Source organism: Bacillus sp. SD127 (genome assembly GCF_058566445.1).
Window position 1 is genome coordinate 3,328,155 of the sequence record NZ_CP191226.1, and the last position, 115,343, is coordinate 3,443,497.

At 45.9% G+C, this 115,343-nt stretch carries 105 protein-coding genes, 16 tRNA genes, 3 rRNA genes and 2 pseudogenes (2 of these 126 cut by a window edge); 33 read left to right on the forward strand and 93 right to left on the reverse strand.

Annotation, left to right across the window (positions count from 1 at the left end; all coding sequences use genetic code 11):
- Positions 1-124 carry the start of a Type 1 glutamine amidotransferase-like domain-containing protein gene (locus tag ACQVGS_RS17375; RefSeq protein WP_101863931.1) on the reverse strand. It extends 569 nt beyond the left edge of the window, so 124 of the gene's 693 nt are visible here — the first part of the coding sequence; the start codon lies at positions 122-124; its stop codon lies off the left edge, out of view.
- A gap of 101 nt (positions 125-225) precedes the next feature.
- Between ACQVGS_RS17375 and ACQVGS_RS17380 the strand changes: the two genes are divergently transcribed.
- From ACQVGS_RS17380 to ACQVGS_RS17390, 3 genes are read left to right on the forward strand one after another with little or no spacing between them, the layout of a single operon-like run.
- Positions 226-450, forward strand: coding sequence for a hypothetical protein (locus ACQVGS_RS17380; protein WP_024120670.1), 225 nt, complete (start codon positions 226-228; stop codon positions 448-450).
- Positions 447-806: a spore coat protein gene (locus ACQVGS_RS17385; RefSeq protein WP_010333479.1), complete on the forward strand. Its 360-nt coding sequence runs from the start codon at positions 447-449 to the stop codon at positions 804-806. Before ACQVGS_RS17380 ends, ACQVGS_RS17385 begins: the two co-directional genes overlap by 4 nt.
- Before the next feature lie 20 nt (positions 807-826).
- A complete protein-coding gene (locus ACQVGS_RS17390; RefSeq protein WP_101863728.1) occupies positions 827-1,963 on the forward strand; it encodes a zinc-dependent alcohol dehydrogenase in 1,137 nt (378 codons plus the stop codon).
- Between the two features lie 40 nt (positions 1,964-2,003).
- On the opposite strand, the gene ACQVGS_RS17395 is transcribed toward ACQVGS_RS17390, so the two are convergent.
- Entirely contained in the window at positions 2,004-2,201 is a 198-nt protein-coding gene (locus ACQVGS_RS17395) for a hypothetical protein (RefSeq protein ID WP_010333477.1), read from the reverse strand.
- Between the two features lie 153 nt (positions 2,202-2,354).
- Here ACQVGS_RS17395 and spo0M point away from each other — a divergent pair, with 153 nt between their 5' ends.
- Positions 2,355-3,131 (forward strand): sporulation control protein Spo0M, encoded by a 777-nt coding sequence (gene spo0M / locus ACQVGS_RS17400; RefSeq protein ID WP_101860922.1) that lies wholly within the window; start codon positions 2,355-2,357, stop codon positions 3,129-3,131.
- Between the two features lie 98 nt (positions 3,132-3,229).
- On the opposite strand, the gene ACQVGS_RS17405 is transcribed toward spo0M, so the two are convergent.
- The 20 genes from ACQVGS_RS17405 to ACQVGS_RS17500 form a co-directional block, all read right to left on the reverse strand.
- Positions 3,230-3,311: transfer RNA gene (locus ACQVGS_RS17405), tRNA-Leu, on the reverse strand.
- A 254-nt stretch (positions 3,312-3,565) separates the two neighbouring features.
- Positions 3,566-3,654, reverse strand: a tRNA-Leu gene (locus ACQVGS_RS17410).
- A 7-nt stretch (positions 3,655-3,661) separates the two neighbouring features.
- Positions 3,662-3,732, reverse strand: a tRNA-Cys gene (locus ACQVGS_RS17415).
- A gap of 5 nt (positions 3,733-3,737) precedes the next feature.
- Positions 3,738-3,812: transfer RNA gene (locus ACQVGS_RS17420), tRNA-Gly, on the reverse strand.
- Positions 3,813-3,861: 49 nt separating this feature from the next.
- Positions 3,862-3,933 (reverse strand) — tRNA-Gln (locus tag ACQVGS_RS17425).
- A gap of 9 nt (positions 3,934-3,942) precedes the next feature.
- A tRNA-His gene (locus tag ACQVGS_RS17430) sits at positions 3,943-4,018 on the reverse strand.
- Between the two features lie 24 nt (positions 4,019-4,042).
- Positions 4,043-4,116: transfer RNA gene (locus ACQVGS_RS17435), tRNA-Trp, on the reverse strand.
- Between the two features lie 5 nt (positions 4,117-4,121).
- Positions 4,122-4,206 (reverse strand) — tRNA-Tyr (locus ACQVGS_RS17440).
- Between the two features lie 22 nt (positions 4,207-4,228).
- A tRNA-Thr gene (locus ACQVGS_RS17445) sits at positions 4,229-4,301 on the reverse strand.
- 5 nt (positions 4,302-4,306) lie between these two features.
- Positions 4,307-4,382 (reverse strand) — tRNA-Phe (locus tag ACQVGS_RS17450).
- Positions 4,383-4,394: 12 nt separating this feature from the next.
- A tRNA-Asp gene (locus tag ACQVGS_RS17455) sits at positions 4,395-4,471 on the reverse strand.
- A 13-nt stretch (positions 4,472-4,484) separates the two neighbouring features.
- Positions 4,485-4,561, reverse strand: a tRNA-Met gene (locus ACQVGS_RS17460).
- A gap of 7 nt (positions 4,562-4,568) precedes the next feature.
- Positions 4,569-4,644 (reverse strand) — tRNA-Val (locus tag ACQVGS_RS17465).
- A gap of 9 nt (positions 4,645-4,653) precedes the next feature.
- Positions 4,654-4,725, reverse strand: a tRNA-Glu gene (locus tag ACQVGS_RS17470).
- Positions 4,726-4,759: 34 nt separating this feature from the next.
- A tRNA-Ser gene (locus tag ACQVGS_RS17475) sits at positions 4,760-4,851 on the reverse strand.
- A 5-nt stretch (positions 4,852-4,856) separates the two neighbouring features.
- Positions 4,857-4,931, reverse strand: a tRNA-Asn gene (locus ACQVGS_RS17480).
- Positions 4,932-4,940: 9 nt separating this feature from the next.
- A 5S ribosomal RNA gene (gene rrf, locus ACQVGS_RS17485) occupies positions 4,941-5,056 on the reverse strand.
- Positions 5,057-5,162: 106 nt separating this feature from the next.
- Positions 5,163-8,090, reverse strand: a 23S ribosomal RNA gene (locus tag ACQVGS_RS17490).
- A 169-nt stretch (positions 8,091-8,259) separates the two neighbouring features.
- Positions 8,260-9,809 (reverse strand): 16S ribosomal RNA (locus tag ACQVGS_RS17495).
- The 16S, 23S and 5S rRNA genes sit together here with 16 tRNA genes alongside, the layout of an rRNA operon.
- A gap of 295 nt (positions 9,810-10,104) precedes the next feature.
- Positions 10,105-10,989 (reverse strand): nucleotidyltransferase-like protein, encoded by an 885-nt coding sequence (locus ACQVGS_RS17500; RefSeq protein ID WP_024120667.1) that lies wholly within the window; start codon positions 10,987-10,989, stop codon positions 10,105-10,107.
- Between the two features lie 206 nt (positions 10,990-11,195).
- Here ACQVGS_RS17500 and ACQVGS_RS17505 point away from each other — a divergent pair, with 206 nt between their 5' ends.
- Positions 11,196-11,549 carry a YgzB family protein gene (locus ACQVGS_RS17505; protein ID WP_010333473.1) on the forward strand — a complete coding sequence of 118 codons (354 nt, stop codon included), beginning with the start codon at positions 11,196-11,198 and terminating at the stop codon, positions 11,547-11,549.
- 30 nt (positions 11,550-11,579) lie between these two features.
- Here the strand turns inward: ACQVGS_RS17505 and perR are convergent, their stop codons facing one another.
- The gene (gene perR, locus ACQVGS_RS17510; RefSeq protein WP_010333472.1) at positions 11,580-12,017 is read right to left on the reverse strand and encodes a peroxide-responsive transcriptional repressor PerR; all 438 of its coding nucleotides are present in this window, start codon (positions 12,015-12,017) and stop codon (positions 11,580-11,582) included.
- Between the two features lie 134 nt (positions 12,018-12,151).
- Positions 12,152-12,625 carry a thioredoxin-dependent thiol peroxidase gene (gene bcp, locus ACQVGS_RS17515; RefSeq protein ID WP_024120665.1) on the reverse strand — a complete coding sequence of 158 codons (474 nt, stop codon included), beginning with the start codon at positions 12,623-12,625 and terminating at the stop codon, positions 12,152-12,154.
- A gap of 151 nt (positions 12,626-12,776) precedes the next feature.
- Between bcp and ACQVGS_RS17520 the strand changes: the two genes are divergently transcribed.
- The gene (locus ACQVGS_RS17520) at positions 12,777-14,066 is read left to right on the forward strand and encodes a glutamate-1-semialdehyde 2,1-aminomutase (RefSeq protein WP_106021581.1); all 1,290 of its coding nucleotides are present in this window, start codon (positions 12,777-12,779) and stop codon (positions 14,064-14,066) included.
- Between the two features lie 219 nt (positions 14,067-14,285).
- Entirely contained in the window at positions 14,286-15,347 is a 1,062-nt protein-coding gene (locus ACQVGS_RS17525) for an aromatic acid exporter family protein (protein ID WP_101860259.1), read from the forward strand.
- A gap of 74 nt (positions 15,348-15,421) precedes the next feature.
- Here the strand turns inward: ACQVGS_RS17525 and ACQVGS_RS17530 are convergent, their stop codons facing one another.
- From ACQVGS_RS17530 to fabL, 5 genes are all read right to left on the reverse strand, one after another.
- Positions 15,422-17,164 carry an ABC transporter ATP-binding protein gene (locus ACQVGS_RS17530; RefSeq protein WP_127695642.1) on the reverse strand — a complete coding sequence of 581 codons (1,743 nt, stop codon included), beginning with the start codon at positions 17,162-17,164 and terminating at the stop codon, positions 15,422-15,424.
- Positions 17,165-17,248: 84 nt separating this feature from the next.
- On the reverse strand, positions 17,249-17,779 hold the full coding sequence (ntdP, locus tag ACQVGS_RS17535; protein WP_003239685.1) for a nucleoside tri-diphosphate phosphatase: 531 nt from the start codon (positions 17,777-17,779) through the stop codon (positions 17,249-17,251).
- 143 nt (positions 17,780-17,922) lie between these two features.
- Positions 17,923-18,183 (reverse strand): YgaB family protein, encoded by a 261-nt coding sequence (locus ACQVGS_RS17540; RefSeq protein ID WP_024120661.1) that lies wholly within the window; start codon positions 18,181-18,183, stop codon positions 17,923-17,925.
- Positions 18,184-18,356: 173 nt separating this feature from the next.
- Positions 18,357-18,614: a gamma type acid-soluble spore protein SspE gene (gene sspE / locus ACQVGS_RS17545; protein ID WP_024120660.1), complete on the reverse strand. Its 258-nt coding sequence runs from the start codon at positions 18,612-18,614 to the stop codon at positions 18,357-18,359.
- A 70-nt stretch (positions 18,615-18,684) separates the two neighbouring features.
- On the reverse strand, positions 18,685-19,437 hold the full coding sequence (fabL, locus tag ACQVGS_RS17550) for an enoyl-[acyl-carrier-protein] reductase FabL (RefSeq protein WP_044163745.1): 753 nt from the start codon (positions 19,435-19,437) through the stop codon (positions 18,685-18,687).
- An 82-nt stretch (positions 19,438-19,519) separates the two neighbouring features.
- Here fabL and yfhS point away from each other — a divergent pair, with 82 nt between their 5' ends.
- Positions 19,520-19,744 (forward strand): mother cell protein YfhS, encoded by a 225-nt coding sequence (gene yfhS / locus ACQVGS_RS17555; RefSeq protein WP_024120659.1) that lies wholly within the window; start codon positions 19,520-19,522, stop codon positions 19,742-19,744.
- 22 nt (positions 19,745-19,766) lie between these two features.
- Here the strand turns inward: yfhS and mutY are convergent, their stop codons facing one another.
- Positions 19,767-20,867, reverse strand: coding sequence for an A/G-specific adenine glycosylase (gene mutY / locus ACQVGS_RS17560; RefSeq protein ID WP_101863567.1), 1,101 nt, complete (start codon positions 20,865-20,867; stop codon positions 19,767-19,769).
- 216 nt (positions 20,868-21,083) lie between these two features.
- On the opposite strand from mutY, the gene ACQVGS_RS17565 reads away from it, so the two are divergent.
- A complete protein-coding gene (locus ACQVGS_RS17565) occupies positions 21,084-22,067 on the forward strand; it encodes a metal-dependent hydrolase (RefSeq protein WP_024120657.1) in 984 nt (327 codons plus the stop codon).
- On the opposite strand, the gene ACQVGS_RS17570 is transcribed toward ACQVGS_RS17565, so the two are convergent.
- The 5 genes from ACQVGS_RS17570 to ACQVGS_RS17590 form a co-directional block, all read right to left on the reverse strand.
- Complete coding sequence (locus tag ACQVGS_RS17570; RefSeq protein WP_491830315.1) at positions 22,064-24,649, reverse strand: YfhO family protein; 2,586 nt, start codon at positions 24,647-24,649, stop codon at positions 22,064-22,066. The two genes, ACQVGS_RS17565 and ACQVGS_RS17570, sit on opposite strands and share 4 nt — an antisense overlap.
- Positions 24,650-24,718: 69 nt before the next feature.
- Positions 24,719-25,708, reverse strand: a complete 990-nt coding sequence (locus ACQVGS_RS17575; protein ID WP_188323634.1) for a glycosyltransferase family 2 protein — start codon at positions 25,706-25,708, stop codon at positions 24,719-24,721.
- Positions 25,709-25,939: 231 nt separating this feature from the next.
- A complete protein-coding gene (locus tag ACQVGS_RS17580; protein WP_101860263.1) occupies positions 25,940-26,803 on the reverse strand; it encodes an alpha/beta fold hydrolase in 864 nt (287 codons plus the stop codon).
- The gene (locus ACQVGS_RS17585; RefSeq protein WP_127695650.1) at positions 26,790-27,122 is read right to left on the reverse strand and encodes an SdpI family protein; all 333 of its coding nucleotides are present in this window, start codon (positions 27,120-27,122) and stop codon (positions 26,790-26,792) included. Before ACQVGS_RS17585 ends, ACQVGS_RS17580 begins: the two co-directional genes overlap by 14 nt.
- 85 nt (positions 27,123-27,207) lie before the next feature.
- On the reverse strand, positions 27,208-27,726 hold the full coding sequence (locus ACQVGS_RS17590) for an SH3 domain-containing protein (RefSeq protein ID WP_095714801.1): 519 nt from the start codon (positions 27,724-27,726) through the stop codon (positions 27,208-27,210).
- Positions 27,727-27,918: 192 nt separating this feature from the next.
- Here ACQVGS_RS17590 and ACQVGS_RS17595 point away from each other — a divergent pair, with 192 nt between their 5' ends.
- Positions 27,919-28,131: a helix-turn-helix transcriptional regulator gene (locus ACQVGS_RS17595; RefSeq protein WP_010333455.1), complete on the forward strand. Its 213-nt coding sequence runs from the start codon at positions 27,919-27,921 to the stop codon at positions 28,129-28,131.
- 414 nt (positions 28,132-28,545) lie between these two features.
- Here ACQVGS_RS17595 and ACQVGS_RS17600 read toward each other — a convergent pair whose 3' ends face one another.
- Positions 28,546-28,815 carry a YfhJ family protein gene (locus tag ACQVGS_RS17600; RefSeq protein ID WP_024120650.1) on the reverse strand — a complete coding sequence of 90 codons (270 nt, stop codon included), beginning with the start codon at positions 28,813-28,815 and terminating at the stop codon, positions 28,546-28,548.
- Positions 28,816-28,939: 124 nt separating this feature from the next.
- Here ACQVGS_RS17600 and ACQVGS_RS17605 point away from each other — a divergent pair, with 124 nt between their 5' ends.
- A complete protein-coding gene (locus ACQVGS_RS17605) occupies positions 28,940-29,092 on the forward strand; it encodes a small, acid-soluble spore protein K (protein WP_010333452.1) in 153 nt (50 codons plus the stop codon).
- Positions 29,093-29,124: 32 nt separating this feature from the next.
- Here ACQVGS_RS17605 and ACQVGS_RS17610 read toward each other — a convergent pair whose 3' ends face one another.
- The 3 genes from ACQVGS_RS17610 to recX all read right to left on the reverse strand — a co-directional run bounded on the left by ACQVGS_RS17610 (position 29,125) and on the right by recX (position 31,573).
- A complete protein-coding gene (locus ACQVGS_RS17610) occupies positions 29,125-30,318 on the reverse strand; it encodes an MFS transporter (protein ID WP_487446391.1) in 1,194 nt (397 codons plus the stop codon).
- 136 nt (positions 30,319-30,454) lie between these two features.
- Positions 30,455-30,775 carry a YfhH family protein gene (locus ACQVGS_RS17615; RefSeq protein ID WP_024120648.1) on the reverse strand — a complete coding sequence of 107 codons (321 nt, stop codon included), beginning with the start codon at positions 30,773-30,775 and terminating at the stop codon, positions 30,455-30,457.
- Between the two features lie 6 nt (positions 30,776-30,781).
- The gene (gene recX, locus ACQVGS_RS17620) at positions 30,782-31,573 is read right to left on the reverse strand and encodes a recombination regulator RecX (protein WP_024120647.1); all 792 of its coding nucleotides are present in this window, start codon (positions 31,571-31,573) and stop codon (positions 30,782-30,784) included.
- An 88-nt stretch (positions 31,574-31,661) separates the two neighbouring features.
- On the opposite strand from recX, the gene ACQVGS_RS17625 reads away from it, so the two are divergent.
- The 3 genes from ACQVGS_RS17625 to ACQVGS_RS17635 all read left to right on the forward strand — a co-directional run bounded on the left by ACQVGS_RS17625 (position 31,662) and on the right by ACQVGS_RS17635 (position 32,994).
- Positions 31,662-32,573 (forward strand): TIGR01777 family oxidoreductase, encoded by a 912-nt coding sequence (locus ACQVGS_RS17625; RefSeq protein WP_491830316.1) that lies wholly within the window; start codon positions 31,662-31,664, stop codon positions 32,571-32,573.
- Between the two features lie 53 nt (positions 32,574-32,626).
- Positions 32,627-32,737, forward strand: coding sequence for a YfhE family protein (locus tag ACQVGS_RS17630; RefSeq protein ID WP_010333447.1), 111 nt, complete (start codon positions 32,627-32,629; stop codon positions 32,735-32,737).
- A gap of 65 nt (positions 32,738-32,802) precedes the next feature.
- Positions 32,803-32,994 carry a YfhD family protein gene (locus ACQVGS_RS17635; protein ID WP_106021588.1) on the forward strand — a complete coding sequence of 64 codons (192 nt, stop codon included), beginning with the start codon at positions 32,803-32,805 and terminating at the stop codon, positions 32,992-32,994.
- A gap of 38 nt (positions 32,995-33,032) precedes the next feature.
- Here ACQVGS_RS17635 and ACQVGS_RS17640 read toward each other — a convergent pair whose 3' ends face one another.
- From ACQVGS_RS17640 to ACQVGS_RS17655, 4 genes are all read right to left on the reverse strand, one after another.
- Positions 33,033-33,617 (reverse strand): nitroreductase family protein, encoded by a 585-nt coding sequence (locus ACQVGS_RS17640; RefSeq protein ID WP_106021589.1) that lies wholly within the window; start codon positions 33,615-33,617, stop codon positions 33,033-33,035.
- An 87-nt stretch (positions 33,618-33,704) separates the two neighbouring features.
- Positions 33,705-34,583: a PhzF family phenazine biosynthesis isomerase gene (locus ACQVGS_RS17645; RefSeq protein ID WP_188323632.1), complete on the reverse strand. Its 879-nt coding sequence runs from the start codon at positions 34,581-34,583 to the stop codon at positions 33,705-33,707.
- A 114-nt stretch (positions 34,584-34,697) separates the two neighbouring features.
- Entirely contained in the window at positions 34,698-35,729 is a 1,032-nt protein-coding gene (locus ACQVGS_RS17650; protein ID WP_024120642.1) for a FecCD family ABC transporter permease, read from the reverse strand.
- A complete protein-coding gene (locus ACQVGS_RS17655; protein ID WP_095714809.1) occupies positions 35,726-36,727 on the reverse strand; it encodes a FecCD family ABC transporter permease in 1,002 nt (333 codons plus the stop codon). The genes ACQVGS_RS17650 and ACQVGS_RS17655 overlap by 4 nt, the downstream gene beginning before the upstream one ends.
- A gap of 156 nt (positions 36,728-36,883) precedes the next feature.
- On the opposite strand from ACQVGS_RS17655, the gene ACQVGS_RS17660 reads away from it, so the two are divergent.
- A complete protein-coding gene (locus ACQVGS_RS17660) occupies positions 36,884-37,861 on the forward strand; it encodes an ABC transporter substrate-binding protein (protein ID WP_024120640.1) in 978 nt (325 codons plus the stop codon).
- An 18-nt stretch (positions 37,862-37,879) separates the two neighbouring features.
- On the opposite strand, the gene mprF is transcribed toward ACQVGS_RS17660, so the two are convergent.
- Positions 37,880-40,450: a bifunctional lysylphosphatidylglycerol flippase/synthetase MprF gene (mprF, locus tag ACQVGS_RS17665; RefSeq protein WP_106021592.1), complete on the reverse strand. Its 2,571-nt coding sequence runs from the start codon at positions 40,448-40,450 to the stop codon at positions 37,880-37,882.
- 172 nt (positions 40,451-40,622) lie between these two features.
- Between mprF and ACQVGS_RS17670 the strand changes: the two genes are divergently transcribed.
- Both ACQVGS_RS17670 and ACQVGS_RS17675 read left to right on the forward strand, forming a co-directional pair.
- Complete coding sequence (locus tag ACQVGS_RS17670; protein WP_106021593.1) at positions 40,623-41,105, forward strand: MarR family transcriptional regulator; 483 nt, start codon at positions 40,623-40,625, stop codon at positions 41,103-41,105.
- Between the two features lie 112 nt (positions 41,106-41,217).
- On the forward strand, positions 41,218-42,774 hold the full coding sequence (locus tag ACQVGS_RS17675; RefSeq protein ID WP_106021594.1) for an MFS transporter: 1,557 nt from the start codon (positions 41,218-41,220) through the stop codon (positions 42,772-42,774).
- Here ACQVGS_RS17675 and bstA read toward each other — a convergent pair.
- The 3 genes from bstA to estB form a co-directional block, all read right to left on the reverse strand.
- Positions 42,771-43,301: a bacillithiol transferase BstA gene (bstA, locus tag ACQVGS_RS17680; protein WP_106021595.1), complete on the reverse strand. Its 531-nt coding sequence runs from the start codon at positions 43,299-43,301 to the stop codon at positions 42,771-42,773. The two genes, ACQVGS_RS17675 and bstA, sit on opposite strands and share 4 nt — an antisense overlap.
- A 156-nt stretch (positions 43,302-43,457) precedes the next feature.
- Complete coding sequence (locus tag ACQVGS_RS17685; protein WP_106021596.1) at positions 43,458-44,546, reverse strand: acyltransferase family protein; 1,089 nt, start codon at positions 44,544-44,546, stop codon at positions 43,458-43,460.
- Between the two features lie 530 nt (positions 44,547-45,076).
- Positions 45,077-45,709, reverse strand: coding sequence for an esterase EstB (gene estB / locus ACQVGS_RS17690; RefSeq protein WP_106021597.1), 633 nt, complete (start codon positions 45,707-45,709; stop codon positions 45,077-45,079).
- 389 nt (positions 45,710-46,098) lie between these two features.
- Here estB and ACQVGS_RS17695 point away from each other — a divergent pair, with 389 nt between their 5' ends.
- A complete protein-coding gene (locus ACQVGS_RS17695) occupies positions 46,099-46,662 on the forward strand; it encodes a PadR family transcriptional regulator (protein WP_095714600.1) in 564 nt (187 codons plus the stop codon).
- Positions 46,663-46,764: 102 nt separating this feature from the next.
- Here the strand turns inward: ACQVGS_RS17695 and lnrN are convergent, their stop codons facing one another.
- The 16 genes from lnrN to glvA form a co-directional block, all read right to left on the reverse strand.
- Entirely contained in the window at positions 46,765-47,922 is a 1,158-nt protein-coding gene (gene lnrN / locus ACQVGS_RS17700; protein ID WP_491830317.1) for a linearmycin resistance permease LnrN, read from the reverse strand.
- Between the two features lie 14 nt (positions 47,923-47,936).
- Complete coding sequence (locus ACQVGS_RS17705) at positions 47,937-49,127, reverse strand: ABC transporter permease (RefSeq protein WP_106021599.1); 1,191 nt, start codon at positions 49,125-49,127, stop codon at positions 47,937-47,939.
- An 11-nt stretch (positions 49,128-49,138) separates the two neighbouring features.
- A complete protein-coding gene (locus ACQVGS_RS17710) occupies positions 49,139-50,074 on the reverse strand; it encodes an ABC transporter ATP-binding protein (protein ID WP_106021600.1) in 936 nt (311 codons plus the stop codon).
- Positions 50,075-50,217: 143 nt separating this feature from the next.
- A complete protein-coding gene (gene lnrK, locus ACQVGS_RS17715; RefSeq protein ID WP_106021601.1) occupies positions 50,218-50,880 on the reverse strand; it encodes a two-component system response regulator LnrK in 663 nt (220 codons plus the stop codon).
- Entirely contained in the window at positions 50,877-52,079 is a 1,203-nt protein-coding gene (locus ACQVGS_RS17720; RefSeq protein ID WP_038954171.1) for a sensor histidine kinase, read from the reverse strand. Before ACQVGS_RS17720 ends, lnrK begins: the two co-directional genes overlap by 4 nt.
- A 122-nt stretch (positions 52,080-52,201) precedes the next feature.
- Positions 52,202-53,383 (reverse strand): Gfo/Idh/MocA family protein, encoded by a 1,182-nt coding sequence (locus ACQVGS_RS17725; RefSeq protein WP_101860276.1) that lies wholly within the window; start codon positions 53,381-53,383, stop codon positions 52,202-52,204.
- A gap of 9 nt (positions 53,384-53,392) precedes the next feature.
- Positions 53,393-54,334, reverse strand: a complete 942-nt coding sequence (locus tag ACQVGS_RS17730; RefSeq protein WP_024120624.1) for a sugar phosphate isomerase/epimerase family protein — start codon at positions 54,332-54,334, stop codon at positions 53,393-53,395.
- A gap of 27 nt (positions 54,335-54,361) precedes the next feature.
- The gene (locus ACQVGS_RS17735) at positions 54,362-55,810 is read right to left on the reverse strand and encodes a sugar porter family MFS transporter (RefSeq protein ID WP_024120623.1); all 1,449 of its coding nucleotides are present in this window, start codon (positions 55,808-55,810) and stop codon (positions 54,362-54,364) included.
- Positions 55,811-55,984: 174 nt separating this feature from the next.
- Entirely contained in the window at positions 55,985-56,929 is a 945-nt protein-coding gene (locus ACQVGS_RS17740) for an AraC family transcriptional regulator (protein ID WP_101860277.1), read from the reverse strand.
- Between the two features lie 95 nt (positions 56,930-57,024).
- Positions 57,025-57,882, reverse strand: a complete 858-nt coding sequence (gene catE / locus ACQVGS_RS17745; RefSeq protein ID WP_024120621.1) for a catechol 2,3-dioxygenase — start codon at positions 57,880-57,882, stop codon at positions 57,025-57,027.
- 17 nt (positions 57,883-57,899) lie between these two features.
- Positions 57,900-58,304: a DoxX family oxidoreductase CatD gene (gene catD / locus ACQVGS_RS17750; protein ID WP_024120620.1), complete on the reverse strand. Its 405-nt coding sequence runs from the start codon at positions 58,302-58,304 to the stop codon at positions 57,900-57,902.
- Between the two features lie 162 nt (positions 58,305-58,466).
- Positions 58,467-60,281, reverse strand: coding sequence for an ABC transporter ATP-binding protein (locus tag ACQVGS_RS17755; protein WP_106021607.1), 1,815 nt, complete (start codon positions 60,279-60,281; stop codon positions 58,467-58,469).
- Positions 60,275-61,996: an ABC transporter ATP-binding protein gene (locus tag ACQVGS_RS17760; RefSeq protein WP_106021608.1), complete on the reverse strand. Its 1,722-nt coding sequence runs from the start codon at positions 61,994-61,996 to the stop codon at positions 60,275-60,277. Before ACQVGS_RS17760 ends, ACQVGS_RS17755 begins: the two co-directional genes overlap by 7 nt.
- A 104-nt stretch (positions 61,997-62,100) precedes the next feature.
- On the reverse strand, positions 62,101-63,687 hold the full coding sequence (malP, locus tag ACQVGS_RS17765) for a PTS maltose transporter subunit IIBC (RefSeq protein ID WP_024120617.1): 1,587 nt from the start codon (positions 63,685-63,687) through the stop codon (positions 62,101-62,103).
- A gap of 14 nt (positions 63,688-63,701) precedes the next feature.
- Entirely contained in the window at positions 63,702-64,466 is a 765-nt protein-coding gene (locus ACQVGS_RS17770; RefSeq protein WP_024120616.1) for a MurR/RpiR family transcriptional regulator, read from the reverse strand.
- Positions 64,467-64,531: 65 nt separating this feature from the next.
- Complete coding sequence (gene glvA, locus ACQVGS_RS17775; protein WP_106021609.1) at positions 64,532-65,881, reverse strand: maltose-6'-phosphate glucosidase; 1,350 nt, start codon at positions 65,879-65,881, stop codon at positions 64,532-64,534.
- Between the two features lie 334 nt (positions 65,882-66,215).
- On the opposite strand from glvA, the gene ACQVGS_RS17780 reads away from it, so the two are divergent.
- The 6 genes and pseudogenes from ACQVGS_RS17780 (at position 66,216) to ACQVGS_RS17805 (ending at position 70,049) form a co-directional block, all read left to right on the forward strand.
- Entirely contained in the window at positions 66,216-66,530 is a 315-nt protein-coding gene (locus ACQVGS_RS17780) for a WXG100 family type VII secretion target (protein ID WP_024120614.1), read from the forward strand.
- A 5-nt stretch (positions 66,531-66,535) separates the two neighbouring features.
- Entirely contained in the window at positions 66,536-67,738 is a 1,203-nt protein-coding gene (locus ACQVGS_RS17785; RefSeq protein WP_101863596.1) for a hypothetical protein, read from the forward strand.
- Positions 67,739-67,749: 11 nt separating this feature from the next.
- On the forward strand, positions 67,750-68,535 hold the full coding sequence (locus tag ACQVGS_RS17790; RefSeq protein ID WP_106021610.1) for a YfjC family protein: 786 nt from the start codon (positions 67,750-67,752) through the stop codon (positions 68,533-68,535).
- A gap of 49 nt (positions 68,536-68,584) precedes the next feature.
- On the forward strand, positions 68,585-69,106 hold the full coding sequence (locus ACQVGS_RS17795; protein ID WP_420867033.1) for a YfjD family protein: 522 nt from the start codon (positions 68,585-68,587) through the stop codon (positions 69,104-69,106).
- 43 nt (positions 69,107-69,149) lie between these two features.
- Positions 69,150-69,669 (forward strand): annotated as a pseudogene (locus tag ACQVGS_RS17800) (YfjD family protein).
- Positions 69,670-69,719: 50 nt separating this feature from the next.
- Positions 69,720-70,049, forward strand: coding sequence for a YnfA family protein (locus ACQVGS_RS17805; protein ID WP_081638253.1), 330 nt, complete (start codon positions 69,720-69,722; stop codon positions 70,047-70,049).
- Positions 70,050-70,085: 36 nt separating this feature from the next.
- Here the strand turns inward: ACQVGS_RS17805 and ACQVGS_RS17810 are convergent, their stop codons facing one another.
- From ACQVGS_RS17810 to ACQVGS_RS17880, 15 genes and pseudogenes are all read right to left on the reverse strand, one after another.
- On the reverse strand, positions 70,086-70,265 hold the full coding sequence (locus tag ACQVGS_RS17810) for a small acid-soluble spore protein H (RefSeq protein WP_106021612.1): 180 nt from the start codon (positions 70,263-70,265) through the stop codon (positions 70,086-70,088).
- A 52-nt stretch (positions 70,266-70,317) separates the two neighbouring features.
- Positions 70,318-72,135 (reverse strand): acetoin dehydrogenase operon transcriptional activator AcoR, encoded by a 1,818-nt coding sequence (gene acoR, locus ACQVGS_RS17815; RefSeq protein ID WP_151174850.1) that lies wholly within the window; start codon positions 72,133-72,135, stop codon positions 70,318-70,320.
- Positions 72,136-72,236: 101 nt separating this feature from the next.
- Positions 72,237-73,613, reverse strand: a complete 1,377-nt coding sequence (gene lpdA / locus ACQVGS_RS17820) for a dihydrolipoyl dehydrogenase (protein WP_106021614.1) — start codon at positions 73,611-73,613, stop codon at positions 72,237-72,239.
- Between the two features lie 18 nt (positions 73,614-73,631).
- Complete coding sequence (locus tag ACQVGS_RS17825) at positions 73,632-74,828, reverse strand: dihydrolipoamide acetyltransferase family protein (RefSeq protein ID WP_106021615.1); 1,197 nt, start codon at positions 74,826-74,828, stop codon at positions 73,632-73,634.
- 13 nt (positions 74,829-74,841) lie between these two features.
- Positions 74,842-75,870 (reverse strand): acetoin:2,6-dichlorophenolindophenol oxidoreductase subunit beta, encoded by a 1,029-nt coding sequence (gene acoB, locus ACQVGS_RS17830; protein WP_106021616.1) that lies wholly within the window; start codon positions 75,868-75,870, stop codon positions 74,842-74,844.
- A gap of 1 nt (position 75,871) precedes the next feature.
- Positions 75,872-76,873, reverse strand: coding sequence for an acetoin:2,6-dichlorophenolindophenol oxidoreductase subunit alpha (gene acoA / locus ACQVGS_RS17835; protein WP_106021617.1), 1,002 nt, complete (start codon positions 76,871-76,873; stop codon positions 75,872-75,874).
- Between the two features lie 233 nt (positions 76,874-77,106).
- Positions 77,107-77,779, reverse strand: a pseudogene (locus ACQVGS_RS17840) (YfjL-like protein).
- Positions 77,780-77,808: 29 nt separating this feature from the next.
- Positions 77,809-78,261, reverse strand: a complete 453-nt coding sequence (locus tag ACQVGS_RS17845) for a DUF6884 domain-containing protein (protein WP_106021618.1) — start codon at positions 78,259-78,261, stop codon at positions 77,809-77,811.
- Positions 78,258-79,013, reverse strand: coding sequence for a hypothetical protein (locus tag ACQVGS_RS17850; protein ID WP_127695668.1), 756 nt, complete (start codon positions 79,011-79,013; stop codon positions 78,258-78,260). The genes ACQVGS_RS17845 and ACQVGS_RS17850 overlap by 4 nt, the downstream gene beginning before the upstream one ends.
- Before the next feature lie 108 nt (positions 79,014-79,121).
- Positions 79,122-80,378 carry an amidohydrolase gene (locus ACQVGS_RS17855; protein WP_103672419.1) on the reverse strand — a complete coding sequence of 419 codons (1,257 nt, stop codon included), beginning with the start codon at positions 80,376-80,378 and terminating at the stop codon, positions 79,122-79,124.
- Positions 80,379-80,401: 23 nt separating this feature from the next.
- Complete coding sequence (locus ACQVGS_RS17860; protein ID WP_174754409.1) at positions 80,402-81,937, reverse strand: AbgT family transporter; 1,536 nt, start codon at positions 81,935-81,937, stop codon at positions 80,402-80,404.
- 21 nt (positions 81,938-81,958) lie between these two features.
- Positions 81,959-83,143, reverse strand: a complete 1,185-nt coding sequence (locus tag ACQVGS_RS17865) for a M20 metallopeptidase family protein (protein ID WP_106021620.1) — start codon at positions 83,141-83,143, stop codon at positions 81,959-81,961.
- 236 nt (positions 83,144-83,379) lie between these two features.
- Positions 83,380-84,366 carry a tRNA dihydrouridine synthase gene (locus ACQVGS_RS17870; RefSeq protein ID WP_127695670.1) on the reverse strand — a complete coding sequence of 329 codons (987 nt, stop codon included), beginning with the start codon at positions 84,364-84,366 and terminating at the stop codon, positions 83,380-83,382.
- A 339-nt stretch (positions 84,367-84,705) separates the two neighbouring features.
- A complete protein-coding gene (gene rlmD / locus ACQVGS_RS17875) occupies positions 84,706-86,106 on the reverse strand; it encodes a 23S rRNA (uracil(1939)-C(5))-methyltransferase RlmD (protein ID WP_400152651.1) in 1,401 nt (466 codons plus the stop codon).
- A gap of 113 nt (positions 86,107-86,219) precedes the next feature.
- Positions 86,220-87,083, reverse strand: a complete 864-nt coding sequence (locus ACQVGS_RS17880) for a DNA-3-methyladenine glycosylase family protein (RefSeq protein WP_106021626.1) — start codon at positions 87,081-87,083, stop codon at positions 86,220-86,222.
- A gap of 118 nt (positions 87,084-87,201) precedes the next feature.
- On the opposite strand from ACQVGS_RS17880, the gene corA reads away from it, so the two are divergent.
- Together corA and ACQVGS_RS17890 are read left to right on the forward strand one after the other, a co-directional pair.
- Positions 87,202-88,161 (forward strand): magnesium/cobalt transporter CorA, encoded by a 960-nt coding sequence (corA, locus tag ACQVGS_RS17885; protein ID WP_059291643.1) that lies wholly within the window; start codon positions 87,202-87,204, stop codon positions 88,159-88,161.
- A 99-nt stretch (positions 88,162-88,260) separates the two neighbouring features.
- Positions 88,261-89,124: an NAD(P)-dependent oxidoreductase gene (locus tag ACQVGS_RS17890; protein ID WP_254518114.1), complete on the forward strand. Its 864-nt coding sequence runs from the start codon at positions 88,261-88,263 to the stop codon at positions 89,122-89,124.
- A 34-nt stretch (positions 89,125-89,158) separates the two neighbouring features.
- Here ACQVGS_RS17890 and pdaA read toward each other — a convergent pair whose 3' ends face one another.
- A complete protein-coding gene (gene pdaA, locus ACQVGS_RS17895; protein ID WP_024120592.1) occupies positions 89,159-89,950 on the reverse strand; it encodes a delta-lactam-biosynthetic de-N-acetylase in 792 nt (263 codons plus the stop codon).
- Between the two features lie 99 nt (positions 89,951-90,049).
- Positions 90,050-90,235, reverse strand: coding sequence for an SE1561 family protein (locus ACQVGS_RS17900; RefSeq protein WP_010333401.1), 186 nt, complete (start codon positions 90,233-90,235; stop codon positions 90,050-90,052).
- A 145-nt stretch (positions 90,236-90,380) separates the two neighbouring features.
- Between ACQVGS_RS17900 and yfkAB the strand changes: the two genes are divergently transcribed.
- On the forward strand, positions 90,381-91,502 hold the full coding sequence (gene yfkAB, locus ACQVGS_RS17905) for a radical SAM/CxCxxxxC motif protein YfkAB (protein WP_059291645.1): 1,122 nt from the start codon (positions 90,381-90,383) through the stop codon (positions 91,500-91,502).
- Positions 91,503-92,345, forward strand: coding sequence for a mechanosensitive ion channel protein MscC (gene mscC / locus ACQVGS_RS17910; RefSeq protein ID WP_083504394.1), 843 nt, complete (start codon positions 91,503-91,505; stop codon positions 92,343-92,345).
- A gap of 35 nt (positions 92,346-92,380) precedes the next feature.
- Here mscC and ACQVGS_RS17915 read toward each other — a convergent pair whose 3' ends face one another.
- Positions 92,381-93,175 carry a YfkD famly protein gene (locus ACQVGS_RS17915; protein ID WP_081638251.1) on the reverse strand — a complete coding sequence of 265 codons (795 nt, stop codon included), beginning with the start codon at positions 93,173-93,175 and terminating at the stop codon, positions 92,381-92,383.
- Between the two features lie 70 nt (positions 93,176-93,245).
- Positions 93,246-94,301 (reverse strand): calcium/proton exchanger, encoded by a 1,056-nt coding sequence (cax, locus tag ACQVGS_RS17920; RefSeq protein ID WP_024120588.1) that lies wholly within the window; start codon positions 94,299-94,301, stop codon positions 93,246-93,248.
- A gap of 167 nt (positions 94,302-94,468) precedes the next feature.
- On the opposite strand from cax, the gene ACQVGS_RS17925 reads away from it, so the two are divergent.
- Entirely contained in the window at positions 94,469-95,644 is a 1,176-nt protein-coding gene (locus ACQVGS_RS17925; protein WP_024120587.1) for an MFS transporter, read from the forward strand.
- 198 nt (positions 95,645-95,842) lie between these two features.
- On the opposite strand, the gene ACQVGS_RS17930 is transcribed toward ACQVGS_RS17925, so the two are convergent.
- From ACQVGS_RS17930 to ACQVGS_RS17940, 3 genes are read right to left on the reverse strand one after another with little or no spacing between them, the layout of a single operon-like run.
- Positions 95,843-96,670 carry a YihY family inner membrane protein gene (locus ACQVGS_RS17930; protein WP_024120586.1) on the reverse strand — a complete coding sequence of 276 codons (828 nt, stop codon included), beginning with the start codon at positions 96,668-96,670 and terminating at the stop codon, positions 95,843-95,845.
- Between the two features lie 23 nt (positions 96,671-96,693).
- The gene (locus ACQVGS_RS17935; RefSeq protein WP_095714626.1) at positions 96,694-97,017 is read right to left on the reverse strand and encodes a hypothetical protein; all 324 of its coding nucleotides are present in this window, start codon (positions 97,015-97,017) and stop codon (positions 96,694-96,696) included.
- 18 nt (positions 97,018-97,035) lie between these two features.
- Positions 97,036-97,506: a low molecular weight protein-tyrosine-phosphatase gene (locus ACQVGS_RS17940; RefSeq protein ID WP_106021438.1), complete on the reverse strand. Its 471-nt coding sequence runs from the start codon at positions 97,504-97,506 to the stop codon at positions 97,036-97,038.
- A gap of 201 nt (positions 97,507-97,707) precedes the next feature.
- On the opposite strand from ACQVGS_RS17940, the gene ACQVGS_RS17945 reads away from it, so the two are divergent.
- On the forward strand, positions 97,708-97,923 hold the full coding sequence (locus tag ACQVGS_RS17945) for a DUF1128 domain-containing protein (protein ID WP_010333391.1): 216 nt from the start codon (positions 97,708-97,710) through the stop codon (positions 97,921-97,923).
- 163 nt (positions 97,924-98,086) lie between these two features.
- A complete protein-coding gene (locus ACQVGS_RS17950; protein ID WP_103672414.1) occupies positions 98,087-99,283 on the forward strand; it encodes an MFS transporter in 1,197 nt (398 codons plus the stop codon).
- A 34-nt stretch (positions 99,284-99,317) separates the two neighbouring features.
- On the opposite strand, the gene ACQVGS_RS17955 is transcribed toward ACQVGS_RS17950, so the two are convergent.
- Positions 99,318-99,836 carry a type 1 glutamine amidotransferase domain-containing protein gene (locus tag ACQVGS_RS17955; protein WP_059336024.1) on the reverse strand — a complete coding sequence of 173 codons (519 nt, stop codon included), beginning with the start codon at positions 99,834-99,836 and terminating at the stop codon, positions 99,318-99,320.
- A gap of 242 nt (positions 99,837-100,078) precedes the next feature.
- Here ACQVGS_RS17955 and ACQVGS_RS17960 point away from each other — a divergent pair, with 242 nt between their 5' ends.
- Complete coding sequence (locus ACQVGS_RS17960; RefSeq protein ID WP_151174841.1) at positions 100,079-104,455, forward strand: multifunctional 2',3'-cyclic-nucleotide 2'-phosphodiesterase/3'-nucleotidase/5'-nucleotidase; 4,377 nt, start codon at positions 100,079-100,081, stop codon at positions 104,453-104,455.
- A gap of 58 nt (positions 104,456-104,513) precedes the next feature.
- Here ACQVGS_RS17960 and ACQVGS_RS17965 read toward each other — a convergent pair.
- From ACQVGS_RS17965 to ACQVGS_RS17995, 7 genes are all read right to left on the reverse strand, one after another.
- Positions 104,514-105,664 (reverse strand): IS3 family transposase gene (locus tag ACQVGS_RS17965; protein WP_491830318.1). Its coding sequence is split into 2 segments (ribosomal slippage): positions 104,514-105,391 and positions 105,391-105,664, totalling 1,152 coding nucleotides; the frame shifts between segments, so codons are not numbered across the junction.
- 115 nt (positions 105,665-105,779) lie between these two features.
- The gene (locus ACQVGS_RS17970; protein ID WP_255004979.1) at positions 105,780-106,445 is read right to left on the reverse strand and encodes an NAD(P)H-dependent oxidoreductase; all 666 of its coding nucleotides are present in this window, start codon (positions 106,443-106,445) and stop codon (positions 105,780-105,782) included.
- A gap of 136 nt (positions 106,446-106,581) precedes the next feature.
- Entirely contained in the window at positions 106,582-107,298 is a 717-nt protein-coding gene (gene treR, locus ACQVGS_RS17975; RefSeq protein ID WP_024120578.1) for a trehalose operon repressor, read from the reverse strand.
- 20 nt (positions 107,299-107,318) lie between these two features.
- Positions 107,319-109,004 carry an alpha,alpha-phosphotrehalase gene (treC, locus tag ACQVGS_RS17980; RefSeq protein WP_106021442.1) on the reverse strand — a complete coding sequence of 562 codons (1,686 nt, stop codon included), beginning with the start codon at positions 109,002-109,004 and terminating at the stop codon, positions 107,319-107,321.
- A 72-nt stretch (positions 109,005-109,076) separates the two neighbouring features.
- Entirely contained in the window at positions 109,077-110,489 is a 1,413-nt protein-coding gene (gene treP / locus ACQVGS_RS17985; protein WP_059336022.1) for a PTS system trehalose-specific EIIBC component, read from the reverse strand.
- A gap of 712 nt (positions 110,490-111,201) precedes the next feature.
- Positions 111,202-112,617 carry an alanine/glycine:cation symporter family protein gene (locus ACQVGS_RS17990; protein ID WP_024120576.1) on the reverse strand — a complete coding sequence of 472 codons (1,416 nt, stop codon included), beginning with the start codon at positions 112,615-112,617 and terminating at the stop codon, positions 111,202-111,204.
- A 136-nt stretch (positions 112,618-112,753) separates the two neighbouring features.
- Entirely contained in the window at positions 112,754-113,146 is a 393-nt protein-coding gene (locus ACQVGS_RS17995) for a DnaJ family domain-containing protein (RefSeq protein WP_059291655.1), read from the reverse strand.
- 255 nt (positions 113,147-113,401) lie between these two features.
- On the opposite strand from ACQVGS_RS17995, the gene ltaS reads away from it, so the two are divergent.
- On the forward strand, positions 113,402-115,343 hold the 5' portion of the coding sequence (ltaS, locus tag ACQVGS_RS18000) for a lipoteichoic acid synthase (RefSeq protein ID WP_106021443.1). Its footprint extends 5 nt past the window's final position; 1,942 of the gene's 1,947 nt are visible here — the first part of the coding sequence; the start codon lies at positions 113,402-113,404; its stop codon lies beyond the right edge, outside the window.

The window sequence follows — 115,343 nt, forward strand, 5'->3', positions numbered from 1 at the left end:
CCGTTGGCAAAAAACAAATGCGAGGTGAGGGCTGCTTTGACTGATTAATGATAAATTGATCAAGAACCAGATGATCTGGTTCCATTGAAAAACCTCCGCCGCCCATCGCAATAATCTGTTTCATCATCCGACTCCCCCAAGAAAATATTTTACCCATTATAGCACTTTCGCATAAAAGCATGATACAAGGTAAAAATACCTTTGAATCAGGAGGTGACCGAAAAAATGGAACAAGACCGTTTGGCAAACCACGAAACAGTTGATTTACACGAAATCCTCAACTTCAAAACCGTATGTTTACTTAAATCAAAAATGATGCAGGGACTGGTGTTCGATCAGGAACTGAGAGCCCTTATGGAGAAGGATGTACAGCAGTCTGTACGGGACGTAACTGAGCTTCAGAGCCTCTATCAAAAGGCCCCGACAATAACAGGAGGTGACTATCATTGAACGATTTCTTAGACCCGAAAAACGCAAAAGGCATGCCTGACCTTGCTGATTCAGCACTTGCCCTAGATTTCTTAATTTCCGTAAAAACCGGTATCAAAAATTATGCTGTCGCCATCACGGAAACCGCAAGCCCAGAACTCAGAACAGCATTGCGCAATCAATTAGACGCCGCTATTTACCTGCACGGAGAACTATCACAGCTCATGATGGAAAAAGGCTGGCTTTTCCCTTCTGACTTGGACAAACAATTTCAAATCGATATGAAATCAGCACAAACAGCCGTTGATATCGCCGGACTAAAACTTTTCCCCGATAACACGAACCGTCTCGGAACATTCGCAACGCCCGATCACTAAACAATAAGGAGACATCATGAATGAAAGCTGTTACGTATCAAGGCATTAAAGACGTCCGCGTCAAAGAAGTAAAAGCGCCAGAAATCAAAAAACCTGATGATATCATCGTCAAACTGACAACCACAGCAATCTGCGGATCTGATTTACACCTAATTCACGGCATGGTTCCCAATTTTCCTGAAGATTATATCATCGGCCATGAACCAATGGGCATTGTTGAAGAAACAGGCCCCGACGTTCACAAGGTTAAAAAAGGCGATCGTGTCATCATACCGTTTAACGTCAGCTGCGGCGAATGTTTTTTCTGCAAAAACCAGCTTGAAAGCCAATGTGACAATTCAAATGCAAACGGCGAAGTCGGCGCTTATTTTGGCTATTCAGACTCAGCAGGCGGCTATCCCGGAGGCCAGGCTGAATACATGCGCGTCCCCTATGCTAACTTCACTCCCTTTAAACTGCCTGATGACTGTGAAGTAGAAGATGAGAAATTAGTATTGCTTTCAGACGCTATGTCGACAGCCTATTGGAGCGTAGACAACGCAGGAGTAAAAGAGGGAAATACCGTCATTATTCTCGGCTGCGGTCCTGTCGGGCTGCTCGCGCAAAAATTCGCATGGATGAAAGGCGCCAAAAGAGTCATTGCAGTGGATTATGTAGACTATCGCCTTCAGCACGCAAAAAAAACAAACAATGTAGAAATCGTTAATTTCGAGCATCATGAAAACGCTGGTTCATATTTGAAAGAAATCACACAGGGCGGTGCAGATGTCGTCATCGACTGCGTCGGAATGGACGGCAAAATGTCCCCGCTTGAATTTCTCGCCACCGGTGTTAAAATGCACGGCGGAGCCATGGGTGCGCTGGTAACGGCGGCACAGGCTGTCAGAAAATGCGGCACAATTCAAGTGACAGGTGTGTACGGAATGAGATACAATGCATTTCCATTCGGAGACATCTTCCAAAGGAACGTAAATATTAGAACCGGCCAAGCCCCCGTCATTCATTATATGCCGTACCTGTATGAACTGATTGCTACAGGTAAAGTAGATCCGGGCGACATCATTACCCATGTTCTGCCGTTAGATCAAGCAAAGCACGGTTATGAGGTGTTTGATACGAAAACAGACGGAGCCATTAAAGTTCTTCTTAAACCATAAAAAAAGACGGTCTCTCATTTTGAGAAGCCGTCTCTCTATTTTATTGCTCTACTCTTCTTAACGCTTCGTTTACTGTTTCTTTTATAAACGCATCTTCCCCGGTCAAACTGTCTAATCTGAGTTCACCGCTTCTCAGTCTTTCTGAAAGATTGTTAATGTCCTCCTCGACTGTGATTTGCAGCTCACCAGCTAAAAACATTCTATGTAATTCATCAGCGACCATCGTTTCTTTATTCATTCATATCTCCTCCTATACTTAAGCATCACTTTTAGTCTGTCCCTCAGATAAACGAATATAGGAAAAAAGGTTCATTTATTTCAAAATAAATGAACCTTTTTTCCTTCTTCCCACGTATAACTGTTGAGAAAAAGAAAAAGGGGAAGATCTAATATGTCATTTTTTAAGAAACTTGCCGCAAGTGCCGGCATCGGTGCAGCAAAAGTCGATACCATTTTGGAGAAAGATGCGTATTGTCCAGGAGAAGAAGTCCGCGGAACTGTACATGTAAAAGGCGGGAAAATCGCCCAGGATATCCGTTATATTGATTTACAGCTCAACACAAGATATGTCATTGTAAAAGACGATGAAGAGCACCGGAAACACGCAACAATTCATTCTTTTCGGGTAACTGGTTCATTCACCATTCAGCCTGGAGAAGAACATCAATTTCCGTTCTCCTTCATCCTGCCTCTTGATACACCGATTACTGTAGGGAAGGTAGAAGTCGCAGTAGTGACAGACCTTGACATTCAAGGCGGTATTGATAAATCAGATCACGATCGTATCTTCGTAGAAGCACATCCTTGGGTTGAAAATGTATTAGAAGCAATTGAGAACCTTGGCTTCCGTCTTAACGAAGCAGACTGTGAACAGGCATCTTACTTCCAGCGCCGTCTGCCTTTCGTTCAAGAATTTGAGTTTGTTCCAACATCAGGCTATTACCGTCAGATGCTTGATGAATTAGAGCTTATTTTTCTTTTAGAGGAAGACGGTTTAGAAATTATTTTCGAAGTTGATCGCCGGGCAAGAGGCCTGCGTGGATGGCTGGAAGAGATGTATAATGACGGAGAGCAGCTCGTACGTGTCCGTTTCAGACAATCAGAGCTTGATGATATCGAACAACTTGAAGAGGTCTTAGAAGAGATCATCGACCAATATGCTGAGTAAATAACAAAAAGGAGCCTCTGCTTATTAATATAGGCTCCTTCTTTTAATAAAAACGAAACCCCGTTTCTTACATAAGTAAGAAACGGGGTTCTTTTGTATACCGGTGGTCGGGGTCGAACCGACACTCCAGAAGGAACACGATTTTGAGTCGTGCGCGTCTGCCAATTCCGCCACACCGGCAAGTTTTACGTCGTATCTAACCGACGAATATAAATATATCATGGATATGATAAAGTGTCAATGTATTTCAAAAAAGTTTTTTGGGGAATATAATAATAAAGGGCTAAAGCGACTTTTTATGAAATACAGCCCAATGCTTACATCGACACTTTCATACAATAAAAAAATGATCTACATAAGTAGATCATTAATATGATTAGCTTCATTATATATTCAAGCACAAACACCAATTTAACTTATCAAGTAAGTAAAATTGGTGCCGAGGGCCGGACTTGAACCGGCACGGTAGTCACCTACCGCAGGATTTTAAGTCCTGTGTGTCTGCCAATTCCACCACCCCGGCAAAAGAAAGGCGACACCCGGATTCGAACCGGGGATAAAGGTTTTGCAGACCTCTGCCTTACCACTTGGCTATGCCGCCGTAATTGGAGCGGAAGACGGGATTCGAACCCGCGACCCCCACCTTGGCAAGGTGGTGTTCTACCACTGAACTACTTCCGCATCTTAAGGGACTTAATACATTATATTCAATTGATATAAAAAAGTGAGACTGGGCTAGCTGGATTCGAACCAACGCATGACGGAGTCAAAGTCCGTTGCCTTACCGCTTGGCTATAGCCCAATGATAATATGGGGCGATTGATGGGAATCGAACCCACGAGTGCCAGAGCCACAATCTGGTGCGTTAACCACTTCGCCACAACCGCCATAATCTCAAGATGTCATAAATTTGGCAGGGGCAGTAGGAATCGAACCCACACCGGAGGTTTTGGAGACCTCTGTTCTACCGTTAAACTATGCCCCTATAAATGGTGGAGGGGGGCAGATTCGAACTGCCGAACCCTGAGGGAGCGGATTTACAGTCCGCCGCGTTTAGCCACTTCGCTACCCCTCCACATTAAGTTTTGAAAAAACAGTGCCGGCAAGAGGACTTGAACCCCCAACCTACTGATTACAAGTCAGTTGCTCTACCAATTGAGCTACACCGGCATAGGTGGTGGCTCGGGACGGAATCGAACCGCCGACACACGGATTTTCAGTCCGTTGCTCTACCAACTGAGCTACCGAGCCTTATTATTTAAATGGCGGTCCGGACGGGACTCGAACCCGCGACCTCCTGCGTGACAGGCAGGCATTCTAACCAACTGAACTACCGGACCATTTGATTTTAATTGGTTGCGGGGGCAGGATTTGAACCTGCGACCTTCGGGTTATGAGCCCGACGAGCTACCGAACTGCTCCACCCCGCGATGATAATGGTGGAGGATGACGGGCTCGAACCGCCGACCCTCTGCTTGTAAGGCAGATGCTCTCCCAGCTGAGCTAATCCTCCATCATATAATGACCCGTACGGGATTCGAACCCGTGTTACCGCCGTGAAAGGGCGGTGTCTTAACCGCTTGACCAACGGGCCCAGACTTTCAATTGTGATTATGTATAAATATCAGTGGCGGAGAGCAAGGGATTCGAACCCTTGAGACGGAGTTGACCGCCTACACGATTTCCAATCGTGCTCCTTCGACCACTCGGACAGCTCTCCAATAATGGCTCCGCAGGTAGGATTCGAACCTACGACCGATCGGTTAACAGCCGATAGCTCTACCACTGAGCTACTGCGGAATGAAGTCTGCCTGGCGATGTCCTACTCTCACAGGGGGAAACCCCCGACTACCATCGGCGCTGAAGAGCTTAACTTCCGTGTTCGGCATGGGAACGGGTGTGACCTCTTCGCCATCATCACCAGACAATTTCAGTGACATTTAACATTATACTATGTATATCTTGAAAAGTCAAGAGTTTTTTTGAGATATTCTCTCAAAACTAGATAACAGATGTGACATCATTAGAAATTAGGTTAAGTCCTCGATCGATTAGTATCTGTCAGCTCCATGTGTCGCCACACTTCCACCTCAGACCTATCAACCTGATCATCTTTCAGGGATCTTACTTCCTTGCGGAATGGGAAATCTCATCTTGAGGGGGGCTTCATGCTTAGATGCTTTCAGCACTTATCCCGTCCGCACATAGCTACCCAGCGATGCCCTTGGCAGAACAACTGGTACACCAGCGGTGCGTCCATCCCGGTCCTCTCGTACTAAGGACAGCTCCTCTCAAATTTCCTGCGCCCGCGACGGATAGGGACCGAACTGTCTCACGACGTTCTGAACCCAGCTCGCGTACCGCTTTAATGGGCGAACAGCCCAACCCTTGGGACCGACTACAGCCCCAGGATGCGATGAGCCGACATCGAGGTGCCAAACCTCCCCGTCGATGTGGACTCTTGGGGGAGATAAGCCTGTTATCCCCGGGGTAGCTTTTATCCGTTGAGCGATGGCCCTTCCATGCGGAACCACCGGATCACTAAGCCCGACTTTCGTCCCTGCTCGACTTGTAGGTCTCGCAGTCAAGCTCCCTTGTGCCTTTACACTCTGCGAATGATTTCCAACCATTCTGAGGGAACCTTTGGGCGCCTCCGTTACCTTTTAGGAGGCGACCGCCCCAGTCAAACTGCCCACCTGACACTGTCTCCCCGCCCGATAAGGGCGGCGGGTTAGAAGGTCAATACAGCCAGGGTAGTATCCCACCGATGCCTCCACCGAAGCTGGCGCTCCGGTTTTCAAGGCTCCTACCTATCCTGTACAAGCTGTACCAACATTCAATATCAGGCTGCAGTAAAGCTCCACGGGGTCTTTCCGTCCTGTCGCGGGTAACCTGCATCTTCACAGGTACTATAATTTCACCGAGTCTCTCGTTGAGACAGTGCCCAGATCGTTGCGCCTTTCGTGCGGGTCGGAACTTACCCGACAAGGAATTTCGCTACCTTAGGACCGTTATAGTTACGGCCGCCGTTTACTGGGGCTTCAATTCGCACCTTCGCTTACGCTAAGCGCTCCTCTTAACCTTCCAGCACCGGGCAGGCGTCAGCCCCTATACTTCGCCTTACGGCTTCGCAGAGACCTGTGTTTTTGCTAAACAGTCGCCTGGGCCTATTCACTGCGGCTCTCTCGGGCTTGCACCCTAACAGAGCACCCCTTCTCCCGAAGTTACGGGGTCATTTTGCCGAGTTCCTTAACGAGAGTTCTCTCGATCACCTTAGGATTCTCTCCTCGCCTACCTGTGTCGGTTTGCGGTACGGGCACCTCTCACCTCGCTAGAGGCTTTTCTTGGCAGTGTGGAATCAGGAACTTCGCTACTAAATTTCGCTCGCCATCACAGCTCAGCCTTATGGGAAACGGATTTGCCTATTTCCCAGCCTAACTGCTTGGACGCGGATATCCAATACCGCGCTTACCCTATCCTCCTGCGTCCCCCCATTGCTCAAATGGTGAGGAGGTGGTACAGGAATATCAACCTGTTGTCCATCGCCTACGCCTTTCGGCCTCGGCTTAGGTCCCGACTAACCCTGAGCGGACGAGCCTTCCTCAGGAAACCTTAGGCATTCGGTGGAGGGGATTCTCACCCCTCTTTCGCTACTCATACCGGCATTCTCACTTCTAAGCGCTCCACCAGTCCTTCCGGTCTGGCTTCACAGCCCTTAGAACGCTCTCCTACCACTGTTCGAAGAACAGTCCGCAGCTTCGGTGATACGTTTAGCCCCGGTACATTTTCGGCGCAGAGTCACTCGACCAGTGAGCTATTACGCACTCTTTAAATGGTGGCTGCTTCTAAGCCAACATCCTGGTTGTCTAAGCAACTCCACATCCTTTTCCACTTAACGTATACTTTGGGACCTTAGCTGGCGGTCTGGGCTGTTTCCCTTTCGACTACGGATCTTATCACTCGCAGTCTGACTCCCAAGGATAAGTCATTGGCATTCGGAGTTTGACTGAATTCGGTAACCCGGTAGGGGCCCCTAGTCCAATCAGTGCTCTACCTCCAAGACTCTTACCTTGAGGCTAGCCCTAAAGCTATTTCGGAGAGAACCAGCTATCTCCAGGTTCGATTGGCATTTCACCCCTACCCACACCTCATCCCCGCACTTTTCAACGTGCGTGGGTTCGGGCCTCCATTCAGTGTTACCTGAACTTCACCCTGGACATGGGTAGATCACCTGGTTTCGGGTCTACGACCACGTACTCATGCGCCCTATTCAGACTCGCTTTCGCTGCGGCTCCGCATCTTCTGCTTAACCTTGCACGGGATCGTAACTCGCCGGTTCATTCTACAAAAGGCACGCCATCACCCATTAACGGGCTCTGACTACTTGTAGGCACACGGTTTCAGGATCTCTTTCACTCCCCTTCCGGGGTGCTTTTCACCTTTCCCTCACGGTACTGGTTCACTATCGGTCACTAGGGAGTATTTAGCCTTGGGAGATGGTCCTCCCGGATTCCGACGGAATTTCACGTGTTCCGCCGTACTCAGGATCCACTCTGGAGAGAACGAAGTTTTGACTACAGGGCTGTTACCTTCTATGGCGGGCCTTTCCAGACCTCTTCATCTACCTCGTTCCTTTGTAACTCCGTATAGAGTGTCCTACAACCCCAAGAGGCAAGCCTCTTGGTTTGGGCTAATCCCGTTTCGCTCGCCGCTACTCAGGGAATCGCATTTGCTTTCTCTTCCTCCGGGTACTTAGATGTTTCAGTTCCCCGGGTCTGCCTTCTCATATCCTATGAATTCAGATATGGATACCACTCCATTACGAGTGGTGGGTTTCCCCATTCGGAAATCTCCGGATCAAAGCTTGCTTACAGCTCCCCGAAGCATATCGGTGTTCGTCCCGTCCTTCATCGGCTCCTAGTGCCAAGGCATCCACCGTGCGCCCTTTCTAACTTAACCGTTAAAAAGAATCACTATGTGATATCTTGTGTTACTAATTGAATGTGATGTCTACTGTTATCTAGTTTTCAAAGAACACGTTTCGAAGGAATGATCCTTCAAAACTAAACAAGACAGGGAACGTTCTGTTTATAAGACCCAAGGTCTTATATTCCGTAAATATCCTTAGAAAGGAGGTGATCCAGCCGCACCTTCCGATACGGCTACCTTGTTACGACTTCACCCCAATCATCTGTCCCACCTTCGGCGGCTGGCTCCATAAAGGTTACCTCACCGACTTCGGGTGTTACAAACTCTCGTGGTGTGACGGGCGGTGTGTACAAGGCCCGGGAACGTATTCACCGCGGCATGCTGATCCGCGATTACTAGCGATTCCAGCTTCACGCAGTCGAGTTGCAGACTGCGATCCGAACTGAGAACAGATTTGTGGGATTGGCTTAACCTCGCGGTTTCGCTGCCCTTTGTTCTGTCCATTGTAGCACGTGTGTAGCCCAGGTCATAAGGGGCATGATGATTTGACGTCATCCCCACCTTCCTCCGGTTTGTCACCGGCAGTCACCTTAGAGTGCCCAACTGAATGCTGGCAACTAAGATCAAGGGTTGCGCTCGTTGCGGGACTTAACCCAACATCTCACGACACGAGCTGACGACAACCATGCACCACCTGTCACTCTGCCCCCGAAGGGGACGTCCTATCTCTAGGATTGTCAGAGGATGTCAAGACCTGGTAAGGTTCTTCGCGTTGCTTCGAATTAAACCACATGCTCCACCGCTTGTGCGGGCCCCCGTCAATTCCTTTGAGTTTCAGTCTTGCGACCGTACTCCCCAGGCGGAGTGCTTAATGCGTTAGCTGCAGCACTAAGGGGCGGAAACCCCCTAACACTTAGCACTCATCGTTTACGGCGTGGACTACCAGGGTATCTAATCCTGTTCGCTCCCCACGCTTTCGCTCCTCAGCGTCAGTTACAGACCAGAGAGTCGCCTTCGCCACTGGTGTTCCTCCACATCTCTACGCATTTCACCGCTACACGTGGAATTCCACTCTCCTCTTCTGCACTCAAGTTCCCCAGTTTCCAATGACCCTCCCCGGTTGAGCCGGGGGCTTTCACATCAGACTTAAGGAACCGCCTGCGAGCCCTTTACGCCCAATAATTCCGGACAACGCTTGCCACCTACGTATTACCGCGGCTGCTGGCACGTAGTTAGCCGTGGCTTTCTGGTTAGGTACCGTCAAGGTACCGCCCTATTCGAACGGTACTTGTTCTTCCCTAACAACAGAGCTTTACGATCCGAAAACCTTCATCACTCACGCGGCGTTGCTCCGTCAGACTTTCGTCCATTGCGGAAGATTCCCTACTGCTGCCTCCCGTAGGAGTCTGGGCCGTGTCTCAGTCCCAGTGTGGCCGATCACCCTCTCAGGTCGGCTACGCATCGTTGCCTTGGTGAGCCATTACCTCACCAACTAGCTAATGCGCCGCGGGTCCATCTGTAAGTGGTAGCCGAAGCCACCTTTTATGTTTGAACCATGCGGTTCAAACAAGCATCCGGTATTAGCCCCGGTTTCCCGGAGTTATCCCAGTCTTACAGGCAGGTTACCCACGTGTTACTCACCCGTCCGCCGCTAACATCAGGGAGCAAGCTCCCATCTGTCCGCTCGACTTGCATGTATTAGGCACGCCGCCAGCGTTCGTCCTGAGCCAGGATCAAACTCTCCGATAAATGGATCGCAGATTAAGTTCACCACATCCTGTGGCAACATCTGCGTGATCTGCATCGTGCAGACCTCAGTTTGACTGACTACGCACATCGCTGTGCGATTTATAATAAAACTTGAATTAACAGGTACGTTTTGTCTTGTTTAGTTTTCAAAGATCATCCGCCACTTCTTTAAGAAGCGACTTTTTCAGTATAACATTTCGTCTTTGTTTTGTCAAATGTTTTTTATTTTATTTCTCCGCCGCTGTGAGCTTATTTTTTCAGAAGCGCATCAGCGACGTTTAATAATATACCATGCTCAGGAATCAGAGTCAACATCTTTTTTAAAAGAATATCCTCGATGAAAGACAGCCTGTCCTTTGGTTTCAATTCGGCACACGCTGATAAGACCTTTTTCTGTCAGGTAATCAAGCATGACGCCAAGGTCTTGAGTAAAATGTTTTAAGTCAGGATGCTGAAGAAGCTCGCTAAATTGCCATATGTCCTTTTCTTTCATCACTTCGAAAAGATGTGCTGAACCAATCTCAGCTTTAGAATGAATAAGAAAATCATTTGCTAAGAATAATAATTCAAGTCTTTTTTCCAAGCTTTCGTGACTTTCAATCAGCTCGGAATATAATTTGTACACTTGAGGCTCCATCTGACGCACTTGACTCCACACAGTGGTTTCCGGATGGAATCCTCTGTCGATTACTTCAATACGTGCTAGATGATGCAATGCATGGACTACTGCATTGTAGGCATCTAAAAATTGATTGGCTTCAAAGAAAGCTTTTCCTTCAACGTATCTTCTAATTAACTTGCCGTATTCAAGGCCGATCTTCAGTTTACGTTCTGCAAACGGAAAAGTATTAAGCCTGTCGATAAGCTCAGCAATATACTCATTGCGGTCAAACATGACTCTTCCGTTTACAATCCAATCTATGATTCTCCTATTTGTGCCGAGCAAAATCCATTCTTGAACCTGAGCATCAGTTATCACATGCAAAGAGGCTGTTTTGTGATCAAATTCATAATGCTTTATAAAAACAGGCTTATCAGACTGCTTTACAATGACAAGCAAAGCGGCATCAAAGTTGTCTGTTATGGAAGACGTTTTGTTTCTTCTCTCAATCATAATAACAGCCAATGTATTGGGATGACTTGCTCTTTCTTGGTAAATTGGACGGAGAAGATTTTCCATCACTATTCCTCCAATGCAATTGTTCAATTTTTTTATTCTCTATTTGATTCAATTCTATGGTTAAATCGAAATTCCTTTTTTCTAAACACATTGAACTATTATAAACAATTTCAAAGCAAGTCTCCATATTTAAATTCCATTTCAAACGAAAACATGAAGAAAATACCATCGGGTTTGTGCTATATTTAATTCAGAGGGGGATGGACATGGCGAAATACTCCAGCAAAATTAATAAAATCAGAACGTTTGCGTTAAGTTTGGTTTTCGTTGGGTTTATCATTATGTACATCGGGATCTTTTTTAAGGAATCCGTTTTGCTTTCGAGTTTGTTTATGATACTTGGGCTTTTATCTATCGGGCTCAGCACGGTTGTTTATTTTTGGATCGGCATGCTCTCGACCAAAGCGGTTCGGGTCATTTGTCCGGGCTGTGAAAAAGAGACCAAGGTTTTAGGCAGAGTAGATATGTGTATGCATTGCAGAGAGCCGCTGACTTTAGATCAAAGCTTAGAAGGAAAAGAATTTGATGAGTCTTATAATAAGAAGAAAATGTCGAAATAAATAAGCTGACCGTTTCGCGGTCAGCTTATTTTAATGGTTTTCTTTTTTTGAACACTCTTGGCAGACGCCGTAAATTTCTAAACGGTGGTGGCTTACTTTAAAGCCGGTCACATGTGCAGCAAGCTGCTCTACTTCATCAAGGCCGGGATAGTGGAAGTCCACAATTTTACCGCAGCTTTCACAAATGGCGTGATAGTGATCGGATGTAACAAAATCAAATCTGCTGGAAGCATCACCATATGTGAGCTCTTTTACCAGGCCGGATTCCCGGAACACACGCAAGTTGTTATATACCGTCGCTACGCTCATGTTAGGAAATTTCCCTTCCAGAGCTTTATATATATCGTCCGCTGTTGGATGAGCCATAGAGTTAACGAGATATTCCAGAATCGCATGACGTTGAGGAGTAATGCGAACTCCGGTTTCCTTCAACGTTTCTAAGGCTTCTTTTAGTTCATGTGCAGCCATCCGTCATGCACCTCTCTTCTAAAAAAGATTCTTACATTATAATGTTTATAATTAGTGTAACTCTTTTTACGATAATTTGTCAATTGATATTAGGGTGAAAGTTGCAGCATATGCTATGAGGCTGATTGACGATTTTACTTTCCCGACATATCTTTCAGCGTCTGGAGCGCTTCGGCTACATGGTCTTTCACTTTTACCTTTCTCCATTCTTTAATGAGCCGGCCTTCTTTGTCAATTAAAAAAGTGGAGCGTTCAATCCCCATATATTCTTTTCCGAAGTTTTTCTTTAGTTTCCATACATCAAACGCCTCCGCCAGCTTGTGCTCGTCATCGACAAGCAGCAAAAACGGCAGATTATGCTTCTCTTTAAATTTCCCGTGTTTTTCCTCGCTGTCCGGGCTGACGCCGATAATCACAGCATCCAGCTCAGCGAAGTTTTCGTGGCTGTCACGAAAATCGCACGCTTCAGTTGTGCATCCCGGTGTCATGTCTTTTGGATAAAAGTAAAGGACGATATACTTCCCTTCATAATCCGATAATTTTACTATCTCCCCATGATCGCCTTTCAACTCAATATCAGGCGCTTTTTGTCCGATTTCAATAGTCATTTCTTTACCTCCGGATGTTTTTGTATTAAGCGTATCCAATTCTTGTCCAGATTACAACTATGACCCTGTATCTTGAGCCTGAATCCGTTGTTCTTGTCTGGAAGCATGCTACAATAGAGGGGACGCAAGGAGATATAGGAGGTTATTATTTTTGTATACAAAATCAGTTGAACTTCACCGTGAAGCATTAGAGCATATTGTCGGCGGTGTAAACAGCCCTTCAAGATCATATAAAGCAGTTGGCGGGGGTTCTCCTGTTGCAATGGAGAAAGCAAATGGCGCTTATTTTTGGGACGTCGACGGAAACAAATACATTGATTATTTGGCGGCTTACGGGCCAATCATCACCGGACATGCCCACCCGCATATTACAGAGGCGATTAAAAAAGCCGCGGAAAACGGTGTATTATATGGAACACCGACAAAACATGAGGTTACTTTTGCAAAGATGCTGAAGGAAGCCATCCCTGCTATGGATAAAGTAAGATTCGTCAATTCAGGGACAGAAGCTGTGATGACGACCATCCGTGTGGCTCGTGCTTACACAGGCCGCACCAAAATTATTAAATTTGCAGGCTGTTATCACGGCCATTCAGATCTTGTGCTCGTAGCGGCCGGCTCCGGTCCGTCTACTCTGGGCACACCTGACTCAGCCGGTGTACCGAAAAGCATTGCAAACGAGGTCATTACAGTTCCATTTAATGATATTGACAGCTACAAAGCGGCCTTAGAGAAATGGGGCAGTGAAATCGCAGCGGTTCTCGTTGAACCGATTGTCGGCAACTTCGGTATTGTTGAGCCAAAAGAAGGTTTCTTAGAACAAGTAAACGAACTGACACACAATGCGGGCGCCCTCGTTATTTATGATGAAGTCATTACTGCTTTCCGCTTTATGTATGGCGGTGCACAGGATCTTTTACAGGTGAAACCGGATTTAACTGCACTCGGAAAAATTATTGGCGGCGGACTTCCAATTGGAGCCTATGGCGGCAAACAAGAAATTATGGAGCAAGTCGCACCGCTCGGCCCTGCATATCAGGCAGGAACAATGGCCGGAAACCCCGCTTCTATTTTATCTGGCATTGCTTGCCTGGAAGTGCTGAAAGAGGAAGGCGTGTATGAAAAGCTTGACCATCTTGGCGCTATGCTTGAGGAAGGCATTTTGGCACACGCAGAAACCTACGGCATCACAATAACAGTCAATCGGTTAAAGGGTGCGCTGACGGTATACTTCTCTGATGAGAAAGTAGAAAATTACGATCAGGCAGAACGCAGTGACGGTGAAACATTCGCTACGTTTTTCAAGCTGATGCTGGAGCGCGGCATTAATCTCGCACCTTCTAAATATGAAGCGTGGTTTATTACAACAGCGCATACAGAGCAGGATATTAAAGATACGCTTGCTGCTGTTGAGGATGCTTTTAAACATCTTAAAAAGTAATATTGCACATCCCCGGACAGGAGCTTAAAGCTCCTGTTTTTTTGTACTTTTAAAAAGCGTGTAAGATTTTGGTCATTTTCTTGAAAAATAGCTTGAATAATTGTATTGATCCCTGTATATTACTTAATTGTTTAGCAAATAAACTCACAGGGAATTTTAAGGATTAGCCATTTGCTAGGTCAAACAATTTACTATAGAAAGGAATGCACGCACAAACCAATGAAACTTGGTGCCCGCATTTTCAAAACAGGGATCGCGATTACGCTGGCTCTTTATTTAGCTTCGTGGATCGGACTTCCCGCACCGATTTTTGCTGGGATTGCAGCGATATTTGCGATCCAGCCGTCAATTTACCGCTCTTTTCTTATTATTATTGATCAGGTTCAGGCAAATATTATCGGAGCTGTTATCGCCACAGTGTTCGGTCTTATTTTCGGACCCAGTCCGATTATGATCGGATTGACAGCAGTTATTGTTATTACCATAATGCTGAAGCTTAAAATTGAACATACGATTTCGATTGCTCTTGTTACAGTTATTGCGATTTTAGAATCTGCCGGTGACGACTTCTTAATGTTTGCGCTGATCAGAACAAGCACAGTCATTTTAGGGGTACTTTCTTCCTTTATCGTCAACCTGGTGTTCCTGCCGCCTAAGTACGAAACAAAGCTGATTCATAACACAGTCGAAAACACTGAAGAAATTATGAAATGGATCAGGCTGATTATGCGCCAGTCAACAGAGCATTCGATTTTGAAAGAGGATATTGAAAAACTGAAAGAGAAAATGATCAAGCTTGATCAGACATATCTTCTATATAAAGAAGAAAGAAGCTACTTTAAGAAAACGACTTACGTGAAATCAAGAAAACTTGTCCTGTTCAGACAGGCGATAATAACCGCAAACCGGGCGCTCGACACGCTGAAGAAGCTGCATCGCCTGGAAAACGAGATTTATCATATGCCTGAAGAGTTTCAGGAAACGCTGACTGAAGAACTTGATTACCTGCTTCATTGGCACGAGCGGATTTTGATGAGGTTTGTCGGCAAAATTAAACCGCATGATGATACAGATGAAGAAGGCATCCAATACAAACAGCTGCTGACAAAGTCATTCCTTAGAAACCAGCGCAACTCAGATGATGAGCTTCTTGATTATAATATGCTTAATATTATGGCAAGCGCTGTGGAATACCGCGAGCAGCTTGAACATTTAGAAACACTTATTACAAGCTTTCAAACGTACCATCCGAAAGACTGCGAATTGGAAATAGAAGAGTAACCCGGTTCACATCACCGGGTTTTTTTCATACAAAAAAATCTTATATCCTTAATCAAAGGATATAAGATCGATGTTTAGTTCAAGTTTTGGATTGTGAATAAGTGCTTGTATTGACTGTCATAATCCATCAGTTCATCATGGGTTCCGGTTTCGATGATTGTTCCGTTTTCCATGACGACAATTTTATCCGCATGTGTGATGGTTGATAAGCGGTGGGCCACAACAAAAGTTGTTCTGTCCTTCGCCAGCTTGTCCATCGCTTCTTGAATGTAGTGCTCACTTTCAAGATCCAAAGCTGAAGTAGCTTCATCCAAGATCAGCAGCGGCGGATTTTTCAGAAATACACGCGCTATGGAAATCCGCTGTTTTTGTCCCCCTGAGAGCTTAACGCCTCTTTCTCCCACACGGGTCTCATACCCTTCCGGAAAACTCATAATAAAATCATGTGCATTGGCTGCTTTTGCGGCTTCCATAATGTCTTCAAGCGTGGCATCAGGTTTTCCGATCGCAATATTTTCTCTAATCGTTTCACTGAATAAAAAGGTATCCTGAAGCACCATGCCAACCTGATTGCGCAGGCTTCTTGCTTCATAATCCCGAATATCTGTCCCGTCAATCAATAGTTTGCCGCTTGATACATCATAAAACCTTGGAATCAGGCTGACGAGCGTGGATTTCCCTCCGCCGCTCATTCCAACGAGGGCTACGGTTTCTCCTCTGGTTACTTTTAAAGACACATCGTGAAGGATGTTTTCTTTTCCCTTTTCATATTGAAACGACACATTTCGAAATTCGACTTCTCCGCGGATATGGTCAGCTTTGATGGCATTTGGTTTGTCAGTCAGTTCATACGGCTCGTCAATAAATTCAAATACCCTGTCCATTGAAGCGATTGACTGCGTCAAGGTTGTAGAAGAATTAATCAGCCTTCTGACAGGGTTATACATTCTGTCGATATACCCGACAAATGCAACCATCGTTCCGACTGTCAGCGGTCCGTTGATGACAAAATAGCCGGCAAATGCAATCACGATGAGCGGTGCCAGATCTGTAATAGTGTTGACAACCGCAAAGGTTTTGGCATTCCAATTCGTATGACGGATTGCTTTATCTAAGAAATGGCTGTTTTTTTCATTAAAGTTGGCCTGCTCATGGTCTTCTATCGCAAAGCTTCTGATCACCGGCATGCCTTGAATCCGTTCATGCAAATGCCCCTGTACCTGAGCAAGCGCCTGTGACCGCTCTCTTGTCAGCTTTCTTAAACGGCCGTAAAAATACTTCACTGATATACCGTATAACGGAAACAAAATGATGGAAATAAGCGTTAATTTAACGTCCAGTGTCAGCATGATAGAGATCACGATCAAAATTGTCAGCATATCGAGCCATATATTCATCAGACCTGTGATCACAAAATCCTTTGTTTGTTCCACGTCATTGATGACTCGGGAAATGACTTCCCCTGTTCTAGTATTCGCATAGAAACGAAGGCTCAGCTTCTGTATATGATCAAACAGCTTGGCTCTTATATCATAGAGTACCTTGCTGGCTGTCCACTGGGCAAAATATTGCCGATAATATTCAACAGGCGGGCGCAAAATTAAAAATAAGGCGAACATGATCGCCATAATGGTGAACAATGACGTTGTTTTGTCACTGGCCGTGCCGCCTCCTTGAATAATGTCGTCAACTACGTACTTCAGAAGCAATGGGAGAGCAAGCGGAATGGAGAATTTTACGATCCCGATTAATACTGTAATGAAAATTTGCTTCTTATAAGGTTTGACGAATTGCATATAGCGTTTCATAACCCCCACGTTGATTCCCCCTCTCTTTATCATGATGTGTGTGAGCCCATGTGAAAAACCTGTTGTACCCCGCAACAGGTTTTTACGTAACCATTATTTTGTATAGCGCAAATACCGTTCATACCACATATCGACAAACTCGGGTGCAAACGGGCCCTGCCGCTGATGAATCCAATGGAGCAGTGTGTTTAAGTAGTCTCTTAAAATACTGTCAATTTCTTTTGGATAATTCATGGATTTCCGATGATCATCATATTCGTCTTCATCGAGAATATTGTAAGTCATGTCAGGAAAAACCTTAACATCTAAGTCATAATCAATATATTTAATTGCTTCGCCATCATAGGCAAACGGAGAACTGATGTTGCAATAATAATGAACCCCGTCTTCCCTCAGCATCCCGATGACATTAAACCATTGTCTTGCGTGAAAATAACAGATTGCGGGCTCTCTGGTTATCCATGTCCGGCCGTCTGATTCGGTTACCATCGTCCGGTCATTGGCTCCGATGACACACATTTCTGTACTTTTTAAGATTGTTGTCTCATTCCAAATTCTATGAATCAGCCCATTATGCTTATAGCTGTGAATTTGAATGGTTTCTCCTTCCTTGGGATAACCCATATTTCTCCCCTACTTTCTATAAAGCCCTACAGTTAGTATGTCCAAATTTGCTTACCGACAACGTCTTTTACCTATTATAACGTTACAAATTGAAAAATGAAAATAAAAGAGCCATTCCGGCTTGGGAATGGCACATTCCTGCTCTACACATAGGAAGACGGCTTTTCTGAGCTGCGATATGAACGAATCACCTGCTCTGTCTGTTTCTGAAACGTATCCTGTATATCAGCAAGATGCTTTCGTTTTACCGCAATTTCATCCTGAATACCGCGCAGCCTTGCATCCCTTTCCAAGTGCCGGAGTTCTGCTTCGATTTCTTTGCAGCGGTCGAGCTCTGATTGGAGATCGAGAAGCTTGTCCATCGTTTTCATCTGTTCTATTACCAGCTTTTCAAATTCCGTCATCGGTTCCTCCTTCAGCCTGGTCAAAGTCTAAACGTTTCCACCATTAATCATTTCGATTCTGATCTAAGCAAACCCTTTGACTCATTCTGTTGAGCTTTCACAAGTTTTGTCGTTTTTCAAACAGAAAAAAGCACTTCCACCCGAAGATGAAGTGCTTTTTTCTGTTTCAGTGATTAGCTGTTTTGTTGTTTGTTTTGTTCAGCAGATTGGTTTTGCTGTCTTACCTGCTGTGTGTTAGTTTCGCTTGCGAATTCAGTGCCGAATTGACCTTGTTGGCCAGCAGCTGATTGTTGGTTTTGTTTTCTGACTTGCTGAGCGTTTGTTTCGCTAGCAAATTCAGTGCCGAATTGACCTTGACCAGCAGCTGATTGTTGGTTTTGTTTTCTGACTTGTTGAGCGTTTGTTTTGCTGAAGTTATTTGAGTTAGCCATTGTTATCACCTCCACGGTCATTAGAATGTGCAGGTAATCGAGTGGCTATTCCTTTTTTCAAAAAAATTTTTTAAACGAGCAGTGAGCGCCCGCCGTCAACAATAATGGTCTGCCCTCGGATCATGTCAGCTTTTGATGACACTAAAAATTCAACCGTATCGACCATATCTTTAATCTCTACCATACGTCCCGCCGGGGTATTTTGACGCGCATCCTCCAAAAGGTCTTCTCTGTTCGGGAAGTGTTTGAGCGCATCTGTGTCAATCGCTCCGCCTGATACCGCATTTACGATAATCTGTTTTGGTGAAAGCTCTACTGCGAGATAACGGGTTAAAGCCTCTAACGCAGCTTTTGACACACCAACTGTCGTATAGTTTTCAAGGTAGCGGATTGAACCTAATGAGCTGATGCTGACGATATGACCGCCGCCGTTTTTCTCCATCAGCTTTGCCGCTTCCTGAGCGCAGAAAAGCAAGGCTTTTGCATTGATGTTCATCGTCCAGTCCCAATGTGTCTCCTCTAATTCCATAACCGGTCTCAGTACGCCTGATGCAGCGTTGTTAACAAAAACATCCAGTCTTCCAAAGGTTTCATCAATTTGCTGAAACATTTCTTTAATTTTTGCGGGCTGGCCTACGTTTGCTTTTACGGTAAGCACTTTCACGCCAAGTTTTTCGATTTCTTCCGCTGTTTCCAGAGCGGCTTTTTTGCTGCGTGCATAGTTAATGACAATATTATAGCCGTTTTCCGCAAGTCTGATCGCCGCTGCTTTTCCGACGCCGCGGCTGCTTCCTGTTACGAGTGCGCATTTATTTTGTTCCATTTTTTCCTCAGCTCCTTATAGCGTATAGTTCTCTTCATTCCACAAACAATAATGGCAAGAACTTTAAAGGGGGTCTTCTGTTATGTATGTCGGACGAGATATGAGCGAATTGACCATGATTTCCAAAAAGGACTGGAAAAACAGTGAACTCGCCTTTTTTCATCATGCCTTTCAGCAAATTATGCCTTATTTGAACGAAGAAGGCCAATCAAAATACCGTGAATTAACGCAAGAGATTGAAGCGCGCGGCGGAATGAAGCGCAATGAAGCAGACTACAGCCACGGCACGCGCGTCAGTTATGATTAAGGACTCTTACCGAGCAGCCGAATTAAATGACTCCGGCTGCTTCCACTGCCATCTTCCAAATTTTCTGGTGTGACACTGGAAACGCGAATTCTTCAAGCTCTTCCTTCGTTACTTTTTTTAGGTCTGCAGTATCCGACACTTGTTTTACTTTACCGAAAAACACAGAAATATTCCATACCAGGTGGGTGAAAACATGCTCCACTACACCTTGGAGGTCACTGATTTCAGCTTTTATGCCAAAATCACTTTCTAAAAATGCAGTGAGCTGCTCGCGCTCTGTTTTGATTCCTTTTTGCGTTTCAAGATTCGGGAATTCCCACAGATTGGCAAGCAGTCCCTTAGACGGGCGTTTATGAATATAGACTTGTCCGTCATCATCTGTCAGTACAATTGCAGCCATTGTTTTGATTCCCGGTTTTTTCTTTTTGCTTTTCACCGGGAGTTCTCGTTCAGTGCCTTCTGCAAACGCTGAGCAATGCTGCTGAACAGGACAAAGCAGGCAAGAAGGTGATTTCGGCGTACAGATGATGGCTCCCAGCTCCATTAAACCCTGATTGAATTCAGAGGGTTTTTCTTTTGAAATAAACGCACGGACTGCTTCTTCAAAAATCGTTCTTGTTTTTGGCTTGGCAATATCATCCCAGATGGACAAAATTCTCGACATGACACGCATCACATTTCCGTCAACCGCAGGAATCGGTTTATTGTATGCGATGCTTAGCACCGCTCCTTTTGTGTAAGGGCCTACGCCTTTTAAGCCGCCGAACTCTTTTTCTTCTGACGGAACAACTCCCCCGTATTGCTGCTTCACTTCTTTAACCGCGCTTTGCAGGTTTCTGACCCGCGAATAATAACCGAGGCCTTCCCATGCTTTGAGCACTTTTTCTTCATCGGCATCAGCGAGCGTTTCTACTGTCGGGAATTGCTCCACAAACCGTAAAAAGTAAGGAATGACCGTCTCTACCCTCGTTTGCTGAAGCATCACTTCAGATACCCATACTTTATACGGATCCTGGTCCTCTCTCCACGGCAGAATGCGCTGTTCTCTTTCGAACCAGTTAATTAAATCATTTTGAAATTGCTGTATATCTTTTTGTTTTATCTTATCTTCAAGTACGTTCATATGTGTTTCTCCCCAGTCTCTCGCGCCCCGCTTTTCTTTAGACTGTTTTTTGTTGTACACTAAGGGCACAGTACGATAATATGTTACATTAAATAGAAGTAAAGAAAAAGCGGAAACATATGAGAACGATTAAACAGGTTAAAAGATTGGGTATATAAAAATAGGTAATGTCTTACAAAAGTGAATGTGCAGGATACACCTGCAAGGAGGTCACCTATGGATACGGGCACACATGTTGTCATGGGCATAGCCCTCGGCGGAATCGCGACACTGGATCCGGTTGTCGGAACAGATCCGGCAATGGCTCACGCAGTCATGATCGCTACGCTTGCGGGCTCACAGGCTCCTGATATTGATACTGTGTTAAAACTTAAAAACAATGCTGTTTATATAAGAAATCACAGAGGCTTTACCCATTCTATTCCCGCCGTTTTGTTTTGGTCTGTCATCATTCCGGCGATTTTGTATTTATTTTATCCGCAGGCTGATTTTCTGCATCTGTGGCTGTGGACATTGCTGGCAGTTGTGCTACATGTATTTGTTGACATTTTCAACGCGTACGGAACACAAGCCATCCGGCCGTTTTCGAAAAAATGGGTGGCACTCGGGCTGATTAACACATTTGATCCGTTTATATTTATCAGCCATCTGGCGGCCATCGCGGTTTGGTATGTCGGCGGCAGCCCCGGTATCACATTTCTCACCTTATACGTAATACTGGCAGGCTATTATATTTTGCGCCTGATGATGCAGCTGCGAATCAAACGGCAGCTCCGTGAGATGATTCATGAAGAGATCGAAAGCATTATCATTTCGCCGACAATGAAATTCAGGCAATGGCGGATTGCGGTTACAACTGCGCATGCTTTTTATGTAGGAAGGAGCATGGACGGGCACGTGGTGATACTTGATACGTTTAATCGGGTGCCTGTGCCTGAAACCGACGTTATGCAAGCGGCGAAGCAGGATGATAACATTGCGGCGTTTCTTTCGTTCTCCCCGGTTTACAGGTGGGAAGTGGATACGTATAAGGATCATTACGAGGTACGGTTTATTGACCTGCGTTATCGGAGTAAAGGGCACTATCCGTTTGTCGCAATTGTTCATATCAGTCATGATCTTGAGATACGCTCATCTTATACCGGCTGGATATTCAGCGAAGAAAAGCTTCAGAAAAAATTAAAGCTCGGCTCTATTTAGAGCCGGGCTTTTTTGCGTCTTGTATAAAAAACAGCTAAGAGCAGACTGATGAAAGACATCACTGCGGATATTTTAAAATATGGCGGATAGTAGGTAAGTTCAATTTGATTGTCTCCCTTTTGCGCCTTAAAACCGATAAAAGTGTAATCGGCTTTTTCAATTTTCTGCTGTTTTCCGTTAATTTTCAGCTCCCAGCCTTTCTCATACGGAATCGGGAGCATGATGTACTGGGGTTTGGAATTGTGATATGTGAATGTCAGCTTGTTTTTATTCCATTCCAGGCTGTCTGTTCTCTCTGTTTTGTTTTGCGACACAGCGTTTTTTAATGTTTGATAATTTTCTGCATAAAGCGCTATGTGTGAAAGCTCGTACGTTCCTTTCGGAAGCCTGATCGAGATATGGTCTGATTTAGGCACTCTGATGGTTAAATCATTTACACCCGTTTTATAGATCGATTGATTGGATTTTCTTGTTGTGACATAATCATTTACCTTTAGCGTAAATCCTTTGTCTTTTGCTTTGCTTTTTAAATAAAAACTGACATAGTAATCGCCCGGACCGGCTGACGCCTTTTTCGGAGTGATGATCAATTCTCCGCCGTTTTCTCCAGTTACAGTGAGGAGTCCGTTTTGATATTGAGCTTGTTTTGCAGTGATGTCCGATTTGGAGATCAGATTCGCCAGATCAGGCGGCTGCTCTGTTTTTTCAGTTGGATCTGCTAACACAATTCCTTTCAGCATCGCTTGCTCTTTCGCAAGAGCCGGCAATTTTTCCAAATCCCTTTCTGAGTAAACTTTATCGACTGATTTGACGAAAGGAAGCATGTATTGATTTTCATAAACGGTGTAGTGCTCTGATTCCATATGTTTTGTAAAGCCGTATGGAACATTCGCTTCGTTTACTTTTTCCGTCATATAATATCTGCCGTAAAGCAGGCTGTACAAATTCGCTCTGTCCCCCAATGAAGCGTAGCGGCTGACGCTTTCTCTTCCCATATCGATGCGAAGATCATTCCAATAGAAGGAGAGCAAATGGCTGTTTAAAATGCTCGAGTAGGCGCTGAATCCATTAAACCCGTAAATAATCGGAGTGTTATTGCGGACGCCATTCATCCAGTCGATTCTCACGAGCGGATCATTGTCTTCCTTTTGCACACGTCTGATGAGCTGAGATTGTTCGTCTCCTTTGTATTCCTCGCTTGTAATATAGGATTTTGAGACACTGTCCAGCCCGCCTCCTTCTGAGAGCGCATATTTCTGATAGGTGTTAGCGACAAGCAGCGAAGACAGAATCACCACAACGTATACAGCCAGCTTTGCCCGTTTTTTCACAAAAACTGCGGTAAACAAAGCAGCGATTGTCAGGAACAAAAGCAGTAGGATGCTTTCATTCGCTGGCTTCCATATATCAAGCTCATACCTTTGGACATGATACCAATAAAGAAGCAGAACAATCGCTGCTGCAGGAAGCAGTTCTTTCCGCCTCAGCTCCTGCAGCTGTGATAAACCTGCGGCGGCTGCTCCGGCGATTGTAAAGGCCAAAATATATTCAAACCGGTTTTGCGGTGCGGAAAAGCCGTTAAAGGCGCTTGCAGCGTACGGACTGAAATGAAAGAGGATAAACAGAAGGCTCAATCCGGCAAAAAGGCGAAACACCCGGTGTTTATAAAAAGAAATGACAAACAAAAACAGCAAAAAGATGGCTGGCACCACGATAATCCTGCTTGAAAATAAAATATTATCATCGAAATTCAGCCACTCTATTTTTTCATTATACGGAGGGCGCAGGTTATTTAAATACCCGTAAACCACCGGCACAAATACCGCCGCACTGATACCGAAAGAAATGAGTCCCGAGACTAAAAACATTCTGCATTGAACCCATTTTTTCACTTCATGATCTTCCAGCTTGATCAGCCATCTGAACAAAATATAAATTCCAATGAAAATCAGATTTATGTATGCAAAGTAAAAATTGTTGATTAAGCTCAGTGAGCAAGCAATGATAAACCATGCCGGACGCCGCTCCCTGATGATTTTTTCCGCTCCGAGCACGAGAAGCGGGAGCCAAATCATTGTATCGGTGAAAAATTCCCAATACGCTTCATGGCGAAAGTAAATAATCGATACTCCGTATAGTACAGCACCCGTAAACGCCGCTGCTCTGCGTTTGAGCAAATAGCTGAAAACAGAAGCTGCTGTAAAAATAATCAGACTCAGCTTAAAAATGCTGATAAAAACGGCTGACTGTGCCCAAAAAAGCGTATCCGCCTCACCGATGAGATGAACCGATTGCAGCAGCCAAACTGCGGCGGATGTCACAAGAAAAAGGAAAGAAGCAGAAAAATAATAGCCAAGCTGACTGAATGTGCCGCCGCCGAGTCCGAATGAATAATGATAGAAAAAGTTTCCTTGCGAGTATTGTTCATATAATAATTTCTTAAATACGATCATTTGCGCCAGTCCGTCACCGGGACCGGTCATATATCTGCCTTCCGCCCATTCTTTCACAAAAAAAGCGTGCGCAAGAACGGCTATGAACAGACTGGCCGCATAAATCATGACATGTTTTCTTTTTTTCATAAGGATTCTCCAGTCTTGCCGTTAACTGTAAGCATGCAAAAAAGCACTGCCAATGGCAATTGATTCATTTCAGTGCAGTTTGGTCAGGCGCCGCATGTTTTTCAATTCGTTCGTTTCAGGCAGATCTTTGCTCGGGATATTTGCTTCTTTGATCAAATAATGCGGACGTTTTTTTGTTTCGTAATAGATTCTGCCGATGTATTCTCCTATGATGCCAAGGCTTAACAGCTGAATCCCGCCAAGGAATAAGACCGCAGATATAATTGTGAAATATCCGGGTACAGAAATACCGTTTGTAAGAATTTTGACGAACGTGGCTATGATATAAATAAGAGAGAGCAGCAATACAAAAATGCCGGTGTAAAAGCATATTCTCAGCGGTTTATGGTTAAAGGAGACAACGCCGTCCATTCCGTAATTAAAAAGGCTGCTGAATGACCATTTGGATGTGCCGTTTTTTCTTTCGACATTTTCGTAAAAAACAATTTTCTGTTCGAAGCCGATCCAGCAAAACAGGCCTTTTGAAAAGCGGTTGCCTTCGCTCAATTTCAAAAGTGCATCCACAGCTTGGCGGCTTAACAGACGAAAGTCTCCGACACCGTCACGCAAATCAACTTCCACCGCTTTATTAATGAACTTGTAGTAAAGGGACGAAAGAAGCGAACGCACGGGGTTATCCCCTTTTCTGTTCCTTTGGGCAATGACTTGATCATAGCCTTCCTCGTAGCCTTTGATAAAGTCCTTCAGCAAATAGGTCGGATGCTGCAAATCGGCGTCCATCACGACAACTGCCTCGCCTTGAACATGTTCAAATCCGGCCAAGATCGCGGCTTCTTTTCCAAAGTTTCGCGAAAATGATATGTATTTCACTCGGCTGCATTTGGATGCCAGGTCTTTGATCTGCTGAAGCGTGTCATCAATACTTCCGTCGTTAATGAAGAATATTTCATAATCATAATGAATGTTTTTGAATTCCTTTTTTAAAGATTCATGAATGAGTTTGACATTATAACCTTCATTGTAAGACGGGATAATAATCGAGATTAATCCTTGCTTCATTAAGGCACCTTCTTTTTTTTATTCTTTTTAAGTATTGCCTTAGGGGAATTGTACACAAATCTTCAGTAAGGCTATTCCTTTTTTTAAAGTCGTTTAAACCTGTTTTTTGTTACATTTTTGGTATGACATTTGAGTATATGTAATGTTATTTTGTCAGGTTTAAAATAGAGTATGAAAAAAAAGCATAGAAAAAGTCTGCCATTTCGACAGACGGTGCAAAGAAAATCTGACTTATTGGTTTTCAAGATATTCTAAAATAAGCTGATTCACGATGGCCGGCTTTTCGTGGCTGATCCAATGGGACGCTTCATCCACAAATATTAAATGCCCGTTTGGACAGCGTCTTGCTGTTTCTTTTGCAAGCTTTCTGCTTAAAAAGCGGTCTTCCATTCCCCAGATCATCCGGTAAGGGGCTGTATGGCATTCGCGGGAATTTTCTGCAAGGCTGCCTTTTCTGAGGGCCCTGTACCAGTTCAGCATTGACGTCAGGGCGCCAGGCTGCTTCCACGCTTCTTTGTACTTATTGATATCCTCAGAAGAAAAAAGCTCCGGCCGATCAGATAGCCCGATGGCTTTATCTAATTTCTCATAGTCGTTTTCTGTTAACGCGGCCTCCGGTTTGTCCGGCAGCTGGAAGAAGGCAATGTATGAGCTTTTCAGCCATTGCGGAGGGTAGACTGGCGTTACGGTTTTCATGACGTGCGGATGCGGTATGTTAATGGCGATAAGCTTTTCAAGATATTCCGGACGTGTTGATGCCAAGTGCCAGGCTACTGCTCCTCCCCAGTCATGACCGATCACGATTGCTTTTTGATCAGTGAATTGCGAAATAAGCCCAATGATATCATCTCTTAATGTATCAATCCGATATGCCTCAATTCCTTCCGGTTTGTCACTGAGATTGTAACCTCGCTGATCAGGAGCAATCACCCGGTACCCCGCGTCCGCAAGCGGTTTGATTTGGTTTTTCCAGCCATACCAAAACTCAGGAAATCCATGGAGCAGGACGATAAGCGGGCCGTCCTCCGGTCCTGCAGAAGCAACGTGGAGTGTGATTCCATTTGTTTTGACAAACTGGCTGTTAACTCCTTCCACTTAAATCTCCTCCTTGACTTTGCGTCATATGTTTCAGCCTTTTCTCTGTCAGTATAAAAGTGATGATACAAGCAGCAACAAGCAAGATCAGCTGAAGGATGATAAAGCTTGATCTCAGGAGCACCCCGGCCCCCAAGACAATCAAACCTGACAGGATCATGAGCGCCGCACTGTAACGGTTGGCTTCATTCCATAACTTTTGATCTGACATTGAGCGTCTCGTTCTGAATCCATATATACTGTTAATGGACTTTGGAGGGAACAATTTGATAAAAAGACCTGCAATCATCATGAGCCCTCCGCCGACTAAACATGCCATATGATCATCTCCTCTCTCATTGTTACGTTCAGAAAGAAGAAATGTTTCAATATCCTGACAAAAAGACAAGCATGAGCCTGTCTATTTAGCGTATTTGTAAATCCTTTGTCGGAATATAGCCTTTTATCCCGCCGTGATCAACGAATGCCCAGCTGAAATCAAATCCTCCGTTTTCACTGAATCCCCAGCCGAGCAAAGTGACTTCTGTCCCCGAGGAAAGCTGCTTGGCTTTTCCATTTTCCGGTGTTGGAGAATAGAAGGCAGTCTGTTTTGCTGTTTTTGCTTGACTTGCGGTTTTCATTAAGAAGTGTGTTGAAATATATCCTTTTTTTCCTTTGAATTCGATTTGAGCCCAATCAGCATTAGCAAATCTCTTTACAGTGACTTTCTGTTCAGATGATACTGTGCCGAGAATCGCGCTTTTTTGTTTTGGCTCAGCCCGGACATTCAGTTTTCCTGCTTTAATCATATAAGAATCTGATGATGGCATGGTGACATTTATGGTCTGAAGGGTTGCAGCTTTTGCTGCGGGAGCAGTGCTACATGCTGTGAAACTCAGTCCTGCGGCGGCAGTTAAAGCGAGCAATACTTGTTTCTTTTTCATACATAGCTCCTCCTCGGATTTTGACAAGATATAAGAGGTATTCCCTGATTGCCTGGAGGATGAAACACTTTTTGTTTATTTTTTCTAACAGTTAAGGAAATTTTAAGGTTTGTAAGGTGTACATTACATTCTAATCTTTGTATGATACATTATGTAAGGTATACGTTACATAATGAGAGAGGATCAAATAAGATGAAGCACGGGGTTCGTAATTGTGTAAAAGAATACAGAAAAGCTAAAGGATGGACACAGGATCAGCTGGCAGAAAACATTCAAGTGACAAGACAGACGGTCATTGCAATTGAAAAACAAAGATATGAACCCTCGATAGGCACTGCAATTAAATTATCTTCAGTATTAGAGTGCTCATTAGATCAATTATTCTGGATAGAAGGAGACAAATAATATGAACATGACGTATCGTACTGTTTTTGCAAACTTTGCTTCCCATTTTATTGTGTGTCCTTTATTGGCATTCACCTTCAACTTTAACACTTCTGTTAGCAGTCATCGGAACTGCACGAGTTCTTTATTCTGCCGCACATATTCATAGAAATAAACTCTGGGGAAACGTACACTTTCAGAATGACCAACGCACCCGCTCAAATGCTCATTTCGCAGGCTATATATCACATTGGGTGATGATTGTTATTTTGCTTATAGGTGTTGTTCTTATTCATCAATCCATGCTTCCTCTGTCCTATCTGCAGCTGATTGCATATACTGCTTTTCTTGGTTTTATGCTTAGAATGGTGATGAGTGATGTACTTAATACAAATGTGTAAAAAACAGCCTGCCGTACTTTGCCGGCAGGCTGTGTTAATGTAAAAGCCCTCTGCTTTGGTTTAAGTAATCATTCACGTCTTCACGGCCGCTTTGGAAAAGGTGGAGCTGGCCGCCATAGTTCTCAATCCACTGTGTGACGATTTTTTCGGTCATTTTTTCGCCTTGGTAGGCGTGTCCGGCTTTTGCATAGGTTGCTTCAAAGTCGCTCCATAACAATTCCACCCATGTTTTCGCCTGAATGTAGCTGATCATATCGTTTTTTTCCAGAAGCAGATTTGTCAGTTTCTCAATATAAGTATTCATTTGGTGGTCTCCTTTCCTTCAGGAAAAAAATTACGCTTTAAAACTTCATGTTCTCCATATACTAACCTTACGTCTTCATCTGGCAAGACGCAACTTTTTGATCTCGAACCTAGGGGGATATGAAATGGTCCGCAATAAAGAAAAAGGATTTCCTTACGAAAACGAAAACAAGTTTCAAGGTGAACCGAGAGCAAAGGACGACTATGCTTCAAAGCGTCCTGACGGGTCAATCAACCAGCATCCTCAGGAAAAAATGAGAGCCTCCGGCAAACGATAAAAGAAGAACAGCTGCACATGTGCAGCTGTTTTTTAGCCTTTATTGACTTGATACTCATAGACGCTTTTCTTTTCAGACAGATGCGCAAAAGTTGAGAGCACCAGTCCGCACGCGGTCATCAGCGCTCCTCCCGCAAACAGCCAGGAATAAGAGCCGGTTCCGCTTAAAATGATGCCGCCGATCCAAGCACCGAGCGCATTAGCCAGGTTAAATGCAGACACGCTCACAGCTGCGGCGATCGTTGTGCCGTTCTCAGATGAAGAAAGCACCTTTGTTTGCAAAAGAGGCGGTGTGCCGAATGCGCAAGCTCCAAATAAGAAAGTCGCGACAATGGCTGCGGCCGGATAAACGGCGATGTACGGAAATACCGCAAGTACGCCGATCAAACCGATCATGACGCCAATCATGGTCCGGGTCAGCAGAGGAAGCGGCACTTTTCCCGAAAAGAAATTTCCCGCAACCCCTCCCAAACCATAGGCGAAGAGGGCGCCTGTAATGCCGACTGTGCTGAAACCTGCTGAATTTCTTAAAATCGGTTCGATAAACGTGTAAGCGATAAATACGCCTGAATAGCCTAGAATTGTAATCGCAAAGGAATACAGCACCTGTTTGTGTTTAAATACTCCCCACTCATTCATGAGCATCGGGATGACTTTTGGTTTTCTGTTCGGCACGGTAGCCATCAGGCCTAAAAATCCGATCACTCCAAGCACCGTAATGATGGAAAACACGACTCTCCAGTTTAGGACATCACCCAAGTAGGAACCGAATGGAACACCCAGCATCAAAGCCACTGTTAAACCGCCGTTCATAGACGCAGCGGCTGCGGCGCGTTTTTCCAGCGGCACCATTTCACTAGCGAATACCATCGCAATCGCAAAGAAAGCGCCGTGAATGGAAGCAGATAAAATTCTTGAGACCGCCAATACCGCAAAATTCGGTGCCAGTGCGCTCATCAGGTTGGAAAGGATGAAAATCCCCATCAATCCAAGAAGCACCGGCTTTCTCGGGAGCTTAACAGAAACAATCGTGACGAGCGGGCCTGTCACACAGACGCTTGCCGCATAAGCGGTGACAAGGAGTCCCGCAGAGGAAACATGTATATGAAAGTCATCGGCAATCGACGTCAAAATACCCATCACCGCATATTCTGTGTATCCAATTGAAAACGTGCAGATCATTAGAACAAAAATAATTAATTTTACTGATGGATTTTTCATACTCAACGTCATCGCCTCCTTTAATGTGAAAAAACAACGAGTTCCATCTTAAAAGAAATCCAGGGTGAATTCAATCATTTTTTCTCTAAAAATCGCCTTGAGTGTGCTCAAATAAAAAAGAGGCTGATATTCAGCCTCTCGGTTATCCCTGCTTCTTTTGCTGTAATACTGAGATTGGAAGCGCTTCTTCTTGATCGGGAGCCGATGTTCTGTATCCCCAAGCGAAAACGCCATTTAAATAGTTAATGCGAAACTCGTCCTCAGAGCCGTCCACAACATACGTTTCTCCCGGCGAGAAGTCCTCCGGGTTCAGCAAGTATGCCTTTGCCATGGCAATTTTCCGTTCGAGCACTGCCAGTTCATTTATGATTCCAAGCTGTTCCGCTTTTCTTGCTTTTTCAGAAAGTCCTGCGATTTCTGTATTGAGTTCGTGCGTTGTCATTTGACTGTATCGTTTCTCCATTTTCAGCTACTCCTCTTCCTGCAGAAATTGCTCGATTAAATCGAGTGAGAATCCTTTTCTGAATAAAAATTGTTTGACCTTCATGGCACTTTCATAGGAGCCGTCATAACGGTATTTTCTAAACGCTTTTTCCGCATGAAGACGCAGCGCTTCTTTTTCAGTGTCTTCATCATTTTCGTATTCAATCTGCTCCAGCGCCGCAGAGATGACATCAAATGAGAAGCCTTTGCGCTGCAGCTGCATCTGTGCTCGCTGTTTGATTTCTTTTGAAGAGAGTTTCTTGTCTTTCTTCAGAAGCTTTTCGATATGCTTAACTGCTTTTTCCGTCTGTTCTTCAAAGGAGAAAGAACTCAGTGTATCTTTGATGGTGTCGTCATCAATCCCCTTCGCTTTCAGCTCTCTGAACAAAACGTCAGGCCCTTTTCCGTTTGTTTTTTTGTGAGTGCTCACGTAGGCCGCCGCAAACTCTTGGTCATTTAAATAGTTGTAATCGTTCAGCTTATGAATCACTTCCGCAATGACGGGCGCCGAGGTATCTTTTTTCTTTAAATGGTCTTCTACCTCTTTCGTTGACCGCATTCGATAGGATAAAAAATCAATCGCACGGTTGAAGCCTTTTTTCACTTCATCTCCGTATTGAATCTCAATGATCTCGAGGTCATCAAGCTCTTTTCCCTTTTTAAGCTCAAATTTCACGAGCACATCTGCGTCAACACTGAAAGCATATTTTTCATCCAGAAAAATATTAAAGCGTTCCGTATTCTTTTTTTGCGCTGAAATCTTTGTAATAAATGGCATCTTAATCTCCCTTCTCCGGTCTCAAACGCGTTTTCTATGATCAAAATGAGGTAAAGTATAGTTATCAGAACGATGAGGAGAGATGTTTATGAATATTGCAATGACGGGCGGAACGGGTTTTCTCGGTACGCATCTGACTGGCGTCCTCACCCGCCAGGGACATCATGTTTATATTTTATCAAGAAACCCGCCAAAAACTGAACAAAAAAATATCAGTTATGTCCAATGGCTGACTGAAGAAGCTGCGCCTGAACAAGAACTTCCTCATATTGATGTTTGGGTAAATCTTGCGGGAAAATCAATTTTTGGCCGCTGGAACGAAAAAACGAAGCAGCAAATTCTCTCCAGCCGGATCGATGCAACCCGGGAAGTACGGCGGCTTATTCATAAACAGGCGGAAAAACCGAAGGCGCTTATTCAAGCCAGTGCAGTGGGCATTTACGGCACTAGCCTTGAAAAAACCTTTACAGAAGACTCCCCCACGTCGGACGAGGATTTTCTCAGCCACACTGCACATATGTGGGAACGGGAAGGGCAAAATATAGAAATGATGGGCATTCGAACGGTTTACGCGAGATTTGGCGTGATGCTCGGAGAAAAAGGCGCTCTCCCGCTGATGGTTCTGCCATATAAACTGCTGGCCGGCGGAACGATCGGGACGGGCAATCAGTGGCTGTCCTGGATTCACGTGGATGACGCCGCCCAGCTGATTGTATATGCAATCGAAAACGACAGCATCTCAGGTCCTGTTAATGTGACAGCGCCTAATCCGGTTGAAATGAAGCAGTTCGGAAAAACGATTGCACGGGTGAAACACCGTCCCCACTGGCTCCCCGTTCCAGCATTCTTTTTATCAAAAGCATTGGGGGAAATGAGCCTGCTTATTGTGAAAGGACAGCGCGCTCTGCCTAAAAAAGCAATTACGTCCGGATTCCGTTTTACATATTCAGACCTTGAATTCGCCCTCTCGCAGCTGCTGACGGACCAAAAGGCTGTATAAAAACGGAAGGAAGCGTCAACCTTAAGAATAACATGGTTGAAGGAGGTCCTTTTATGGAAAAGAAGAGGGAGAAGCACCAGCAAGGAGCCAACCTGAAGAAAATGCAGGAAGTTCTTTATTCGAGTGAATTTAAAAAGGCGGAAAAAGCTGCTAAGCGGAAGTAGGGATACATAGCGCCAGAAAGCAGATACTATGTTTGTTTGATATCACTTTTTAGGGGGAATTTGATATGGGCAGAAATCATATCCACAAAAACCGTGATAAAAACAAACAAAAACTTCCTCAGGTTCCCGATGCGTTAAAACGAGAAACTGACGGCGTTTACGAGGAATATTCAAGCGAACTCGCTGATGCGGATGACCGCAAAGCGCAGGAGCGCGCGAAAGCGGCCGACAGCAGAGCGAAAAGCAAAAAACGTTAATGAAAAACCCCTTGTCTCTGCTTGAGACAGGGGGTTTTTTACAGCTCGGTGAACCGTTCCTTTATCGGTGTGCGTTTTTTCACTTCCGGCATTTCATCAGGATAGCCTGTTTGTATGATCGCGGCGAAGCGCTCGTTATCCTGTAAACCGAAGGCTTGATGCACGTCTTTATCATAGAGGATCTTTCCGCTTTTCCAAACCATGCCAATTCCTTTTTCCCAGGCAAGAAGCTGGAGGTTTTGAATCAATGAGCTGGTTGCCGCAAAATCATCATCTCTTGCTCTTTCGTTCTCATCTTCCTTAAATACAACGAGCAGAAATCCCGGCACACGGCTGAGTGTCTTTTTGAAGTTTTGGAGTTTTTCTTCCGTCATGTCCGGCTTTGATTTTTTAGAAAATGAAGCAAAGGTTTTAATCAAGCTTGCTTTTCCTGTTTCACTGGAAACGTAAATAAATCTCCAAGGCTCCGTCACTCTGTGATTTGGCGCATATTTTGCCGTTTCTAGCATGTCAAGGATGACAGCCGGAGGTACGGGATCTTGTTTAAATTTACGGATTGATCTTCTGCTGCGTATGATATCCCGCAGTGCTGAATCTTGATTTATCTGTTCGGCTTGAGGCATACCGCTTCACCCTTTCTATCCAATTGAAAATGATTATCAATCATAATCATAACGGAAAGTGCAGCTTTTTGTAAACCGTCAGCCATATTAGATTTCAAGAATCCGAGTTTCTGAGTAAACGGCAGTCCCTGTCATGTTCACTTTGAGGTGATCGTTATCTCCATTTATTTCAATTTCCACTCTTCCGTCTTTCCCCATCTCCTGTCCTTGTTCAATGATGAATGTACGCTGCCCTGACCGGCCGTATTGCTGCATGTAAGCTCCCATCACACCGGATGCTGTGCCAGTCACGGGATCTTCTATTGTTCCTGAATACGGCGACGAAAAGTGGCGCCCGTGCAGGTCGCTGTCAGAGTGAATCGTTTCAAAGGTAAACGGATGCACTGAGGCTTTTGGCAGATCAACTAGAACATCCGGAAATTGTTTGTTATTCGGCACCATTTTTTTAGAGGCTTCTAATGATTTGAGCGGAACGATTGCAGTCCATATGCCTGTACTGCCAAAAACAATTGGAAGGTCCTCATGAAAGTCCTCCGCCGTAATTCCCAATGCGTCCGCGAGCCTTTCCCGGTCGCCCGTAAATGGTTTGAATTTCGGAGCAGCCTGTTCAAGTGTGATATGGATGCGCCCCTCTTTTTCAGAAATGTTTGCTGGCAAGATACCGGCTTTTGTCTGGATGCTGTACGTTTTACCAATCTCCAGCCTTCCTTTTTCACATAATGCGTATAGGGAAGCGACCGTCGCATGTCCGCATAAATTCATTTCGTGTCCAGGAGTGAAGTAACGGAGTTCAAGATCAGCCGCCTCGCTGTTCCGAATAAAGGAGGTTTCTGAATATCCTGCGATTTCAGCTATTCTCTGCATTTCTTCTTCTGTATAATGGTCCCCGTGCAATACCACTCCCGCGGGGTTTCCTTTGCCGGGATTTTCCGTAAATGCTTCATATTTTAATACCTCTGCTTTCATTCGCCTGCCATCCTTTCTACATCAATGTCTCTGTCAGTATAACAAAATATTAGAGGGAATTTTCTGTCAATACCAAAAACCCATTTTCTTTGCAGAGAAAATGGGTTCTTACAATCAGGAATTTCTTGTTTTATAGAGCAAATAAATAAAATAGGGGGCGCCGATCGCCGCTGTAAAAACGCCTGCCGGAACTTCGACCGGGGCAAATAAGGTTCTGCCGATGATGTCTGCTCCTAATACGAGCAGAGCCCCGATCAGTGCAGATGCCGGGAGCAGCGCACCGTAAGACGAGCCGACGAGACGCCTTGCGATGTGCGGCGCCATCAGACCGACAAAACCAATCGTTCCGGCAACCGAAACCGCACAGCCCGTAAGAGCCGTACTCAGCAGCAGGAGGAAGAACCGGTTTCTTTGCACGGAGCTTCCCGCGCCTGCCGCAATATCTTCACCGAGCATCTGTATATTCATATTTTTAAGACAGATAAAACAAATGAATAAGAGAATGACAGACAGCAACACGGCTATTTTTACATGCTGCCAGTTAGATCCGTAGACTGAACCTGTTATATATACATTGGCTTGGGACGCCCTGTAGATCGGTCCTTTGATCATGAGCAATGTGGTCATCGCTTGTGCAGACATTGAAAATCCGATTCCGATCAGCACCAGCCGAAACGTGGAGGCGCCATTTTTGTATGCGAGTAAATAAACGATAAGTCCAACAACTGATGCCCCGATAAATGCGGCAGCCGGAAGCCATGACAGACTGATCGTCAGTGAATCGCTTCGGTCTGAGAAGAACATCATGACAAGCACCACAGCCACAGCCGCTCCGCCCGTGATTCCGATAATATCCGGGGATGCGAGAGGGTTTCTGACCAGCCCCTGCAAAATTGCGCCTGCCGCAGCCAAGCAAACGCCGGCGCATACAGCTGTCAAAATTCTTGGCATGCGGAACGACATCACCATCATTTCATCGAGCTTTGAACCTGCACCGAAAAATGTTTTGGCCACATCCCAAGGAGGAATGAACCGCTGTCCGAGACCGGCGCTTATGATGAACACAGCCGCTGTTAAACCGAGTAAAACAAAAAAGACAATCCATGCTTTCTTTTCAGCCGCTGTAATGCCAAAACGAAGCTTCATAGATTCGCCCCCCTTCTTGCGATGTAAACAAACACTGGCATGCCGATAATCGCCGTCATAACCCCGACAGGAACTTCCTGAGGCATAATGATATATCGTGCCCCGATGTCCGCGGCAACAAGTAAAATCGCACCCAACACAGCGGAAAACGGCAGAACCCAGCGATAATCATTGCCGATGATAAAGCGGGCAAAGTGCGGGATGATGATGCCGATAAAGGAAATCGGCCCGGCAATGGCGACAGCCGAACCGGCAAGCAGGACAATGCATAGTGCCATAGCGAATTTCAGCAGTCCCGTTTTTTGACCAAGTCCTTTGGCAACATCTTCTCCCATGACAAGAAGATTAATTTTTCGGCCGAGGAAACAGCTGATCAAAAGCGCCGCCGCGGCATATGGAAGCATTGTCATCAGCAAATCGAGACTCCTGCCCTGCACAGAGCCCGTCAGCCAAAATAGCACCTGAGCCAGCTCGAGTTCATTGACGGAAAGCATGCCTTGTGTCAGCGAAGAAAACATTGCCGCCATGGCTGCTCCAGCCAGCGTCAATTTGATCGGCGTGAGCCCTTCCCTTCCAAGCGAACCTGCGGCATAGACAATCGCGGCGGTAAAGGAAGCACCGAGAAACGAGCTCCATACAAGCGCTTGGGGTGATTGAATATGCAGAAAAAATGATCCGGCAACAATAAAAAAGCCGGCCCCTGCGTTGATTCCGAAAATCCCTGGTGATGCTAGCGGGTTTTTTGTCAGCGCCTGCATCAGAGCGCCGGCAGCCGCAAGGGAAGCGCCGACGACCGTGGCAACCAAGGCGCGCGGGAGCCTGACGTCTTTAATGATGACTTGCTCATTTGATCCGTTAAAAGATGTAAACGCTTGATAGACCTGTCCCCATGACGTACCGGTATAGCCGTATATGACACTTGCGCAGACAGCCGCCAGCAAAACGAAAAGCAGACATAATAACAAAATCCATTTCGAATAAGCCTTTTTGAAGATCATCATCCAATTCTCCTAGTGATTTACTATGTAACATTCTTGATCATGACTGCAGTAAATTGATTGTTTTTGAGAATCATCCTCAATTAATGATTGACACTCTCACCACTGCTTATTATGATCTAAATGATAATGAATTTCAATATTGGGAGGAAAAAGATGAAAAAGCATATCAGCATGCTATTTGTATTACTTATGGCCGTTATGGTGCTTTCTGCCTGTAATAGTTCAGAAAGTTCAAGTAACAGCGAGGGGTCAAGCAGCAAAACAAGAACGGTTAAACATGCGATGGGTACATCAGACAACATTCCAGCCCATCCAAAACGGATTGTCGTCTTAACAAATGAAGGAACAGAGGCGCTTTTAGCGCTTGGCATTAAACCTGTCGGGGCCGTGAAGTCATGGAAGGGCGACCCGTGGTATGACTACCTGAAAGACGATATGAAAGGTGTTAAAAACGTCGGGCTAGAAACTGAACCGAATGTGGAAGCCATCGCGGAATTAAAGCCTGATTTGATTATTGGAAATAAAGTGCGCCAAGAAAAGATTTATGATCAGTTAAATGCGATTGCGCCGACGGTTTTTGCTGAATCTTTAGCCGGGAACTGGAAGGATAACCTGACTCTTTATGCCGACGCGGTGAATAAGGCGGACAAAGGCAAAGAAGTCATTGCCGATTTTGATAAGCGCGTTGCCGATATGAAAGATAAGCTTGGCGATCAGACAAACAAAACCGTGTCTGTTGTACGCTTTCTGTCCGGCGAGTCAAGAATCTATTATAAGGATTCATTCTCTGGCATTATTTTAGACCAGCTTGGTTTTAAACGTCCTGAAAAGCAAGTTGAGCTATTCAAGAAACAAAAGGACCAATTCACGTTCTCAACAGACAGCAAAGAATCCATTCCTGATATGGATGGCGATGTGCTTTTTTATTTCACTTATAAAGCCGATAATGCAAAAGATAATGAGAAATGGGCCAATCAGTGGACGAGCAGTTCACTATGGAAAAACCTCAAGGCTGTGAAATCAGGGAACGCCCATGAGGTCGATGATGTCGTGTGGACAACCGCAGGCGGAATAAAAGCCGCAAACTATCTGCTTGACGATATTGAAACGTATTTCTTAAAGTCTAAATAAAAAAAGAACTCCGTCTGTTTAGACGGAGTCTTTTTTGCTTTTGCCGATCAGACGCGTGACGAGGAACATGGTGACAGAAAGAGATCTGTTTTTCCGATACGCCAAGTATTTTCCGCGCCATTCGGGTTTGTATTTTTCTTTAAATGCTCGGAGCCCGCTGAAGCTGTACATGTACCGAACATTATTAAAAATGACAGCCGCGAAGCGCTCTGACCAGAAGGATGTAAAGGCCGTGCCGACATTGGCCAAGGGCGCCATGCCCATGTTAAATGACGTGCACCCCTCCTCCTTCGCCCATAAAAACATGCGGATGAACAAGGCATCCATAATACCGTTCGGGGCGTCGCTGCGATAGCGCATCAGATCGACCGAGATTTCGCCTTCCTGATACATCGGCATGATATTGGCGAAAGCGACAATGTCCCCTTCGGCATTTTTCATATAGGCGATCGGCGCTTTCTGTAAATATGACGGGTCAAAGAACCCGAGCGAAAAGCCCTTCTCCTTTTTCGAGCCGAGCCATTCATCGGAGATTTGTTTAAGCTCTTCTAAAAACGCTTCTGAAAATGGAGGATGATCTACATGGAAAGTATATTCCTCCCGTTCAAACCGGTTATTGATTGCCCGCAGGCCGGCTTTTTTCTTCCCTGATATGGTAAACGTGTTTAAGTCCACATAGGCTTCCTCGCCAAGTTTAAAAAAGTTATACCCAAAATCGTGGTACAGCGCCATGTCCTCTCGTTCAATTTGATAAAACAAAACGCTGAAACCCTTTTGATGCGCTTCGTTCAGAAATTCTTCCAGCACGAGCGGGAACGATTCTCTTTGGCCTGACGGATCGCCGAGCACGACCAGCCGTCTGGCGATTTTTCCAAACAGAAGCAGGGCATTTCCGTCACTTGAAAAATAAAACCGCTTATCTTCGAGAAAGCCGAGATGGCTCAGCGCGTTGCCGCCTTTTTCATTGAGAAACGCAGCAAGACGTTCTGGATCAGCTTTTTCCCCAATTGGTTTGGTTTTCTTATGGTACACCACTGTAAAAATAAAGAAGAACAGCGGAACGGCGATGACTGCCATGATGGTCGCATGTGTAATATGGGAAGTGCTGTGGACGAAATATTCGTGGCGCAGCACCTTTTTCATCCGATCCCAGATGAAGCTTGCGATAAGGTTATAGTTAAACAGCGCCACAGTAAACAGGGCAGCAGCGAAAATCATTTGCCCTAGCGTATAGGAAGCCTGTTCTCTGACAAATTGTTTTTTCAGCAGCACAAGCAAGACGATGATAATCGGCAATATGAATATTGCACTGATATTGAGCCCTTTTAAAAAGCTGAAAACAAATCCGCCGACAAGCGCTGTAATTGCCATTGTATAGGACCGTTTTGTCCGTTTATAAAGCTCGATCGGCAATATCAGCAAAATGAGCGCTGAGCTTAAGGACAGCCCGTTGAACAGCAAAAGGACCGGACGGGGAATGTGCGGAATGACTGTCAGCCTATCAATCGGCAGTGACACCGACGCAAGGACAATGAGACCGGCTACGAACACAATAAGTGAAAGCGATCCCTGCAAAATCCTCACTAACATGGCCCGCTGTACGACAAGCAGCACGTTTGTCGTTTCGATAGCCGGTGCAATTCGCGGGTTCGTTTCGAGCCGTTTCATTGTATTTTCGGTCAGGTCGCCGGCAGCAAAGAACAGCCCCAAAACAAATGGAATAAATGAATAGGCGAGCCTGTACAAAACGATTGACGTAACAATGGCTTCCTGATGATAGCCAAGCTGCTCCATACCGAGCAAAAACAAAAGGTCGAACGAGCCGAAACCGCCCGGCACGAGGCTGATCATCCCGCCGATCGCCGCAATGACGAACACTCCGAACACATACCGGATATCAGCATGAATGCCCATGGCGAACAAAGCAAAATAGATGACGACTCCAGCCATGAGCCATTCGGCAACGGAAGCGCCGATATAAGCGAAAATCGGATTTTTCACTTTATCCTCATTTTCTTCGTCTCCGGCTTTGCGGCCTTTTATTTTGGCCACCGCCAAGGATAACGGCAAAATCAGCGCGAAACCGATAACGACTGCCCACAGCCAAGGCTTTTCATGGATCACTTCATCCACTGGCAGCACCCGCGCTGCGACGAAAATGCTGAAAACAGATAGCCCGAGCAGCATAGATGACGTTAGCCAGGCGATTCCTTTCACGAGCGCCTTATGGTCTTTCGTATGCTCCTTATAGAACATCATTCTTAACCCGACACCGGCTAAACCGCCGAAGCCAAGGACATTATTAAATGAATTGGCAATCCAGGATACTCTGAACACCTTTCCGTTTGTGATCGAAAGGCGCAGCGAATATTTAAGAACGTAATCATATAGTGACATGGCCGCAACAGCAAGCAGGCCGATGAGCACAAGAATGAATAAGTCGGTCCGCTCCAGCCCGTTGATTACCATAAGCGTTCGTTTGAATGACAGGTTTGTCAATTCTTTTTTCGACTGATAAAACACAAATAGTAAAACAGCAACAGGAAAAACGATTTTTAAAATTGATAAAGCATTCTTTTTAATCAGCAATGGTCTCTCCAATCATATACAATTCGATATTTCTTTCCCCAATAATCTCCAACTCATTATACACTACCGCTATTTTTCGGACAAAGTCTCATCTGCGGTTTATGCTGACTTTCTTTCAGCGGTTAAAATCGAGTAATATGGTAAGAGGAGCGAATGACGAGGAAGTGATCAAATGGAATATAACTTACATGATACAACAGTATTAAACGAAAATATTCTTTCATCTGAGGAACGGGAAATCTGGGTGCTTTATATGAAAGTCTTAACATCTGCCGGGCTCGGTGATGTATCTGAGTGGATGAAGCTGGATATGAGCATGCCGCAAATGAAAGTGCTCATGCTTTTAAACAATCACGGAACGCTGAAGGTCAGTGAAATTGCAGAGAAAATGGGGGCTTCCCTGTCAAATACAACCGGGCTGCTTGACCGCCTTGAGAAGTCCGGCTTTGTTAAACGATCACACTCTGAAGAGGACCGCCGTTCAGTGGTTGTTCATTTAACGGAGAATGCGAAAAATATTTTTCGCGGACTTTATCAAAAGGGCCATATGAAATTGAAGCGTTCCTTGGAGATACTGTCTCCTGATGAAAAGCAAGCTGTTTCCAAAGGGCTTTCTATTCTTTCCAGAGCGCTGGAGCAGGCTAAAAAAGAATAATGTCAGCGAAGTCTGTCCTCACGCAAACTGCGGAGGCAGACTTTTTTTATTTGACATTTAGTTCATTTTAAATGAATAATATATTCCAAGTGAAGTAAAGGGAGTGATGAATATGCATAAGGCATTGGCAGATCAAAAAAGCCAAAAGTGGGCGATCAGCCTGTTTACCATCGGTGTGTTTATGGCTGCGCTGGATAACGGGATCATCTCCGCTGCGCTGACCACGATAAACGAATCGTTTGCCGTTTCTCCGTCTTGGGGTTCATGGGGCATTACGCTTTATACGCTCGGTCTCAGCGTCAGTGTGCCGATCGTCGGAAAGCTTTCCGACCGCTACGGCAGAAAAAAGCTGTTTCTTATTGAAGTCGGCCTTTTCGGGCTTGGTTCTTTGCTTGTCGCTTTAAGCCAAAGCTTTCCGCTTTTTCTTATCTCACGGCTGATTCAGGCGCTTGGAGGCGGCGGGATTTTCATCATCGGAAGTTCTCACGTCCTTGCTACACTTCCAAAGGAAAAGCAAGGGAAGGCCCTTGGTTTGCTAGGGGCGATGAACGGGATGGCTGCTGTGCTCGGACCCAATATTGGAAGCTTTCTGCTTGATTGGACCGGGTCATGGCATTGGCTGTTTTTGATTAACCTGCCGATTGCAGTGCTGCTGGTTGTTTTCGGTGCATTTTTTATTGTGGAAACCAAAGCGCCGGAGGCCAAACGTCTCGACACGGCCGGAATTTTTCTTCTGTCCTTGTCAATTTTGGCTGTAATGTACGGCATGACAAACCTTGACGGGGCAAATCTCTTAAAAAGCCTGGGAGACCCTGAGGTTTATGGATGTATTGTTTTCGGTATTTTTTGTTTTGCGGCGCTCGTATGGTTTGAGAAGCGGATGGAAATGCGCGGGGGCGATCCCATTCTGGCGTATTCTTTACTTCGGAATCACATGTTTCAGCGAACGCTTATCATCGGTTTATTATCCGGGGGCCTCTTGGCGGCGGTTATTTTTATTCCATCATATGTTGAGCAATATTTAGGCGTTCCTGCCGCAAAAGCGGGCTATTGGATGACACCTCTTGCCTTAGCTTCCGGAATCGGCGCTTGGCTTGGCGGAGCGCTCACCGACAAAAAAGGACCGGTGAAAACTGTTGTGCTTTCAGGAATTATTTCATGTGCGGGATTTGCTTTATTTCCGCTTTGGGTGACGGAAAAATGGGAGTTTGTCATTGCAAGCGTGGCGGCCGGCATCGGTTTTGGCTTTCTGCTAGGCGCTCCGCTGAATGTTCTTGTATCAGAAGCAGCTAAAGCGAATAAGGGCACGGCGCTCGGCACGCTTTCATTAGTAAGGCAAATCGGACTGACATTGGCGCCTACTCTTTATGCAGGTTTTATCACAGCAGGGTTTGACCAAATCGGCGATGAAATCAGCAGCCGCTTATCGGACAGCGGACAGTCAGGGAAGGCTATGCAGATGATTCCCGAGATCGACAGTTCAGATGTTTCTTCTTTACAAGAACAGATCGAACGCATTCCTGTGCCTGAAGTCAAAACTGCGATAAGCGATGCCATTCATGCCAGTGTTGCCAGCGGCTATGATCATTTATATGCGGCGGCTGCTGTGATTTCTCTGCTGGTGATTGCAGCAATCAGTCTCCCGGCTTTCCGCCGGCAAAAGCGTTAAGACCACCCCATCCGTTTGGAAAGCTCCGTAATATGAGCGATATGGTGATGTGAGTGCCAGACATACAGCGCGTTCTCTAGGGTAATGATCTCTTTTGTATCGGGATGGTAAAATCTGCGCTGAAATTGCTGATCCGTCAGAGTGCGGAGAAGAGCCGTCCATCTTCCGTGAAGCTCCTGCAAAAGCGCGAGTGAACCGCTCGGCTCCGCTGTTTTGGAGTCTTCAAGCTCCGACCATGCTTTTTCATCATACGGACGGATGGCCGGCGTCTCTTCTGTCAAGCTTAATTTAAAACGGATATAGCTGTTCATATGACTGTCAGCCAGATGATGAACAACTTGCCGGACGGTCCATCCGCCGTCTCGGTATGGTGTATCAAGCTGGCTGTCCGTCATTCCCTCAACGGCTTGCTTCAGCTTAACCGGCACTTCCTCCAGCACTTGAATCCATTCTTCTTTCTGCTCGTTTGATATGAATTTCCTAGGTTTGTACTCTCCTATCGGATAGCTTAGATTGGCTGTTGACATGGTTTGCTCTCCTTTCAATAAACAGGCATCTGCTGATCCTGCTTATTGGCATATATGAAAATTCACTTTTATTTTAAAGGAAATGGTGTAATAGTTGTTCTTTCATGTATAAATTTGCGTAAAAAAAGGCAGGAACATTTCTCCTGCCGTGATTTTTCAGCCTGCGTGGTCTCGCACTTCCATTTTTACTTTTCGCCTCTTCGGCTGATAGATTTTCCCTACAAACAAATATCCATATTTAAACTTGTTCAGTGCCCAGGATGTCAGTATCGGGCCCGCTGTGCAGACGGCAAACAGCAAGAGAACGGCCGGCACGGCGGGAATGTCTGGCATATTTAACAGCAAAACATAGCCAATGATCATAAAATAAGCGTGCAGCAGATAAATCGAAAAGGAATAGTTACTGATAAACATAATGATTTTCGGCACCTGCTTTATGTTAGAAAACAGGTGAAAGCACAGGAAAATCATACTTGTTGAATAAAGCATGATGTCAGGCCGCTTTGAGCTGATCATGCCGACCTCTCCGAAATAAGAAACAGCCACAACCAACGCGGCGGACCCGACCGCAGCGCCGTATACCACCCAGCGGTATTGATTCAGCAGCGCTAAAAACCGCTTGTACTCTTTTCCGCAGTAATAAGCGAGACAAAAGTAGAAAAGCCAGCCTGCAAACGGAACCCAGAAGAACGGAAATGAACCGCCTTGTTCAGAAGCGGGTGCCGGACTGACTGCTGAGAAATAGCCCAAATAAGCGGCTGTCACCACAAACGAAACAGACAGCACCCATTTTGGCGATGCTTTTTTCAAATACTCATGAAAGAGCATGTGCAGGATATAAAATTGGAAGATGACAAGAATGAAATAACCGATAAAGTTTCCTAAAAATACGTTTTCCAGATATTTCTGCACAAACGCCAGAAAAGTCAGCTTTCCCCCCATTGCACTGGCCATCAGCAAGGCATCAATGGCTGCGATAAACAAAAAGGGAATAAAAATCACTTTTCCTCTCTTCTTCAAAAACCCCTCCGGCACCCCGTCAGGATAAGAACGCGCCAGCAAAAACTCAGAGATGAAAATGAAAGCAGGCGTGCTGAACATCAGGAGTGTACGCAAAGAATCAACCGTGTGAGAAATATCAGCAAGTGCTTCCGCCTGAAGCATCAGGACCATTGAAATGATATGGAGCAGAACGACACTTAAGCACGAAATGCAGCGGATCACAAAAATTTCTTTGATTTGCATAACAGCGCTCCTTTATTTCAAATTTTTAGAAATCGATGGTTGTACCATAACACACCTGCTTCAATTGAAAAAAGTGCCTGATTTCTTATCTTTCAGTATGCATGAACGACTAAGACCCATAAAGACCCATAACTTTTTGGCATACCGCCCTCAGCCATTTGTCCCGTACAGCCGGTCTGCTATGCTTGACGCACGGGAACAGTGTCCTGTTCACTTTTTTGATTCCGCAAAATTACAAAATGCCTTTTTGATAGTAATCTAATCCGCGATTTGCCTCGGCATCCATGAGTGAAATTACCAAAAAAGCCGGCGTTGCGGAAGTGACCATTTGTTATGAAGGTGGCGGCTCCCGTATTTGCGAAAAGCTTCAGCAATGAAGTGTTCATTCGGGAAGTGCTGAATAACTGTATTAGAACTTACAAAAAGGTCCGTGTTCGTTCTGACTTTCTGCTCTTTTCAACCTGTCAGAAAACAAAAAACCTGCTGTAACCAAACAGCAGGTTTTAACATAGCCGCATATCTTTGAAGCATCAGTTCGTATTTAATCCTCCGCCATTCAATCCTTCTTTGATATAGGCGTTGACTTGGCTATTAGAAAGCAATCCAATATGTCCAATGCCATACAGTTGGATGTTTCTGGCTCCTTGTAATCGAGACAAGCTATTGATGACAATTTCATCATTCAGACTGTAGATCGATGTATAGAGGATCTTTTGATTAGGATCTGTACCCGGCAGCGCAACAGATGACACTAAACCATTAGCCCCTCCGAGCGTGACAACATTTTGAATCTTATTGCCCCCGCCTAAATATTTTATAGCATACAGCGTATTGGCTCCTCCCATACTATGAGCCACAATATCTACTTTTTTAGCTCCTGTTTCTTTTAAAACGCGATCAATATATGCTGCAAGCTGCGGGCCGTTATTTAGGTTATTCCCTGTTTTATCATAAAAATCAATTGCATACAGTTTATTGCTTTGCCAGCCCTGAGAGATTAAGTAATTTTTAATAGCAAAAAAATTGTATGATGCACCGCTAATCCCATGAACAAGAACAACAGGGTTATGTGCTGTTTCCGCCTTTGCACTTGAAGGCGGAGCTGCTAGAATAGACAAAACCATTGATAGACAAATAGTTGATGCAATAAGTAATCTTTTCATTTTCCGTTTCTCCTCAATCATGTATTTACCAAAATGATTATACAGTTAAATTTAAACTTGGTAAATATAAACTTATCAGAATCTTCAATTTCATTATTATTTTGATGAAAGCATAAATTTGTCTATTGGCAGTTGTCTTCCATACACTCGAAAGAAACTTGAAAGGACTATAAGCGTAAGGAGACATGCGGTTGTGTTCCCAGTCTCCCTTTCCTATAATATAGGGAACAGATGAAAGCTAGGCATGAGAATAGATGGCATTCACTATTTTATATAAGAATTCACATTTGTTTTGCCGGTATAAGAGAAAAGAACGATACGATTTTTCGGCGGCAGGGAATTTAAAAAGTTTCTTTTTTGCAAAAACAGCCATAGACACGGAGGACAGCATGAGAGTATTAAAATATGCCATATTAGGGCTTTTACGAAAAGGCGAATTGAGCGGATATGATATTACAAGTTATTTCAAAGCGGAGCTCGGCCAGTTTTGGAGCGCCAAGCACAGCCAGATTTATCCGGAGCTCAAAAAGCTGACAGATGAAGGCTTTATCACATTCCGGACAACGATTCAGGGCACAAAACTTGAGAAAAAAATGTATACCCTGACAGACAGCGGAAAACAGGAGCTTCACGTGTGGCTGACCCGCCACCACCCTATTCCGGAAACAGTGAAGGATGAATTTATGCTGAAGGCTTATTTCATTTCTTCTCTGTCACGCCAGGAGGCAGCCGACTTGTTTACAGACCAGCTGCTGAAGCGCAAGGAGAAGCTCGCTGATCTGCAAGGCAGTTATGAAAAGCTAATGGCCTCAGCGGAGCCAATGTCGTTTTCTTCACCGGATTTCGGCCACTATCTGGTACTGACAAAAGCGCTGGAACGGGAAAAGAATTACGTATCCTGGCTGGAGCATATTTTAGCCATGATACAAGAGAATACCCAGGAGCGGCCTTAATCGAAGGTGACTGGCCGTCCGGCAAACAACACTTGGAAAAGACTGAACCTGACAGAACACACGATATAATGATAAGAAGCATCTGCCCAGAGGCGGATGCTTTTACGTTCGGAGCGCTTTCAGCCCCGCTGTGAAGGTGATGGCGGCAAAAGCAAGCAAGATGCCGCAAATGCCGAGTATATCCGTGATGGTTGCCCCGTTAGCGATAATTTCTGTCAGTCCGTTCATCGCCCACTTTTGCGGGAGAAAGTCAGCAACGGACTGCATCAGCTTCGGCTCAATTTCTATCGGCCAATACATTCCGCTCACCATACACGTCGCAATAACGAACAAGTTGCCGAAAGCAAGCTGCTGTTCTGGCGTTCTGACATTGGCAGCAATCATCAAGCCGATGCCCACGACTGCTAACAGAAAAAAGGATACTAACACGATCAGTGCAGCCGGATTGCCCCAGCTGATTCCGAACAGCCAATGGGATGCGAGAAGCAGCATTCCAAATTGAATCCAGCCAATCACAAAGAACGACAGCACATACCCCGCTCCGATTTCCGCGCGGCTGACAGACGCGGTGAGCAGTCTCGGCCAGACGCCGCTTTTTCGCGCTTCTAATATCGTGCCCGCTGCTCCCATCATTGTCAGCATCACAAACAGAATGGAAAAGCCTGCAGCTCGTGAAGCTGTGTCACTTACGCCCTCGCCTTCTTTTTTATCATTGAGAGATTCCCGTTTTACAGCTGGGGCGCTATCTCCACGATCTTTGGCGATTACCGTTTTATAAGCCGATTTCCAGCTCTCCCCCGCCGCCTCGGCCGCTGTTTTTGCCGCGGTTACCTGAATGTTGAGCTTTGCCAGCTTGCTTTCGGCATACTGTTTAGCGACTGGCGCTTCTGTCAGCTCTGGACCGTGGCTGAAGACCAGCTCCGGCTTCTCTCCTTTTTCCAGCTTCTCTTGGAAAGTGCGGGAAAGGGTGATGACTCCGGCAATTTTCTTTTGATTCAGTTTTTCTGAAGCTTTGCTTTTAGTCATCGTTTGAAATGTATACATATCATCATGTTGCTTGAGCTCCCGGATATAATGCTGTGAAAGAAGCGTGTCATCCTGATCGACGATCGCAAGCCGCACCTTATCATCATTTCCGCCGAGCAGACCGCCGAATACAAAGGTCAGCAGCAGCGGGGCAGCGAACATCATTAAATAGTTCTGCGGCTTCTTAAAAATGAGAGAAAGCTCAACGCCGCAAATGGCTATGATTTTTTTCACCGTGTTTTACCTCCTTATCTTGTGTGAAGCCTTCTGATGCCAACAGCCAGTGAACAAAGACCGGTTGCCGCAAAAAGAAGGACCGGCGTTTGAAGTTCAGCCCAGCCTCCCCCTTCCATTAAGGAAAGAAAGCCTTCGAGCGCCCATCGATTTGGCACCGCCTTTGAAACAGATTGCAGAAAATCCGGAAATTGATAAAACGGAAGCATAGAACCGCCAAGAACGGCAAGCACCTGAATTCCAAAACCTCCTAAAACATCTGCTGACTTCATATCGCTGATGCACGAAGCAAGAAGCATTGAAATGCCGGATACAGCTGCTGCGTAGGAAAGCCCCAGCACGCACACAAACAAGAGATTGTCTCCCCAGTCCACATCAAATATATTGATGGTCACAATAATAAAAATGAAAAATTGTATAATGGCAAACAAATAGGTTCCGAGCCACTTCCCGAAGAGAATGGCGTATTTTTGTGCAGGCGTCATCAGCAGTCTGGCAAGGGTTTCTGTTTCCCTTTCCAGCAAAAATGATTTCGCGCCGACCGTCATATGAAACAGCATAAACATGCAAAGCATTGCCGCCGAATAGTATTGAAAACTGGTAACTTCTTTTGCGCCGACTGATTTCTCCGTAACAGCAAGCCTGGCACCCGCTTCTTTTTCAAGCATCTTAGCAAGATTTTCTGCTATGAGGGAAGGATTGAGCTTTCCTTGTTTTACAGCTTCCGTCTTGGTGACATATTCCATCGAGGCGGATGCCGCTTCTCGTACCGCCTTGTATTGGTCTATAAAAGACACTGCAGCCGTTTCTATGATAGAGCTTTTTAATTCCTGATCAGTGCCAGTATAGACAGCGGCCGGTTTCTTGCCGGATCCCCAATGTGCCGGGACGGCAATTCCGACATCAATTTTCTTTTCCGCCAGCAGCTTTTTCATTTCCTTTTTACTGCCTGCTTCTGTGACGTTGATCATCTTCATTTTTTCAAGTACATCTGTTTTAAACATCTTCGACGCGCCTGACTGATCAGACTGGACATAGCCGACTTTGATTTCATCAATCTCGCTGCCTCCGCCAAGGATTGATCCAAGAGCGGCCCCTAATATGGCTGTTAAAATCAGCGGCATTAGGATAAGCATCATAAACCCTTTTTTATCCGTGATTCTGATTTTGACATCTTTCCATGCGATCCATATTGCTTTTTTCATCGCCGCCCCTCCTAATCCCGCAATGTGCGGCCTGTCAGATTCAGAAACAGCCGTTCCAGATTTGGTTCCTGAACCTGAAGAGACAGGAGATTCATTTGATGGGCAGCGGCTTCCGTGAGCAGGCTGGTGACTACTTTCTCATGGTGCGCCGCAGCAACCTCAATTTTGAGCTCTGATTCATTCACTGTTACATCATTCACATGGGCAAGCGAGCGGATAGCTGAAAGAAATCCTTCATCTGCCCCGCTGACAGTCATCTGGATGATCGTGTCTCCTCCAAGACGGCTGCACAAGTCGTTTTTTGTGCCGATCGCAATCATTTCTCCCTGATCAATAATGCCGATCCGGTCACATAAATACTCGACCTCTTCCATGTAGTGACTCGTATAGATCACGGTCATGCCTGTTTCGTTGAGCTGTTTGACTGTTTCTAAAATATGATTTCTCGATTGAGGGTCGATGCCGACGGTCGGTTCATCCATGATAAGCAGCTCAGGCTTATGCATAAGGGCGGCGCCTATGTTAATTCTCCGTTTCATTCCGCCGGAGAATGTTTCGATTTTATCTTTAGCCCGCTCAGTAAGCCCTACATATTGAAGGACTTCTGCTGATCTTTTTTTGGCCTCTCCATGCGTGAGTCCATACATTTTCCCCCAGAATACGAGATTTTCTTGAGCCGTCAGTGTCGGGTACAGGGCGATTTCCTGCGGGACGATGCCGATTTTTTGTTTGGCTTTGTTCGTGTCTTTGCCGATAACATACCCGCCGACTGTAATCTCCCCTCCGTCAAGCGGCACAAGTCCGGAAATCATAGAAATGGTTGTGGACTTCCCCGCTCCGTTCGGTCCGAGCAGTCCGAACGACTCACCCTTTTTCAAGGAAAAAGAGATTCCTTTGACAATTGTTTTTTTTTCGTATGCCTTTTTGATATTTTCTGCTTGAAGCACGCCGTTTCACTCCTTTTTTTATCCCATTGCCATTGTAGAAGAGATTGAGGCATGAAACATGTGGCGCCGGATAGAACATCGGGCATAAAAAAAAGGCCTGTGACAGGCCTTTTCAGGGCAACGCATATGCCAAACGTCATCTATCAAAAGACAGATACGCCATGTCTGACGGAATAAATGGCGGCTTGGGTTCTGTCTCTGACAGACAGTTTGCTGATAATGTTTGACACGTGATTTTTCACTGTTCCTTCTGTAATGTACAGCTTTTCGGCAATTTCTTTATTGTTCAGTCCGTACCCGAGCTCAGCCAGCACTTCCATTTCACGCTCGGTCAGGTCGAGCAGCTCCTTCGGTTTTTCTTTCTCTTCCGTTCCTTTCAGCTGTTTTTCCCGTTTCCATTCATTCAGCATTTGGGCTGTGAGTTCCGGCGGGAGCACCATTCCGCCTGATTGAACAGTCATTACCGCTTTCACAATTGTATCGGCTGACATGTCCTTTAACAGGTACCCGCTTGCCCCTTCTTCAAGCGCTTCAGCAATCAGCTCTGAATCTTTAAAGGTTGTCAGCATCAGCACCTTTACGCCCGTTAGCGAGCTGGTGATCAATTTTGTTCCCTCCACCCCGTTGGACACCGGCATGCGAATGTCCATTAATACGATATCCGGTTCCAGCTCTTTCGCCTTTTCAAAGGCTTCCTGTCCGTTTCGCGCCGTGGCGATGACATCGAGCTCTTCCCGGAGCTGAAGCAGAGACGCCAGCCCTTCTCTGACGATATCCTGATCGTCGGTAATGATGATTTTAATCATGATAAACTCTCCTTTTGCTGTGCGGGCCCAAAGCTCCATTTTTTATTAGCCAAAGAAAATTCCGCAATCACGGTAAATCCTTGATCCCGCTCGCTTTCAAAACGGATCATCCCGCCATGCTCGGCCGCCCGCTTTTTCATATTCAAGAGACCAAATCCCAGCGCGGCCTCAGGATTTCCTTTTCCGTCATCTTTAATTAAAAGACTGACTGTTTCCGGTGAACACGTGAGCTGAATCGAGCAGGCAGTGGCGCCGCCGTGACGTTTTGCATTGGTCAGCGCCTCCTGCACCGTTCTGATCACAGTCGGATGCAGAGACAGCGGGACCAGCGCAGGATCGCCGCTGACCGTCAGTTCGGATGTGACGCCCGCATTTTTGTAAAAGTCTTCTGTCAGTTGTTTCAGCGATTCAATGAATGAGGGATCGTTCTCCGTTTGCAGGGTTCGGACTGATAAGCGGATATCGCCGAGTGCTTCACGGGCGAGCGTTTCACAGACGCCGACTGTCTCATCTGCTTTTCGGCTGTCTCTTTTTTGCCATTCACGCAGAAGCTGCAGCTGGACAAGAAGCGCCGTCATTTTGTGCCCTACTGTATCATGGATGTCCCGTGCCATTCTGTTCCGCTCGTGAATGGCAGTGAGTTCTTCGACCTGCTTCGCATATAAATGCAGCTCCTGGTGTGCTGCTGACAGCGCCCGATGCGAATCCGTCAGTTCCTGAAACTGCTGTTTTGCCGTTTCTTGTGCTTCAAGAAGTTTGCGGATTAATTTGCCGACCACCCCGCAGAACACCACAAATGTCATGCTGGTGATATGATCCATGACGTATTCATTGCCGGCTAGCAGATATGTACGTATGAGGACAATTGAAAACAAAATTGAGCAAAGACATAACAAAAACCATGCCATTTTTCTATTGAACCCGCGCAGAAAAAATGCGACAGCTACCGGGCATAGCATAATAATGAACAAACCATTGCCGGGAAACATGAATCCAAACGAAAAGCCGACCGTAAGATCAATCAGACAAAACCAGACGTCATACTTCTCTGTTTTCAGCAGAAAATGATTGGCTGCATACACGGCAGCTCCTAACGCTATAAATAGATATTCAAACCAGTTATCATCCTTTACGAGGGACAGATACATCGAACAGCTCACCATCAAGGTGAAAATTCTTGTAAATAAAAGAGCCTTCACGCTCATCACTCCTATAAGCAATTCCTTTCTTATCATACCTGCCTCTTGTTATTTTTTACAGGTGTTTCTGGAAAATAAAAACCGCATATGAACTTTATGTCATATGCGGCGTTTCCACTTATTTATTTGAATTCAACCCAGACTGATCCTTGGTCTGCTGAACGCACGCAATTCTCAATCCAGCGGATGCCCTCGATCCCTGCATCAATGTCAGGATAGACTAAGTTGTTCAAGGTTTCTTCATCTTCGCGATTTTTAGCGTCAATTGCTATGGCAAACTTAAGATAAATATTGGCCCACGCCTCTGACAGCCCTTCGCTGTGTAAGGCGCCGAGACGTTCATCGGCGCTGCATGCACCATCTAAATATGGCATGCCGCGAACGAGTGTCTGAATCGGCTCTCCCTGCACTTCATACGTCAGTTCGTTCGGTTTGCTGTCCCACCATTCGATGCTTGCTTTAGAGCCAACAATTCTGATTCTGTGGCCATCCATACACCCTGCATTGATTGATGATGTCCACATCGTCCCGACCGCCCCGTTTTCATAATGCATTAGCACATGGGCATTATCCTCAAGCGGCGTGCGGCTGCCGACGAAGCTCTGGCGGTCACACAGCAGCTCTTTTATTTTCATATGCGGCATAATAAGCTGCGACATATAATACGTGTGGGTAGATAAATCGCCCAGCACAAAGCTTGGCCCGGCGATCGCAGGGTCGACACGCCATTTCTGTGCAGCGCTTATGTTTTCGCCTTCATCTGCTGCACAAAAACCGTGTGTGTACTGCAAGTCAACCACACGAATATCGCCGATCTTGCCCTGCTCAATTATCGCACGCATTTGAAGGAGCATTTGATTGCCGGAAAAACCGTATGTCACGCCGACAATTTTCCCTTTTTTCTCCGCGAGCGCTTTGATTTCATAGCCCTCTTCTGAAGTGAAGAACAGCGGTTTTTCACAAATGACATGCAGATCTGCTTCAAGCGCTGCCTTACAGATCTCATAATGAGTGCCGTTCGGAGTGGCAATCGATACAACCTCTATGCCATCCTCTCTTTTCGTTTCCTCCGCAAACATTGTTTGATAGTCGGGATAACAGCGTTCCGCTTCCACTCCGAGGTTCACCCCGAAGTCTTTTCCTCTTTCGGCATCGATATCAAAGGCGCCTGCGGTTAATTGAAAGGCAGTATTGTCTCTCAGCGCTCCAATACGATGTTTATATCCAACCTGGCTGAGCCGCCCGCCGCCTACCATTGCCCAGCGCAGCGGTTTTGAAATGGTTCTTTCTCCATTTAGCATGATGAAAACCTCCTATTGGCTGATGGTTTGTTTTAAAGCTTCTATCGATGTGCGGATGCCCGCTTCCGGTGACATCGTCAGGTCCTCCATTTCTAAGGAAACCTCACCGTCATACCCCATCATTTTTACGACTGAAAAAAATTCCTTCCACCACTGTAAATCCTGTCCGCAGCCGACAGCTACATAATTCCATGCCCGGTTTGCAGGATCTGTCACTTCTTTTGTTTCTAACAGCCCGTTAACCGCAGCTAAATGTCTTTCAATTCTGACATCTTTTCCGTGAACATGGTGAATGGCTTCTCCGAGCTCCCTTGCTGCGATGATTGGGTCTGCGCCCATCCATAACAAATGGCTCGGGTCAAGATTCAAACCGACCATCGGGCCGACTGCATTTCTGAGCCGAAAGAGAGTCTCAGGATTATAGACTAATTGAGAGCTGAAATTTTCAAGCGCGATTTTTTCAACACCGCAGGCTTCCGCTTTTTTGACAAGCTCCTTCCAATACGGAATCGCAACATCTTCCCATTGATAATTGAGTATATCTTTTAAAACAGGAGGCCAGCTCACTGTGTATGTGATCCAGTTCGGCACTTTGTCGTCCGGGCCGCCGGCTGGCAGGCCGCTCATCATGATCACTTTTTTGACGCCTAATAATCCAGCCAGCTCCATCGTTTTGTCCGTTACTTCTCTGTGCAATTTGCCCAGTTCGCCTGGATCCAAAGGATTCCCCGAGCAGTTTAAAGCGCAAAGTGTCATATTCCGCTTTTCCAGCGCTGCTGAAAATTCTTCTCTTTTGTGACTGCTTTGCAGCAGTTCATCAAGATTCAAGTGAGGCGCAGGCGACCAGCCTCCGGTTGTCATTTCAAGCGTATCAATGCCAAGCTCCGCGGCAAAATTGAGCATTTCTTCAAAAGGCAAATGTCCTAAACTGTCTGTTACATAAGATAGTTTCATTGATAGATTCCTCCTAGTATCTGCAGGTTACGATAAGTGAGTTGTTTGATTTTGGATTTCCTGATCATCGCGGCGGCCATACTGGCGAAAGGAGTGTTCAAGCTGTTCAAGTGACCGCCCTTTTGTCTCAGGCACATATTTTTTCACAAATAGAATCGCTAGGATATTCATAGCGACAAAGATAAAAAATGTCGCCGACATCCCAATATGATTGAGCAAAATGGGAAAGGTGAATCCAATGAGAAAGTTAGCTGTCCACAAGCAGAAAGTACTGATCCCCATACCAAGCCCCCGCACATGCATAGGGAAAATTTCTGAGAGCATGAGCCACGTCACTGTAGAAATGGCTGTCTGCTGAAATGCAAGAAACAAAACGGTCAAACTCAGAACAACATACGGCAGGGCGAGTGTTCCTTCAAGGACAATAGATAAAATCCCGATCAGCAGAAGAGCTGTCATCGTGCCAATCTGTCCGATGATCAGCATGGGCCGACGGCGGACTTTGCCGAGAAGCCATATCCCAAAAATGACCGCAATAACTGAAATAACACCGTTTGCAATATTGCCGATTAATGCAGCTTCTGTTTGAAAACCGGCTTCTCTCAGAATTTCTGTCCCATAGTACATGATTGAATTGACACCGGTAATTTGCTGTACGATGGCGATTCCGATCCCAATCAATAAAATGCGCCTGATCCACGGCTCTTGAAAATCATGAAAGCCTGCCTTTTTTGCTGTGCCCTCAATCGCATGTTTGATTTCTTTTATTTCCTGCTGTGCCCGGCTGTCTTCACGGATTTGCCGAAGCACCCGCAGGGCGTCACCCATTCTGCCTTTAACTGCCAGCCAACGCGGGCTTTCAGGCACGATGAGCATTCCAAACCATAACACAACAGCTGGAAGTGTCGCGATGACCAGCATATACCGCCATACATTTGCGCTCTCCCCCATTCTGCTGCCGATAATGGCGTTAAAGGTGTATGCCAGCAGCTGGCCAATTACGATCATCAGTTCATTTTGTGTCACGATTCGTCCCCTGCGTTCTGCCGGCGAAATTTCCGCTAAAAAGGTTGGAACCGTTACAGAAGCGCAGCCAACCGCCAGTCCGAGCAGAAAACGAAAGGCAATCATCACGGACGCGTTTGGTGAAAAGGTGCAGCCAAGTGTGGCTGCGATGAAGAGTAAGGCTAAATAAAGGATCGTTTTTCGGCGGCCGTGACGATCGGACAGACGTCCTCCAAACATCGCCCCAAAGGCTGCCCCGAGAAGCAGGGAACTCGCAACCAGTCCTTCTGTAACAGGTGTAAGATTCAGTTGACCTGCAGTTGCCATAAAAGGAAGTGCCCCATTAATGACACCCGTATCGTAACCGAACAATAGGCCGCCGAATGTAGATACCAATGTAATCGTTCGTAAAAGCCCTTTATGAGCTAAGCTTTCTTTTTCTTTTACAGCCTCTTTCTTTTTAGTACTCACGGCTTTCTTCCCCTTCTTTCAAGAATGGCAGAGCACCCGACACCAAGCATAAGCCAATGCATCCCTCCTTCAGCAACATTCATTGTTGTAACCGCTTTCTAAAAAGATTATAAGACAACGAGATTTCTCGCGTCTTTATCATATGAAGACATTGTTTTGTCATTTCAGGACATCTTATTCGTGCGGCTTGGCCTGTTCGGTTTTTTGAAAAGGTTTATTGATTTGAAATGCGGTCATTTTTGAATCTTTATAAAGGGAACGGAAAAGCCCTGGAGAGCTGCCGATTTTGGCGGAAAATATGCGAGTGAAATAATGTACTGAGAAACCGATTTCTTCTGCTATTTCTTTAATCGACAGAGTCGTTGATTTCAGCAGCTCGGCAGCTTTATTTATTTTTTCATTTTGGACAAATTCTGAGTAGCTGACGCCCAGTTCTGCTGCAAATAAACGTGATAAATGTCTCCCTGAGATATGAAAGTGGCTGGCGACATCCGTCAGCTTTAACGGCTGTGACAGATTGTCTTTTATGTGCAGTTTCACCTCTGTCAGCAAAGCAGAAGATGTGTGAATGGGCTGCTTTTGTTTCGAGCGATGGGCGGCCGGGAGAAAGGTTTGGATTAATGACAGGATCAATGCATGCGACAAATGAGATAGGATCTCTTTGTCAAAAGTATTGACAGGCTGCGCTGCTTGCAGCATTAATGTTTTCCAAAGCAGGCCCGGCGGTTCGCCAGCTTTCATTTGCATTGTGATAAGGGGACTTTGTTTCACTTTTTCCATCACTTTGATCCATTCGGCGCTTGACTGATCCTCGCTCAGCTCGAAAGCAACATAAAAAAGGAACAGACCTGTTTCACTTTTGATTTGGTGCAAATGATCCGGCTTTGACAAAAAAATCGTCTGTTCACGAAGCGGATATGTACGATCGCCTTCAAGGTAATATCCTTCACCTCTTACGACGTAACAAATTTCATAAAAGGAATGCTTATGAAGCAGTGTGTTATAGTGGTTCGTCATCGCTCCCCAATAGTGGACGTAAAATAAAACATCCTTTTGCTCTAAGCGATGCACATATTGATTTAAAGCGATTTTGCCCGTCACAAGGTGATTGAGTTCCATGTAAACGCCTCCTAACAAGTTGGTTCTCCCATCATAACAAGGCGGACAGAAATAAAAAATCCCCCTGCCGTTTTTTACGGGCAAAGGGATGACAGTTAAATCACAAATTTGATATGTGCTCCGGAGACAGGGTCTTTCACAAGAAAATGGTTTTCCGTTTCTTCAAGCGAATATCCAGCGTTTTTGACTCGGTCCGCCACACGTTTGAGTTCCTCCTGATAAGGCAGGACAACGGTGTAATAGTCGAGCCCGCTCGCATTTGCCGGCTTAGGCGGCGCATGTTTCCCAGCCCAGATGTTTAAGCCGATATGGTGGTGGTAGCCACCGGCTGAAATGAAGAGAGCAGACATGCCCGCATAGTCTCCGACAATGTCAAAGCCCAGCACATCTGTGTAAAACGCTTTTGCTTCTTTCAGATCGCTGACATGCAGATGAATGTGCCCGATGACCGTACCGTTTGGAAGCGTTGTTTTCCGCTCTTCTCCGGCCTCTTCCAAAAGGCCCTCGATGTCGACAGCAGTTGTTGTCATTACGTAGTTTCCTTCACGATCCCGCTGCCAAGTGCTGCGGGGGCGGTCAGCGTACATTTCAATTCCGTTTCCGTCAGGATCTGAGAGATAGAGCGCCTCGCTGACAGCGTGGTCCCCCTGTCCGAGGGCAATCCCGTTTTCAATCAAGCGGGCGAGCGCGATACCAAGTTCCTTTCTGTTGGGAAGCAGAATCGCAAAGTGATACAGGCCCGTTACCGTGCGTTCAGGCAAGACGACAGCGCTTGGATTTTCTTCAAGAATAAGCAGGGGGCGTTTTCCGTCAGCCGTTAATTCAGCTTGGCGGTCCGTCTTATTCAAGACTTGAAAGCCGATCACGTTGCAGTAGAACTGAAGGGAACGCTCCAGACTGCGGATTGTGAGTTTGACATAGCCAATGGTTGTATCCTCATGAATGCTGGTCATGCTGTATGCCTCTTTTCTTATGCTGATACGTTTTCGTTCTTTTTTGCTTTAAACACAAATGGGTCCAGTGCCAGGAATCTGCTTCCAGTAAGCGCCAGGTGAATGGATGTCAAAAGCAGAAGGTAATCAAATTCTGCATTGCCCATGAATGGCGCTTTCAGCTTCACTGTAATAATGGCTCCGATCAATGTGAGAGCAAACAGAACACCTACAATACGTGTAGCCAATCCGAAAAAGACGAGCACTCCGCCAACGAGTTCAATCGCTGCGATGACATACGCCATAAAGCTTGGAAGGCCTATGCTGCCGAAAAATTGGATGGTGCCCTCCATTGCCTGAAACTTTGATAAACCGTGAACAAAAAAGATAATACCTGTGATGACTCTTAAAAGTAATGTGCCAATTTCAAATGATTTATTCATTTTTATCCTCCTTGATAAATGTTATCACTTACTTAATGTAAGCTAGTATATATACATAACTTGTTTACGTCAAGTAATTTTGTTACATTTTACGAAATTGAAATAAAAGTACTATAAATCTGTAACAAAAAAGACCTTTGTGCAGGACAAAGGTCTTTTTCTTTATTTCTGAAATTGGCTTTCGTATAAGTCACTGTAAAATCCTTTTTGGCGTACCAGCTCATCATGGCTGCCTTTTTCAATCATTTCGCCGTCTTTTAATACGACAATCTGATCCGCTCTTTGAATGGTATTCAGCCTGTGGGCAATGATAACGCTCGTTCTCCCCTCCATTAAACGGGCAAGCGCTTCTTGGATTTTCACTTCTGTTACGGTATCAATGTTGCTTGTCGCTTCATCCAAGATGAGCAGAACCGGATCGGCCAGCACGGCTCTTGCTATGGAGATCAATTGTTTCTGTCCTTGACTGATGCCCGAGCCGTTTTGCGTCAGCACTGTATCATATCCTTTTGGCATCCGCTCAATAAAGCTGTGGGCATTCGCTGTTTTTGCTGCGGCCTCGACTTCCTGATCGGAGGCATCGAGCCTGCCGTAGCGGATATTTTCTCTGATCGTGCCTTGGAACAAGAACGAATCCTGAAGCACAAACCCCATATTTTTTCTCAGGCTCGCCCTTGTCAGCTTTTTAATATCAATCCCGTCAATTAAAATGCTCCCCTCATTGGGCTCATAAAAACGGGCAAGCAGATTGGTAACAGTGGTTTTACCCGCTCCCGTCGGGCCGACAAAGGCGATTGACTGCCCGGCCGGCACTGTGAATTGGAGGTGTTTCAGTGTCTGATTGTTTTCCTCGTAGCCGAAGGAAACATTTCGGAATTCAATGCCGCCTGTTTGTATCGGCTGATGCAGGGCACTCTTTTCATCCTCACGCTCCTCTTTTTCATCCAGCACGTCAAACACCCGTTCAGCGCCGGCAATAGCGGACAGCATCGTATTAAACTGATTGGCCAGATCATTTAATGGACGCGTAAACTGTCTTGAGTACTCGGCAAAGACAACGATGGTGCCGATGGATATCCAGCCTTTCAGCGCAAACAGTCCGCCGATTGCAGCAATGATCGTAAAGCTTAAATTGTTTAAAGAGTTCATCACTTTCGGGATAAAGCCGGAAATCGTCTGTGCCCAGAAGCCTGAAGTCTTGAGTGCGGCGTTTTTTTCCAGAAATTCAGCTGTAATCTGGTCTTCCCGTGAATACGCTTTGATGACCTTTGCGCCTGAAATGCTTTCTTCAATATATCCGTTCAGCTCGCCAAGATTTTTTTGCTGTTCTTTAAACAGTTTTCCCGTACGGTTTGTAATCCATTTCAGACTCACCGCCATTACCGGAATGATCGTCAGCGTGATCACCGTCAGCAGCGGACTCATATACAGCATGACGGCAATCGTTCCGACGAAAGTGATGACGCTCGACAGAATTTGAATCACCGACGTATTTAAAGTGGAGCTGACATTTTCGATGTCATTGGTCACCCGGCTCATCAGCTCGCCATGCCGCTGTTTATCAAAAAACGGGATCGGCAGCTCATGCAGATGGGTGAACAGCTCGCTTCGCATTCTAAAAACTGTGCCTTGCGAAATCGTGATCATCCAGTAGTTTTGAAACCAGAGTGATAAAGATTGAATGAGATATATGCCAAGCAGAATGAGCAGAACGGGAATAAGCCCGCTGACCGTCTGGCCGACGATGAAATGGTCGATGGCCTTTCCGATCACAAAGGGGCCGAGGAGCCCGAATATCGCGCTGATTACGACCATCAGCATAACGAGTATAAGCAGCCCTTTTCGTTCTGCCAGGTAAGACCAGATTCGTCTCAAGGTGCCTTTTGTATCCTTTGCTTTCGCCCTTTTTTTGGCGCGCTCTTTTTTATCGATTGGGATTTTGGGATATTGGAAAGGCTGGCGGATGTCTTTCAGCACGACTCGCTCCCCTCCCTTCCGAATTGTGACTCGTAAATGCGCTTATATAAATGTGAGTCGGAAAGCAGCTGGCTGTGTGTGCCTTTTTCTATCAGCTCTCCATCCTCGAGCAGCAAGATTTCATCAGCTTTCATGGCCGTTGTTATTTTTTGTGTAATGATTAAGGTTGTGCACTCATATGTGCTGATGGCCTCAAGCAGATTCGCTTCCGTTTGCAGGTCAAGCGCGCTTGTGCTGTCATCCAAAAGAAGGATGGAGGGTTTTCTGATCAGTGCCCTTGCAATAGAAATCCGCTGCTTTTGACCGCCGGACAAATTGACGCCTCTTTGTCCCAGGACGGTATCATATCCCTTCGGAAGCTTCATGGTCGTTTCATGGATTTGCGCATGTTTGGCCGCTTCCATTATTTCATCAAGTGAAGCATTTTCTTTGCCCCAAGCAATATTTTCTTTGATCGTGCCTGAGAACAAGAGCACTTCCTGGGGCACAAATCCGATTTGCTTGCGAAGGCCCTCCGCCGGAAAGTCATCAATAGGCTTTTCATCTATGTAAATGCTGCCCGAATCCGGCTTATAAAGCCGCGGAATGAGCTGAAAAAGCGTCGATTTCCCTGATCCTGTCGCCCCGAGAATCGCGATCGTTTCTTTCGGCTTTGCGGAAAATGAGACATTGCGCAGCGCTTCTCTGTCCATATCCGGATATCGGAAGGACACATCCTGAAAGTCAATTCGGCCTGACAAGCGAGATGAGAGTAATCCTTCCTCCTGCTCGTCACCTTCTGTTTCAAGCACCTCGCCGATTCTGTCGCCTGAGGCTTTTGCCCGGGTGAAAATCATAATCAAAAACGGGAACATAGAAAGCGCACCCGTAATTCGTGTCGCATAGTTAATAACCGCAACGACATCGCCGACCTGAGAACCTCCGCTTGTGATGCTGTGAGCTCCCGCCCATAAAATAAAAAGAATACAGAGGTTCATCAGCAGCATCAGCACAGGCATCGTAAATTCTACAAGCTGAAATGCCGAGACCGTTTTTTCCATCAGCATCGTGTTTGCTTTGATAAATCTCTTGACCTCATGGCTTCCGCGCAGCAGCGCTTTAATCAGCTTGATCGCAGTTAAATTCTCCTGCATGATCGTATTCACCTGATCCAGCCGCTTCTGCACAGACCGGAACAGCGCCCCGCCCTTTTTCAGTACCCAAAGCAAAAACAAAATCAGGATCGGAATCGTCACAAGAAGAAAAAAGCCGAGCTTCACATTAACGGCGAGTGACAGCGCAATGCCGCCCAAAATCATTAACGGCGCACGCAGCATAAACCTCAGGCTCATAAAAATCAGGTTTTGCACCTGTGTTACATCGTTTGTCAGCCTTGTCATATAGGATGAGGACGAAAACTGTCCAAATGTTGAATAAGAGAAGGACTGGATTTTTTGAAAAAGCCCTTTTCTCGTATCGTAGGAAAAGCTTTGGCTGACATGGGCAGCGTAAAAGGAATTCAGCATCCCCGCCGCAAATGATAAAATGGTCAGACCGATCATGACCGCACCCCATATCCAAACGTGCCGCATGTCTTGCTTCAAAATCCCATCGTCGATGATTTTTGCGATCAATAGAGGCTGTACCAGTTCAACCGCGAGTTCCGTCAGCATGAGAATCAGCGCAATTCCCACCAGAAGTGAGTATGGTTTTAAATATGATAAAGCCTTTGACATGTAAAAGCCTCCAAATCCCTTATACTCGATTGTCTCTTTCTTTACTTTACTATGATGGTCTTTTTGACGGCAAACGAAAACCCTCCCAAAAAGGAGGGTCTGCTTTATTGATTTAATAGTTTTTCCACACGCTCCCGCATCTGCGGCACACTCAATCCGATAATCACCTGAAACGCTTTTCCGTTTCTGACGACGCCGTGAGCTCCAAGCGCGCGGAAGACGCTGTCGGGTTCGACCTTTTTTTCATCCTTGACGCTGACTCTGAGGCGGGTGGCGCAGTTTGTGACCTCGGTGATGTTGTCTTTTCCGCCTAACGCTTCGATGTACAATGCAGCGGTTTCATCTGCCGTTTCTGCAGCGGAGGCTGTTTCATCCTTTTTGTTTTTTCTTTCTCTGTATTCTTGTTTCGAATACAGCTTTGTTTCCTGCTGATCGTCAATTTCCCGTCCCGGTGTGGCAATATTGAATTTGAGGATCAGAAATCGGAAGACGAAAAAATAAATTGCAGTAAATGAGAGTCCAATCAGAATTTGATACACATACGTCATACCGTGGCTGCCAAAGAGCGGAATCCAGTTCAGGGTAACCGCCTCAATTAACCCGCCCCCCATGTTTCCGACAACACCGGCCATATACATGACCGTCGACATTGTCGCGGCGAGTACGGCGTGAACCGCAAATAGGAAAGGAGAGATGAATAAGAAAGTAAACTCAATCGGCTCTGTGATGCCGGCGACGATCGCCGTGAGTGTGACAGGAATCAGCAGGCCGGCAACGAGTTTTTTCTTTTCCTTTTTGGCTGTGACATAAAACGCGAGCGCAATCCCCGGAATGCCGAAGATTTTTGAATTGCCGTGAAGCGCGAATCCGCCTTGCGGGAACAGCTCCTTCAGCGGTTTGGCGCTTTGTGAATATTCACCAAGGTGCTGCGCCCAATACGTGACGATCCCGCCTTCCGCCACAGCCGGGCCGTAGATGAACGGCGTGTAAATAAAATGATGAAGACCGGTCGGAATCAAAATCCGTTCCAAAAATGTGTAAATCCAAACGCCCACCGCCCCGGAAGCGACAAGAAAGCTTTGAAGCGACCCGATTCCCGTTTGGACCATCGGCCAGATAAAAGACACGGCCAGAGCGACCGGAATCATAATGAAGAAGGAAATCATGACGATATACGTGGAGCCTTGAAAGATGCCGAGAAAATCAGGCAGTTTTTTATCAAAATAGCGGTTATGCAAAAATACGACAATGGAAGAAATAAAGATTGCCCCAATAATGTTGGTATCAAGCGTTTTAATGCCGGCAATCATCGTTAATCCGCTCGTTCCGCCAACCTCTTGATTCATATCAACGCCAAAGGCGCCTCCCCAGACTGTCAGGATCGAGCTGACAAAATAATTAAACGTTAAATAAACCGTAAGCGCTTCCAAACAAGCGCGCGCCTGAGCTTTTTTCGCCAAAGCGACTGGAATGCCGATGGCGAATAAAAGCGGCATTTGATTAAATACCGTCCAGCCGCCTTGCTCAATGATATACCAGCACTGATACCAAAACCCGTCAGGATCAGCGAGCGGCCCCATCAGGGTTTCGTTTTTGAAAAGCGTGCTGACACCCACGATAATGCCGGCGAACGCAAATAATAATACAGGCACAAACATCGCGCTTCCAAAGCGCTGGACTTTTTGCATCATACCAAAACCCCCTGCTACTCAATGTCGTTTTTTTCAGCTTCTTTGTAATCAACATATGCGCGGAACAATGCTTCGCCAACGAGAAAAAACGGCGCAAAAGCGACAATTTCTTTTTTATCACTCAATGTCACGGGCTTGCTTGTCGCATAAAGATTATGCGGTGTGAGCTGGGCGAGGACATTGTTTTTCAAATTCGTAATGGAAATAAAGGGAACTCCCTTTGCGGAAAGCATTCTTGCCTGCGGAATCAGCTCAGGCGTTTCTCCGGACAGCGAAATGATGATAAACAGGTCATTCACCTTAAAATCATCCTGCATCTGGTCAAATTCATTTCTGCCCTCAATTAAAATCAGATACTTATTGAGAGGGATAAACATTCTTTGCAAATCATGGGCGCATATCTTTTGCGCCGTTCCGGACCCGTACACGAAAATGCGGTCCGCTTCATCAATCAGCTGGCACATGTCCGTCATGTCCTTTGTCCTTATAAATTTCAAATTTGCTTCAATATCATCCAGCAGCTTTTGAAAACTCATACTCTCGCCTTCTTCCGGCTGATCTTCCCACTTCAAAAAAACGCGAAATTCACTGTAGCCGCTGAAACCGAGCTTTTGGGCAAGACGCAAAATCGAGGAACGCGATACGCTGCATGCTTTCGCAAGGGCATCGATTCCAAGACGATAGCACGTGTTCTTGTGATTCAATATATATTTCAAAATATGAAAATCATTGTCATTTAATTTACTGTAATGCTGATTAATCAGTTCTTCGAGCTGCATATCAGATCCCCCCATTTTCTTTCTATTATATACAATATAGATTTCGAAAATGGGGGATTTTTCAGTTATGAGATACGGCTCGGGCTTTGATCAAGCTCAGGCCAGAAATCTTTGTTGGCCTCCAATAAATCTTCGAGAATAAGCCTTGCCACACGGGCGTTCGGCACTGTTTTTGAGAGAATGAGCGCCTGCCATAGCTTTTGGAAGGATTTTTCCGTCCACGCCTCAACTGTCAATTTTTCAACTGATACCTGCTGTTCCATCAGTCCTTTTTGGAACTGCGGAATGTTTCCGACTGTGATCGGTTCAGGCCCGTTTGAGCCGACGATACACGGCACCTCTACCATCGCTGTCGGGTCAAAGTTTGCGATTGCGCCGTTATTTTCAACAATTAAAAGCATTCTTTCACCTGTATTGTAGGCAATGGCGCGGGCAAGATCGACGATATATGACGCGTGATCGTCTATTTTGATTTCGCTGTTTTTAGAGGACTGCTCGCGTGCAATCATGTCGCATTGGCTGAAAATAAAGGCTTCGCGCCCTTCCATGACTTCGTTTGCCCGCGTATGGTTCGGATTTGATTTTTTCACCATGTCATCCGGGAACAGATAATATTGTAAATACGTATTCGGCAATGTGTCCGGATCGGCGGCCTGCACGTCACGCGCTTTTGCGAACGTGTCATTCCAGCTCGCCTCCACCGCCTCGGACTCTGCGTTCGGAATATACCCGTACTGAGACACATGTTCCTTCAGCTTCGGCATTAAATTATTGCCCTCTTGATCCTGAATGGATGTCCACCAGCCGAAATGATTTAATCCATAATACCGGACCTTCATTTCTTTTCTTGAGGACAGGCCGAGAATTTGCGCCATACGGTCTTCGATACCGACCGGCATATCACAAATGTTGAGGATTTTCGAGTTCGGTCTGAGGCGTCTCGTTGCTTCCGCCACAATCGCCGCCGGGTTGGAGTAATTCAGCATCCACGCATCTGGCGAGTATGTTTCCATGTAATCTAATATTTCAAGCACGCCGCCAATTGAACGCATACCGTATGCGATACCGCCCGGTCCGCACGTCTCCTGGCCCACAACTCCGTACTTCAGCGGAATTTGCTCATCAAGCGCACGCATCGCGTATTTCCCTACCCTGATGTGTGCCATGACAAAATCAACGTCTGTAAAAGCTTCTTCCGGGTCAGTCGTCGCTGTAAATTCAATTTCGGGTGCTTTTTCTCTGATAAAAACGTCACAGGCCCCCGCGATCCGCTCCTGTCTTTCCTTATCATTGTCATACAGCTTCAGCTTTCTGATCGGAAACTCATCCAAATGGTCTAAGAGCATCAGAACAATCCCGGGAGTAAATGTGCTCCCTCCGCCCGCTATTACGATTGAGAATGATTTTTTCTTCATATGACGACCTCCTTGATAACGTTTACATTTTATTTATATCATGTGACAGCTTGTCTCGTAATACTTTTGGCGCACTTAGGTCATTTGATCAGTTTTAGTTTTTTTTCCCATCGAGCGGGAAATTTCTCACTTATCTATCAGTTCAACAATTTGATTTTTTTACCTTTTTTGTAATCTCAAAGTCTCATCATCTGTGAAATTTGAGTGAATATACGCCCTTCCAATTCTTATGAAAAGGTTCTTTTGTACGATTCGGATACATGCCGAATTATTTATAATCATTTATATAAAACATCCATTTGTGCGTTAATTTAGGAAAGGCAGGGGACAAAAGTTGGACTCACATAAAGTCATCGAGCTTGCAAATCAGTACAGTGCAGCCGCAGAAGAGGTCAGAAGCTCAAAAATGCTCCTTGACTCCCGGTTATCTGCATTGGGCGATGCGTGGCAGGGAAAAGCAAGAGACACATTCGACCAGGATTTCGAGGAAACAAAAGCCGCCTACGATCAGTTCGAACAGGAGCTGCTTGAAACAAGCCAGGAACTTAAGGCAGCTGCCGTAAAAATAGAAGAACGAAAAGCTGAGATTGCCAGAATGGAAGAATTAGAAAGAAAAGCAAGAGAGGAAAGACATAAACTCGAGAGGTGAATAGCGTGTCAGGAAACATTGCAGTTGATCCGGATAAGCTTGAACAGCTGGCGAATGATGTGGTCACAGAATTAACTGATATGGAAAACAAATATAAGGATTTGCATATGGAGCTGGGACAGCTGATTTTACAATGCGATCCCCGCTACAGCAGCTGTTTTTCGGGTGTTGGGGATGCTTGGAGCTCAGGAAAAGCACTCGTCAGCAAGCTGAGTGACAATGAGATATTCATCAGAAAAACGAGCGACAAATTTGTTGAGCAAGACAATATTTTACGAAAGCTTTATAACGCTTACGACAAATACGGAACGATGACAAGCTTAACCGCCCTGATGCTGACCCAGGGAAAATACTACGGATTAGGGCTTACAAAGTTTGTGAAACAGCCAAGCGGCTTACATACTGCACGGCATTCAAAGCTTCTATTGGACATTTCCAGAGCAGTAGACAGCTCCCGTTATCAAAAAGCAGCCAGAGTGCTTTTGAACCCAAAATATCTGTTTAAAAAGACAAACCGGCCATTTTCTGATTTGGTACATAAAAAGTTTACAAAATACTTTCCGCAGGACACGGTGGATTTTTCAAACAGCGTAAGGAGCTATACAAGAGGATTTGTTAATGAAGCCGGCGTACGCTCAACATTGAAGGATGTCGGAAAAACAGGCTTGAAATTCGCAAAAGGAAATGCCATTACAGCGACACTGATAACCGGAGCGACAGAAACGTTTGGAGCAGGCTTAAAGATCGCAGAAAATTACGCGAAATACGAAGACAAACCCGAAGTGCTCAAACGGGAAAATGCAAAAGCTGTTGGCAATGCAGTGAATAACACTATTTTTGTCGCTGGCGGCGCAACGGCAGGCGCTGTAATAGGCGGGGCGATCGGAAGTTTTGCTGGCCCTGTTGGTACTGTCCTCCTTGGCGCAGCTGGCTCTTATGTTGGCGGAGTGGTAGGAGAACAAATTGCCAAATTTACGGCAGGTTTCGCCGAAAAGGCAGCCTTAAAGCTGAAAGAACCGATTCATGCTGTTGTAAATACTGCCAAAAAGGGGCTGGAAGCGGCCGGCAAAGTCGTAAAAACGGTGAATGACGGCATAGATGCGGCTAATAAAACAATTCATAAAGGAATGGCCAAAGCAAAGAAAACGGCGGACTCGCTCATACACGGCGCAACTCATTTCCTTAAAGGCAAACTTTCATTCGGATAGGAGAATAAATCATGAATCAGTTTACGATCAGCTTAGAAGAGCTCATATTTTGTTTTTACAGCGAAGGCTTTTTTGAACAGGGCATGTCACTGAAGCAAGCCTATTTTCCTGAAGTAGAAGATGAGCAGCTCGGATTTTTATTTGAAGCGGCCTGCCGTTCGCTTTTGGCGAAGGATGCTGCTGAATATCGGAATCATCAATACAGATTAAAGGACGAGTATTGCCCGTTTATCCACGTATTAAATGACGCGGACTATACAGTGAAGCTTTCCAAGTTTGACGAGCAAGGCAGCGAACGGAATGTTTCCTGCCATGTTTCAAAATTCGGCACCTACTCCCATGAGCTTCTTTTTGATGAGCAAGTACATAGTATAAAAAAAATGGAATCAAGCGACGGATTACTTACAAAAACAGCTGAGTTTTTAAATATAATAGATACCGAGGATAAAAGTGAATTTATCCTGACTTTGACATCAAAAGAATTTGAAGCACTTCTGGAAGGTGCTTCCGAGACTCCCTCATACCTGAAGGAATTCCTTGGAAAGCACGACTACCAGGAGGACATTACCCGGTTTATAAATGATTTGTCATTACGTAAAGGAAAGATGGATACGCTGATGCGCCTGTCTTACGATAAAGATAACGCACCGGAAGTGGATGACATGGCTTTTATCTTGCCCGGCACCCGCCATACTTGGCTTGTAACGGGTATCACCCAGAATGAATTTACTGTCATGGCTGCTCATAAGGATGTTGTAAATCAAATCATTTCAAAACCGAACGAGAATCTGAATTGATAAAAGGAGAAGAGCATTGGAAAATCAAGTAGTCGAAGTCAAAAGCAGAATGTTCCTGAGAATATGGGCTTTTGTCGGATCTGCCGGTATGGGGCTTGCTTGTTTATGGCTGTTTTATATGGGGATTACCTTTCAAACGAAATATTATCTCCTAGCCATTCCAGCAGGTTTTCTATTCACCTTGTTTTGTTTATATTTATTTATCATCTTTTTTCCTGCCTTTACCTCTAGGGGAAATATCATCTTCCGTATTAAAACCGGAAAAGATGGTGAGATATTCACTGACAAAGCGGCTGTAAAATTTGCCGATATCAAGAAAATTGAAATGAATCGCAATAAATACCGCTTAAAAGGGATTTTCCAGGAAGATGTCATAATTCAAACAACTAACCACAAGACAATTCGCATTCCGACTTGGAACATCATTCCAAACCCTTTGTTTTTTGAAGCGGTTGAACGTTATATTGTCCCACATATGAATGATGAAGCGAAAACGAATTGGATCGGTCAGTTTACAGAGATTCAGCGCAATGTGTATTTAAAGGAATTTGAGAATCATCCGAAGCTTTAGGAGCAGCACATTGGAATCACATGATATCGAAGTCAAAAGCAGAATGTTTTTCAGAATCTGGCTGTTTCTCGCAACAGGCGGCGCCGTGATTGCAGGCGTGTGGCTGGTGTCAGAAGCCATTACGTTCGAATCCAAGTACTCTCTGCTTTATTTGGGCGGCGGATTGATGGCAATTGTCTATGGCTTGATCACATTTTCTATGGTTTTACCGGCGTTCACAAGCCGAGGACATGTTATTTTTCGTATTAAACAAGGGCCTGACGGGGAAATCTTCACAAAAAAACGCAGCGTGCCTTTTACTGAAATCAAGCGCATTTATATGGGACGCCATCAATACAGTTTGAAAGGGATTTTCTTTGAGGATATTATATTGAGAAGAATGACGGCAAGATCGTTCGTATTCCGACTTGGAACATCATAGCTAATCCATTATTTTTGAAGCGGTTGAACGTTATATGCTGCCCCATATGACGGAAGAGGCGAAAAACAATTGGATCAGCCAGTTTACGGAGATTCAGCGCAGTGTGTATATAAAGGAATTTGAAGAGAATCCAAAGCTTTAACGCCTCTCTCTCCTTTATAATGAAATGTAATTGAAGTTTGAGGGGTGCGCGTGATGCTGATGACCATTCTTTTATTTCTCGCGGCGGGACTTGCTGAAATTGGCGGAGGCTATTTGATTTGGCTGTGGCTGAGAGAAGCGAAGCCCGTCGGATACGGGGCAGCCGGGGCGCTGATATTGATTGTGTACGGCATTCTCCCGACGTTTCAATCCTTCCCTTCCTTCGGCCGTGTATACGCCGCTTATGGAGGAGTGTTCATCGTACTAGCTGTCTTTTGGGGGTGGCTTGTCGATCGGAAAACTCCTGATCTGTATGACTGGATCGGCGCACTGATTTGTCTGATAGGCGTTTGTGTGATCTTATTCGCGCCGCGAGCATAACAAAATGGCCTGCTTATGAAAGCGGGCCATGTTTGTTTAATTCTCTTTTAAGTTGTTCAGCAGCACTTCATGCTCCTGCTGCGGTTCATCCAGCGGATAAATTCTTGCTGTTCCGGTTTCTTCATTCACATGCTGAATGTAAATCGGAACTCCGTTATAAGTTACTTTCTTCATATCCGGTGATTCCACGATTTCTTTCGCTCTCTGTATATTCATCTCAACATCCTCCTTCACCCATAACGTTTCCATTTCTTGAAAGAAGTATGCTTTATGATCCAGCGGTCATGTTAAATTTTTTCAATCGTTTATAGAAAGTGCTGCGCGGAATGCCGCTGATTTTCGCGGCTTGGGAGACGTTTCCTTTTGCCGTTTCAAGCGCATTGATGAGGATATCTTTTTGAATTTGCTCACGGAGAGTAAGCGCCTTTGTTTCAGCCCCCTTTTCTTTTACGGGGCCGATCGGCAAGCCCGACGCTTCGAGCAATAAGGAAAGCGGCTCGTCACTCAGCCGTCCGTCCGGAAACCTGATGGAAAGACGTTCAAAGACATTAAACAGCTCGCGGATATTCCCCGGCCACTTCCATTGCTTCAGTACGTCCAAAAAGGCAGGCGGAAGCTCTCCCGGCCATCCATTTTTCTGTGTGTAGTACGCAAAGAGGGCCTCTATATCTTCGAGACGGTTCCGCAGCGGAGGAAGCTGAATCGGGTAGACATGAAGGCGGTAAAACAGGTCCTCTCTGATTTTTCCGCTTTCTGCGAGTTCACGCAAATCACAATGTGTGGCAGCAATCACTCTGATATCAACCGGAATTTCTTTTGTCCCGCCGACCGGCGTAATCTTGCGTTCCTGAAGCACCCGTAAAAGCGCCACCTGCATCGAGTGGGAAATTTCTCCGATTTCATCTAGAAATAAGGTGCCATGATGCGCTTTTTGGAAGGCGCCTTTGTAGCCATCTCGTTTCGCTCCTGTAAAAGCGCCTTCTGCATAGCCGAACAGCTCGCTTTCGATTAAATCCGACGGGATCGCTCCGCAATTCACGGCTACAAACGGGCCGTTCTTACGGTCGCTGTTTTCATGAAGCGCGCGGGCCGCGACTTCCTTGCCCGTGCCGGTTTCACCCGACAGGCAAACTGTCGCATCAGCCGCGGCCGCTCGTTCGAGGCTTTTGAGCATCGCTTGCGATTGCCTGCTTTGTCCGAGGACTCCATTGAATCGAAAGGCCGGCTTTTTCTTTTGTTCCGATAAATAAAAACAAGTGCCGCTGTCCCCCATGGTGACCGCTTTATCGATTGTAAAACCCCTTTCCTTCAACTCATAAAGATGCCGGCCTTGCCAATCCGGTATTGACGATCGTATCGGCAGGCTTGCGCCGATGATGTGCTGTTTGGCATTGCAAAGCACGATCGGCACACGGGACGCTGCCCTATCGGCAAAGCGGCTGAGCAGTTCAAGCTCTTTCTCCCTGCTTTTGGCTGCCAATTCCCTTTCCGCGGCAAAGGCAATGGCCGCGGCAATGCCGAGCATATTTGGCTGTGCATGCGCTGCCGGGCAAGAGATATCAATCACCCCCGCAAGACTGCCGTCCTCATAATGAATCGGTGCTGCTGAGCAATTCCAGTGATGGGAGGCGACAGAATAATGCTCTGATCCTTGAATGACAACCGGCTCGCTAATGTGAAGCGCCGTGCCAATTGCATTGGTGCCAACCGCCGTTTCTGTCCAGCACGCTCCTTCGACAAAGTTAATGCGTTTGGCTTCATGCAGCGCGCGGCGATGGCCGTCAAGCGCCAGCACCATGCCGTCCGCATCAATTAATAGCGCCATCATTTCCATTTCTTTTATTGCGGGCAGCAGTTTTTCCAGGTAAGGCATTGCGGTCGACAGAAAGAATGAATGCTTGTTTGACTGCTGATCCAGTTCCGTTTGCTGCAAAACCTTCGGGCCTTTTTCTAAATAGGGGTTAACCTCAGCCTTTCTGCAGCGGTGCCAGGACTCGGCTATCCTTTTTCTTATTCGGGCTTCGTCCAGCACGCCGTCTTTCACAAAACGTTTCCAGGTTTGCAAATCGTTCGGGATCGAATTCATTCCTTGATCGTTCCTCCCTTACACGCCGTTTTCATCTATTGTAGGGGAAAAATAAAGCGCTTTCAACACAAAAAAGCCGGCGCATTCGCCAGCTTTTCTTTTTATGCATGCACCGCAAGCCCAATTGTGCTTAACAATGCTTCGTGCAGCGTTTCCGACAGTGTCGGATGGGCCGCGATAAAATGCTCTGCCATATCCGCCGTCATTTCTCCGTTCATGATGGCAGCCGCCTGGCCGATAATCTCGGTCACATCCGGTCCGATCATTGAGACTCCGACGATTTCGCCGAACTCCGGTTCCGCCACGATCTTGACCTTTCCTTCCGCTTGGTGTTTGATGAGCGCCTTCCCGTTTGCGGCAAAAGGAAATTCACCAATCTGTACTTCTCCGTAAACGTGTCTTGCCTGTTTTTCAGTCAATCCGATACATGCGATTTCCGGCGATGTGTAAATACATCGAGGCACGTTTTTTTCGTTCATTTTGATGTCGCGTCCTGAAGCGTGTGAAGCGGCGATGATTCCTTCATGGAAAGCAGCATGGGCCAGCTGAATGCCACCGATCGCGTCCCCGCATGCGTAGATATGAGGCACATTGGTCTGCATCTGCTCATTTACGGGAATACCTTTTTGGGAAAAATCAATTCCCGCCTGGTCAAGCTGTAATCCATCCAGATGAGGTTTTCTGCCGATCGCCACCAGCACATAATCGGCCTTCGTCTTAAACTCACGCTGTCCGCTTTTCCATATCGCCGTTTTGGCTGCTTGATCAACACGCTCTAACCGGGAAGAAGTGTGAACTTCAACTCCGTCTTCCTCAAGCTTTTCCTGAAAGAGACGGGCGATATCCTCGTCCTCTGCCGGGATCAGCTGGCCGGCCGTTTCAATGATCGTCACCTTCGATCCAAGTCTGGCGAACAATCCGGCATACTCGCAGCCGATCACACCGCCGCCGACAATCACAAGCGAACCGGGAATTTCAGAAAGGCCGAGTGCATCTTTGCTGTCGATCACCCATTCGCCGTCAAACGGGGCAAAGGGCAGCTGGATTGGCTCTGACCCGGAAGCAATCAATATTTGTTCAGCCTCTCTGATTTCTTTGCCGTTCTCCCCTTCGATCAAGAGCTTCTTGTCAGAAAGAAAGGAGGCCTCTCCCTTCACGACTTGTATTTGATTTTTTTTCATTAAGTACTGTACGCCTTGGACAAGCTGGCTGACAACCTGCTGTTTTCGGCTCTGCATTTTGTCCCAATCAACCGATATTGCACCGGGCGGAAGTTCAATGCCGAAGCGCCCGGCATGTTTGATTTTATCGAGCACATTTGCGCTTTCTAACAAAGACTTCGTCGGAATGCAGCCTTCATTCAGACAGGTTCCTCCAAGTGAGCCTTTGTCAATGAGCAACACCTTTTTTCCCTGCTGTGCCGCTGAGACTGCTGCCGCATAGCCCGCTGGTCCCCCTCCGATAATGGCTAATGTCATGTTCTTTCACCTGCTTTTCTATAAAATTAACGCTGCCGGTTCCTCCAAATAAGTTTTGATCGTCTTCAGAAATTCAGCTGCCGGAGCGCCGTCACAGGTTCTATGATCAAACGTCAGGCTGAGCGGCAGTATCGTACCTCTGACAATCTCCTCCCCTTGAAAAACCGGCGTGTCATAGCTTGCTCCGATGCCGAGAATGCCTGTTTCGGGCGGATTTAATATCGGCGTAAAATGCTCCACGCCGGATGCGCCAAGGTTTGTGATTGAGAAGGTCGAGCCTTGCAATTCTTCGCTCCCCGCACGTCCCTCGCGTGCTTTTTTGGCGTTTTCCGAAATGGTTTTGGCCAGCTCAATCAGCGGCAGTTTTTCAGCATGACGAATGACAGGCACAACCAACCCTTTTTCAAGAGCAACAGCCATTCCAAGATGAACATGAGGAAGTGTGATAATGCGCTCATTTTTGTAGAAGCTGTTCAGCATAGGATGTGATTGGAGAGCGAGCACCGCAGCTCTTGAGACAAAATGAGTCATCGTTAATTTCGTGCCGTGCCGTTCCTCTGCTGTCGGCGAAAGCTGTTTTTGAAGAGCTGCCAGCTTAGTGATATCAGCCTTCATTGTAATCGTCAGCTGTGCGCTGTTTGCCAAGCTTTCCTGCATTCTGGACGCGATCACTTTTCTCATGCCTGTAACCGGCGTTTCCTGCGCCTTTTGATCAGAAACTGGCTCAGCCTGTTCTCTTTTTTGTTCAGAAAGCGCCTTTGTGACATCATCCTTCACGATTCGTCCGCCTGGTCCTGTGCCTTTCAGCTGTTTCACGTCTAATCCCGCTTTTTCCGCGATTTTCCTGGCGACTGGAGATATTTTGATTCGTTCTTTTTTACCGGCTGCGGGTTTGTTTTCTTGTTTTGAAGGCTGGACAGCTGGCGGCTCACTATCTTCTGCAGCAGGCTCTTTCGCCTCTTCCTGCACCGATTCATTGGCGTTCCCGATATAGCAGATGGCTGTACCGGGCGGAACCTCTTCCCCTTCTTTCACCTTAATATCAATCAGCGTGCCCTTTTCAGGCGCTTCGATTTCCATTTCTATTTTCTCCGACTGAATGCTGGCGATGCTTTCTCCCTTTTCAACCGGATCTCCCACTTTTTTGTTCCAAATCGATACTTCTCCTTGTTTCATGGCCATTCCCAACTTTGGCATCACTACTTTGACCGCCATATGTGTCCCCCCTTTAATTCACTGCCGGCTCGCCAAGCAATTCAAGCGTGACGCTGACGATTTTATCTGGTGTCGGCAAATATTGGTCTTCAAGCACTGGCGAAAACGGCACAGGTGTGTGCGGCGCTGTAACCCGCTTAATCGGCGCATCCAGCAGATCAAAGCCTTTGTCGGCCACAATCGCGGCTATATCTGTGGCTATACTGCATCGCGGATTGGCTTCGTCAATGATGATCAGCCGGTTTGTTCTTTCTAACGATGTGAAAATTGCTTCCTCATCCAGAGGAGACAGACTGCGCGGATCAAGAACTTCGGCTTCAATGCCTTTTTCTGATAATTGTGCTGCCGCTTCGAGTGCGGTATTGACCTGCTTGCCGATCGCAAACAGCGTAATGTCGCTGCCCTCGCGTTTGATGTCCGCTTTTCCGAGCGGAATTGTATAATACTCTTCCGGCACTTCGCCTTTCATGTTGTAGGACGTTTTGTCTTCAAAAAAGAACACCGGATCGTTGTCTTCGATCGCCGCAAGCAGCAGACCTTTGGCGTCATACGGATTCGACGGAACAACCGTCTTCAGCCCCGGAATGCTTGTGAAAAGGCCGTACAGCGTCTGGGAGTGCTGTGCCGCAGCCCGGAAACCCGCTCCGTATGTGGTGCGGACGGTAATCGGCACTTGCGCTTTTCCGCCGAACATATAGCGGAATTTTGCCCCTTGGTTGATGACCTGGTCAAAGCACGTGCCGATGAAATCGTTAAACATCAGCTCCGCAATCGGTCTCAGCCCTGTTGATGCCGCAGCCATAGCGGCGCCCATATAGCCCGCTTCAGAAATAGGCGTATCCAGCACTCTGCTCCGTCCAAATTCCTGAACGAGCCCTTTTGTGACGCCTAATACGCCGCCCCATGCTTCATCGTCCTGCAAATGATCGACTGCCGCTCCTCCGGCTACATCCTCACCGATCAACAGCACATTTTCGTCCCTTCTCATCGCAAGTTTCATCGCCTCGTTGATCGCGTCTGACATGCTTATGACTCTTGCCATCTTACATTCCTCCTTTTTCATATGAGACATATACATCTGCCAGCAGCTCTGATTCTTTCGGATATGGGCTGTCTTCGCTGAAGGAGACTGCTTTTTCAATCGATTCTTTGACGCTTTGTTCAATATCTGCCAGTTTTTTTTCATCCGCCTCTTTTAACAGATAGTTTTTAAAACCTTGTATGGCATCCTTTTCTTCAAGGTGCTCAGCTCTTTCATCCTTTGTTTTATAGGTTTGGGCATCTCCTTCGAAATGGCCGTAGTTTCGGTAAGTCATGCATTCAATCAAGGATGGGCCTCCGCCGTTTCTTGCTCGTTCAATCGCTTCCTCTGCTGCCTGATAAACTGCTAAAATATCTTTTCCGTCCACGGTTACTCCCGGCATGTTATAGGCAGCTGCCCGATCAGCGATTGAATCACAGGCTGACGCGTACTCAAATGGCGTGGCTTCGCCGTAGCCGTTGTTTTCAGCGATAAACACAACTGGAAGATTCCATACAGCCGCTAAGTTGAGGCCTTCATGGAAGGTTCCTTGATTATTTGCTCCGTCTCCAAAAAAGCAAACGCTTACATTATTGGTCTGTTTATATTTAGCCGTGAGCGCTGACCCGCATGCGAGCGTAAATCCGCCCCCGACGATTCCATTTGCCCCTAACATACCTTTATTGAGATCGGCAATGTGCATCGACCCGCCTTTGCCTTTACAAAGCCCTGTCGCTTTCCCGAAAATTTCCGCCATCATGCCGTTCAGGTCACAGCCCTTGGCAATACAATGGCCATGCCCTCTATGTGTGCTTGTAATGCTGTCGCCATCATCTAAGTGAGCGCACACGCCTACAGCTACAGCTTCTTCACCGGCATACAAATGGACGAATCCGGGAAGCACTCCCTCTGCGAACAGTTCATGCACTTTGTCCTCAAAGCCCCTGATTTCCAGCATCTTTTGGTACATCCACAGCGCTTTTTCCTCAGTTAATGACAAGCCTTCTCGTTTTAACAGTTCCATTGTGTGTGCCTCCTTCTATTTAGGGTTCGCATTAATGAATGCAAGAAGTGTGCCAGCTATTGGATGCCTGTAAAATCAGTCTTCTATGTTGATACCATGAGACAGTTTGAGACAGGTGTCTCATTTTGTCTCGATATGAAACCATGTGTCTCGTTTTATTCCAAATAAAAAAGACCGGTCACCAGCCCGGTCTTTTGACGTCGATCGACATATTTATTTCCTCGGAAATCTTATCAACTTCCTAATGCCTCTGCATCGTTTTTCTGAATGACGGTTTCGGGAGTAAAATCAATTGAATATTTTACATAACCGAAGCCGCCGTTCCCGTCCTTCTGCATGCAGTCTATCGTGCCTCTGAAATATGTATACCCTTTTTGATTAAGCGTTTTTCTGACGGTTTCCGCCATCGCCGCGGCATCTGTTTTTGTTCTGAATCGTCAAACTTAGCGGCGCTCTTTCAGCCAATTGCTTTCTCCAGCTTGTCTCTAATGTAAACTGGGCGTGTTCAACGCTGATATCTGCTTCGGCTTTTATAAGTTGCGGAACGGCTTTTTTCAAATCCGCTTCGATTTCCTTTGATGCTTCTTGATTTAGATGTTTTGCAACAGACTCGGTATAGGCTTCTTCAATTCCATCGCAGGTTACCTTAGGATGGAGAACCCCCATCGCGCACATTTGGTAGCTTTGAGGTTGGGTGTTTGCTTGAAACACATATTCCGAGGTTTTCGCGTTATAAACTCCATTCGTGATCTTAATTTCTTTTTGAGGATAGGTCTGTTTCACATATGATGTGAGCTTTTGCTCTGCGGCATTTTTGGAAAATGGATCACCGAATAAAAAATGATAGATATAAAAGCCGCTTCCACATACCGCAATGGCAAGGAAGCCAAACACCATTCTTTTCATTTACACACCCTTTTCCGGTTATGTACGTATTACAGTTCTTGTTTTTCTTCAACCGCCCTGTTCAGTGCCTGAAGCATGTAACCAATGCCTTTGTACGGTGCCAGCGGCCAGCTGATATGCTGATGATCTCCGACGACCGTGCTCAGGACTTTACGATATTTTTTCCCGCCGAGCATGACGAGCTCTTCTTTTTCAAGAAAACCCTTTTCACGATATTGGCGGCTTAACTTCTCCTCTGTCATAATCTCTGGATGACCGCTCCCGAATGCCACATCGTAGTTTTCCGGCACGATGTCATCAGGACGCAGGAACCCGTGCTTCGCCGACAAAATGACCCACTCGTCAAAAAAAGCTTTTGCATACCGCTCGCACGCCTGATGAAACGGGCTCAGGTAAGCGTCTTCCGCCCTCGTCGGCCCCGCATCAGGCTGAACATCCCAGATTTTTTTCGCGCCGCAGGGGATGATGCATAGTCGTTTCATATTGATTTTCGAACTCCTTTTATCTTCTGGACTATCACAATGATTAAAATCCCGATCATGATCGCACAACCAACAGCGACCGTAATCAACGGATACAAAAGAGGAAATATGACATTGGGAATCACTTCATACATATCAGAATGATACCCCATTGAATTTCCTCCAACGTATGAAAAATTGAGCAGTTTTACACTCAATGGATCCTTGCTTCTATCAGAATAGCTTAGAAGCTTCTCCTTTACAGTCCCATCCTGATGAATCCTGATTATTTTCCATTTGCTTTTTTCAAGACTTATTTGATCGTCAGTTATTCTCTGAACAATGTAAACCAGATTTTGATCAGTCTTTCGATCCTTTACCGTTAATATTTCAAGCCATGAAAAGTATCTTCCTCCTCTTTCTCGATTAGAAAGCCATACTTCAGAAGGTGATGAGAGATCTCGGCCGTCTAATTGATACTGTATGTTAACAATCTCTCCGGCAGGGACGTTTTCGTCTTTATCCCAGCTTGTCAAGGGCGCATGTTTTCCTGTTTTGGTCTCAATAATCCTAATATGATGATTAAATATGTTGATATTTTGAGTATCTATCGCAGGTTCATAACCTTGCTTGTCTTGATATGCATAATGAATGTCATAACGATTTGTTACGTTGTGATCTATTATATTTTCTCTCAATAGTACAAAGATAGGATAGGCTGAAATCACGATCAGCAGCAGGCCTATACCTGTACAAAAATGCATTCTCTTCATTTGATTCTCCTCTTTTTTCATACCTATCAATGTACCATAAATCCAACAAATCGTCTCCTTTATTTGGAAATCGCTTCGAATGACATAAAAAAAGAGGGGATTCTCCCTCTACTTCAACAGCTTCAATGCCGCTTGCTTCAGAAGCTGAACGCTTCGCGGAAGAATATCTTCCTGGATATCGAACTTTTCATGATGATGCGGGGCAGCGATGTCGGTGCCAATGATCATATATGTCCCTTTTCCTCCCCGCTCCTGAACTCTTTTGATCATATAGCTTGCGTCTTCACTTCCTCTTGAGCCGGTCTGGATGCCTTGCAGTGAGGAAAATCCGCCAACCTCTCCAGCAGCTTCTAGCACGGTCGAAACCATTTCCTCGTCACATTTGATCGGAATCGCTCCGCCGATGATTTCGACCTCATGTTCAAGCTCATGCATGGCTGCGCTGTGGGCGATGATCTTTCTCACCCGCTCTTCCAGATCGCGGTTGACCTCTTCTGAATCAGACCGCGTTTCAATGATCATTTTCGCGTGCTGCGGGATGATATTGGCCGCTGTTCCGCCTTCAAGCACGCCGACATTGATCCGGGTATCGCCCGAGCTGAAACGCGGAATGGCATGTATATTTAAAAGCGCCGTCGCCGCCCCTAGCAAAGCATTTCTGCCATGCTCAGGAGCCGCTCCTGCATGTGAGGAGACGCCCCGGAAATGAGCAGCCATTTTCGTAGTGGCCAGAAATCCTTCTGCACCGCCGTATACTTCCCCAAGCGGCACATTAGTCCCCAGATGATGGCAGAGGAGATAATCAACATCGTCCAGCATGCCTTTCTCAGTAACGGCATACGCTCCGCGGACACCCTCCTCAGCGGGCTGGAAAATCAGCTTCAGAGTACCTGCAAAGTTTCGATGTGCCAGCGCTTCAGCAACGCCTAGCCCGATCGCGGTATGTCCGTCATGGGCGCATGCGTGCATATTTCCTTCAAATGCAGAACGGAAGCCCTTGGCGTGAGGACCATGGTCAGCATCTGCGCTTTCTGTAATCGGAAGTGCATCCATATCAAAACGAAGCGCAACGACGGGTCCCGGCGTATTCCCTTCAAGTCTTCCGATGACAGCGGTATATCCGCCTTTCATCGGCGCAATGATATCAGGATCGGCTCCATTTTCAATTGCACGGTCAAAAGCGCGCTTCAGTTCTTTTTCTGAAGGAACGCCTCTGCGGGCCTCGCCATCCATTGCGTCCTTGCCATATGTCACGTGATATCCCAGGGCTTGAAGAGTTTCCACAACCTTTCCGGCTGTGCGAAATTCTGTAAAGCCCAGTTCGGGATGCCGGTGAAAATCTCGTCTTATTTGAATCATATCCATATGTCTCCCACCCTTTGCCGTTTTTATTTTGCATAAACGCCCGGTCCGATCGGCCAGCCGAAAGCGTACCAAATGAACATCATGAGAAGCCACGCCAAGAAGAACAGAACCGTATACGGAATCATGGTTGAGATCACAGTTCCGAAGCCCGCATCTGATTTGTAGCGCTTATAGTAAGCCATCAGCATCGGCAAATACGGATTCATCGGCGTAATGGTGTTTGTCGCGGAATCCGCAATCCGATAGGCAATTTGAATAAACGCGGGATGAAAATCCAGCAGCATCAGCATCGGGATAAACACAGGGGCCAGCAGCGCCCATAAAGCAGAGCCGCTCGTAATAAACAGACTGACGACACAAGTCAGCAACGAAAATCCGATTAATACAGGAAAACCTGTTAAATGGATGGATTCCAGAAAGTCCGCTCCTTTTACTGCCATAAAAATCCCCATATTGCTCCACGTGAAAAAGGCGATAAACTGCGAAATAACAAAGACGAGCACAATAAAGCCTGACATGCCTTTAATGGAATCTCCCATCAGCCTCGGGACGTCTGTCTGATTCTTAATGCGCCCGGCCACGATGCCATAAACAACCGATACAGTAATAAAGAACAGCAGAATGATGGGGATGATGCCTTTCAAAAAAGGCGAGGAAAGAATCGATCCGTTTTCAGGATCACGCAGAAGCGCTCCCTCTGGAACAACTAATAACGCAATGACTCCAGCATATAAAAGGGCCGCTGCCCCCGCCGCCTTCAGTGCTTTGATCTCTTTTCCCGTTAACGCCGCCATTTCAGGCTTGTATTCTCCGCGGTAGCTGCCAAGCCGGGGTTCAACGATTTTATCAGTAACCCATGCACCGATAAAGGCTAAAACAAATACGGAGGCCGCCATGAAAAACCAGTTATCGACAGCCGATACCTGAGCATTTTTATCGACGGTTTGCGCGACCTGTGTGGTAATGCCGGAAAGAAGCGCGTCTGTCCCGGCGATCATCAGATTGGCCGTGAATCCTGACCCTACACCTGCCGCAGCGGCCGCAAAGCCGGCAAGCGGATGACGCCCGGCTGCCATGAAGATCAGGGCGCCAACCGGCGGGATAATGACCCATGCCGCATCAGACGCCAGATTCCCTAAAATCCCGACAAATACGACGGAATAGCTGATGATCGCTTTCGGAACATGCGCCATCATCTTTTGCAGCACAGCCTCGATCAAACCGACGCGTTCCGCCAGCCCGATGCCGAGCACCATCGTGAGCACAAGTCCGAGAGGCGGAAATTGAACAAAGTTGTTCACCGCTTCCGTCAGCATCCAGTGAATGCCCTCGGTGCTGAGCAAACTCTTAACGGCTACCTCTTTCCCGTCTCCCGGATGTGTCACTGCGTTTCCTGCCAGCAAAACAGACATGGCAATGATGATCATCGATAAGTAGATAAATAACATAAAAGGATCAGGCAATTTGTTTCCGGCCTTTTCGATCCACTTTAATATTCCTTTATGCTCGATTTTTTGTAAAGAATCAGCGGTCATGACTTCCGGCAGATGTTTAGCCATAGCGCCCTCCTATAATCGGTTTTAGTTGATCTTCATTGAAATCGATTCACGGGAATGCAGAATGAAATAGACTGAATTTACAAATAATTTAACACCTGCTGATAACGCTTTTTCATCGAACGTGAATTTAGGATGGTGATGCGGATAGATCATCTCCCCGGTTCCCGCTCCCAAAGCGATATAACAGCTAGGCACTCGTTCAGAAAACGCGGAGAAATCCTCTCCGCCCATCATTGGCGCTAACGGAAATACCTGATCCTTCCCCCACAGATTCTCTGCTGCTTGTCTGACCAGTTCGGTTACGTTCGGATCGTTTACCACAGACTTGTATCCATGGCGGTAATCAAAATCATACGACGCGCCATGGGCTTCAGTTACGCCTTTTATAATGGTTTCCATGAGCGCTTCCGTATTTGCCCGGACTTCCTTTCGAAACGTCCTTACCGTCCCTCCAAGCGTCACAGTATCGGGGATCACATTGTAGGCGGAGCCCGCATGACACATGGTAACAGAGAGCACCAGTCTTTCGGCAGGATCTGTATGTCTTGAGGCAATGCTTTGCAAATGAGTAATGACTTGTGAGGCAATCACAAGCGGGTCAATACACTGTTCAGGCTGAGAGGCATGCCCGCCTTTTCCTTTAATCGTGATATCAAAGCGATCAGAGTTAGCTGTGACCGGGCCTGATGCCAGTCCGATTTTTCCTAAAGGCATGGCAGAAAACAGATGGATGGCTATGCATAGATCAAGATGGTCCGCAACACCAGCCTTCACCATTTCCTGCGCTCCGCCAGGATGAACCTCCTCGGCATGCTGAAAAATAAAGTAGACTTCGCCGCTAAGCTCATCCTTTTTCCGAGACAAAATCTCAGCCGCCCCAAGCAGCATGGCGGTGTGCCCATCATGCCCGCACGCATGCATTACACCTGGATGGCGGGAGCGAAAAAGACTGTCATGCTCCTCTTGAATCGGCAGCGCATCCATATCAGCGCGCAGCCCAATTCGCTTGCCCGGCCGCGCACCGCTCAGCCGGGCAACGACACTTGTCCTTGTCGGGCGGCTGATCTCAAGATTTTCAAAAGAAGAGAGCGTATCATATACAAATTGAGCTGTTTTTTCTTCTTGAAAGGACAGCTCCGGGTATTGATGAAGATGTCTCCTCCATTCAATCACGTTCTTATATATACTGGCGTATTCATCCATCATGCTTCCAGCCTCCATTCTGTTTTAGAAACTCTTGCATTTACTTTATTGATTATATGGGGCTGGTTCAATTGGAATGTCAGACAATCTGACTTATTGAATCAAAAAAGAAGAGGAATCTGACAGATTCCTCTTCGTCTGTTGTATTTTTGCACAGTGAAAATAAACTTTTCCTAAATAACTAACTTATAAAGCAAAAAGAGCGTCCCGCTTCGCTTTTACCTTGAATTAGGAAACATCTACTGTTGCTCCGCCCCATCAAGATACTTACTCTCAAAGTCATCGAGCAATGCACGCACTTCATCTGTTGACTTAGTGTTCATGCACTGGTTTCTTAATTCACTTGCTCCGCGGAATCCGCGGAGGTAAATTTTGAAAAAGCGAGGAAGAGGCTTGTATGGACGCGCTTCTAATGCTGAATATTTATCATGAAGATCCAGATGCAGCCGTAAGAGATCAAGCAATTCCTTGCTGCTATGCTCTTTCGGCTCCTTTTCAAAGGCAAATGGATTTGTAAAAATACCGCGCCCTATCATAATTCCATCGACACCGTATTGTTCAGCAAGTTTTAATCCAGTTTGGCGGTCAGGAATATCCCCATTGATCGTCAACAGTGTATCTGGCGCTACCTCATCACGAAGTTTCTTAATCTCCGGGATGAGTTCCCAATGCGCATCCACTTTGCTCATTTCCGCTCTTGTGCGCAAATGAATGGAAAGATTAGCAATGTCCTGTTTCAATACGTGTGTCAGCCAGTCGCGCCATTCATCTATATCCGTGTAACCAAGTCTAGTTTTCACGCTTACTGGCAATCCGCCTGCTTTTGCTGCTTGTATTAGTTCTGCTGCAACCTCTGGACGACAAATAAGGCCGCTTCCCTTTCCATTTCCCGCAACATTAGGTACAGGACAGCCCATATTGATATCTAGACCCTTAAACCCTAGTTCCGCCATACCAATACTCATTTGGCGAAAGTTCTCAGGCTTGTCTCCCCATATATGAGCTACCATTGGCTGTTCATCCTCAGTGAAGGTCAAACGGCCGCGCACACTATCCTTCCCATCCGGGTGACAATAGCTCTCCGAGTTTGTAAATTCTGTAAAAAACACATCAGGTCTTCCTGCTTCACTCACTACATGGCGGAAAACAACATCTGTCACATCTTCCATTGGTGCCAGTACAAAAAATGGCCGTGGTAATTCACGCCAGAAATTATCTATCGTCATTACATTCAAATCCTTTCATTATGGGATACGGCTACACCTTTATCCCAAAATTAAAAAGCTGACCATGCTTCTTTTACACTTATAGCATGCTTAAGCACTTCTTATCAAACGATAGTAAATTTTGAACATTTAAATCTTTACTAGTCACACATAAAAAGTGACAAAGTAAACCGACTAGAAAAGCAGTTTGAGTCATAGGGTTAGGTACATGATCCAAGTTTCAGTGTATGTTCCTGCAAATTTTCTTTCAATAGCTTGGGTGGGTTGCGCATGAAAAAGACCCAGAAATCGGCAATGTTCATTCTACCGAAATCCAGATCTGATTAGGAATTGATTATTTTAGTTAGACGATTTCAATACAAGCTGCGCCACTGCTTCAACGTGAGCCGTCTGCGGAAACATATCGACAGGCTGAATATATTCCACGCGATAGTCTTTCGACAGCGCCTGTAAATCCTTCGCAAGCGTGGATGGATTGCAGGAAACGTACACAAAGCGTTTCGGTTTGACTTTTTTGATCGTGTCCAGGAACGTAGTGTCACAGCCAGTTCTTGGCGGGTCGACGATGACGACGTCCGGGCGGAAGCCTTCTTTCGTCCATTTCGGGAGCCAGTGCTCGGCTGTTCCTGTTACGTACGTGGCATTTGTCATGCCGTGTTTTTTGGCGTTTTTCTTGGCATCATCAATTGATTCCTTGATGACGTCCATGCCGCGGACTTCCTTCGCTCCGTCCGCCACCCACATTCCGATGGTGCCGACGCCGCAATACGCGTCAACGACTTTTTCTTTTCCGGTCAGCTGCGCCGCTTTTTTCACTTCGTCATACAGCTTGACGGTTTGCTCCGGGTTGAGCTGGAAGAAAGCGCGGGCGCTCAGTTCAAATGATACGTCGCCAAGCACCTCTTGGATCACTGTTTTTCCGGCGAGCGGTTTTGTTTTCTCACCGAAAATCACAGAGGTTTTCGCTCCGTTTACATTTTGAATAATGGATTTCACCTCAGGCAGCCGCTTTTGGATCGCTTTGACGATTTCTTCCTTATGCGGAAGCGTTTCTTTTGCTGTCACAAGCACGACCTGCACTTCGCCTGTTTCAAAGCCGACTCTCGTCACTATCGTGCGAACGTCGCCTTTTCTTTTCCGTTCATTATAAACAGACACATTGAAATCCTCTAAAATGCGGCGGACGATGCCTGTTGTTTTATTTGTTGCCGGATGCTGGACGACACAGTCTTTGATCGGCACGATATCATGAGAATCAAGGCCGTATAAGCCGGCGATGATGCTGCCGCTTTGTGAGCGTCCGATCTGGAATTGGCTTTTGTTGCGGTAATTCCATGGATTGTCCATGCCGACCGTTTCTCTGATATCCATGTTTTCGACTTTAAACTTCGTATGGCGCTCCAGAGACTGGATGACGATGTCGCGCTTTTCCCGAAGCTGCTGGCTGTATGCAAGATGCTGAAGCTGACAGCCGCCGCACTGCTCGTAGACAGGGCAAGGCGGTGCCACCCGATGCTCCGAAGCCTTGCGAATCTTCTTGATCCGTCCCTCCGAAAACTTCGGCTGCACTTTCGTCGCTTGGACGACAACCTCTTCACCAGGAAGCGCGCCGGGCACGAACACGACTTTTTTCTTGAAATAGCCGACGCCTTCCCCGTTAATTCCGAGACGTTTAATCGTCAGCGGAAAGGTCTGTCCGACTTTCAGTTCGACGAGCGCCTTTTTGTTTTGTTGGTTCACGTTGTTCTCTCCGTTTCTATATGAAGCTTTCTGCAGATGGCAGAAAGTGAAATGTTTTTTTCACATCTTTCTAGTATAACACGTTTGCACGATTTCCTTCATTGTCAGACGAATTATTCTATACTCCTCCACAAATACAACGACGCATAGCTCAAATAAGGCTCCCACTCCTTGCTCATCGCGAGCATAACATCCTTTGCCGGTTTGTCGTCCAAATTGAAATGGCGTTTGATCGCGTTTTGCAGTCCGATATCGGCCAGCGGGAATAAATTGGGCCGTCCGAGCCCAAACATCAGCACGTTTTGTACTGTCCATGGGCCGATGCCTCTGATTTTGATCAGTTTCTTCATGATGTCTTCATCTGTCAGTTGGGGCAGCTCTGACAAATCGAGTGTGCCTTCTGCAATCATCCTTGACGTATCAATGGCGTATTCCGCTTTTCTCATGCTGAACTGGAGCTCGCGGAGATCTTGATAATCCAGCGCCGCAATCGTTTCCGGCTTCGGATAGCACCACACGCCGTCCTTCTGCTCGCCGAAGGTTTGGACAAACCGTTCTGTCAAGGTGTACGCAAAAGATAAATTCAGCTGCTGATGCACAATGCATTTCATGATACAGTTGTACACGCTGTAGTCTAATACCAGCGGCGTGCCTGCATGCTCTTCAAAAATCGCGGAAAGATTCGTTTTTGAGAAATGATCAAGGACATGCTGCAAATCATGTTCCCATTGAAAAATCCGTTTGATTTCCTTCATCATGTCTTCCTGCTCTGTTTCCCCGCTGACGAGAAACTCGGGCTCGTCCGCATGGCCTAAAGCCTGCACCTTCACAATACATACGTCACCGGCCTTATTTCTGATCGGCACTCTTATGTCCCGCGCTTTCAAATCAACTGCATTCAGAGGGTCTAACGCCAGCCTGTCGAGCACACGGTCAAAATGGTACGGCGGTGTGACCGATACTTTTTCTTTCCACATATGATCAGCCCTTTTTCCGTTTTTTGTTCAGTATACCACGCGGCTGGAAACCTGTAGAAAACACTGTATACTTTTCTGAAAAAGGCCGCATGATATAATGGCACGTGGAGGGTTGTTTATGATCAACATTACCGCTATCACAACACAGCATCAGCTTTTGAAAAATATACCGATCGAACGGGTTGAACAGCCGGATATTGCGTGGTACTGGGTTGATTTTTACGGCCCGGAGGAAACGGAAACCGCGTTATTGAGAGATTTTTTTCATTTTCATCCGCTTGCGATTGAAGATTGCTTTCAGCATATGCAGCGCCCGAAGCTTGACCATTACGATGGCTATCGCTTTTACGTGCTTCATGCGCTGAATCAGGAAACACTTGAGACCGAGGAAGTCGATATCTTTCAAGGCGAAACATTTGTCGTCACCTTTCATTTACACGAAACGCCCGGTATCGCCAAAGTCCGGGAGCGATTATATGCTTCACCGGACATGTTTAAAAAAGGGCCGGGGCATATTTCTTACATGATCATGGATCAGCTTGTTGATGAATATTTTCCTCTGGTGTACAAAATAGAAGACCGGCTGAATGAGATTGAAGACAGCCGCAGCCACAAAACGTACGGGACGCTGATGAGCGAGGTGTTTGAGCTCAGAACTGACCTATTGCATCTCAGGCGGACCATTATTCCGATGCGTGATTTGCTGTATCGGATTTTAAGTCTTGACCATGTGAAGGAGCAGCGGGAAACAAAGGCATACTTCAGCGATATTTATGATCATTTATTAAAGCTTTCAGAAATTGTGGAATCTAACCGCGACATGACGTCCGATTTGCGTGACAGCTACGTGACACTGAATTCGAACCGGATGAATGCGATTATGATGACATTGACCATCGTGTCTACGATTTTTATCCCGCTCACGTTTATCGCCGGCGTTTACGGCATGAACTTCGACAACATGCCGGAGCTTCACTGGAAATACGGATATTTTGCCGTGCTTGGCCTGATGGCCGCTCTTGTGGCCGGCATGCTGATATGGTTTGTACATAAAGGATGGTTCAACATCTTTAAATGAGGACAGCGTGAAGCTGTTCTTTTTATTTTGGTAAGCCGATTTCCAGCATATCCTGTTCATTTTGTATATAATGAAAAAAATGTTCAGGGAGTGATCAGATTGAAAATCGCTGTGATCGGACTCGGCAATATGGGACAGCCCATTGCCCGAAACGTGCTACAAGCAGGTCATCGTTTGACAGTATACAATCGGACGAAAGAAAAGACGGAAGAATTCGCATCCCAGGGCGCCCAAGTGGCAGAAACGCCGCGCCAGGCGGCCGAGACCGCTGATATTGTCGTGACAATGCTTTCCGATGACAATTCTGTCAGCAACGTGACGTTCGGCAAAGACGGATTGATTGAAGGGTTATCAGAGAATGGCATTCACATTTCGATGAGCACGATCAGTGTGGAGTTCTCAGAAAAACTTGCGGCCGCCCATGCAGAAAAAGGACAATCCTTCCTTGCGGCTCCTGTGCTGGGAAGACCGGATGCCGCCGCAAAAGCCGCGCTTCGCATTATAGCGGCAGGACCCGCGGAAGCAAAAAAAACAGCAAAACCTCTGCTCGAAAGCTTGAGTCAGCAAGTGTTTGACGTCGGCGAAGAAAGCAAAACAGCAAACGCAGCGAAAATCAGCATCAATTTCCTGCTCGTATCTATGCTGGAGGCGTTATCTGAATCATTCCTGATGATGGAGAAATACGGATTAGAGCAAAAACAATTTTTAGAGATCGCCAACGCGCTTTTCGGCTCCCCTGTATATCAAAATTACGGAACGATCATGGCCGAGCAAACATTTGAGCCGGCGGGCTTTAAAATGTCATTAGGGTTGAAGGACACCAATCTGGCGCTCGCCGCCGCGGGGCAGGTTTCTGCAAACCTCCCTCTTGCCGAGCTGGCGAAAGGCCATTTTGAAAGCGGTATTGAAAAAGGGCTTGGAAACCTAGATTGGGCCGCTTTAATAAAATGCATAGAAAAATAGTAAAAGCCTCTCCATTGCGGAGAGGCTTTCATGTTTACAAAGACGGCAGCTTCATTTCTTTCTCAAACATCAAGTCATCAATGCTTTTAAAGGTATAGCCTTGTTTTTTCAGGTCGGTAATCGCATCGTCCAGCGCCTCGGCATTGTCCTTGGAGACAGTGTGAAGCAGGTAAATCGCACCCGGATGCGCCTGTTTGATCATGTGGCCGTAGGCGTATTTTTTCCCTTTTTGATGATTGATTTTCCAGTCGACAAAAGCGACGGACCAGAAAACGGTTTGATAGCCCATGCGTTTTGTTTCTTTCAGCACATATTCACTGAACACGCCGCGCGGCGGCCGTAAGTATAGGTTGTCCTGCTTTCCCGTGATCTTATAAACTTCCTCGTTGACTGAATCAAGCTCGTCCTGAATTTGGTCTGCTGTTTTTGTCGTCAGATCCGGATGGTGAAAGGAGTGGTTGCCGATGATATGCCCTTCATCCGACATCCGTTTGATCAGCTCGGGCTGATCCTTCACGAAATGCCCGGTGACAAAAAACGTTCCTGTCACGTGATGTTTTTTTAAGACATCAAGCACCTTTGGCGTATAGCCATTTTCGTAGCCGTTATCAAATGTTAAATAAATTGTTTTTTCTTTTGTATTGCCTAAATAAAACGCGTCATATTTTTTGATCAGGCTGTTCAGCTGTTTTCCCGCATCTGGCGGCTGATGATTAACGCTTCGCTTAAAGCCCCAATTAATCGGCTCATTCGGTACCGCATCTGCCTGTTTTGCTCCTGCTGCAAGCAGGACGGCGGCGCAGCATATTGCACACATCCACTTCATGGCCAGCGCTCCTTCTGCATTTTTTCTTATTTTACAGAAAGGCGCCCTGTTTTATACTGACGCTTTATGCCAATATAAAAAACCGCGGCATGCGCGGTTTTATTCCCAGTCTTTTTTAAATCGTTCATATTTGGCTTCCAGGTCATCCAGCATGCCGATGAGCCTGTCTATATCTTCAACGTCTGTTGCTTCAGGGTCTAATGAATCGATGACGTTCATAAACATGTCTAGTCTGTTCTTTAAATAATCAAGCTGCTGATCTTTATTGTTTACTGCGTTCCCCATTCTGCGCCTCCATTCATTTTTTATTATGGTAGCTCATTTTTTGCCGTTTTTCAATCGCCCCGCTACTTGCGATCTTGGCAAATCAGGTCTAAAATTAACTGTTGGCAGCGTTAGTATGCCTCATTTATAAAGGAGTTAGATAGTCATGACACAAAACACGAAGCTGCGTCCGATTACACCTGAGTTCGACCCTTGGGAAGCCTATATGGATGTCGACCAGTATGGAGATATGCAGCTGACGAACGTTGAATTTACAACGACGACACTGTGCAATATGAGATGCGAGCATTGCGCTGTAGGCTATACATTGCAGCCCAAAGACCCGAATGCTCTGCCAATAGATCTTCTGTTAAAACGGCTGGAGGAAATTCCCCGCCTCAGATCCATCAGTATTACAGGCGGAGAGCCGATGCTTTCATTAAAATCTGTAAAGGAATATGTCGTGCCGTTATTGAAATACGCCCACGAGCGCGGGGTGAGGACCCAAATCAATTCAAACCTGACTCTCGATATCGAGCGATACGAATGGATTATTCCGTATCTTGATGTGTTACATATTTCTCATAACTGGGGAACGGTTGAAGAGTTTGCGGAAATCGGTTTTGCTATGATGGACAGAAAACCGACCTTCGAGCAGCGTGCGCGCTATTTTGATAAAATGATCGAAAACAGCCGCAAGCTAGTGGATGCCGGAGTGATGGTATCAGCGGAAACGATGCTGAACAAACGCACACTTCCGCACATTGAGCATATTCACCGCCAAATCACAGAAGATATGAAATGTCAGCGTCATGAAATCCATCCGATGTATCCGAGTGATTTTGCGAGCGCCCTTGAATCTCTCAGCCTGAAGGACATGAGACAGGCGATTCACCGTTTGCTGGATATTCGTGATGAAAAGACATGGATGCTGTTCGGCACACTGCCGTTTTACGCATGCAGTCCTGATGAAGAGGATCAAGAGCTGCTTCGCCGGCTTCGCACGGCGAAAAACGTGACAGTGAGAAATGACCCTGACGGCCGGTCGCGCCTGAATGTCAATATTTTTGACGGGAATATTATTGTGACCGACTTTGGCGATACACCGCCGCTCGGCAATATACAGACGGACAGCCTGCCTTCCGCCTATCAAAAGTGGAGAGAAACAAAGCTGGCCAAAGAACTGAACTGCCACTGCCCGAATGTCCGGTGCCTCGGACCAAACGTTCTCGTCAAAAACAGCTACTACCAGGATACAGATTTTTCAAAACGTCAAGCCAGGAGTTAGATGCGGATGGAAGAAACACTTACGGAGATTTTTCAGAATAAAATCGTTGATATTCTCCTCGTCGCCGTCATTTTGTGGATCGGTGTTTTTATCATTAACCGATTGGTGCAGTTATTTTTTAAACGGACGGACTTTATTGAAGAAAGAAAAGAGAAAACCATTGAAAGCCTTGTCCGTTCTATCACCCAATATACGGCGACGATCGGTTTTATCTTTTATGTTATTTCTTTATTTGTGCATGATTTCGGCAAGATTTTAGCCGGGGCGGGCGTAGCCGGTATCGTCATCGGTTTTGGCGCCCAATCACTGATTAAGGATGTGCTGGCGGGTGTGTTTTTAATTTATGAACGCCAGCTTCATAAAGGCGATTATGTGACGGTAAACAATTTATTTAACGGCACCGTCGAAGAAATCGGCCTGCGCTCGCTGCAAATCCGTGAATGGAGCGGAAAGCTTCTCACCATCAGCAACGGCGAGGTCAGACAAATAGAAAATTATAATATTGATTTTATGCGGATTACCGAATCTTTTCTCATCAGCTTTAAAGAAGATCCAGATCGAGTATACAGTGTGCTGGAGGAAGCGTGCGACATGCTGAATGAAGAGCTTCGCGATTCACTGAAGCGGGATGAATTCGGAAACCCGACAGAGCCTTTTCAAATACACGGCATCACCGCTTTGAATAAAATCAACCGCGGGGTTGAATTTACCGTAAAGGGCATGGTCCGGGATGAAGATTATTTCAGTGCCAGCCTTGCCGCCAGACGGGTTCTCGTTCGCCAGCTGTACCAAAACAATGTGCAAATGCTTGAGGAAGCTGTAAGAATTGAAAGAACCCAATAAAAAAACTGATTCCATTATAGGAATCAGTTTTTTATTTATCTTGGCTGTGAGGAAAGCTGGAAGCTAAACGTGACATGGTCTTGAACCGGAATCCACGCGCCGATTCCCTGTGACGTGACATTTTTCACAACAAGTTTTCGTTTATTGCCTTTGAGCACTAAATAGACTTCTCCGTAAGTCACTTTCCCTTTTTCATTCACAGCCGGAGCATATGCGTTTAAATAACCGAGTTTTTTCGGAGCGACTTTATAAATTTGGTCTCGTTTTGTTCCCGCTCCGATGACCGTTTCAAATGCAAGCGGAAGATTTGTTTTTTTCATCGCCTTCAGCATCATCATGCTTTTGACATCTTCCGTGTTTGGAACTTTTGCTGTCAGGCCGCCCGTTACTCTATATTGCTGCTCTTGGGCATAATGCATTTCAGCCGTTTGTTTTCCGCCGCGGTTATCCGCGCGGTTTGTATTGATTTTTTTATATTCCCAGTTGGCGACTGTTTCATTCGATTCATATCCAAGCGCCCATTTCCCGAGAAATATTGTGGCCCGGTAGCCGACCGCAAGCGGTGTGCCAGAGACCGTAGACTCGTTCAGCATTTTGATAAGGTGCGGATTTTCGATCTGTACCTCTGATGAACTCAGCAGTTCCTTAGCCAGCTTGCTCGGCTGAAGCATCGGCTGATCCTGTGAAGCATTCGGATACGTGTTTTCTTTCGAAATGCTTGCTACAGAATTTGGCACCTTAAACTGCTTCTTCGCGTGGATGGGCTGAACGCCGAAAAAACTAAAGAATAACAACACAATAAGTGTGGAATGAAATAGCTTTTTCATCATATCACTCTTTCTATCGCATTTTCCCTTAGTCTTTTCATCCCGCTTTGTTGTTATCCATCATTTTTTCAGGTTAAAGAAGGAAAAAGCCGATTGCCATAATGACATAAGCCGCTAGCAGCGTGGCACCTTCAAACCAGTTGGAATCACCATCATTCGAAATGGCAATCATCAAGAGAACGGAAGACACCATCGCGACAAGCTCCGGCAGTGTAAACACAAGCGGCATGCTTACCGGGAAAAAGATGGAACAGATCACAAGAACCGGTGCGACAAACATAGCAATCTGCAGCGTCGAACCGACTGCAATTTCAACTGCAATATCCATTTTATTTTTATAGGCCATAATGATGGCTGACGCGTGTTCCGCCGCATTACCGACAATCGCAACGATGATGACCCCGATAAACAGCTCGCTCCAGCCGAACTGTTCAGCAACCGAGTGGAATGTGTGCACCAGGTTTTCGGATATGTACGCCACGACAATTGTTGCTGCAAACAAAACAATCGTGGCAACCTTCCCTGACCATTCCGGCTGCTCCTCTTCCTCAGGCTGGACAGCATTGTTCGGCTGATATACACCGCGGTGCGTGACAAGCTTAAAGTACAGAGCCGCCACATATAACAGAATCAAAATGATGCTGATGCCGATGCTTAAATTAAGCTTGCTTGTATCCCCCATTCCAACCGAAAATACCTCAGGAATTACGAAAGCCACAATAATGGCGAAAATCAAAAGCCCGGAATTATGGCGTGCATCATGGATATTAAACTCCTGCCGCTTGTATTTTAAACCGCCGACAAAAAACGATAAGCCCGCAACCAGCAGGAGATTTCCCAGCACTGAACCTGTTAAAGAGGCAAGCACGATTCCTGTAAGGCCTTCCTTTAACGCAAATAGCGAAATAATCAGCTCAACCGCATTCCCGAAGGTGGCGTTCAACAGACCGCCGATCCGCGGCCCGGCAATAATGGACAGCGATTCTGTCGCTCTTCCCATATAGCTTGCCAGAGCAATAATTGTTACACAATAGACTGCAAAGAGAATGGCAGAAGGCCAATGCATCAAACTGCCGATAACAGAAAGCGGAACACCAGCCGCCACTAATATAAAAAAGATACGATTCATAGTGAATTGACTCCTTTTGTATGACTTGTTTTATTTTTATTCTTCACAAAAATCATCATGATTACACGAGGTCAAATGTTTGCGCGCGATATAGGCTTTTTTCAGGTTGCCGGCTTTTGGAAATCGGTGTACGATCAACATAGATCTCACAAAGGAGAACAGACACGATGTCACGAATGCATTTTTTTATTCTGGTTTTGCTCGTTTCCATATCCGGGTTTTCACAAGGCATGCTGCTGCCCGTCATCTCGATTATCTTTGAAACAAATGGTGAATCAGCGGCGATTAACGGCCTGCATGCGACCGGGCTGTATATCGGAGTGCTATTGGCTTCTCCGTTTATGGAAGCCCCGCTTAGAAAACTGGGTTTCAAACCGCTGATCGTCATTGGCGGAAGCATCGTCATTTTAAGCTTGTTCGGGTTCATTTGGCTTCAGTCGGTTTGGATGTGGTTCCTGCTTCGTCTTTTCATCGGGATCGGCGACCATATGCTTCACTTTTCTACGCAAACGTGGGTGACCTCCATGTCGTCAAAGCAAAACCGCGGGAGAAATCTTTCCATTTACGGACTCTCCTTTGGCCTTGGTTTTGCTGCGGGTCCGTTTATGGTCCCGTTTGTTAAGCTGAGTCCGGCACTGCCTTTTATCGTGTCAGGCTGCATCAGTTTGCTTGCGTGGCTCTTTGTTTTCTTGCTACAAAATGCATACCCGGAAACCAGCCCTCACGAAACCAAATCAGACAATAGTTTCAGACGCTTTTACCAGGCTATGCTGTTTGCATGGGTGGCGTTTATGCCTACGTTCGGGTACGGATTTCTGGAGACTGCATTAAACGGCAGCTTTCCTGTGTATGCGCTGCGTCTGGGTTTATCTGTGGACGCCGTCGCTTTGATTCTTCCTGCATTTGCGATCGGAAGCATTATTTTTCAATTCCCGCTCGGCATTCTCAGCGATAAATACGGAAGACGGAATGTGCTGCTTGTGATTTTGCTGACGGGGGCCTTTTGCTTTCTCATCGCAGGCGTGTTCCCTTTTCCTTACGTGATCGGCTGCTGCTTCTTTATTGCGGGCATGGCAGTCGGGTCAACCTTTACACTCGGCATCAGCTTTATGACAGACCTTCTTCCGTCCCACCTGCTTCCGGCGGGGAATTTGCTTTGCGGCATTTCATTCAGTCTCGGCAGCATTTTCGGGCCGATTGCAGGCGGCTGGTATATGCAGACCTTCGAAAGCGCTAACTTGTTTTATTTGATTACCCTCATTCTGGCCGCTGTCTGGCTCGCTATCGCTTTAGGCAAACCGAAAATCTGGCCAGCTGCTGAGACCTATTCTTCCTCTTCATAAGAAAAAGCCTCCTGACACAAAGTCAGGAGGCTTTTGTTCTAATGATAGCCGTTTTGTCCGTTGGCACTTCCGCTTGTTTTATGACTCGATTTGCTCTTTGAGTTCTGTTTGTTATGGCTTCCGCCTTTTTTCGTATGCTTTGTCATCACGTTTTGCCCCCCGGATCATTTTTGAACTGAAGTTCCTTTATAGGGTGCGCTAATTGTAGGGATTTTCATCAGGAAGCTTTTTACGTTTATGTAAAAGCGCGTTGATTTCTCCCCCTAAAATAATTAAAATCCCGCTTAAGTAAAACCAGATCATCAGGACGATGATCCCCCCAATGCTTCCGTATGTGGCGCTATAGTTCGCAAATGTACTGACGTAAAACGAAAACAGGGTGCTGACGACAATCCAGCCGATGGCCGCAAACAGCGCACCCGGCATTACAAAGCGAAGCGACAGCTTTTTGTTAGGCGCGATGACGTACAAAGCGGAAAAAACAATCAGCAGCACAAGCGGGCTGACTCCCCAGCGGATCGCAGTCCAGATGGATAAAAACAGGTCCGAAGCGCCGACAAAGTCCGCAGCAAGCATTCCGATCTGCCGGCCGAATACCGGCAGAAGCAAGGCAACTAAAATGGTAAACACCATGGCGATCGTCAGAAAAATTGAGGTTAGACGTACAATGATAAAAGAGCGGTTTTCCTCCACTTCATACGCGTGGTTTAACGATCTGACGATGGCATTCATTCCATTAGACGCAGACCATAACGCCGCGATGATCCCGAATGACAGCAATCCGCCGTTTCGGTCATTTAATGTTTGGTGGGTAATGGATTCAACGAGGGACATCGCACTTCCGGGAGCGTATTGTTTTACAACCCCCAGCACGTCATCTGTAGAAATCGGAAGATACGCGGTGAGCGTCAGCATAAAAATCAAAAACGGAAACAGCGATAACAGAAAAAAATACGCCAGCTCCGCAGATTTGCTTTGCCCCTCATGAAGGGTGTATCTGCCGAACAGCTCTTTCAGAAAGTTCATGTCGTCTCACCTCGAATGTTTGATCATTTATCTTTTGTAAAATGTTCCTTTGTTTCCTGTACCAGCTCCATCACTTTCGGCGTTGTTTTCTTCAGCTCTTTGACTTGCTGATTAACGAAGCCGACTTCATCTGACAGCGTCTGGGCCAGCTGTTTTGCTTCATCAATTTTTGTCATGACATTGTTTTTCAATAGTTCAGGATTGTTTTTATACAGAGACATTTTATGCTTGCACGTCATCCATCTCATGCCGCAGGCCTGTCTCGTCGGCTTATGGAGCAAGGATAGCGCCGCACCTGCCGCAGCTCCGAGAATGACACCTTTCAGCAACCAGCGTTCATTGTTCATGATGAACTCTCCTTTCCCTCACAATTGTTTTTCTTCTTGAATGGATGCAAGCAGATGCTCACAGCCTGATCTGATCAATTGATAGACCTCGTCAAAGTTCCCAGTGTAGTAAGGGTCGGGAACGTCCGCAAGATCTGAATCATCAACGTAGTCAAGCAGCCTCTTGATCTGTGCGGCTTTTTTAAAACCCGCCATGCTTCTCAGGCTTCCGATATTTTCTGCATCCATCGCAATGATGTAATCAAAATCGGTTAAATCCTGTTCGCGCACCTGGCGCGCCAGCATGCCTTCAAAGCTGATTCCTTCTCTGCGCAATATCTCCTGCGTTCCTTCATGCGGAGGATTGCTGATGTGCCAGCCGCCGATGCCGGCTGAGTCTGTTCTGATTTTCCCCTCTAATCCTTTTGTTGCTGCCAAGTCCCGAAATATCGCTTCCGCCATTGGAGACCGGCAAATGTTTCCCAAGCAAACAAATAATACGCTGATCATGTTGTGCAACCTCCCTATTCTTTGCCCATATTTCTCTAAAAAGAAACCTTTACCGCTATCTTAGTAGGATGTTCAATCACTTTTCAACTGATGTCACCACTTTTTTGAAATAAATGGACGAAATGAGAATAGGGTTTTTTTCTGATGGAATTCTGTTAGAATAAAACATACCAAATGACGCGAAAGAAAGGATGTAATCATTTGTCCAGCCAAAATACAGAAACATTAACTCAAATGATTGAAGAGATTTCACAAAAACTGAACATGCTGAATGTCGGGGTTATCAAAGCAGAAGACTTCAGCGACGAAAAAATAGAGGACCTCACCTACCTTCATAAAATGGTGATGAAAAAAGAAGCATTCAGCCCGAGCGAAATGCAGGCGATCGCTCAAGAACTTGCATCACTTCGAAAATAATGGGGCTTGCCGGCATCCGGCAAGCCTTTTTTCTTATTGATGAAGATGATTCTTTTTGCTTTCGTTTATTAGGGAGCCGGAAAGACGCGGCAGCAAGGCGCCGGGCTTCCTGAGACCGGCGAATACAGCAAATGGCCGAATAAGATTTTGAAGGAGTACTAGAATGAAAACGAAATACGTCAAAACAGCATCCGGAATGTACATCAACTACTTCTTGCTCGGAATGGTCAATATCATTCTCGCATCTAACATGTCCTCCTTAACGAAGCAGTGGAATACCGACCCGACAGGCATCAGTTATGTGATTGCGGCTATCGGATTCGGCAAGCTGCTGACATACGGAATATCTGGCGTTTTATCAGATAAAATAGGCAGAAAACCGCTCATTGTGGCTTCCGCCGGAATGATGGCTGTCTTTTTAATCGGTATTCCATTATCACCGAGTTATGAACTTGCGTTTGTGTTTGCTTTATTAGCCGGAGTCGCAAATTCGGCCATGGACGCAGGAACATATCCGGCTTTAACGGAGCTCTTCCCAACTGCCCCCAGCTCGGCGAATGTCTTGGTAAAAGCTTTTATGTCTCTCGGGGCCGCTCTTTTGCCGCTCCTGATTACAGTTTTGGCAGACCATAGCCTATTCTACGGATATGCATTTTATTTGCCGGCAGCTGTCTATGTGCTGAACATCCTTTGCTTATCAGCGGTTTCGCTGCCAAAAAAACAGAAACAGCCCATCAGCACCGGGCAACAGGGATCTCCTGCTTTCTTATCTGAACCCGACATGAAGAAAGAAGGCGCCGCGCTGATTATCATTGGTTTTACATCAACCGCTTTATTCACAGTCTCTCAAATCTGGCTTCCAAGCTTCGCCCAAAAGGCTGCAGGGTTAGCTGAATCAGCTTCCGTACAATTGCTGAGCTACTATAGTATAGGCGCTTTGGTATCTGTTTTATTATTAGCCCTTCTGCTGAACAGATGGGTAAAACCGGTGATGATTACGCTGCTGTACCCCGTTATTACCTTATGTACGCTTGCCGTTATGCTGACAGTTCACGTCCCAGTTGTACTGGACATCACAGCCTTTTTCTTAGGATTTTCAACCGCGGGTGTGTTTCAAATTACCGTTACATTAATGACAGAGCTTTTCTGGAACCGCAAAGGCACTGTCACCGGAATTGTTGCGACAGCTTCAAGTATTGCGTCGATTCTGCTGCCGATTGCCACCGGGCTCATCGCAAAAGCGGGAGGCATAGCCCATATCTTTATGTTCGACTTCGGCATTGCCGTCATCGGAACAGCAGCTGCTGCCTTTTTGTATTACAGATACAATAAACTGACCGCAGGTTCCAAGCTATCATGAAAAAACGGACGTCCCCGCAGGGCGTCCGTTTTTGTTATTTTTCAAGCAGTGCCAAAGATTCGCGGTTAAATGCAGGAATGTCATCCGGCGTGCGGCTGGTGACCAATTGATTTTGGCAAACCACGACTTCCTGGTCAACGACATCGGCCCCAGCGTATTCCATATCTACACGAATGGACGTATAGCCTGTCGCTTTTCTGCCTTCCAGCGCTTTAGCAGTAATCAGCAGCTGCGGGCCGTGACAAATCGCAAATACCGGCTTTTTGTCCGTCATAAACGCTTTTGTAAACTGGACGAAACGCTCATCGGCACGAAGCTGGTCAGGTGAAAAACCTCCCGGAATTAAAAGCGCGTCAAAGTCGGAAGGGTTTACGTCATCAATAGACGCATCGACTGTGACTTGCGCATTTCCCTGCTTGCCTTTTACGGTTTTCCCTTTTTCATTTTCAATAACGGTCAGCTCATGCCCCGCTTCTTTAAATGCTTTTGCTGGTTCAGTATACTCGCTGTCTTCGAAATAATCTGTCAGCACAACTGCGATTTTTTTACCCATGATTGATAACCTCCCCCTTAATATGTCTACATAAAACACTCTACCCCAGCCACAATATAATAAACATTTTGCAGAGCTGACAAACGATAAGCATAATGACCCAATTCACATCACCCAAAGATGATACATAATACTTATTTTTCTCCCTTTTACAATAATCATAAAGAAACATCTACAAATGCTTACAAAATATTCTTACAATAGAACCAGTAACACAAATTTCGTTGAAAGGTGGAGAACTGGTGAGAATACAGAAAAGACGAAAAGACGTCAGTAACATTCTCCGTATTCTGCTGCCCCCAATTATGATACTTAGCCTAATCCTCCCAACACCGCCCGTTCATGCAGAAGAAAACATGGCTCCTCAAGTGAATCTCAGTATTTTGGCTACAACTGATATTCATGCCAACATGATGGATTACGACTACTACAGCGACAAAGAAACGACAGAATTCGGGCTTGCCAGAACGGCACAGCTGATCCAAAAGCACCGCCAGGAGAACCCAAACACCCTGCTCGTGGATAACGGTGACTTGATTCAAGGCAATCCGCTGGGCGAATACGCAGTGAAATACGAAAAAGACAACATTATCTCCGGTGCAAAAACCCACCCGATTATCAGCGTCATGAACGCGCTGAAGTATGACGCAGGAACACTTGGCAATCATGAATTCAATTACGGGCTCGACTTTCTTGACGGTACGATAAAAGGAGCCGATTTCCCGATTGTAAACGCCAATGTTAAAACAACTGGCGGTGAACACCGTTATACGCCGTATGTAATTAACGAGAAAACAGTCACAGATGAAAACGGAAACGAACAGAAGATCAAAGTAGGCTACATAGGCTTTGTCCCGCCGCAAATCATGACCTGGGACAAAAAGAATCTCGAAGGACAGGTTCAGGTGCAGGATATCGTCGAATCTGCCAATGAAACGATTCCGAAAATGAAGGCAGAAGGCGCGGATTTCATTATTGCCCTTGCCCACACTGGTATTGAAAAGCAGGCGCAATCGTCAGGTGCAGAAAACGCTGTTTTTGACCTGGCCACGAAAACAAAGGGCATTGATGCGATTGTCTCGGGCCATCAGCACGGACTCTTCCCTTCCGCAGAATATGCGGGTGCCGCTCAGTTTGATGTTGAAAAAGGAACCATTAACGGCATTCCGGTCGTCATGCCAAGCAGCTGGGGCAAATACTTAGGCGTCATTGACCTCAAGCTTGAAAAAACAGACGGCTCGTGGAAGGTCGCAGATTCCAAGGGCAGCATCGAATCAATTTCCGGCAGCGTCACATCCAGAAACGAAGCCGTCACAAAAGCCATTCAGCAAACACATCAAAACACGCTGGAATATGTCAGAAAGCCTGTCGGAAAAACAGAAGCCGACATTAACAGCTTCTTTGCACAAGTCAAGGACGACCCTTCTATTCAAATTGTGACAGATGCGCAAAAATGGTACGCGGAAAACGAAATGAAGGATACCGAGTATAAAGATCTTCCGATTTTGTCAGCAGGCGCGCCGTTTAAAGCCGGCGGCAGAAACGGAGCCAATTACTATACAAACATTCCGGCCGGGGATCTTGCGATTAAAAACGTCGGTGACTTGTATCTGTACGATAATACCCTCCAGATCGTGAAACTGACCGGCAGCGAGGTGAAGGACTGGCTCGACATGTCAGCGGGCCAATTTAATCAAATCGATCCGTCAAAAGGCGGCGATCAAGCCTTGCTGAATGAGAATTTCCGCTCCTACAACTTTGACGTGATTGACGGCGTTACCTATCAGGTCGATGTCACAAAACCGGCTAAATACAACGAAAACGGAAAAGTGATTAACGCGGATTCAAGCCGGATCATCAACCTTTCCTATGAAGGCAAACCGATCAGCCCGAGCCAGGAATTTCTCGTAGTCACGAATAATTACCGGGCCTCCGGCGGCGGCGGTTTCCCTCATCTGACGAGTGATAAGATTGTCCACGGCTCCGCAGTTGAAAACAGACAGGTACTGATGGATTACATTATTGAACAGAAAACATTAAATCCAAAAGCCGATAACAACTGGTCGATTGCACCGGTTTCCGGCACGAATTTGACGTTTGAATCTTCGCTTTTAGCCAAGCCTTTTGCGGAAAAAGCCGATGATGTCGCTTATGTGAAACATTCTTCAAATGAAGGCTATGGCGTGTACAAGCTTCAATTTGACGACGATTCAGATACCGATCCTCCTGAAGGCGGATTATGGGATCTTACCGTCATGCATACAAATGATACGCACGCGCACCTTGATGACGCAGCCAGACGAATGACGAAAATCAGCGAAGTAAGAAACGAAACAGACCACAACATCCTGCTTGACGCGGGAGATGTGTTTTCCGGCGACCTGTATTTCACGAAATGGAACGGTTTAGCCGACCTGAAACTGATGAACATGATGGGTTATGACGCCATGACCTTCGGAAACCACGAATTTGATAAAGGTCCGTCCGTTCTTTCTGATTTTCTCAGCGGGCACAGCACAACTGTCGATCCGGCGAATCGCTATCACTTTGAAGCGCCTGATTTCCCAATCGTCAGCGCGAATGTGGATGTATCCAATGAACCTAAGCTGAAATCATATGTCAAAAAGCCGCAGACCTTTACTGCGGGAGAAAAGAAAGAGCCGGGCATCCATCCGTACATTCTGTTAGACGTTGACGGTGAAAAAGTCGCCGTGTTCGGACTGACAACAGAAGACACAGCCACAACATCAAGCCCGGGCAAAAGCATTGTATTTAACGACGCATTTAAAACTGCGCAGAACACCGTGAAAACGATTCAGGAAGAAGAAAAAGTAAACAAAATTATCGCGCTTACTCACATTGGGCATAACCGCGATCTTGAGCTAGCCAAAAAAGTGAAGGGCATTGACTTGATCATCGGCGGACACACCCACACTCTCGTGGACAAAATGGAGGTCGTGGAAAACGACGAACCGACAATCGTGGCGCAGGCAAAAGAATACGGCCAATTCTTAGGGCGTGTCGATGTCGCATTTGATGATGACGGCGTCGTTCAAACAGACAAATCAAATTTAAGCGCACTGCCGATTGATGAGAATACTGAAGAAAACACGGAAGCAAAAGAAGAGCTCGATCAGTTCAAAAAAGAATTAGAGGACGTCAAAAATGAAAAAGTCGGCTACACGGATGTAGCCCTTGACGGCCAGCGTGAGCATGTGCGCACGAAGGAAACCAATCTCGGAAACTTCATCGCGGACGGCATGCTTGCAAAAGCGAAAGAAGCATCCGGCGCCAACATTGCGATTACAAATGGCGGCGGCATCAGAGCCGGCATTGACAAAGGCAAGATCACACTTGGCGAAGTACTGAACGTAATGCCGTTCGGCAACACGCTTTACGTGGCTGATTTGACCGGAAAACAAATCAAAGAAGCTCTTGAACAAGGCTTAAGCAATGTGGAGAACGGAGGCGGGGCCTTCCCTCAGGTGGCTGGAATCGAATATACCTTTACATTAAACAACGAACCTGGACACCGTGTTTTAGACGTGAAATTCGAATCGCCTAACGGAGACAAAGTTGATCTGAATACAGATGATACCTACCGCGTCGCAACAAATAATTTTGTCGGCGGCGGTGGAGACGGATACTCTGTCTTTACGGAAGCTTCTCATGGTGAAGACCTCGGCTACGTAGATTATGAGATTTTCACCGAGCAGCTGAAAAAGCTTGGTGACAAGGTCTCTCCTAAAATGGAAGGACGGATCAAAGAAGTATTCCTGCCGACAAAGCAGAAGGATGGCAGCTGGACACTCGATGAAGACAAATTTGCGATTTATGCCAAAAACGCCAACAAGCCGTTTGTCTATTTTGAAACGTCTGAAGGATCACAAGAGAAACCAATCAATCTAAAAATGAAAAAAGACCAGGTCAAGCTATTGAAGGATAGAGAATTAGATCCTTCCCTGACGGTGTTCAACTACTGGTACAGCATGAAGCTTCCAATGGCGAACATCAAAACCGCGAACACTGAAATCGGAATCAAATCTAAGGGAGAATTAAACGTCTCCCTATCAAATGTATATGACTTTACAGTGAAGCAAAAAGGAAAAGAAGTGAAATCATTCAAGGAACCGGTTGAGCTATCGCTTCGGATGTTTGATATTGAAGAAGCTCACAACCCTGCCATTTACCATGTCGACCGGAAAAAGAAAACTTTTACAAAGACAGAAAAGGGATCAGTTGACGACGATATTGTAACAGGATACACAAACCACTTCAGCGAATACACGATCTTAAATTCCGGTGCTCACGATAAACCGCCGGCGTTCCCGTCCGATCAGCCGACAGGCGGCGATGACGACGGCAAGAATGGCGGAGGGTCCGACAATCCAGGCGGAAAGCAGCCGAATGATGGCAAAGGCGGCGATCAAACACCTCCCGGCACTGAACCAACAAATGGATCGGGCGGATCGGGAACCGATGGACCGGCTGGCGGCTTGCTTCCTGACACAGCCACCTCCATGTATTCCATCCTGCTGGCCGGATTTCTGATCAGCGCACTCGGAACAGCATTATATTTGCATCAGCGAAGAAAACAGAACAGAGCGAATGAAGCATAAAAAAAGCTGCTCGTTATGGGACTGACCCCCGTTTTTGAGACAGGGATCAAAACACCTTTTATACAGCCAATTGCCGATAGCTTATCGGTGATTGGCTGTTTAGTTTCGTTTGAATACGAATGTTGTTATAATAATAAATGTATTCTTTGACAGTGCGTTCTACGATGGCGGTCGTGGTTCGATCAATGCTGTTAAGATAGAACGTTTCAGACTTTAGTGAGGAATGAAACGATTCGATGGAGGCATTATCAGCGGGCGTCCCTTTGCGGGACATGCTCATGGTAATGCCTTTTGTTTTAACAGCTTTCTGATACTCATAAGATGTATACACAGATCCTTGGTCACTATGTAACACGCAGTTCTGAGGCAGTGTTGGCAGCTGATCAAGTGTGTTTAAGACAAAGTCTGTGTCCTGCTTATCTCCAATCGTGAAAGCAATTACTTCTCCATTGTATACATCCAATATACTGGAAAGATACAATTGTTTCTGTCCATAAGGCAAATACGTGATATCCGTTACTAGTTTTTCAAGAGGATGATCGGACTGAAAGTTCCGATCTAATATATTATCAACCACGGCATATGGCTGCCCATTCTTCTTGCACTTTTTCACCTTAACCCGGCACTGCCACTGATTTTTCTGCATGATACGCTGAACCGTTTTATGGTTAATACGCATTTCCTTTTTTAATATAGCTGTAATTTTTCGATATCCATATCGATACTTGTGCTCTCGGCACAACGTGCCGATTTGTTTTTCAAAATGGCGCTTGGGATGATCTTTCATCAGGTTCTTCTTCCAACGATAATAAGACGCTCGTGAGATACCTAAATGAACACAGATATTCTGTACGGTCATTGTGCCGTGCAATACTTCTACAAGTTCGACTGACGTTTGGCTATCAACTTCCTTTCCAATTCGTTGTACTTTTTTAAAACTTCATTTTGTTGTCTCAGATAACGGTTCTCTGCCTGCAGTTTCTCTAATTCGGAAGAATACTCCGGACCTTTTCCGTAAGTGTATTGCTTACCAACAGGCTGTTCAAATCGATGTGTATCCCCAGCTTTATGCCATCTAACCCATGTCTGAACCTGCGTCTTATTCCTGATATTCAATTCCTGCATGATCTCTTTCATAGGCACGCCTGCCAATCTCATTTCTACAGCCTTCTGTTTGACTTCAATCGGATAACTCATTCTTGTTCCCATACAAAAAACACCTCCAAGTCTTATTTCGGATAACAACTATCCGTTTTCAAACTTGAAGGTGTTTTTTATTTGTCTCATCTTATGGGGTCAGTCCCTTATCGAGCAGCTTTCTTTTTTATACCCACTTCACAACATCTTCAACAGCAGATCTTGTTTTCGGACGAGGGTCTCGCACACGGTAGCCGAACGCCACCATAACAGAAATATCAAAGCTTCCGTTTTCCAGAAGGCCTTCCTCTTCAAGGATGCGATGAATTTCATCATATTGGAAGCCTTCCACAGGGCAGGAATCAACGCCGATTTGCGCAGCGGCTGTCATCATGTTGCCAAGCGCAATATAGGTTTGTTTGGATGCCCAGTCAAACAGGGTTCTGTCGCTTTCAAGCAAATGCAAATCGTGCTTCTGGAACTCCTCTGTTTTGCTGAGATAGCCTTCATACACGTCTTGCGGCATTTGTTTTACTTCTTTTAAATGACGTTTGATGTAGTCCGCATTATATTTCATATCCTTCGCTGTACGCGCCAGAATCAGGACGAAATGGCTTGCTGTCGGAAGCTGCTTTTGCGCGCCCCATGTGTATTCGCGAAGCTTTTCGCGGAATTCGGGATTTTGGACAACAACGAATTTCCAAGGCTCAAGGCCGAGTGAACTTGGAGACAGTCTTCCTGTTTCTAAAATAAATTCAAAATCGCTGTCTGACACTTTTTTATTCGGGTCAAATTCCTTAGTCGCATGCCTGAAATTGTATGCATCCAGAATTTGTTTCTTTAGTTCTGTCATGTTAAACACCTCTCCTTTAGGTTACTCTCATCTCTATTGTAGCCATTATGATAAAAAGTAAAAGTACGCACATTTTTGTTGGATAGTATCAATTTTGATACCAAACAAAAAGCGCTCTGCCGCAGGCAGGCGCTCTTTATTTTCCCCGTCGCGCAAAATCGACAAACCTGAATTTGTCCAGACGGTGTCTGCTTTCCGTATATTGAAAGAGACTTGTATCCTCTAAAAAGACATAGTTTCTCACAACCACCATATGGTCATAGCCTCGTAAATCAAGCAATTCCCTGTCCTCATCCGTACACGGCTCAGCCACAATTTCTTTCTGCGCGTAACTGATCGAAAGACCAAGCTCTCCTTCAATATATTCATAAATGGAGTTTTCGCAAATTTCTTTCGTCAGGTGAGGCACATGCTTTCTGAAAAAGTAGTCCTTGTCCAAAATGACATGCTCCCCGTCAATCTTTCTTGACCTGATCACTTCCCATATGTCATCATCCGGCTGTGCCCGAAGCTGTTTTTGGATCAGATCTGACGGGGGCACCAGCCCGAATTTGTGAACGGCTGTTTTCGTTTCTTTTCCCAAAGTTTGCGCCAGTTCCTTGAAGCTGACAAGCCCAGAGACCGGAAACTGCATTTTTTCACGGTTGAGAATCACGGAGCCTTTCCCCCTGATTTTCTGGATATATCCATTTTGAGCCAGCATGTGAAGCGCCTTTCGAACCGTTTCTCTTGATGTGCCGTACTGTGCGGTCAATTCATGTTCAGACGGAAGAATCTCCTCCGCCTTCCATCGGCCGTCTTCAATTTGCTGTGCGATGTCTTTATAGATTGTGATAAATTTATTCACCTTCATTTATGACCACCCAGCTTAGTTTAGCACGGTTTTGTTAAATGATAAACAATGGACTCATACGGGCGGAGCGTCATATTCTTCAGTTCTTCTCTCTCTTCATCGTTTGTCAGAAGCACCTCTGCCTTCCACTCGCCGGGCTTCAGCGTGTCCGGCAGTGTAAAGGCTGCCTCCGTCCCGTAAAAATTATTGATGATGAGCAGCTTCTCATTTTCGCCATGTCTCATATACGCAAAAACGTTCGGATCATCCTTTGCGATCAATTCATACGTTCCCTCTGTGACAATGTCATAGGTTTTTCGGATCTGGATCAGCTTCCGGTAGTGATAAAAGACCGAGTGTTTGTCCTTCAGCGCCGCCTCAGCATTGATCTCCCGGTAATTTCCGGCGGCCGGTATCCATGGCGTGCCTGTTGTAAATCCGGCATTCGGCGTATCATCCCACTGGACGGGTGTTCTGGAATTGTCACGGGATTTTTCCTGTAAAATGGCTAAAATCTCTTTCTCCGCCATGCCTTTTTTCTTGAAGGCGTAATACATGTTCAGCGACTCGACATCCCGATAGGAGCTGATGCCGGTAAACTTCGGATTGGTCATGCCGAGCTCTTCACCCTGATAAATATAAGGCGTGCCCTGCATCATATGAATGGCCGTCGCAAGCATTTTTGCTGATTTCACCCGATATGGACCGTCATTTCCATATCTCGATACAATGCGCGGCTGATCGTGATTGCACCAGAACAAAGCGTTCCAGCCCCCTCCCGCATGCATCTCCGTCTGCCATACAGATAAGATCTCCTTCAGCTTCAGAAAATCGAACGGAGCCAAGGCCCATTTTTCTCCGTTTGGATAATCGACCTTGAGATGATGGAAGTTAAACGTCATATCAAGCTCTTCATTGCCGGGATTTGTATATCGGATGCAATGATCTACAGTTGTTGAAGACATCTCACCGACCGTCATGCTGTCATAATGTGAAAACACCTTTTCGTTCATTTCATGCAGAAATTCATGCACCCGCGGCCCGTCAGTGTAAAAGGTACGGCCATCATCGTCTTCCGCATTAGGAAAGCGCTGGTCTTTTGAAATCAGATTAATGACATCAAGCCTGAAGCCATCAATTCCTTTTTCAAACCAAAAATCCATCATCTCATAGACATGCTTTCTGACCTCTTCATTTTCCCAATTCAAATCAGCCTGTGTGACATCAAACAGGTGCAGATAATATTGGCCTGAGGCTTCGTCAAGCTTCCATGCCGAGCCGCCGAATTTCGATTCCCAGTTTGTCGGGGCTGTCCCGTCTTCGTTCGGGTTTTTCCATATATAAAAATCACGGTATGGGCTGTCTTTTGAAGAAATCGCCTCTCTAAACCATTTGTGCTCAGTTGACGTATGATTGACTACAAGATCCATGACGACTTTTAAGCCTCTTTTGTGCGCTTCAGCTAATAAGCGTTCAAAATCTTCCATTGTGCCGTACTCTTGATAAATCGTATAGTAATCACGAATATCATACCCATTATCATGCTGCGGCGAGTCGTAAATCGGCGTTAGCCAAAGAACATCCACCTGAAGCGTTTTTAAGTAATCAAGCTTTTCAATAATTCCATTCAAATCGCCAATACCGTTTCCCGTCGTATCTTTAAAGCTTTTCGGGTAAATTTGATAAACCACGGCTTTTTTCCACCATGGTGTTTGTTCTGTTTTCATCTGTCTCCACCACCGTCTTTTTTAATGAAAATGGGAAAAGGGACCGTCAAAAATACGTCCCGCTCCCCTTTGTTATTTACGTTTCAGTCGCGCATAAGCGTATGTTCCGGCAAACGGAACAATCAAGACAATCGCCATCCCGATTGCGAATGCGCCCCAGTACTGGCTCATAATCGAGAAAATGCCGGGCACGCCGCCAACACCGACGGAGCTTGCCAAAACGCCTTGAGATGAGATATACATCCCGGCAAGCCCTGAGCTGATCATCGCAATGATAAACGGAAATCTGTAGCGAAGGTTCACCCCGAATATGGCAGGCTCTGTAATGCCCAGATAAGCGGAAATGCCTGATGTTAAGGAAAGGCCTTTTTGTTTCTCATCCTTTACGATAAACATCATCGCCAGCGCCGCTGACCCTTGAGCGATATTTGAAAGCGCCAGCATCGGCCATAAAAATGTGCCTCCGAGCTTAGAGCCGATCAGCTGCAGATCAACTGCCAAAAACGTATGATGCATTCCGGTAATCACCAGCGCTGAGTATAAGCCGCCGTACAGCAGCCCGCCCAGCGCGGCAAATGAGCCGAACACCGAGATAAGCCCCGAAGTTAACACATTCCCGATCGCAAATGTGACCGGACCGATAATGATAAAGGACGCAAAACCCGTCACGAGCAGGGTAATCGGCGCGACGACTAAAAGCTGTATTCCCTCGGGCGTCCGTTTCGTCAAAAACAATTCAATCTTGGCAAGCAAATACGAAGCGAGCAAAATCGGGAGCACCTGCCCCTGGTAGCCGACCTTCTGCACCTCAAGGCCGAAAAGATTCCATACGGGGATCTCTCCGCTTTGTTCCGCGGCGCCATAGCCCCACGCATTCAGTAAATCAGGATGCACGAGCATAACGCCGAGCACAATGCCGAGGAGCGGATTGCCGCCAAACCGCTTCACCGCCGACCAGCCGATCAGCGCTGGCAGGAACGTAAAGGCCGTGCCTGCGATTAAATTGATCATATTGGCAAGATCCGCCCACTGCGGGTACACCTGCACAATCGATTTTGTACTGAAGAAAATCCCCTGCGCCGTTAAGATATTGTTGATTCCCATTAAGAGACCCGCCGTGACAATCGCCGGCAAAATCGGAATAAAGATATCTGCAAGCGTTTTCACAGCACGCTGCAAAGGATTCATATTTTTTTCTGAGGCCTTCTTCACATCGTCCTTTGTTGACTCGCCAATCCCCGTTTCCTTGACCAGTTCCGCATATACTTTGTTGACTGTTCCCTGGCCGATCACAACCTGAAACTGCCCGTTTGTCGAAAACGATCCCTTTACAACATCGATTTGATCCAGCACCCCTTGGTCAACCTTGCTTTCATCTATTAACGCGAAGCGTAAACGTGTTACACAATGAGTTGCCGCTGCAATATTTTCAGCACCGCCAACTGCTTCAACAATTTGCCGTGCTGATCTGTTCAGTTCCCCCATGCCAACCCCTCCGTTTGATAACTTGTATATACAACTTATGTTTATATTGTATTCCTGTATATACATGTAGTCAACAACTTTTTATAGCGCTTTCATACTATTCGTAAAGTCATAGAATGGCTTAACAGAAAGGTTACTCTAAAAAGCTAGCAAATGTTTTGAGAGGTGAACCCTATGAATAAACACGAGAATGCCCTGCAAGTTCCTCCGTGAGCTCGAGGCCAACAAGGAAGGGCCGATTTCTCCTATCTCAAGGAAAACACTATTAACAGAAAGCTGCTCAGAGATATCGTGTTTAAAGGGTTTGACTTCGGAAATGGACTGTGCGGATTTGTTATATATATCGAAGGAATCGTAAAATCTGAATCTATTCAGGATCACGCCCTCCTTCCTTTTTGCGGCATCTGAAGGATGAAATAGAGAAAGACGAAGAATCTCTGCCAATACGCTGTCTATTTCCAGTGTATTGGCAGAGACGAGTTTGAAACTATTATTTTGTCGACGTCAAAATGCCTGATTGTAAAAATGAAAGGCGGCTAAAGGAGAAGCATTGAAGAACCGATCGCCGAGTCCGCCATCAGAGGTTCCAGAGAGGCTTTACTTACAGAAAGCCTCAGAGTCAATAACGCTCATTAATGTGGTGATGCGATCTTGCTGCCTTTGTTCATCTAATTGATCATCAAGAGTAAGACGATGTTGAGTTCCAAAAACCCTAAGAGTTTTCAGCTTCTTTTGTCTGGTAAACAGCACTCTGTTTCGTTTTTCTTCTATCTTTCAGGTAATACTGTTCAGATGTGAAAAATTCGGTATACAGCGCTTTTACCTTCTTGCTCAATAATAACAGCGCAATCACATTCGGAACGAGAATAAAAACTAACGCTAAGTCCAGAAAGCCCCAGATGGCTTTTGCTCCGCCGGCGGCACCTATGATAATAGCCGCTAAATAAACGAATTTAATGACATGTCCCGACAGCCGTCCGAATAGAAATTCAGCTTGTTTTACGCCGTAAAATATGACAACCATAATGGTCGAGACAACAAAAAAGACGAGAGAAATCGAAACGAAGTACCCTCCGCCAGATCCGAAATAATGATGAAATGCAGCCGTAGTCAGTGCTGCTGGGTCACTTGAGGCGTTCTTCCCTGTCCAGACACCCGATGCAAGGACGACAAACGCCGTGGTGGTGCAGATGATCAAGGTATCAATGACAATGCCGATCACAGACCAGAAGCCTTGTCTTACGGGGTGGTCAGTCATTGCCGCCGCATGTGCAATCGGGGCGGTTCCCATCCCGGCTTCATTAGAATACAGGCCGCGGGCAAACCCCCAGCGGATGGTTTCAGCCAAGGCAGCGCCTGCAAATCCTCCTGCTGCCGAAGAAGAAGTAAACGCATTCGAAAATATGAGAGAGAAAAACGCCGGAACAGATGAAAGATTCATAAGAACAATCAGGAGACCGGCTCCCGCGTATGCACCTGCCATGAGAGGCACAACAAACTCAGTTACTTTTCCGATCCGCTTCACCCCGCCAATTACAACTAAACCAATCAAAAACGCGATGCCGATTCCGGCGTATATTTTATTGAAAGAAAACGTTTCGGCAAGAGAGACTGAAACTGAATTCCCCTGAACCATTATGCTTGGAATCAGCTCTACGATCAGTGCAACAGAAAAAAACACGCCGAGCCATTTCATGCGCAGCCCTTTTGTTATGTAATACATCGGTCCCCCGACAAATTCACCCTGCTCATTTTTTTCCCTGTAATGAACCGCAAGCACACTTTCTGAAAACTTAATCGCCATAGCAAATAAGGCAACCAGCCACATCCAAAAAACAGCCCCGGGACCGCCAAACATGATAGCCGCAGGCACTCCGACAATGTTCGCCGCCCCAATCGTCGAACTGAGGGCTGATGTCAATGCCTGAAGCGGCGTAACTGTCCCCTCTCCCTTCGGCTTTTTTCCTACGCTGCCGATCGTCTGCTTCAAAATATATAAAGGATAGCGAAATTGAAAAAACTTCAGCAAAATGGTGAAGTACAATCCCGTCCCCGTCAGTAAGATAATTAGCGGCGGCCCCCACAGCCAATCAGATATACGCTCTACCCATTCTAATAGTTGTTGCATCCCATCACCCTTTCCCGTTTATGGGTCAATTCCCCACAGATGGAAAAACATAAACCTTTTAGGGCAGACAGAACTAAGTCAAATTGAGGAAGAAAGGAAGCTGGACGGCTAAAAAACATCGCCTGACAAGGAAAATCTAAGTGGAAGAAGGTCTGTTTCGCCCCAGCCGCTCATATACTTGATTCTTATAAAACGATGACGCTGGTTTGGAAAACATGCCTTTTTTGTCGGCAAGCTTATCGAGCATCAGCTGCTTTTCTGATTTTTTTCTTACTAATTGCTCACGTTCCTTTTCGTCATAGCACTTGGAGATTAAATGGTTGAGGGTCATAAGCTCTTTTTTAAGTGCACCCTCATCCTCAGCCATCCCTGCATTTTTTAACATTCGGTAGCCCATCCGCAGGGATTCCGGCAAGTGGGCCGCATCATCCTTTGGCAGCGGTTTTCCCATTCCCGGCAGGTTGTCAAATTCTCCGTCTTTGATGGCGCGTTTAATCTTATCTTCAGACACAATATGAGAATAATCCATCGTCCCACCTCTTTTCATTAATGAACATATTTTATCATACAGCTGTCACAAACCATATTATTCCTTTATTTACAGTAATAAACCTGCTTTTACATCTGGCAAATTCCTAAGAAAACGTTGATTCGACGGCGTTTTTCGCCACTTTTTCCATCGGACGATTTTCACTTTTCTAATCCGCTGATTCGTGTTATATTGGATACGTTCGTTTTTTCTATCGTTTCGCTCGAACTGTGATCGGAAAAAAGGAGTGTAACAATGAAAACATTTATAAAAGAAAGAGGACTGGCCTTCTTCTTAATTGCGGTCGTCCTGTTATGGGTAAAGACGTATGTCGGTTATGTCCTGAACTTTAACTTAGGAATAGACAACACGATCCAGAAAATATTGCTTTTTGTGAATCCGCTCAGCTCAAGCTTATTCTTTCTTGGATTTGGACTTTTGTTCAAGAAAAAATTACAGCAGACAGCCATCATAGTGATTCATTTTTTAATGTCTTTTTTACTGTACGCAAACATTGTGTATTACCGATTCTTCAATGATTTTATTACGATTCCGGTCATTATGCAGGCTAAAACAAACGGCGGCCAACTCGGTGACAGCGCATTTTCGCTGATGAGACCGACTGACGCCTTTTACTTTATCGATACGATCATTCTGATTATCTTAGCGATTAAAGTGAACAAGCCTGCCGATACGTCTAACAAAAAATCATTCCGAATCGTTCTTGCGTCTTCGATTCTCGTTTTCTTAATCAACCTGGCAGTTGCGGAGTCAGACCGTCCTGAATTGCTGACGAGATCATTTGACCGAAACTATCTTGTCAAATATTTAGGAACATACAATTTCACGATTTATGACGCTGTGCAGAATGTCAAATCCAACAGCCAGCGCGCACTTGCCGATTCAAGCGACGTAACGGAAGTTGAGAACTACATGAAAGCCAATTACGATGTGCCGAACAATGTGTATTTCGGCAAAGCGGAAGGAAAAAACGTCATTTACGTTTCACTTGAATCTTTACAGTCCTTTATCATCGACTATAAAATTGATGGCAAAGAAGTTACACCGTTCTTAAATAGACTGGCGCACGATAACGAAACGTTCTACTTTGATAACTTTTTCCACCAAACAGGACAAGGTAAAACATCGGATGCAGAATTTATGATGGAAAACTCTCTGTACCCGCTGGCTCAGGGTTCCGTTTTCGTGAACAAAGCGCAAAACACGCTTCAATCCGTTCCGGCGATTTTGAAGTCTAAAGATTACACATCTGCGACGTTCCACGGGAATACGCAGACGTTCTGGAACCGAAACGAAATGTACAAAGCGGAAGGCATCGATAAGTTCTTCGACTCTGCTTACTATGACATGAACGAAGAAAACACGAAAAACTACGGCATGAAAGATAAACCGTTCTTTAAAGAATCAATGCCGCTGTTAGAAAGCTTGCCGCAGCCGTTCTATACGAAGTTCATTACCCTGTCTAACCACTTCCCATTCGGAATGGATGAGGGGGATACTGACTTCCCGGCTGGAGACTTTGGCGACTCTGTCGTCAACAACTACTTCCAGTCAGCCCATTACCTTGATCAGTCCATTGAACAATTTTTCAATGACCTGAAAAAAGACGGGTTATATGATAAATCGGTTATCGTGATGTACGGAGACCACTACGGCATCTCTGAAAACCACAATAACGCGATGGCGAAAGTGCTTGGCAAAGACGAAATTACCGATTATGACAACGCCCAGCTTCAGCGGGTGCCGCTCTTTATCCACGCTGCCGGCGTGAAGGGCGAAAAAGTTCATAAATATGCCGGAGACGTCGATGTGGCTCCAACCCTTCTGCATTTGCTCGGAGTGGATACGAAAGACTACTTGATGTCCGGTTCTGATATTTTATCTAAAGAACACCGTGAAGTAATTCCGTTCCGCAACGGAGACTTTATATCACCGAAGTACACGAAAATATCCGGCAAGTACTATGACACAAAAACCGGGAAACAGCTTGATGAATCTGAGATCGACAAGTCAGAAGACTCACTCGTCAAGAAGGAACTCGAAATGTCCGATAAAATCATAAACGGAGACCTGCTGCGTTTCTACAACCCGAAAGGTTTTACAAAGGTGAACCCTTCCGATTATGATTACACAAAACACGGCGAGGATTCAGAGACGTCAACAGAAGACGAAGATA

Coding starts and splice junctions, on each gene's coding strand:
- ACQVGS_RS17380 (WP_024120670.1), top strand. CDS start 226: ATGGAACAAGACCGTTTGGCAAACCACGAAACAGTTGATTTACACGAA.
- ACQVGS_RS17390 (WP_101863728.1), top strand. CDS start 827: ATGAAAGCTGTTACGTATCAAGGCATTAAAGACGTCCGCGTCAAAGAA.
- ACQVGS_RS17395 (WP_010333477.1), bottom strand. CDS start 2,201: ATGAATAAAGAAACGATGGTCGCTGATGAATTACATAGAATGTTTTTA.
- spo0M (WP_101860922.1), top strand. CDS start 2,355: ATGTCATTTTTTAAGAAACTTGCCGCAAGTGCCGGCATCGGTGCAGCA.
- ACQVGS_RS17500 (WP_024120667.1), bottom strand. CDS start 10,989: ATGGAAAATCTTCTCCGTCCAATTTACCAAGAAAGAGCAAGTCATCCC.
- ACQVGS_RS17505 (WP_010333473.1), top strand. CDS start 11,196: ATGGCGAAATACTCCAGCAAAATTAATAAAATCAGAACGTTTGCGTTA.
- perR (WP_010333472.1), bottom strand. CDS start 12,017: ATGGCTGCACATGAACTAAAAGAAGCCTTAGAAACGTTGAAGGAAACC.
- bcp (WP_024120665.1), bottom strand. CDS start 12,625: ATGACTATTGAAATCGGACAAAAAGCGCCTGATATTGAGTTGAAAGGC.
- ACQVGS_RS17525 (WP_101860259.1), top strand. CDS start 14,286: ATGAAACTTGGTGCCCGCATTTTCAAAACAGGGATCGCGATTACGCTG.
- ntdP (WP_003239685.1), bottom strand. CDS start 17,779: ATGGGTTATCCCAAGGAAGGAGAAACCATTCAAATTCACAGCTATAAG.
- ACQVGS_RS17540 (WP_024120661.1), bottom strand. CDS start 18,183: ATGACGGAATTTGAAAAGCTGGTAATAGAACAGATGAAAACGATGGAC.
- sspE (WP_024120660.1), bottom strand. CDS start 18,614: ATGGCTAACTCAAATAACTTCAGCAAAACAAACGCTCAACAAGTCAGA.
- fabL (WP_044163745.1), bottom strand. CDS start 19,437: ATGGAACAAAATAAATGCGCACTCGTAACAGGAAGCAGCCGCGGCGTC.
- yfhS (WP_024120659.1), top strand. CDS start 19,520: ATGTATGTCGGACGAGATATGAGCGAATTGACCATGATTTCCAAAAAG.
- mutY (WP_101863567.1), bottom strand. CDS start 20,867: ATGAACGTACTTGAAGATAAGATAAAACAAAAAGATATACAGCAATTT.
- ACQVGS_RS17565 (WP_024120657.1), top strand. CDS start 21,084: ATGGATACGGGCACACATGTTGTCATGGGCATAGCCCTCGGCGGAATC.
- ACQVGS_RS17570 (WP_491830315.1), bottom strand. CDS start 24,649: ATGAAAAAAAGAAAACATGTCATGATTTATGCGGCCAGTCTGTTCATA.
- ACQVGS_RS17575 (WP_188323634.1), bottom strand. CDS start 25,708: ATGAAGCAAGGATTAATCTCGATTATTATCCCGTCTTACAATGAAGGT.
- ACQVGS_RS17585 (WP_127695650.1), bottom strand. CDS start 27,122: ATGGCATGTTTAGTCGGCGGAGGGCTCATGATGATTGCAGGTCTTTTT.
- ACQVGS_RS17590 (WP_095714801.1), bottom strand. CDS start 27,726: ATGAAAAAGAAACAAGTATTGCTCGCTTTAACTGCCGCCGCAGGACTG.
- ACQVGS_RS17595 (WP_010333455.1), top strand. CDS start 27,919: ATGAAGCACGGGGTTCGTAATTGTGTAAAAGAATACAGAAAAGCTAAA.
- ACQVGS_RS17600 (WP_024120650.1), bottom strand. CDS start 28,815: ATGAATACTTATATTGAGAAACTGACAAATCTGCTTCTGGAAAAAAAC.
- ACQVGS_RS17605 (WP_010333452.1), top strand. CDS start 28,940: ATGGTCCGCAATAAAGAAAAAGGATTTCCTTACGAAAACGAAAACAAG.
- ACQVGS_RS17615 (WP_024120648.1), bottom strand. CDS start 30,775: ATGGAGAAACGATACAGTCAAATGACAACGCACGAACTCAATACAGAA.
- recX (WP_024120647.1), bottom strand. CDS start 31,573: ATGCCATTTATTACAAAGATTTCAGCGCAAAAAAAGAATACGGAACGC.
- ACQVGS_RS17625 (WP_491830316.1), top strand. CDS start 31,662: ATGAATATTGCAATGACGGGCGGAACGGGTTTTCTCGGTACGCATCTG.
- ACQVGS_RS17630 (WP_010333447.1), top strand. CDS start 32,627: ATGGAAAAGAAGAGGGAGAAGCACCAGCAAGGAGCCAACCTGAAGAAA.
- ACQVGS_RS17635 (WP_106021588.1), top strand. CDS start 32,803: ATGGGCAGAAATCATATCCACAAAAACCGTGATAAAAACAAACAAAAA.
- ACQVGS_RS17640 (WP_106021589.1), bottom strand. CDS start 33,617: ATGCCTCAAGCCGAACAGATAAATCAAGATTCAGCACTGCGGGATATC.
- ACQVGS_RS17645 (WP_188323632.1), bottom strand. CDS start 34,583: ATGAAAGCAGAGGTATTAAAATATGAAGCATTTACGGAAAATCCCGGC.
- ACQVGS_RS17650 (WP_024120642.1), bottom strand. CDS start 35,729: ATGAAGCTTCGTTTTGGCATTACAGCGGCTGAAAAGAAAGCATGGATT.
- ACQVGS_RS17655 (WP_095714809.1), bottom strand. CDS start 36,727: ATGATCTTCAAAAAGGCTTATTCGAAATGGATTTTGTTATTATGTCTG.
- ACQVGS_RS17660 (WP_024120640.1), top strand. CDS start 36,884: ATGAAAAAGCATATCAGCATGCTATTTGTATTACTTATGGCCGTTATG.
- ACQVGS_RS17670 (WP_106021593.1), top strand. CDS start 40,623: ATGGAATATAACTTACATGATACAACAGTATTAAACGAAAATATTCTT.
- ACQVGS_RS17675 (WP_106021594.1), top strand. CDS start 41,218: ATGCATAAGGCATTGGCAGATCAAAAAAGCCAAAAGTGGGCGATCAGC.
- bstA (WP_106021595.1), bottom strand. CDS start 43,301: ATGTCAACAGCCAATCTAAGCTATCCGATAGGAGAGTACAAACCTAGG.
- ACQVGS_RS17685 (WP_106021596.1), bottom strand. CDS start 44,546: ATGCAAATCAAAGAAATTTTTGTGATCCGCTGCATTTCGTGCTTAAGT.
- estB (WP_106021597.1), bottom strand. CDS start 45,709: ATGAAAAGATTACTTATTGCATCAACTATTTGTCTATCAATGGTTTTG.
- ACQVGS_RS17695 (WP_095714600.1), top strand. CDS start 46,099: ATGAGAGTATTAAAATATGCCATATTAGGGCTTTTACGAAAAGGCGAA.
- ACQVGS_RS17705 (WP_106021599.1), bottom strand. CDS start 49,127: ATGAAAAAAGCAATATGGATCGCATGGAAAGATGTCAAAATCAGAATC.
- lnrK (WP_106021601.1), bottom strand. CDS start 50,880: ATGATTAAAATCATCATTACCGACGATCAGGATATCGTCAGAGAAGGG.
- ACQVGS_RS17730 (WP_024120624.1), bottom strand. CDS start 54,334: ATGAAACTATCTTATGTAACAGACAGTTTAGGACATTTGCCTTTTGAA.
- ACQVGS_RS17740 (WP_101860277.1), bottom strand. CDS start 56,929: ATGGAACTCAATCACCTTGTGACGGGCAAAATCGCTTTAAATCAATAT.
- catE (WP_024120621.1), bottom strand. CDS start 57,882: ATGACCAGCATTCATGAGGATACAACCATTGGCTATGTCAAACTCACA.
- catD (WP_024120620.1), bottom strand. CDS start 58,304: ATGAATAAATCATTTGAAATTGGCACATTACTTTTAAGAGTCATCACA.
- ACQVGS_RS17760 (WP_106021608.1), bottom strand. CDS start 61,996: ATGTCAAAGGCTTTATCATATTTAAAACCATACTCACTTCTGGTGGGA.
- malP (WP_024120617.1), bottom strand. CDS start 63,687: ATGATGCAAAAAGTCCAGCGCTTTGGAAGCGCGATGTTTGTGCCTGTA.
- ACQVGS_RS17770 (WP_024120616.1), bottom strand. CDS start 64,466: ATGCAGCTCGAAGAACTGATTAATCAGCATTACAGTAAATTAAATGAC.
- glvA (WP_106021609.1), bottom strand. CDS start 65,881: ATGAAGAAAAAATCATTCTCAATCGTAATAGCGGGCGGAGGGAGCACA.
- ACQVGS_RS17790 (WP_106021610.1), top strand. CDS start 67,750: ATGAATCAGTTTACGATCAGCTTAGAAGAGCTCATATTTTGTTTTTAC.
- ACQVGS_RS17795 (WP_420867033.1), top strand. CDS start 68,585: ATGTTCCTGAGAATATGGGCTTTTGTCGGATCTGCCGGTATGGGGCTT.
- ACQVGS_RS17810 (WP_106021612.1), bottom strand. CDS start 70,265: ATGAATATACAGAGAGCGAAAGAAATCGTGGAATCACCGGATATGAAG.
- acoR (WP_151174850.1), bottom strand. CDS start 72,135: ATGAATTCGATCCCGAACGATTTGCAAACCTGGAAACGTTTTGTGAAA.
- lpdA (WP_106021614.1), bottom strand. CDS start 73,613: ATGACATTAGCCATTATCGGAGGGGGACCAGCGGGCTATGCGGCAGCA.
- ACQVGS_RS17825 (WP_106021615.1), bottom strand. CDS start 74,828: ATGGCGGTCAAAGTAGTGATGCCAAAGTTGGGAATGGCCATGAAACAA.
- acoB (WP_106021616.1), bottom strand. CDS start 75,870: ATGGCAAGAGTCATAAGCATGTCAGACGCGATCAACGAGGCGATGAAA.
- acoA (WP_106021617.1), bottom strand. CDS start 76,873: ATGGAACTGTTAAAACGAGAAGGCTTGTCATTAACTGAGGAAAAAGCG.
- ACQVGS_RS17845 (WP_106021618.1), bottom strand. CDS start 78,261: ATGAAACGACTATGCATCATCCCCTGCGGCGCGAAAAAAATCTGGGAT.
- ACQVGS_RS17850 (WP_127695668.1), bottom strand. CDS start 79,013: ATGAAGAGAATGCATTTTTGTACAGGTATAGGCCTGCTGCTGATCGTG.
- ACQVGS_RS17855 (WP_103672419.1), bottom strand. CDS start 80,378: ATGGATATGATTCAAATAAGACGAGATTTTCACCGGCATCCCGAACTG.
- ACQVGS_RS17860 (WP_174754409.1), bottom strand. CDS start 81,937: ATGGCTAAACATCTGCCGGAAGTCATGACCGCTGATTCTTTACAAAAA.
- ACQVGS_RS17865 (WP_106021620.1), bottom strand. CDS start 83,143: ATGATGGATGAATACGCCAGTATATATAAGAACGTGATTGAATGGAGG.
- ACQVGS_RS17870 (WP_127695670.1), bottom strand. CDS start 84,366: ATGACGATAGATAATTTCTGGCGTGAATTACCACGGCCATTTTTTGTA.
- ACQVGS_RS17880 (WP_106021626.1), bottom strand. CDS start 87,083: ATGTGGAAAGAAAAAGTATCGGTCACACCGCCGTACCATTTTGACCGT.
- corA (WP_059291643.1), top strand. CDS start 87,202: ATGATCAACATTACCGCTATCACAACACAGCATCAGCTTTTGAAAAAT.
- pdaA (WP_024120592.1), bottom strand. CDS start 89,950: ATGAAGTGGATGTGTGCAATATGCTGCGCCGCCGTCCTGCTTGCAGCA.
- ACQVGS_RS17900 (WP_010333401.1), bottom strand. CDS start 90,235: ATGGGGAACGCAGTAAACAATAAAGATCAGCAGCTTGATTATTTAAAG.
- yfkAB (WP_059291645.1), top strand. CDS start 90,381: ATGACACAAAACACGAAGCTGCGTCCGATTACACCTGAGTTCGACCCT.
- mscC (WP_083504394.1), top strand. CDS start 91,503: ATGCGGATGGAAGAAACACTTACGGAGATTTTTCAGAATAAAATCGTT.
- ACQVGS_RS17915 (WP_081638251.1), bottom strand. CDS start 93,175: ATGATGAAAAAGCTATTTCATTCCACACTTATTGTGTTGTTATTCTTT.
- cax (WP_024120588.1), bottom strand. CDS start 94,301: ATGAATCGTATCTTTTTTATATTAGTGGCGGCTGGTGTTCCGCTTTCT.
- ACQVGS_RS17925 (WP_024120587.1), top strand. CDS start 94,469: ATGTCACGAATGCATTTTTTTATTCTGGTTTTGCTCGTTTCCATATCC.
- ACQVGS_RS17930 (WP_024120586.1), bottom strand. CDS start 96,670: ATGAACTTTCTGAAAGAGCTGTTCGGCAGATACACCCTTCATGAGGGG.
- ACQVGS_RS17935 (WP_095714626.1), bottom strand. CDS start 97,017: ATGAACAATGAACGCTGGTTGCTGAAAGGTGTCATTCTCGGAGCTGCG.
- ACQVGS_RS17940 (WP_106021438.1), bottom strand. CDS start 97,506: ATGATCAGCGTATTATTTGTTTGCTTGGGAAACATTTGCCGGTCTCCA.
- ACQVGS_RS17950 (WP_103672414.1), top strand. CDS start 98,087: ATGAAAACGAAATACGTCAAAACAGCATCCGGAATGTACATCAACTAC.
- ACQVGS_RS17955 (WP_059336024.1), bottom strand. CDS start 99,836: ATGGGTAAAAAAATCGCAGTTGTGCTGACAGATTATTTCGAAGACAGC.
- ACQVGS_RS17970 (WP_255004979.1), bottom strand. CDS start 106,445: ATGACAGAACTAAAGAAACAAATTCTGGATGCATACAATTTCAGGCAT.
- treR (WP_024120578.1), bottom strand. CDS start 107,298: ATGAAGGTGAATAAATTTATCACAATCTATAAAGACATCGCACAGCAA.
- treC (WP_106021442.1), bottom strand. CDS start 109,004: ATGAAAACAGAACAAACACCATGGTGGAAAAAAGCCGTGGTTTATCAA.
- treP (WP_059336022.1), bottom strand. CDS start 110,489: ATGGGGGAACTGAACAGATCAGCACGGCAAATTGTTGAAGCAGTTGGC.
- ACQVGS_RS17990 (WP_024120576.1), bottom strand. CDS start 112,617: ATGCAACAACTATTAGAATGGGTAGAGCGTATATCTGATTGGCTGTGG.
- ACQVGS_RS17995 (WP_059291655.1), bottom strand. CDS start 113,146: ATGGATTATTCTCATATTGTGTCTGAAGATAAGATTAAACGCGCCATC.